The sequence below is a fragment of the Haematospirillum sp. 15-248 genome (assembly GCF_012102665.1).
In the GTDB taxonomy this organism is placed as follows: domain Bacteria; phylum Pseudomonadota; class Alphaproteobacteria; order Rhodospirillales; family Rhodospirillaceae; genus Haematospirillum.
Genome location: NZ_JAAVTF010000011.1, coordinates 1 through 88,411 on the forward strand (window position 1 = coordinate 1; position 88,411 = coordinate 88,411).

Sequence of the window (88,411 nt, forward strand, 5' to 3'; positions counted from 1 at the left end):
TGGATCGGTCGGATAGCGTTTCAGCTTCCGCTCGATATGCGCTACGCGAGCGCGGGTTTCTCGGGTCCACATTCCGAGCTTGAATCACGACATCCCGCGTCGCTCCAAGCATTTTCAAACGGTTTCTTAGAGAGTCTTGGCGATCAGCTTTGTTATAGGGTCCGATGCCGTGGATTTTGCGCGAGCCAGAGCTTTTGTGGAAATTTAAAGTCAGGTCAAGTGATCGGTGCACCTGGGCGGCTTGGCCGTGATCTGCATCTGAATGAAACGGTTCGCCATATTGGTGTGGTAAACCGGGCTGTCAATTAGGGTTGTCAGCTACAAAGCGATCTTGATCGATGATGGATCGGGCAGGGATGTGATCTTCCGCATTATGGACACCACAAGGGATCGGTACAATTATTTATTAATATACTACTGGTCCAATAATTCAAATATCTTGACGGATTTGTTGGGGGTATCTCTTCTGATACATACGGTTATTTTTTTGTCTTTATTGCTTCTTTTCTAGGCGAATTGGATTTGGCGTACGTCTATAAATGCTTGATCAGGTGGACATGTTTAGACTGGGGCGTGTTGGTTTTGCCTGTACTGCGGGTATACCAAGTTTATGCCATGATAGCATGGTGACCCACGGCTTTGTCAGGACCGCAAAGTCTTTGTGGTCAGCGCAAACTGGTTGTATCCGGAGTCTGCTCTATCCGTGTTGCACCGCATTCCCGGCACACGCACGAAGACAATGCCCACGCTATGGCGATGTTAATCAAATATTGTGTTTTCTTTGAAATGGAGCGGGCGAAGGGATTCGAACCCTCGACCCCAACCTTGGCAAGGTTGTGCTCTACCCCTGAGCTACGCCCGCTCGGCGGACAGGATGTTTTCCTGTCGGGTGGAGGCGCTATATAGCGGGTTCACTGTTGCTTGTGCAAGAACTTTTTGGGCTGATAATCATTTTTTCTTCCCGGAATCAGGCAACAGGTATGGTTGTGCCCTTGTCAGGCGGATGACTTCGGTCCATCTATACGATTGGTTCACGTTGACAGCAGGATATTATCAGCCATGGCGATTATTTTTGACGGACAGGACCAGCGTCATACTGCGGGCCCGTCCACACACGGGGAAGCGGATTCCTTGGTCAAGGATACCGATGCTGCCCGTTTCGTCGCCGATGTTATTGATGCTTCGTTCCATGCCCCGGTTCTTGTTGACTTCTGGGCTCCGTGGTGTGAGCCGTGCAAGACGCTGGGGCCGTTGCTGGAGAAGCTTGTTTATCAGGCAAAGGGTGCCGTGCGCATGGTCAAGGTCAATATTGACCAGAACCGTGCGTTGGCTGCGCAGTTCCGGATCCAGTCTGTTCCTGCGGTTTATGCTTTTCGTGATGGCCATCCTGTGGATGGTTTTGTCGGGGCTTTACCCGAGAGCCAAATCAAGGCTTTTATCAAGCGTCTTTCCGGAGCCGATAACCCGTTGGAGATGGCTCTGGAGGAGGCAAAAGTGTTGGTTGAAGCCGGGGATATTGAGTCTTCATTGGCCCTTTATCAGCAAATTTTGACACAGGATCCATCCTGTGCTGCCGCTGCGGCTGGTATTGTGACCGGTTGCCTGGCACTGGGGAATGTTGTGGAAGCGCGCGCCTTTCTTGAACAGGTTCCGGATTCAATGCGGTCATCTTCGGATATGCGTGCTGCGCAGACACGTTTGGAGTTGGCCGAGGAGGCCGGTCGCGGCGAGGGCGCGGTGCATGACCTGGAGTCCCGCGTTGCAGCAAGCCCTGGTGATCACCAGGCCCGCTATGATCTGGCTATGGCCTATGTTGCTGCGGACCGGAGACAGGACGCGGCAAATGCCCTGCTGGATATCATCCGCATGGACCGGACCTGGAATGATGAGCAGGCCCGGCACCAGCTCCTCAAGTTGTTCGAGGCATTTGGCCATGCTGACCCGGTGACTGTTCATGCCCGTAGGCAGTTGTCATCCCTTTTGTTTTCCTGATACCAAGTTCCTTGCAGGACGGAGTTTCCTTCATGACGGAAAAGATCCAGAGCCATCATACGGTTGACCCAAAGCTTCTGGAGATACTGGTCTGCCCCCTGTCCAGGGGGCCCTTGCGCTATGATGCCGAGGCCCAGGAGCTCATATCTGACAAGGCAGGACTGGCCTATCCCATACGGGATGGTATCCCCATCATGCTGGTTGACGAGGCCCGGTCGCTTGATGGAAAAGGTCCCTGACGGCCCTCATCGTTGCGGATAGCCCTGTCTACGAGGAAAGCCAGTCCGGTATGGACTCCAGGGCTGTCATGTCCTGAAAGCTTGGTCGCCGCCGGGTGATGGCAAAGCGATCTCCCTTGACCAGAACCTCCGGCACCAAGGGGCGGGTGTTGTACTGGCTTGCCATGACTGCGCCATAGGCCCCCGCAGACAGGAACGCAATCCTGTCGCCAGTCTGCAGGGGGGGGAGCATGACGTCGCGGGCAAAAATATCCGAGCTTTCACACACGGGGCCAACCACATCACAGGTTTGTCCTGCTGACCCTGCTTCCGGTTCGGCAAGCGGTATGATGGTGTGGCTTGCGTCGTACATGGCTGGTCGGATCAGGTCATTCATGCCGGCATCCAGGATGACAAAGGTGCGGGTCTGGCTTTTTTTGACATACACGACCCTGGATACCAGAATGCCGGCATTCCCGGCAATCAGCCGTCCGGGCTCCAGAAGAAGGGTGCACCCGGTTTCCGAGACGGTATCCCGCACCATGGAAGCATAATCGGCTGGCAGCGGGGGTGCTGTGTCGGCATCCTTGTAGGGGATTCCAAGTCCTCCCCCAAGATCCAGGCGGCTGACGTCCAGTCCTTCGGCACGAAGGGTCCGGGTCAGTGTAACAATCCGGGAAAACGCGGCGCGGAAGGGGGCAAGATCTGTGATTTGGCTGCCGATATGGACGGCCAGACCCTTGAAGTCAATACCGGAGAGAGAGGCCGCATGGTGACAGACCTGTGTTGCCATGGTCCATTCAATGCCGAATTTATTCTCACGGTTTCCGGTTGTGATCTTCTCGTGACCGCCAGCTCCGATATCAGGATTGACCCGTATGGCGACAGGGGCCCGTATACCAAGGTGCCGGGCGACCGCATCAAGAGCCCCAAGCTCTGGCAGGGATTCGACGTTGATCTGATAGACACCGGCCTTCAGCGCGAGTTCCAGCTCTGCTTCCGTTTTGCCAACCCCTGAGAACACGATCCGCTCTGCCAGTATTCCGGCCTGTAGGGCAAGCTGGAGTTCACCCCCGGACACGACATCGGCACCACAGCCTTGTTGTGCCAGTGTCCGCAGGACAGCCAGGCTGGAGTTGGCTTTGACCGCGAAGTGGATGCGGGCATCCAGGCCGTGGAAGGCTTTTGCAAAGACGCTGTAGTGTCGGACCAAGGTCTCTGTCGCGTAGATGTAGCACGGTGTTCCAACAGACTCGACAATCCGGCTGAGGGGGACGTCTTCGGCATACAGTGTGCCGTTACGGTAAAGAAAATGGTGCATGGCCCTGTGCCGATTTTTGTGTTGTCAGGGGATTACTCGCGCGGATAGCCGTGCTTGTAGGTCGATCCATCCGGATCCAGGGGGGCGCCCCGTTTGCCGCAGGCTGAAAGACTTGCCCCGGCTAGGCCAAGGACAGCAACGATCCAGCACAGGCGCAGAAGGGTATCGTAACGGCGTATCATCGATCAGTCCTCCGGCAGCAACATACAGGCCCTGTTCGCGGGCTCTGTCGACACGTCTGGATACTATTGTTTCAATCGCTATGCCAGAGAGAGCGTGCGGACTGTTGCGTGTTTCTCTTCTGGGGCTGTACGGTATTCCGGCAATTAGCAGAAGCGGGCAGGGTGAGGACAGACAGGATGAATGTATCGTGGCTTTGGCAAGCCCAATCGTATCGTAGCCTTGCGCATGGTATTGTGTTCATGCTGACCTTGCTTCCATTACAGGCCCTGGCCGAAGTGCAGGATGTGGGCGCCGTTCCCGGCTGTTCACCTTTTCCGTCACGCAAGGACGGCCTGGTGATGGGTACCTTGATGGAAATGGTACCGCCCTGCCAACCCCCGGGGTTCACATTTTATGGATCGGATGGCCGAGAGCATACGTTGGATGATTTCCGTGGGCAGCCGGTTCTGCTGAACCTCTGGGCTACGTGGTGTACGCCCTGTGTGCGTGAAATGCCCTCCCTTCTGCAGCTGGAGCGGACCAGAAGCCAGAGCGGCATACGGGTTATTGCCCTGAACCAGGATATCAACGGTGAACGCGCTGCCGCGCCATTCCTGGAGAAAAATGGATGGCTGGATCTTGGGTTATGGCTTGATCCAAAGAACCATGCTGCGAAAGCCTTGCGGGCACCTGGCCTTCCCGTCAGCTTCCTCTTTAACCATCGGGGGCTGATGGTAGCCCGGTTGGCAGGAGAGGCGGACTGGTCTTCCGCAGCCATGGCAGAAATTTTGAAGCGTTTGGTCGAAGTTCCCGCTGTCGGGGAGGATACGGCAAATGCTGGAGATGATCTCCCTATGCCTTCTCCCGAAGGCGGTTGACGGTGCGTGTTGTGGATTGTCCGGGTTCCAGTGTGGCCAGGAAAACCTCGCCGCCTGCACCCAGAACAACCTTTGACCCGACAACAGTTTCAATGGTGTAGTCCGCGCCCTTGACCAGCACATCGGGTAACAAGGCTTCAATGATTTTCAGGGGCGTGTCTTCGTCGAAAATGACGACGGCATCAACCAGTTCCAGGGTAGCCAGAACAGCAGCGCGGGCAGACTCAGCCTGTATGGGTCTGCCCTCTCCCTTCAGGCGTTTGACGGAGTCATCGCTGTTCATCCCGACGACCAATCGGTCGCAGCGGGTTCGGGCTTGGCGCAGAAGAGACAAGTGCCCCGGGTGCAGCAGGTCAAAGCAGCCATTGGTGAAGCCAACTTTCAGCCCGGCCTGCTTCCAGCCCCGGACCAGGTCCGCAATGCGGGGAAGGTCAAGAATCCGCGCTTCGGCATGCCCGATATCACGGTGATGCAGCGCATCAACAAGCTCCGCTGCCGTCACTGCAGCTGTACCGGATTTCCCGACAACAATGCCGGCGGCAACATTGGCAAGAGCCGCAGCATCAGGAAGCGACAAGCCACAGGCCAAGGCTGCGGCAACTGTTGCCACGACCGTGTCCCCGGCTCCGGAGACATCATAAACTTCACGCGTCTGTGCCGGCAGGTGCAGGACAGAGCCGTTGGCATCAACCAAGGTCATGCCATCCTCGCTGCGGGTAGCCAGAACGTGGGGAATGGAACAGTGTTCGGCGAGGAAACGGGCGGCTGCGACAATATCGTTGTCGGTCCTTGTCGGCATGCCGGTGGCATCGGCCAGTTCGCGGCGGTTCGGTGTGACCACAGCCGCCCCGTGATAGATCGTGTAATCGCGGCCTTTCGGATCAACAACAACAGGAATGCCAAGGGTTGCGGCTTTTTCCAGAATGGGCCTGATGACAGTCTCGGTAAGGACGCCCTTGCCGTAATCAGACAGGACGACGGACCCGCAGTTCGGCAAGGCCGCCAGGCATCTGTCAACAAGGATGTGGGCACAGGATTCCCCGACGGGGTGAACGGTTTCGCGATCCACGCGCAGGAGCTGCTGCCCGACGGCGCTATAGCGAATCTTGACTCCGGTTGTGCGACCGTCTTCGACATGGAGGGAGGAATCAACCCCGTGCAAGGCTGTGAGCTGAGAGGTGATGTTCCGTCCCGGTGCGTCATCGCCCAGGGCTGAAATAAAACAGGTCCTGGCTCCCAGGCCGGACAGATTGCGGACTACATTACCCGCTCCGCCCAGCATAACCGTTTCACCGGTCACGCGCAGGACAGGAATCGGTGCCTCGGGCGAGATGCGGTCAACGGCCCCGGCAATAAAGTGATCCAGCATGATGTCGCCGATGCACAGCACTGTCGCATTGGCCAGATCCGCCACCCGGGCGGCAAGACGGGCGTTTTGGGTACTCATGGTGCCGCACATTATATCATGGTACCGGTTTCGCCAAGTATCCCATGCGGTGACAGTGCATGCGGAAAAGATCATCCGTTGTACTGGAAACATGGTCGCCGGGCGGTTATGTATGGGACTGCCCGGATCACAGGAGAAGCCGGGTGCCATGCGGGGTCACCATACCGGACGACCCCGGAGAACCTTGTGGGAGACCCGATGCACCGGTTTGCCAACCCCAGTCGTTTCCTGCGCCTTGCCGATCGCATTGAGCCGTGGGCGGCGGCGGTCTGCATCCTGTCCTTTGCTGCCGGGCTTGCAGCGGCCCTGTTTCTGTCCCCGGCGGACTACCAACAGGGGCAGAGTGTGCGCATTATGTATGTGCATGTGCCTGCGGCCTGGATGGGGCTGTTTGCCTATACTGTCATGGCGGTTTCCAGTGCTGTGGCGCTGATCTGGAAACATCCGCTGGCCAATCTGACCGCACAGGCCTCGGCACCGGTCGGGGCCTGCTTTACGTTCCTGTGTCTTGTGACCGGGGCCTTGTGGGGAAAGCCCATGTGGGGAACATGGTGGGTCTGGGATGCCCGCCTGACCAGCATGCTGGTGCTTTTGTTCCTGTACGCAGGCTATATGGCCTTGCAGGGGGCCTTTGACAATCCGGAGCGAGCCTCGCGGGCTGCCGCGGTCCTGGCCCTTGTCGGGTTTGTCAATGTACCGGTTATAAAGTTCAGTGTTGACTGGTGGAGCACCCTTCACCAGCCCGCCAGTGTGACCCGTTTTGGCATGCCGGCCATTGATCCTTCGATGCTGGTTCCGCTTTTGCTGATGGCGCTTGCGTTCAAGGCATATTATGTCACGGTGCTTCTGGTCCGGATCAAGTCTGCCTTTGTCGAGGCCAGAATAAGAACCCTACGGCTGGGGATATATCGCGCATGACCGGAAGCTGAGATCATGGAGCATTTCATCAATATGGGAGGATACGGGGTTTACGTGTGGCCTGCGTATGCCCTGACAGCCTTTGTGCTGCTGTCCCTTCTGGTATCAAGCCTGTATGGGTTGCGTCGGCGTCGCCGGATGCTGGAGCATTTGCGGCAGGCGTATGCCGGTCCTGATGAAGAACAAGGCGGAAAGGATGTGGAAGCCGGGTTGACAGAGCCGGGGTCGGCATGACACGCAAGCAACAGCGTTTGTATGTGGTTGTGGCCGGCATGATGATGCTGGGCATTGCAACGGCGCTGGGCCTTGCAGCCCTGCGTGACAACTTGGTTTTCTTCTACAGTCCCATGGATCTGCAGACCCGGGATACATCTGCTATACCCCGTTTTCGTCTGGGTGGTTTGGTCAAGGAAGGCAGCTTGGTTCGTGATGGGCAGCAGGTGCGTTTCGTTGTGACTGACGGGGTTGCCGATGTCGCTGTACACTACAGGGGCATTCTGCCCGACCTGTTCCGCGAGGGACAGGGCGTTGTGACCGAGGGGCGACTTGATACCGGTGGAACCTTTGTTGCCAGTGAAGTTCTGGCCAAACACGACGAGACCTATATGCCGGCCGAGGTGGTGGAATCCCTGAAGAAGTCAGGACACTGGACCGGTCAGCAGGCGGGAGGCGACCCCGGACGTCCTTGACGGTTATGCCGGGGAGCGGAGGAAACAGCGGTGCCCGAAACATTCAGTTTTGCCGAAGCAGGTCACATGGCCTTGATCCTGGCTTTCTTTGTGGCCCTGGTTCAGTCGGTTGTACCCTTGCTTGGGGCCAGTCGCCGGGATCCCGTCATGGCGTTGGCAGCCCGACCGGGGGCTGTCCTTCTGTTCCTTCTGGTTGTCACGGCTTTTGGCTGCTTGTTGCAGGCCTTTGTGGTGTCGGATTTCTCCGTGGCTTTGGTTGCCCGCAACAGTCACTCTGACAAGCCCTTGCTGTACCGCATATCCGGAACTTGGGGAAATCACGAGGGATCGCTGCTGCTGTGGATCCTGATCCTGGCGGTGTTCAGTCTGGCGGTTGCCGTGTCAGGGCGGGGATTGCCACTGTTCTTCCGGGCCCGGGTTTTGGCCGTGCAGTCCATGATTTCATCGGGATTTCTCGCCTTTATCCTGTTTACGTCCAACCCGTTTGCCCGTCTTGATCCAGCCCCCCTGAACGGGCAGGGCTTGAATCCGCTGTTGCAGGACCCCGGACTGGCATTTCATCCGCCGATGCTTTACCTGGGCTACGTCGGTTTCTCGATGGCGTTTTCCTTTGCTGTGGCCGCTTTGATTGAGGGTCGGGTGGATGCAGCGTGGGCGCGCTGGGTGCGCCCGTGGACACTGGCGGCATGGGTTGCATTGACGCTGGGTATTGGTCTGGGGTCGTGGTGGGCTTATTACGAACTGGGCTGGGGTGGCTGGTGGTTCTGGGATCCGGTGGAGAATGCCAGCCTGATGCCGTGGTTGCTGGGTACAGCCTTGGTTCACTCTGCCCTGGTTGTGGAAAAGCGCGACACCCTGAAAAGCTGGACGATCCTGCTGTCCATTCTGACCTTCGGGTCCAGCCTGTTGGGGACTTTCCTGGTGCGTTCCGGTGTGCTGACCAGTGTGCACGCCTTTGCCTCCGACCCGCAGCGTGGTCTTTTTGTCCTTCTGCTTCTGGGAGGTGCCGTGGGCGGTGCCTTGGTCCTCTACACCCTGCGTGCCCCGGCACTGAAAGGGGGCGGCCTTTTTTCCCCTATCTCGCGGGAGTCCGGGTTGTTGCTCAACAACCTGCTCATGAGCACGATTATGGGGACCGTGTTGGTCGGTACCCTTTATCCCCTGTTGGCGGATGCGCTGGATCTGGGAAAGGTGTCGGTGGGGGCGCCGTTCTTCAATGCAACGGTTCTGCCCCTGATGGTTCCTGTTCTTCTGGCTATGGCGGTTGGTCCGTTGTTGTCATGGAAGCGGGCCGATCTGGGTGGGGTTCTGTCCCGTCTTCGTTTTGCTGCGGTGCTGGCCTTGGTTGCTGCCGGGGTAACCTGGCTGGCGGGAGGGGGAACAACGAACGATCTTCTGGCTGCCCTTGGGTTTGGACTGGCTCTATGGCTTGGGGTGGGTACGTTGACGGAGTGGGCCGAGCGCGTGCGCCTGTTCCGTGTTGCTCCGGCTGAAACTCTTCGCCGGATAGCGGGGTTGCCCGGATCGGCCTGGGGAATGACGCTGGCCCATCTTGGCATGGCCTTGCTGACCGCCGGGGTTACCGCATCGTCCGTTTACCGCAGCGAGGCCATACAGAATCAGGCGATCGGAGAGGCTGTTCATCTGGATGGCTGGTCGTTTACCCTGAACGGAGTTGATGCTGTCACCGGGCCCAATTACGAGTCCCTGGCTGGTTCTTTTATCATTCGTAAGGGTGATGCCGCTATTGCTGAGACCAAGCCGGAGAAACGTCATTATCGGTCCCCTCCGATGCCGACAACAGAGGCCGGTATCCACACCACCGGCCTGACCGACCTCTATACCGTTCTGGGTGAACCCGTTCCCGGCAGGCCCGGGGTTTTTGTGACCCGCATCTATGTCGAGCCTTTGGTGCCGTGCCTGTGGTACGGTGCCCTGTTGATGGGGCTGGGTGGCCTGATTTCCCTGATGGACCGCCGTCTGCGGATCGGGGCCCCGGCACGCGGGGCCAAGGGTGTGGCCGATGCAGGCCGTGCGGTGCGGGTTTAGGGACAGGACAACACGGATGGTGCGCAAGGTTATTATTTTTGCCCCGACACTGCTTTTCGTGGCCCTGGTTGGTTTGTTCGCCAGTCGCCTGAACAAAGACCCGTCGGCCTTGCCTTCGGCGCTGCTGGATACACCGGTTGCGCCATTTGCACTGGATGCCCTTCCCGGGCGTGACCGTCCTTTATCCTCCGCCATGTTGCAGGGGCAGGTATCCCTGTTGAATGTTTTTGGTTCATGGTGTGTTGCCTGCCGTGAGGAGCATGATTTCCTGATGTCTCTCAAGGCACAGGGAGATGTTCCGGTTCATGGCATCAACTGGCGGGAGCGGAACCCGGCAGACGGCATGCGGTGGCTGGAGAAGCATGGTGATCCCTATGATCGTGTCGGACAGGATCCGGACAGCCGGGCTGCCATTGCACTTGGCGTGACAGGGGCACCGGAAACATTTGTGATCGATGCCTCAGGCGTCATTCGTTACCGTTATGCCGGTGTTCTGACCTCCGAAGTCTGGGCATCTACCCTGAAGCCGCTGATCGAGCATCTGCGCCACGGTGAAGGCCCGGCGTCATGATCGGTTGTGCTGGATACAGGATCGCTGTTTTTCTTGTACTTCTGGCGGTGGGATTGCCGGGCTTTGCTTTGGCTGTTGAGCCGGATGAAATGCTTTCTGATCCGGCTCTGGAGCAAAGGGCGCGGGCGATCTCGCAAGGCTTGCGCTGTGTTGTCTGCCAGAATGAAAGCATTGATGAGTCCAACGCCGATATTGCCCGTGACTTGCGCATTCTGGTTCGTGACAGGCTGACCCGTGGAGACAGTGATGAGGCTGTCATGGAGTATGTCGTCAGCCGGTATGGTCGCTATGTCCTTCTGCGCCCGCCCTTTGATCTGACGACGTTGGTGCTGTGGGCAACGCCTTTTGTCCTTCTGATTCTGGCTTTTGTGGGGGGATGGTGGTTTCTGCGTCGGCAGGTTCGACCGGATGTCGCAGCGTCTTTGCCCTTGACGCCACAGGAGAAGAAGATCCTTGCGCGTCTGGTGGCTGAACAGGACAGCCGGGAATGATGGACGTGCTGACTGTATCCATGGTCGTGGTAACGGCAATCGCTGTGGCCCTTCCGCTCTTGCGCCGCGTGCAGGGTGGCAGCGCGGGTTCTGCCCGTCCTGATCTTGTGATTTATCGGGATCAGCTTGCAGAGGTTGAGTGGGATCAGGAGCGGGGCCTTCTGGACCCCGGACAAGCCGAAGCCGTGCGGCTGGAGGTGCAGCGCCGTATGCTGGCGGCTGTCAGTTATGCAGAGGCAGCCGAGCCGGTTGTACCCGGCGGTGCAGGGTTGCGACGTGTTATGGCTGTGCTTGTCATTGTCATGGTTTCTGTCAGCAGTCTGGTGGTTTATGGCCAGATCGGATCACCGGGGTTGCCTGATCGGCCCCATGACGCCCGTCTGGCAGAGCGGCTTGGACTGGGTGCCGCAGATATTGAGCGTCTGAGCAGACGGGCGGATCAGTTGCAGGCCCTGCTTTCATCCAGCCCGGATGACCCGGCTCTCTGGCGGGAGATGGCCCAGGTCCGCCAGGAGCTTGGGGCTTATGGTCAGGCGGTCTCTGCCTGGAGCCGAAGGTCACAGTTGGCCCCGATGCCCCCGGATGACTGGGCATCTTTTGGCGAGAGTCTGGTACAGGCAGAGGCGGGCTTTGTGGGGGAGCGAGCGCAGGCTGTTTTCACGCATGTTCTGGCTCTGGACAGGAAGGACCCACGGGCCCGCTGGTTTTTGGGGTTGTCTGCTGTACAATCCGGTGACCCAAAACGTGGGCTTGCCATCTGGCTGGATCTGGCACGGGACTCCCGGCCTGATGCCCCGTGGATGAAGATGCTGAACGAACGTGTCAAGACTGTCGCCATGAAGGCCGGTCTTGATCCGGACTCTGTTACGCCCCGCCATCCGTCAGACTTTCATGATGCTTCGGCTATGCCATCCTTTACCGAGGAAGAAAGGACGATGGTGACCGGTATGGTCAACCGGTTGAGGCAAAGGCTGGCTGATACCCCGGATGATGCACAGGGGTGGCAGAAACTTGGGCGATCACTGACGGTTATGGGGGATGCACCCGGCGCGGCCGAGGCCTATGGAAGGGCGGCAGATCTTCTTCCCGATGATCCGGTGGCCCAGCTTGATTATGCCACGGCGTTGGTGACGCTGCGTGAGCATACAAACAGCCGGGACCTGTCACCGCGATTCCATGCCATTGCAGCATGGTTTGCCCGGCATGATCCGGACAGTCCGGGGGGGCTGTTTGTGCAAGGTATTTCTGCGGAGGCACAGGGGAAACCGGCAGAAGCCCGCTCTTTCCTGGAACGTCTTCTGGCCTTGACCCCGCCGGGATCGGCGGCAGAGTCGACCTTGCGTGTCTGGATTGACCGTTTGGCCCAACCGCCCGGCTAAAAGCGCCGGGCTTTGTCTGTTCTGTCGCGCGGCGTTTGATGGCACTGTTCTTCAGGGTCAGGTAGAATGCTCTCTCCGGAGGGATTTGGCGTCGGGTTTATCAGACAATGGTTCAGCTGCGCGATCCAACACATTCCGAGCGGGAACTGCTGGATACAGTAGAACGTGGCGGTCGTACCCCGGCCGGGCGTACGGCCGTGCACTTGCATTTGTCGCAGCTGCTGCCCTCGAACCGTACACCCTCGCACCTGCGGATGGCGGCCAGCCTGTTCATGCCCCTGCAATCCCTGAATGTTGTGCGGGTCTTTTCCCTGTCCTGCGGTGATATCATGGTCGTCGGCAAGGATATGCCGGAGGACGAGGTTGAAAGGGTTATCAACCGTATACGTGCATTATTTCACGATGACCCCTTGTCCTGGTATGACGAGGACGAAGGTATCCCCGATCCCTTTGTGACCTGGTATGCCTTTGAGGTTGATCTTCAGGTTCTTCTGCCGGTGGTCCGCACCATTCTTGCCGAGGCCGAGAAGCGCCGTCAGGCCATGGGTATGCTGCCACCGGAACCGGAACCCATTGGTCCTGGCGATCTGGGCGGGATGATCAGTGGCCTGGACAGTCTGAACATCCGCCGCAACATTCATCGCCAGCCCTGTATCCATATTACGGAGAAGCAGGCCGAGATTCTCTTTGAGGAGTTCTACGTTTCTGTTTCATCGATCGGTCGTGTTATTGCCCCGCACCGGGATATTCTTTCCGAACGTTGGCTGTTCCAGGAATTCTCCCGGACGCTGGATACCCGGATGATTGCGGCCCTTGTCCGCAGCGAGGTTGCTGCCCTGCCGCGGACAATCAGCCTGAACCTGAATCTGGAAAGTCTGGACAGCAAGGAATACGACGTGCTGCGCCGTTCCATGGATCCCGACCGCCATATTGTGGTCGAGGTTCAGGTTATCGACGTGTTTACGAACCTTGACCGATGGCTCAATGCCAAGCCCATGTTGAGCGAGACAGGAGACTTTCTGGCCCTGGATGGCCTTACGCCATCGATGGGGGGGGTGATGGATCTGGAGCGTCTGGACCCTGATTTTGTGAAAGTCATCTGGAGTCCGGAAATGGCTGCGCCGGAGCATCCGACAGCGGTCAGTGATATCCGTTCCATTGTCAATGCCCTTGGTGGTGACCGTGTGATTCTGTCCCGTTGTGACAGTCAGGTTGCCGTAACATGGGGGATTGAGCACGGCATCAGAAATTTCCAGGGTCGTTTTATCGATGCCGTGCATGGTGCAATGACCATGCGCTCATGTCCGGCAGCAGCGCAGTGTACATTGAAGGAATGTGCAACGCGGCGATCTGCTGTTGATATGAAAATGCGGACGACCTGCCCGAATATTCCTGGTCTGGATGCGGTCCAGTTCTTTTCCGCCCCTTCAATCCGGTTACGGCGGGCAAGCCCGCTATCACCAACGGATGGTGGAGAGCCGTCCTCATGAGCGAAGTGCCAAAAACGCCCCAGTACCTGCCCGGATTTGCAGATGAGAGGCGCCTTTTATCTGATTTGAAGCGGTCGGCAAGTCATACAAAAGGCCGGCATGCCATGCAGGTGCATCTCGGTCGCCTGATGCCTGCGAGCCGGCCTGATCATACGCTGGACGGCGCGGAAACAACGTTCACGCCTCTGGTAACACGGGAAGGCGCCAAGTTTTACTGGTTGTCGGACTTTGATTTCATTGTGCTGTTCAATACCAGCAGCCTGGATACGGTGCGGGCAGCCTTGATCAAGATCCGCTTTCTGTTTGCTGCCGACCCTCTTCTGAAGGAGCCTGTTCAGACGGGGGAGCATGACCCGTTTGTCACTTGGTATGACCTGGACAAGAGCTTTGATGCCCTTCTGGATATGATCCGTCGACGTGTTGCATCGCATCCGGCAACAGATCCTGTCCCAAAGCGCCATCATCGGCATGGAGCGACAGGACAGGCTCCTGCAAGGGCGGGGGCTCCACTGACTCCTGAAACCCTGGAACGGGTCGAGAAGGCATTGACCGGGGCTGACCTGTCCAGCCATATTCGGCGTCAGGCCGTTTGTGCCGTGGTTGGAAAGGGTGCGCCGGATCCGGTCTTTACCGAGGTGTATGTGTCCATTGGTGACCTGCGCGAGGCCTTGCTTCCACACGTGGCCCTGTCGTCCAATCCCTGGCTGTTCCAGCGCTTGACGCAGACCCTGGATCGACGGGTCCTGGCAATGCTCAGCCGTCGTGATGACCGCACGCTGTCCCAAGGATTTTCAATCAACCTGAATGTTGGAACCATTCTGTCAGAAGACTTTCTGCGCTTTGATGAAAGCCTGTCGCCCGGTAATCACGGGACAGTGATTCTGGAGCTTCGTACCGAAGACATTTTCTCCAACCTGACGGGCTATTTCTTTGCGCGTGATTATGTCCGGCAGCGGGGTTATCGTATTTGTATTGATGGTTTGACCTGGAAGGTTTTGCCTTATATCGACATTGTCGGTCTGGGGGCAGATATGGTCAAGATGAGCTGGCAGAGCGATCTGCCAAAGATTCTGGATAGTCCTGAGGGAAAGATCGCGCGCGATCTTGTTCTACAGAATCTTGCCGGAAGGGCGATCCTGAACCGCTGTGATGATGAAGCAGCCATAACAGCCGGTCAAAAGATGGGGTTCACCCTGTTCCAGGGCCGTGTTCTGGATCGAACCATGAAGCCATACCTGTATTGAAGTGAGAGAGCTGGATGCCTGACACAGGATACACGGCGGCGATCGATGTTGTCGGTCTGTCAAAATCGTACCCTGTTCATGGGAAGGTTGTGCACGCTGTTGACGATGTTTCCTTTTGTGTCAGCCCGGGGAGCACAACGGGCCTGTTGGGAGGGAATGGAGCCGGTAAGACAACAACGATTGCCATGCTGCTTGGTATTCTTCTTCCGACTTCTGGTACCATACGGCTTCTGGGCTGCGATATGATTGCAGACCGCCATGCTGTTCTGCCCCGGGTTAATTTCTCAAGCCCGTACGTTGATCTGCCGGGGCGGTTGAATGCATACGAGAACTTTGTTGTATATGGGAAGTTGTACGGGGTCAGGGATATTCCGGATCATATTGATGCCTTGGCACGTCAACTGGATCTTCTACCTTTCTTGCGGCGCCCGGTCGGTCGCCTTTCGGCAGGCCAGAAAACACGTGTGGCCTTGGCAAAGGCCTTGCTCAATACGCCGGATGTTCTTCTTCTGGATGAGCCGACGGCCAGCCTGGATCCAGATACGGGAGATCGTATCCGCAGTGTTCTGGAAGATTACCGCAGGCAGACCGGGGCAACGTTGTTTCTGGCATCCCACAATATGGCCGAGGTTGAACGTTTGTGTGACAATGTGTTGATGATGCGCGACGGTCGCATTCAGGATCAGGGTCGTCCGGAAGATCTTCTGTCCCGTTATGGCCGCAGCACGCTGGAGGATGTTTTTCTGGATATTGCCCGCAGCCGGGTGTGTGAGGGGGGGAGGGTGTCATGATGGGCCTGCGTGCATCGGCCGTGCGGGTCGGGGCTGTGTGTCTGCGTCATCTCTATGTGATGCGGTCCAGTCCGGTGCGTGTTCTGGAGATGATCTACTGGCCAACCATGCAGATGGTTTTGTGGGGATTCTTCTCGAATTTCTTTCGCACCCAGTCTTCCCTGCTGGCGCAGGCTGCCAGCATCTTTATCGGTTCCATGCTGTTATGGGATTCCTTGTTTCGCAGTAATCTGGGGGTATCGGTTTCCTTCCTGGAGGAGATGTGGTCCCGTAACTTGGGGCATCTGTTTGTCAGCCCCCTGCGTCCTGCCGAATACTTGATGGCTTTGGTCATGATGAGTTTGTTGCGTACACTGACCGGTATTGTGCCGGCATGCCTGTTGGCCATTCCCTTTTATGAGTACAATATTTTCCAGATGGGTTTTCCCCTGATTGCCTTTTTCGCCAATGTGTTTGTGACCGGCTGGGCCTTGGGGTTTGTCATTTCTGCCCTGATCCTGCGGTTCGGGATGGGGGCAGAAAGCCTGGCCTGGGTGGTTGTGTTTGCTTTTGCCCCCTTTTCCGCCATTTATTACCCCGTCAGCTCTCTTCCCGAGTGGTTGCAGGCGTTCGCACTGTGTTTGCCACAGACCCATGTCTTCGAGGGTATGCGATCTGTTTTGTTCGAGGGTGTTTTTGACTATGGACATTTTCAGGCTGCCTGTGCACTGAATCTCGTCTTTCTTCTGGTCGCGGGCGCTGGATTCCTCTACAGCTTCAGGGTTGCGCGACAGAAAGGACTTTTGCTGGGAACCGGTGAATAGGCCTTGCCCTGTTGTAAGGCGCACCGTGTGGAGGATCAGGATGCAGACAATCGGGGTTGTTGGCGCGGGGGCATGGGGAACAGCGCTGGCGCAGGCTCTATGCCGTGCCGGGCGGCATGTCCGGTTGTGGATGCGTGACCCCGGGCTGGCTGCGACCATCACAAGAACAGGCTTTAACCCGGTTTATCTGCCCGACTTGCGTCTGGATCCAGAGATTGCGGTAACCACGGACCTGGCAGAGGCCATGGATACGGACGCCGTGCTTCTGGTGGTTCCCACCCAGCATTTGCGATCCATTTGTCGCTCTGCGGCCCCGTTGTGGAAAAGCGGCGTTCCGGCTGTCCTGTGCTCAAAGGGTATCGAGACAGGAACCGGGGCATTGACAAGCGATGTCGCCCGCGCAGAACTTCCTGTGCATACGCCTCTTGCTGTTCTGTCTGGTCCTGGTTTTGCCGATGGTGTTGCGCGTGGCTTGCCCAGTGCGGTTACGTTGGCCTGTTCTGACCCTGCTCTTGGCATGACGCTGGTGTCCGCTATCGGGAGCCGGACATTTCGCCCCTATTATTCGCCTGACCTTGTGGGGGTAGAGGTCGGGGGTGCAACCAAGAATGTCCTGGCCATTGCCTGCGGCATTCTGGAAGGCCAGGAGCTGGGTGAAAACGCACGGGCCGCGCTGTTGACACGCGGACTGGCAGAAATGAAGCGTCTTGGTATTGCCCTGGGTGGGCGGCCGGAAACCTTCATGGGCCTGTCGGGGATGGGAGATCTTATTCTGACCGCGACATCGATGCGTTCGCGCAATTTCTCGCTGGGGGTTGCCATGGGGCAAGGGCAGTCGCTGTCTTCTATCTTGGCAGCGCGACGTGCTGTCACGGAAGGCGTTGCGACAGCAGGTGCCATTACGGCACTGGCGCGCAAGTTGAGGGTGGAAATGCCCATCTGCGAGGCCGTTGATACCCTTCTGAACCATGGTGGAAGTCCTGCGGATCTTGTGGACGGGCTGTTGGCCCGCCCCTTCCGGAGCGAGCTCGATTCCCGTCCACGGGCCGGGCAGGTTATTCCATCAGAACAGGAACATTAGAGAGACCGATAGTATGCCATTTTTTGCTGTTCATTGCCTCGACAAGCCCGGTCATGGTGCGGTCCGTCTTGATAACCGCAGCCGGCATCTGGCATGGCTTGAGTCGCACCGGGACCGTATCGTGATGGCTGGCCCGATGTTGGCTGGCGATGGAGAGGGGCTGGTTGGTTCCCTTCTTGTCGTTGAGCACCCGGATCTGGATGCAGTCTATGCTTGGTGTGCAGAAGATCCTTATTCCCAGGCCGGCCTGTTTGAAAGTGTTGTCATTCGCCCGTACCGGATTGTCTTCGGCACGGCTGCGCCTTCGAATGGCCCTTGAAGGTAATGGGGTTCTGGCTTCTTAAATCAGAACCAGACTCATGGTCCTGGGATGATCAGGTCTGTGTCGGGACAGAACCCTGGACCGGCGTACGTAATCATCAGGCAGCGGGTTTTCTACGAGCCATGCAGGCTGGTGACATGGCCTTCTTCTATCACTCCCGTTCCCAACGCATGATTATGGGATTGGTTGAGGTCGTCCGCACAGCCTATCCGGATCCCACAGACCCGACGGGCCGCTTTGTCAGTGTTGATGTTGCTGCCCGTTGTGCATTGCGTGTGCCGGTCATGTTGTCGGGATTGCGGGATGATCCCTTCTTTGCCGGTATGTTGCTCCTGAGGCAGCCGCGTTTGTCTGTCATGCCGGTTGATCCGGATCACTGGGAAGCAATATGCAAAATGGGAGATGCAGATCTACAGTCCTGGCGATAATCCTGTACAGTCAAACCTGTTACCCTGATCTTGCCGTATTCCTCTTTTCTCCTGTAGACCAGTATTGTAACACATGATCGATTAACCGTTTCCAGCCATTGATCCCGGGGATTGTCGTGCCAACATTTTTGTCCTGTTGCCGCATTTCTTTCGTAATCCTTGTTTTTGCCTGCACCCTGACGGGTTCTGTCCTTCCGGGGGATCTTGCGCAATCCGGGGCAGCGACCCTGATTCCCGCAGTCTCAGACAAGCGTCCGGGACAAGACAGGCTCAAGCAGTTTTCGACTTTGCTCGATTCTGCCGAGGCCAAGTTGGCGTTTACAGAGTCTCGAGCCAAAGGAAGCCTCGATAACGACCGGCTCCGGGAGTTGCGACAGGAAATTCTGCGCGAAGTACAAGGCCTTGCCCCGATAGCGGAGGCTCTTCAGGTTGAAAAGAGCCGCATCACAGCCGAGCAAAATACGCTTGGTCCCGCACCGGAAGATAAAAGCACGGAAACAGCTCCCGTGGGGAAGTTGCGGGAAGCTCTTGGGAAACAAATGGTTCTGGCCGAGGCTGATATCAAGACGGTTCAATTCCTGAAGGTACGGGCACAGGTCCTGACCCAGAGGATTATCGCAATCCAGCGCGATCGTTTGGCCGACCAGCTGTTCAGCCGCAATGCGGATCCCTTTGCGCCCGAAACGTGGGGTGTTGCGCTGAGGGATCTGACCAGTCAGGGGTCAAGAACGGCGGAAGTTATTGATTTTGTCCGTAATGTTGATTGGTCTTCCGAAGCCACACAGCTGGTTGTGAAGAAGTTGATCGGGACTGTTCTGCTGGGCTTTGTTCTGGTCTGGCCTTTCCGGATCTGGTTGAATCGGCGCCTTCTTCCCGTCTGGGATCCATCTGTCCGACTTGGTTTTTCGGAGCGGCTGTGGATTTCGGTCAAGCGCGGCCTGATACGCATGGTGCCCTTGGCCGTTCTTGTCGGTATTGCCAATGCTGTTATTCAGGGGGCGGGCATTCTGGGCGATATTGGCGCCAATGCCTTAGCGCTGATATCCACAATATTGGTATCATTGGTTGCTGTTATCAGCCTTGTCCGTGCTGTTTTGTCACCGGGAAAGCCAAACTGGCGTGCCGTGCCGATCAATGATGCGGCTGCGGCCCGGAGCTGTCAGATTGTAACTGTTCTGCTGGTTATTTCTTCTTTTGATCACTTTCTTGCGTTCGGAGAGCAAGTCTGGAACCTGACAGTTGAAGTCGTTAGCCTGCGCATGTTTGTTACAACGCTGGCAACCATGTTGCCTATTTTTGCGCTGACAGGCGCCAGGCTGTGGCATCAGGCCCCTGACGGGCAGCTGGACTACGGGAAAGCTGCAAAAACCCGCTGGGTGCGTTGGCCCGTTTCCGCGGTTGCTGCCGGGGCATCCATTGCGGCCGTGGCTGGGTATACAGAGCTTGGCCATTCACTGGCAACGTCCCTGTTGCGGTCTTCTGTGGTTGTTCTGGTCTCGGTTGCCGCGTTTGCCGTGCTGCGCGAGCTTTTGACCTTGGTCTTGTCGCGTGTGGGGGGACCTGTCCGGGAAGACAGAAAGCAGGCTGAAAACAGTGACAGCGGCGCCATGATGCGTTTCTGGCTCAGTGTTGTGGCTGCTCTTGTGGTTGGAGTGCCGGCTTTTCTGGCTTTCCTTCTGTTATGGGGCGTCAGCCGTGACACCATAGACAGTGGGCTCAGCCTGCTCATTGATGGCTTTGCTATCGGGTCTGTGCACATTTCGTTAATCAATGTTGTGACAGCCATTCTGATCTTCACGGGTCTTCTGTTTGTAACCAAGGTCATCAAGGCCATTCTGGAAAAGCGCGTTCTGCCGATGACTCGGCTGGACACGGGCCTGCAGAATTCCTTCGCGACCTCTGTTGGCTATATCGGCTTTGTGACAGCCCTTCTGGCTGCCGCGTCGACTCTTGGTATTGGTCTTTCAAACCTTGCCATTGTTGCCGGTGCCTTGTCGGTTGGTATCGGTTTTGGCTTGCAAACGATTGTGAACAACTTTGTTTCGGGCCTTATTCTGTTGTTTGAACGACCGATCAAGGTCGGGGACTGGATTGTAACCGGAGATACAGAGGGCTATGTCCGCCGGATTCGTGTCCGTGCAACGGAAATAGAAACATTCAACCGTTCAACGGTTATCATCCCGAATTCAGCCCTGATTACGGCACCGGTTACCAACTGGTTTCTGAATGACAGGGTTGGGCGGTGCATTGTTGAAATTGGGGTCGGGTATGACTCTGATCCTGAGAAAGTGCGCTCCATTCTTCTTGATTGCGCCCGATCCCACCCCCGCGTTTCGCGTTGGCCTGAGCCATCTGCCCTTTTGGTTGCTTTTGGAGATAGCGCCCTGAATTTCTCCTTGCGGTTCTATCTTCAGGATATAGAGCTTATCAACCCGGTCGGGAGCGAAGTTCGTGTGGCCATACTCAAGCGTTTCAGGAAAGAGGGTATTTCCATTCCATTCCCGCAGCGCGATGTGCATGTTATTCACAAACAAAGTGGTATGCAGGCAGCGGAATGGTGAAATTTTTACAAATATATGACGCTGCACAAGCGAGATGAATGACAATAAAGAGACCTTTGCTTAGACTATACCCTACAACAGTCCAAGCTATGGATATTAGCCCGATTCGGATGTGCACAGTCCGGGTTGCGTGTATCCTCGAAGGTTCACTGCTCCGCAAGGCAGCCCCCAGGAGACGTCCACGATGGAACATGACGTATTTCCGGTCCCGGAGTCCTTTGCCAGAAATGCCCTGATTGACAACACCCGTTATCTTGCCATGTACGACCGTTCTGTGAAGGATCCTGACGGATTCTGGGCCGAGCATGGCAAGCGCATCACCTGGATGCGACCTTACAGCCGGGTGCGGGATGTCTCGTGGGATCCTTCCAACCTGCATATCCGTTGGTTTGATGACGGTACGCTCAACGTTTCGGCGAATTGCCTTGATCGCCACCTGGAAACCAAAGGCAGCAAGACGGCTATTATCTGGGAAGGCGATAATCCGTCCGAGAGCGAGCATATTACTTACCGTGATTTGTACGAACGGGTGTGCCGCTTTGCAAATGCCATGAAAACCCTGGGGGTCAAGAAGGGCGACCGGGTTTGTATCTACCTTCCCATGATTCCGGAAGCAGCCGTCGCCATGTTGGCCTGTGCCCGTATAGGCGCCGTTCATTCCATCGTCTTTGGCGGTTTCTCCCCCGACAGTCTTGCCAACCGGATTCAGGACAGTGAGTGCGTTCTTCTCATCACGGCTGATGAAGGGCTTCGGGGTGGGCGTAAAGTTCCCTTGAAAAGCAATGCCGACCGGGCGCTGGAGCACTGTCCTTCTATCCGCAATGTTGTCGTTGTGCGCCGTACGGGTGGGGATGTGAGCATCAAGACTGGCCGGGACGTCTGGTACCATGATCTTGTTGCGTCGGCTTCGACAACCTGCCCTCCGGAAGAGGTGGAAGCGGAGCACCCGCTGTTTATTCTGTACACCTCTGGCTCAACGGGTAAGCCCAAGGGTGTGTTGCACACATCCGGGGGGTATCTGGTTTATGCCTCCATGACCCATGAATACGTCTTTGACTGTCGCGACAATGATATTTACTGGTGCACCGCTGACGTTGGCTGGGTAACGGGTCACTCCTATATCGTCTATGGTCCCTTGGCCAACGGGGCGACCACCCTGATGTTTGAGGGCGTGCCGAATTACCCCGCGGTATCCCGTTTCTGGGATGTTGTGGACAAGCACAAGGTCAGTATTTTCTATACGGCCCCAACAGCCATCCGCGCCCTGATGCGTGATGGTGAGGAGCCTGTCAAGCGTACCAGCCGTAAAAGTCTGCGTTTGCTGGGTTCGGTCGGTGAGCCAATCAACCCCGAGGCCTGGATGTGGTACTACAAGGTTGTCGGGGAAGGGCGATGCCCGATCGTGGATACTTGGTGGCAGACAGAAACCGGGGGCATCCTGATTACGCCGCTTCCGGGGGCAACGGCCTTGAAGCCTGGTTCAGCCACGCGTCCTTTCTTTGGTGTTCGTCCGGTTCTGGTTGATGCCGAAGGCAAGGAGCTTGCGGGCGCAACAGAAGGCAACCTGTGTATTGCGGAATCCTGGCCCGGACAGATGCGCACTGTTTATGGGGACCATGAGCGGTTTATCCAGACCTACTTCACGACCTACAAGGGCTATTACTTTACTGGTGACGGATGCCGTCGTGATGCTGATGGTTATTACTGGATTACCGGTCGTGTTGATGACGTGATCAACGTATCCGGTCACCGGATGGGTACGGCCGAGGTGGAATCAGCCTTGGTTGCCCATGCCAAGGTGGCGGAGGCGGCTGTGGTTGGCTATCCACACGATATCAAGGGACAGGGAATTTATGCCTATGTCACCTTGGTTGGAGGAGAGGAGCCAACAGAAGCCCTTCGCAAGGAGCTGATCGCCTGGGTTCGTGACGAGATCGGCCCGATTGCCAGCCCGGATGTGATCCAGTGGGCACCGGGCCTTCCCAAAACCCGGTCCGGCAAGATCATGCGGCGGATTTTGCGCAAGATTGCCGAGCACGATTTCAGCTCCCTTGGTGATACATCCACCCTAGCGGATCCATCGGTTGTTGATGACCTGATCGAAAACCGCGACGGATAACTGACGCAGTACAGGAAGAAAAGGGGCCGGGTTGTATCACCCGGCTCCTCTTGCTTTTCAGCCAAACAGAAGCCCAAGATCGCGGAATACAGAGAGCTGGTGCCGGACGTAACCCTCCACCGTCTGTGTCACGGTCAGGCCATCGGCTGGCGTGACGTTGATTTCCTGCTTTTCCACACGTTCCAGCATGTGTTTGCAAATGCTTTCGATATCCTGCGTTCCGTCAAGATATTGTATCAGAATGCGGTCAACCTCTGACAGGGTGACCAGGCCATGGTAGCCATTGATCACGCGGTTGCTGAACGTGGCCCGATAGCGGGATACCTTCGACGTGATGGGCTTGTCACTGATTGTGGTGGTCTGCTTGCCTGGCTCGGTGTGCAGGGAAATAGATCCGCCGAGGACCAAGGCGCACAGATTGTTCAGAAATGCCCGGCGAATGGCGGCATGGTCTGTGGACCTTAGCTGACCGGCAACTTTCTGTATCAGGTCCGGCAGGGAAACAGGTTTCCCCCGTTCTGCGTACAGAACCTGGAATATGGCAATATCAAGCGCGCTGTGGGCGGTTGCTGTCTGTGGCCCGACGAATGTCATGGATGAGCCAGTCTCTTTCCCTTCTGTTTCCTGCGGGGCAAGGTGACTGACAAAGGAGTACCCTGAAAGCTTTTCAGGATTGATGGTGCGATCCAGGGCAATAGTGTCGTGACACAGGAGGGTGGAGCGGAAACGACGATTGGTCACAAAGTCCATGTACTGCTCAAGCCGGACAATGTCCTCAATCTCGCCCAGTACCTTGGACGCGTTGGGTGCCAGATTGCCGACGTACATGCTGGGCAGCATGGCATCGCCCAAGTAGGCCAGGCCGTTGTCTTTTGCCTGCCCTGCAAACTGGTGGAAGTAGTACTGGTGGTTCTCGGCCTCCAGGTGCTCGTGCAGGATATAGCTCTTTGAATGTCCCTCCAGAAGGGTCATCTCTTCCTTCAGGATCTCCAGGTATCCCTTGCGGCCGGGGTTGGTGTTGTCCGCCGCAAACTTGAGGATGGAAAGGGCCTGTGATGCTTTCTCTACCGGGTCGCTGAAGTTGTCGGCATGATAGCGCATCATGTCACGAACGCTGCGTACCTGGTTCCAGCCGGGGAGGGTATTGTAGCTGACGTACGCAATCCCGTTGGCGGTCAGATTGTGTTTCATGACCTTGAAGATATGGTCCCGCACCGCTTCAGGAACCCACGACAGCACGCCGTGGCAGATGATGTAGTCAAAGGTCCCCCACGTCTCATCGATGTCTGTAATCGATGCACAGTTCAGGCGGATATTGTCCAGGCCCAGAGCTTGGATGTGGCGACGTCCTTCTTCGATCTGTACGGAAGACAGATCCACGCCGACGACAGTGGCGTGTGGATAGTCGGCCGCAATGGGAATGATATTCCACCCGCTTGCGCAGCCCAGTTCCAGGACTCGAGCCGTGGCAATATCGGGAGCCTGCATGCCGAACAGCCGCCCAAGGGTCATCAGATGCGCAGGGTGCGTTTGCGCGAATGGATAGCTGTCGTATGGCACAACATCATAAGATGTCTGCTCGCTATTTTCCGAGAGAAAGCCCATAGTTACCTTGTTCCAGGTTGCACGTGAATAGCCGTGAGAATACAGCGGGAGAAGGGGCAGTGTTAAGCCCTTAACGCGATGAAATAGCGATGTAAATCACCCCAAAGTACAACCTTTCCGGACAGTATCGGCTGCGCCCTGGTCTTGAACGTCCATTCTGCAAGAGAAGAGCCGGTATGCTGATAGTATTTTATTCCGTGTGTGGCGTGTTTCTCGTTCGTGACTGTTTGCGCTGTATGCCTTGAGCCAAACAGGTGCCTGTGTCACATTTCCAAGTGCCAAAACGCAGTTACGCTACAGCAAGTGGGCCGTGAGAATACCGGATTTTCCGGTCTCTTACGGCCCACTTCTGCATCTGGGTCAGGTTCCTTGAATGTCCGTTCTCAGGCCTGCGATTCAGGAATCTTGCGTGTTGCACTGCGATCGACGACAGGGGCTTGTTCGGCGTTTCTTTGGCTGGTCGCAGTATGCGGGGAAGATGTCTCAGGCATTGATGGCTTTTCCCGTATTTTTTCTACGGTCCGGGTGGCGAAATAGGCCAGTACAATAGCCATCACAAGCTGCACCAGCCAATCTGGCATCATGGCATAGCTCTGCATGGCCTCGGCAAAAGTGCGTGGGTTAATCGCAGGCCATACCATCATGGCAATAGTTCCCAAGGTTATCAGGGGGCGTGGCAGGCGATTCAGGCTGTCAATGCAATAGTCCCAGTTCGATTTTCTGTCATGAATGTCTGCAACATTCTGAGGAAGAAGCGATGAGGGGACTGACTTTACTGTACGTGCCAACTGTCCGATGAGTCCTGATATGGTCAATAAAGGACTGATCTGTGCCATCAGGCTGTCTCCGTCTCTAGGCGATCAAGGCGTGCCATCCAGCCACGTTCAAATCGTTTTTGGCTTGGATTTGTGGCAATCAGATGTTCAAGAAATGTCCGGCGCCGTTCGATCAGGGCCGAGGCTAGGCGATCTCCCATCTCTGAAGCGGCCTTCTCAGCAGCAGCGCGCGTTGCCGGCCCTAGAATCCCGTCGGCAGGTAGAGGGCCGTATCCATTCTGGTTCAGAACGTCCTGCAGCCAGGTAATGGAACGATGTAGTCCTGAATTGATACCGGCATCCACCAACGCGGGCCGAATCAAAGCAGGCATGGCGTCAAAGCCTGGATCTTCGACATAACGTTTCTGGTAAATGGCGCGGGCTCCATCCTCCGACAGGTTCTTCACATCTTCGATAGTGGCCTGTCGGTTGTAATAATCAGAGAGGGTGGCCTGTGTAATGCCATGATTGGTGCAATAGCAATCCCACCGATGACCTTGGGCCGGGTTTGCCTTACCGTAGTGTGCACGATCCGCAGGATTATCGGTAAATCCCCCCTCTTCCTTGAGTATGGTATCGAGAATGGAACGCAGGGATATTGCCATAGCTCTGAACCTCATGATTTTTTGTTCTTGTTGCAGGCAAAATCTCTCATCACTAGAGTACGTTGTTATTGGCAGTTATGACATCCAAATGTTGTCCATGAGGTTACTGAGCATGGTGAGATTTTCTATGGTACGCTGTCTTGATGGCATCATCCGGACCACCAGTGCGATGGCCCGGATGATGCGTGCAGAAGAAATAACCGGCAACAGTGATGCTCATTACAGCATGTCTGAAGAGTATACCGTCAGTGTTCCCGCCAAGGCCGGGAGCTTTATGGATGCGTCTTCATGGGGCGGAAGATAGGGAATGCCACCTTCAGACATTGGCATCTGGTCATTGGCGCTGCTGTTTGCCATCGGGCCAAGCCCAAGTGTACGTGCGCTGGAAATGGCATCGCCAAGAATTTCGGCACCGCTGTGCCTGACCTCGATAACAAAATCCTCCTCTTCGTTGCCATTGGTATCCCCCTTCAGGAATCCCTTGCTTGAAGCAGCACCATAGCCAAAAGCCTCATACCAGACAGCATGGGCCTGAGGGCCTGTCTGGCTGAAGACAAGTTCCTGATGTCCTGCTTCTCCTTCGTTTCCGTCAATGGCAGATAAATCTATTCTGTCCCCGCCCCATGAGTCGAAGTCGACAATCAGTACAGGGTCCCATGGCGGCGATGTATACGTTCCCGCAACGACAAAAACATCAGGATAAAAATTGATCCTACCGGATGGGCTATAGTCTACAGCGGGTGCATCACCAACCATAACTGTACCTTGGGCATCTGCAATCAGGATATCGCGCCCGGGGCCGCCGGAAAGAAGGCTTTTGTTGCCTGTTGCCTCAAGTACATCGTCCCCTTCCCCTCCGAACAGACTGACACCGCAACGGGGTGAGGATATCAGGTCATTTCCTGATCCACCCACGATAACGCCGGTTGCAGCGAAGATGCCTTGCTTGAAGACACCGTCCACACTGACCGCAAGCTTGCCCGTATCCAGTGGCATGATCGTCATGGAAGACGTCTCATGGGAATAGTCGGCAACACCGAACTTCCCTATGGCAGAGAGCATATTTTCATCCAGCATAATGAGAATCTCCACAAAAAGAACAGGAGCCTCGCAACGCTGGAAAGACTAGACTTTATTGTATGTGTTTCAATTATAATGCGTGGAATGTCCACCGCTGGACATACTGTATGTGTACGAAATTAATAAGCCAGTGAAACAAACCGGGATAGTTCCGGAGGCGAGAAGGAATCCCCCCGGTTTGTTAGGCTATTGTTGATGAGGGAAAGCGGATTCCTAAAAATCCAGGTCGGCATAGTGACGGGCAGGGGGAACCCCGGGTACAACATCAGCAAGGAGCGTTCGGAAACAGGGACGGCTTTTGATCCGTGCATACCAGTTACGGGCAAAGGGGTGTTCATCCCATGGAACGTCGCCGGTATAGTCAACAAGGGACAGGTGTGCCGCTGCGGTCAGGTCGGCTAAGGTCATGTTGTCCCCTGCCAGCCATTTGCGCCGTTCAGTCAGCCAGGTAATATAAGCCAGATGCATGTGAATATTGGTGCGACCAGCCCTGATATTGCGGGAGTCCGGAGATCCCCTTCCCAGCAGGCGACGCATCAGCTTCTCTGATACCAGGGGGATGGTGACTTCCAGCCGGAATTTATGATCAAACCATGCCGTCAGCCGCCTTGCCTCGGCCCGGTGGAAGATGTTGCCAGGCAAAAGAGGCGTATCGGGACAGATCTCCTCAAGATACTCACAGATGGTCTGCCCGTCGGATATGACGACTCCGTTCGGTTCCAGCAGGACCGGAACCTCTCCAGCTGGGTTAAGGGCAAGGAACGCTTCATCACGTTCCCAGTCAGCCTGCACTTGCTCCTGCGCATCAATACGTTTCTCGTGCAGGGCAAGGCGCACCTTGCGTGCTGAGGGAGAGATCCAGTGATGAAAAAGGGTTCTTGTACCCAACCGTGTTCCCGGAACCATATTTACCAACCGTGTCAGAGTGGGCCTGCCGACCCTTTGCCTTTATCATATACCTTTGGACACATGGCTACAGGTACTGATTTACGCAAAACGCATCGCTGTCTTTCTGTCCAGACAGCGATGAGCGATGTATCCGGGCATACGTTTGTTCCCATTCTATGATTGGCTGGTCATGATCCGTTCAGGCTTATGGTATCAGGATGAAAGCATGGGCACGTCACATCACGACAGAAATGGTCTGTTGACGCCGAAACTGGTCACGGTCCTGCGCGATGGATACACCCTTTCCATGCTGCGGGCCGATATCATGGCTGGAATGACCGTTGCCATTGTTGCCTTGCCATTATCCATGGCACTGGCCATTGCATCCGGAACGACGCCGGATCGTGGGTTGGCAACGGCGATTGTTGCCGGTTTCCTGATTTCGGCCTTCTCTGGTTCGCGTTTCCAGATCGGCGGGCCGACAGGTGCCTTTGTTGTCATTGTCTTTCAGGTGATCCATGATCATGGTTATGACGGGCTGGTGCTTTCAACACTGATGGCGGGGTTTATCCTGATCGCATTTGCCCTGGCGCGTTTTGGTACCTATATCAAGTATATTCCCTATCCTGTGGTCACCGGTTTTACATCAGGCATTGCCTTGATTATCCTGACCAGCCAGGTTCCCGAGTTGCTTGGCTTGGGATTGAAGAACCCACCCCCTGACTTTATCGGCAAATGGGCTGCCATCCTGGAGCAGATCCGTCATACCAAACCGGGAGCGCTGACTATTGGCGGTATGACCCTTGTTGTTATCCTGGTGGTACGGCATGTGGCTCCGCGGGCGCCTGTTTTCCTGATCGGCATCAGTATCGGGGCTTTGGTAACGGCGCTGGGCGGAATGAACGTTGAAACAATCGGCAGCCGGTTCGGGGATATCCCGCGGACTCTTCCGGTTCCGGCATGGCCCGATATCAGTGTGCAGCGATTGGTGACACTGGCTCCCTCTGCCTTCACGATTGCCCTTCTGGCCGGTATCGAGTCTCTTTTGTCTGCGGTCGTTGCCGATGGCATGACCGGGCGGAAGCACCGTTCAAACTGCGAGCTTCTGGGGCAGGGGATTGCTAACATCGGGTCGGCCTTGTTCGGCGGCATGCCGGCAACAGGTGCCATTGCGCGCACGGCAACCAATGTACGGGCCGGTGGTCTGTCTCCGGTCTCCGGTATGGTGCACGCGGCGGTTCTGCTTGTCCTGATGATGGTTGCAGCGCCGCTGGCCCGGTACTTGCCGATGCCGTCACTGGCGGCTGTTCTGGTCATGGTTGCCTGGGGCATGAGCGAGATTGACCGCTTCCGCCGTCTGTTGAAGGCCCCTCCGGGCGATATTCTGGTCCTGCTGCTGACATTTGTGTTAACCGTTCTGGTCGACCTGACCTTGGCTATACAGGTTGGTGTTGTTCTGGCGGCCTTGCTTTTTGTGCACCGTATTACCCAGGTCATGGAGGAAGAGCAGGGCTTGCACCTGGTTGATGAAGACACGGATGATTTTGCGCGGGTGCGCAGCGTCTACAGTCCTGAGAGCGGTGGATCACGCCGTACCGTGATATACCGCATCAACGGGCCGTTCTTCTTTGGGATCGCCGGAAAACTGGCGGATATCCTGGAGAATATTGGCCAAGTTCCGGATACCTTGATCCTGGATATGGAAGCTGTCCCCGTTATTGATGCAACGGCGGCCCATGCCCTGGATGGTTTTATCGACCACTGTCTGCGCAAAGGCATAGTGGTTCGTCTGGCCGGCGTTCGTTCCTACCCGTTGCGTATTCTGAAGGATCTGGGGGTAGACAGGAAAGTAGAAGCCATCCTTTCCCGGTCTGAACGCGGAGATGACGGGCCATAATGTCTCGTCGGCTCCAGCCTGGATTGTCGGGTAAACTTCACTTTCCGGCTTGCTCCGGCCTGTAGTATGGTGCCCCGCTCTGGAGCGGGAACAATGGACGATCTATGACAGTGGGGCAAACCCGGGGCGAAGGTGTTTCCTTTATTGTGCCCGTGTATAACAAGAAGGACTGGCTGCCAGCCGTGCTGGCTGCCTTGGCCGCTCAGCGTGGCTCTTTTGCGCGCGAATATATTTTTGTCGATGATGGCTCTACCGATGGCTCCATGGAGATTGTGGAAGCTGTTACAGCTTCGTGGCCTGCGGTGAAGCTGCTCCGTCAGGCCAACACCGGTTCGGCTGCGGCCACAAATCGCGGTATTGCCTTGGCAAGTATGCCCTTTATCAAATTCTGTGACGCGGATGACCTGTTGGCACACGATGCGACGCGTGTCCTGCTGGATGCCTTGCGTGATACGTCGGCTTGCTTGGTATGGGGAGAACGGATCCTTTATCACCCGGGGCAGGCGGTGGACTTGGGGCTGACTTTGGTCCCTGATTGCGTGACTGTTGTGAATGACCCGTTGCCGTTGGCTTTGCGTAATTCCCTTTTCAATCCGACCCAGTTCCTGGTGCGTACGGATGCTGTTCGCCGTTCTGGTGGTTGTGATGAGCGCGTTGTCCATTCACAGGAATATTCCCTGACCTTGCGTTTGGCCCGTCTGGCACCATTTCTGCACCTTGATGTTCCTGTGGCCTGGATACCTGTGGATGTGCCCGGCCGTCTGTCAGGGCGGACCGGTGATCCCGGACGTCAGCTGCAGAGGGTAACCCGTGCTGTTGCTTTCTTCTTGCGTGATAATCCGGATGTTCCTGTTTCCTTGGTTCGGGAGGCGTGCCGCCGGGCCGCTGGTCGGGCTTGGAAATACCAGAAGCGCCACCGGGATCAAAAGATCCTGCTCTCTCCATGGTTCTGGAATTTGGTGTGCGCCTTTATGCCCGGCCTTAAGGGACCCGATTTTATTGAATATTGTGCCCGGGCTTTTGATACCGGACCGGGAGAATGAGCTGATGTGTGGGTTTGCTGGTTTACTGCATCCGGGTGGGCATGATCTTGATGTTCGTGCTGCTGCCATGGCCTCGGCCCTAGTGCACAGGGGACCGGATGATCATGGCGTGTTTACGGATGTGGATGCCGGGTATGCTGTAGCTTTCCGCCGTTTGTCGATCCGGGATCTGTCTGTCAATGGACACCAGCCCATGACATCCCATGATGGTCGATGGGTTCTTGCTTTCAACGGTGAGATCTATTTTCTGGACGAGGCCCGTGCGGCTGTTGAGGCAGCCGGTGGCGGTCCATGGGCTGGGCATTCTGATACTGAAGTCCTGCTCCAATCCATAGCTCTGTGGGGTGTACGGGGCGCCCTTGAGCGTCTGGAGGGTATGTTTGCGGTTGCCGTCTGGGATCGCCAACGGAGAGAGCTGACACTTGCCCGCGACAGGATGGGGGAGAAACCCCTGTTCTGGGGCCGGCTTGGTTCTGCAGTTCTGTTCGGTTCAGAACTTCCGGCCCTGCGTCGGTGGCCGGGTTGGGTTGGTGGTGTTGATCGTGTAGCTCTGGCGGGGTATCTGCGACAGGGGTGGATTGCCGCACCACGGACTATTCATCCCGGTATTTTCAAGGTTCGCCCCGGTTATATGGTTACGATGGCGGCTGACGGGACCGTGCGTGGTGATGAGGCGTACTGGACTGCTGCGGCCGAGTTGGACAAGGCGTCCTCCAGTCCTTTCGTCGGGGGTGTTGTTGATGCTGCCGACGAACTTGAGCGTTTGCTGCTGCGCTCTGTAGGGGCAAGGTTGCATGCCGATGTGCCTGTCGGTGCTTTCCTGTCCGGTGGTATCGACAGCTCAACGGTTGTGGCCATGATGCAGGCAACCGGTGTAGCCGGGGTGTCCAGTTTTGCCATAGGGTTCGAAGACCCGCGTTATGACGAGAGTCCTTTTGCCGAGGGAGTCGCGCGTTCACTTGGTGTTTCTCACCATACCTTGCGTATGACTGAGGCGGATGCCCGGGCCTTGGTCCCTCGTATGGCGACAGTATCCGGTGAGCCTTTTGCCGATCCTTCCCTGTTGCCGACGCTTCTTCTGTGCCAAGGAGCCCGCTCGCACGTGACTGTTGCCTTGGCTGGCGATGGTGGTGACGAGTTGTTTGGCGGGTACACCCGGTTCTCTGATGTCGCACGTCAGTGGGAGCGCCGTTTACCTTCTTCCCTGTCTTGCATTGCAGGCCATATTGCCCGTGCTTTGCCGGTTGGCTTTCTGGATCGAAGATTGTGTGCGCTTGGGCGTGCATTGGGATCCCATCGTGACAGCCGTCCGGTTGCCCGCCTGCGCCGAACCCTTGAGCTTTGGGCTGCCCGTTCTCCGGCGCGTTTGATGGAGCTGTACCACAGTCCGTGGCGTGATGATCTTCCTTTTGCCGTAACGGCTGATGACCTTCTTCCCGGCCTGCCTGTCCCTGATCTGGAAGACCCGGCCCTGGTCGCCATGGTGGTGGAAGCTTTGACCTATTTGCCAGATGACCTTTTGGTCAAGGTAGACCGGGCCAGTATGGCAGCCAGTCTGGAGGTGCGGTTGCCGTTTCTTGATCTGGCTGTTATGCGCCATGCTTGGAGTTTGCCCACGTCCTTCAAGATGGAAGGGGGCGTGACGAAGAAGGTTCTGCGCTCTGTCTTGCATCGTCATGTGCCGTCGGCACAGGTGGAGCGCCCGAAAATGGGTTTCGAGCCACCTGTCGGGGCTTGGATGCGTGGACCGTTGCGGGACTGGGTGGATGGCTTGCTCGATCCGCATCTGGTACGGCAGCAGGGTATTCTGGATGCGGGTGTTGTGTCTGGCCTGTGGCAGGCTTTTCGCGATGGCCGGAGCCGGCAGGTATTGCCGGTATGGCATTTGGTAATGTTTCAAGCCTGGATGCAGGATGAGGGGGCCTCCACGCTCGGGTAGCGGACTTCAAAGAAGTACAGCCCGCATGCAGGCGCAGTTGGCCCTGCGCTGCTGCGTGACCGTGCCTCCAGGGCCTTGCGGACATCCCTGTCGGTCCATTTCCCGGTTCCGACCAGGGACAGGGTTCCAACCATGTTGCGGACCTGATGGTGCAGGAAGGAACGGGCCCGCACGAAAATCTCGATCAGGGATCCTTCGGGGACGGGAGTGTGGGTCACAGTCAGAAGATCCAGGGTTTTCACCGGGCTGCGGGACTGACATTCGGTTGCCCGGAAGCTTGTGAAGTCATGGTTCCCGACCAGAACCTGCCCCGCCTCGTGCATAGCTTCTGCATTCAGGGGGCGGGCGACCCACCATACCTTGCCATGTTCCAGGACCGGGTGGGCGCGACGGCAGAGGATCCGGTAAACATAGGACCGTTCCAGCGCCGAAAAGCGTGCGTGGAAGTCATCATCCACCCTTTCGGCTTGCCTGACGGCAACAGGCAGGGGGCGCAGGTGGGCATTGATTGCATCGCGCACTTTTTCAGCAGGATCAGCGCGCCCCAGATCAATATGAGCAATCTGTCCGAGTGCGTGGACACCGGAATCAGTCCGTCCTGCCGCATGGGCAACGGGCAGGACGCCACAGTATCGCTGTGCAGCCTCCTCTATGGCCTGTTGTACAGACAGGCCATTGGTCTGCCGCTGCCAACCAACGAAGGCAGAGCCATCATATTCCAGTGTCAGCTTGTAACGGGGCATGGCTGGGCAAGGCTTTCAGGGCATGAACAGTCAGGATACAGGCTGGCCGTTGAGGAGAGTACCGGGAGGGATGGGGAACCCCCTGTAGAAGGCTTCGGCATCCATGGGATCTTTGCCTGCCCGTTGCAGGGATAAAAGGCGGACCGCACCATGGGAACAGGCAACCGTAAAGCCGTTGTCCAGAATGGCCCCGGGTTGGCCTTGTCCTTCAACGGGTTCGGCTGCCAGAACCTTGATCCGGGTTCCCGCATGCTCAAACCATGCCCCCGGGAAAGGGGACAGTCCGTTGATGTGGCGCGCAACCTTGGAAGAGGGGTGGTCCCAGACAATCCGTGCTTCTGCCTTGTTGATTTTCTCGGCGTAGGTTATGCCGTTTTCAGGCTGCGGCACAGCCTTCAACGTACCCCGTTCCAGTCCGTCCAGAGCTTCCAGAATCAGCGCTGCCCCTGTTTCTGCAAGGGTATCGTGCAACAGGCTGGTGGTGGTTGTATCGGTGATCGGTACGGTTTTTCTCAGCAGCATGGGGCCGGTATCCAGCCCGGCTTCCATCTGCATGATTGTGATCCCGGTTTCCGTATCTCCCGCCATAATGGCCCGGTGCACAGGCGCAGCACCACGCCAGCGCGGCAGCAGCGAACCATGGATGTTGATACAGCCAAGGGCAGGGACATCCAGAATGGCTTGTGGCAGGATGAGGCCATAGGCTGCAACAACGGCAACATCAGGTTTCAGGGCCGCAAGAGTTTCTGCTTCTTCTGGCCCACGCAGGGACACGGGGCAATGCACGTCAAGGCCCAATGATTCCCCGGCACTTTGAACCGAGGAAGGCCGCAGGGCCTGCCCCCGTCCGGCGGGGCGCGGTGGTTGGCAGTAGACTTTGGCAATGGTATGGCGGCTTGCCAGTGCCCGTAGTGCCGGCACGGCAAAGTCCGGCGTTCCCATGAAAACGACCCGCATCAGTCCTTGTCCTTCCGCGTGGCGGGGACATACTCGGCCTCCAGGGTTCCGTTCTTTTTGCTTTTGGTCAGCTTGCGCAGGATCATGTTGCGCTTCAGGGACGATATGTGATCGACAAACAAGGTCCCTTCAAGGTGATCAATCTCGTGCTGGACAACAACAGCCAGAAGGCCATCGGCTTCAAGCTCCCGCACTTCATTCTGGTGATCCAGGTAGCGGACCCGGACCCGGGCCGGGCGATCAACCAGTTCGTAGTGATCTGGAAGGGACAGGCAGCCCTCTTCATAAGGCGCTGTTTCCTCAGATGCCCAGATGATTTCCGGATTGGCCATACGCAGGGGAGCTGGCGGCTCTCCCCTGTCGGCGGCATCAATGACAATAATACGCTTGAGGACCCCGACCTGTGGTGCAGCCAGACCAACGCCCGGGGCAGCGTACATGGTTTCAAGCATGTCATCCATCAGGCGGACAATATCCCGGTCCACCTTTTCAACCGGGACCGCGCGTGCTTTCAGGCGCGGATCAGGGGCGACAACGATGGGCAACAGCGCCATGGGTGGGTTTCCTCGGAACGTACGGGACCAACATTGTATGTGGAAATAAGCTGCCTTGACGGGGAAATCAAGTTGCAGCGGCAGAAGGATGCGGGGCATCTTTGTTCTGTCCGGTATATCCCGACCGGCATGCCCTATTTCCGTGCAGGCTTTTAAGGCATGCCAAAGCCGACCGGACTTGATCCGGCCGGCTTTTCAGGGCCATTGAAGCCACAAAGCTGTATACTCGCTCCTGGTCTCAGATATTCAGGTCAAGGCGTGCCTTGCCACTGGAACTTGAAGTGTTGCGTTGCGGCTGCACCTGCCCGCCACCAATCTGAACCACCGCCTGTGCCAAGGCAAAGGCAGCAACTCCCAAGGCTTGGTCCGCTTGCCGGACGCGTGTTTCATAAACACGACGCGTGTCCTGCTCCGGCGGTACAGCGTTGCTCAGCGACTCCAGAACGGCTTGCCCCTGCTTGATACCAGCGCTGGCATCCTTCAGGACCTTGGCTACAACAGCGCCAAGCTCGGCCTCTGTTTTGGGAGGAGGTGATTGTGGAGCCGGAGTCCCGCTGTCCTGTATGGGCAGGCCATAGGGGAAATAATCCTCGGTGGCACCGGTTGTGATATCGGCAGGCGTTGGCTCCGGAACAATTTCCAGCCTTCGGCTTTGTTTACCCAAGGCTTCGTTCAGGGCGCTTGCTGCCCGCGCCGCTGCCTTGTCTGCTTCGGAGACGACGGGAGTAGCTGCGGTAGAACCTGATACCGGAACCAGGCGCGGGTCTTCGGCTGGCACGGTGGCTTCAAGGTCAACAGACACACCCGAGCCGGCTGCAGCCGAGGCGAGCAAGTCGGCAGCCTTGCGTATGGCATTGCCTGCCTCGGCTATACGCGCAAGCGCAGCCTCTGCTTTACGGGGGCTGTTCTCGGCCAGAGTCTTGGGCGTATCTCGTGCCACATCCCCAATGTCATCGCGTGCCAGACTGACCTGGACCCGTGCGCGCTGGATATCATCGGCCCGGGCCAGAAGACTCTGAACCCGCAGCGCAACTTCTTCCGGAGTCTGGCGGTTTGATCCGGCGTTGCTGTCAGCCCCGTTTCCACTGAAACGATCAGCACTGGCCGTCTGTATGTTTTCTGTCGTCTGAACCCGCTGAGCCTCAACATCTTCCCTGCGGACGGGAGGCTGCGGGAATGGCGCGCCCGCTGTGCGCAGACGTTCGACAGGACTAGTCATGGCCTTCTGCCTCCGTTGTCCTGAACTCCGCCCCGACCTCTATCTCCCTTACGAGAGACGCTCCGGGACAGGGAAGCCCGTTTCTTGGAATTCCCACAGGCACACTATACAGAATAAAATCTGCCTTTTCCAGATGCTGTCGAGTTTTCTAAAATAAACAGTCCGTATGCCATGATTCATTATAACCTGATCATATGAATAATTGTTTGATGTACTGTTATTCATGGGGGATAGAGTGTTTATAATAATCTGTCATTCTTTGATTATTGTTGTCGATCCAGACAAAATTCGCCTTTTCAGTGATGACTTTTATCCATGCCTTCCCGGGGTGTCCACTTTCTGTTGGTCACAAGGGATTCAACCCATGGGAGTATATGTCGCGCGATTGCCTCTGTTCCCTTTTCTGTCGGGTGCATGCCGTCTGCTTGAAGAAGATTGGGGTTTCCAGCTACCCCGTCCAGAAAGAAAGGAACCAAGGGAACGCTGTGCATTACCGCCAGCTCTGGAAATATTGCGTTGAACTCTGTTGCATACTCTTTGCCCATGTTGGGGGGGGCCAGCATGCCAAGCAGGAGAACCGCGATGTTATCCCTGTGTAGCCGGTGAAGAATCGTGTTCAGATTGACGCGTGTGTCCTTTGGGTTGATCCCTCGCAAGGCATCGTTGGCCCCAAGGCCCACCATGACAATATCGGGGCTTTCCTTCAGCATCCAGTCAAGGCGGGCCAGTCCCCCGGCAGAAGTATCTCCCGACACACCGGCATTGATCATGGTGACGGGCATCCCCTTTTCTTCCAGAAGACGTGCCAGCTGATCGGGGACCGATTGCCCCGGCGCCAGGTTGTAACCGGCCATCAGGCTGTCTCCCAGTGCCATCAGTCTGGGTCGCGACGAACTTGGTCCTGTGTCTGCCGCGTGGACAGCACGCCCTGTCCCGTTGACAGGAGACAGTATTGCCGCATATGCGAAAAGAGCAGCCCCGGCAACGCGGGCTATGGCAGGCAGGCGGGGAAAAAGAGCCATGGTATCCGGTCCGGGCCTTCAGTCAAGGGAAGCATCCGTCATGCTTGACGATATCCATGTCAGCCTGAAGGGTCCTGCCGGTCCGGTCAATATCCTGCGTGGTGTTTCGATTCGCATTGACAAGGGTGAGGCCGTGGCTGTGGTCGGCCCCTCGGGTTCAGGGAAATCGACCATGATGATGGTTGCCGCCGGACTCGAGCGGATTACATCGGGATCTGCGCGGATTTGTGGGCAGGATATCGGCCCGCTGGACGAGGACGCATTGGCTGTATTCCGACGCGATCATGTCGGGGTTGTTTTTCAGTCCTTTCATCTTGTTCCGACAATGAGTGCTCTGGAGAATGTTGCCATTCCCCTGGAGCTGGCGGGTTCAACAGAGGCATTCGAGCGTGCCCGTGATGGCTTACAGGCCGTGGGGCTTGGTCATCGCCTGCATCATGTTCCAGCCCAGTTGTCCGGGGGAGAGCAGCAACGCGTTGCCTTGGCCCGTGCCTTTGCCGTCTCTCCGGACCTTGTGCTGGCTGACGAGCCAACGGGTAACCTGGATGGGGCAACGGGAGCCATGATCATGGATCTTTTGTTTGACCATCGCCGCCGCAACGGGACGTCCCTGATGTTGGTAACCCATGACCCCGCCCTGGCGGCACGGTGTGACCGCACGGTGCATCTGGAAGATGGGCGGCTGGTGTCCCATGCCTGATAATAGTTCCCCGCATGACAGGGATAATATCAGGCCTTGGTCTTTGGCCCTTCGGTTTGCGCGCCGCGAGCTGCGCGGAGGGTTGCAGGGTTTACGGGTCATGATTGCCTGCTTGTTCCTGGGTGTTTTTGCCATTGCTGCGTCTGGTTCCGTGCGTTCAGCTGTAGAGGCCGGATTATCTGTCGGTGCCCGTTCTCTTCTGGGGGGAGATCTGGAGCTGCAACAGAGCCTTACGCGTCCGGGTGTTGAGCAGCGCCAGTTTCTGGCGCGGTACGGGATTGTTTCCGAGGTGCGTGAAATGAGGGCCATGGCCCGCTCGGTCGGGACAGGCAAGGTTGCCATGGTTGAGCTGAAGGCTGTGGATAGCCTTTATCCCCTGTATGGTGATATGGGCGTGGAGCCGGATGAACCTCTTGCTTCCCTTCTGGACAGGCGTGCGGGTGTGTTCGGAGCTGTAGCTGATTCGTCCCTAGCGCATCGGCTGGACATAAAGGTTGGAGACTCGTTCAAGCTTGGTGAGACAGCCTTGCAATTGCGTGCCCTGATAACGGCGGAACCAGACCGGGCGGCCTCGGTTATGGCGTTTGGTCCGCGCCTGATCGTATCGCCGGAGGGATGGGAGGCCACGCGTCTGGAGATGCCTGGCAGCCTGGTCCGCACAGCCCTGCGTCTGAAAACGCCACAGCCGTTGGACGCGGCGGATGTAGAGCGGGAGCTGGAGGCAGCCTTTCCCGGTTCCGGCTGGCGGGTGCGGGGGTTGGATGCTGCTGCTCCCGATGTGCGGCGTGTTCTGGGGAATGTGACCTTGTTCCTGTCCCTGGTTGGTCTGACAGCCTTGCTGACCGGTGGTATTGGTGTTGCCAATGCTGTTCGCACATTTGTTGGGGCGCGCATGGCAACGATCGCAACCCTGCGAACACTTGGGGCATCGTCCGCCCTGGTTTTCCGCATCTATATGTTACAGGTTTCCATCCTTGCCTTGTGTGCGGTTGGTGCCGCCATGTTTGCTGCCGCCGCTGTTCCTGCGGTGGTTGGTTTCCTGCTGGCCGACTTTTTTCCTGTCGCGTTGCCTCTGGGGATCTGGCCTGTGCCTCTGTTTCAGGCCGCTGCCGCCGGGTTGCTGGTTGCAGCCGTCTTTGGCCTCTGGCCCTTGGCGCGGTGTCGCGAGGTGCCAGCCGCAGCCTTGTTTCGTGGCGTGCACGTGGACTCTTCCTTCCGCCCCCGTGGGCTTGTAGTTCCGGTTATTATCCTGTGTGCGCTTGCCTTGGCTATGTTGACGATCCTGTCAGCCGAACGTCGTGATGTCGCCATTGGCTTTGTCCTCGGTGCGCTGGTGTCTTTTGGCTTGTTCCGCCTTGCTGCTGCGGCTGTCATATGGCTTGCATCCCGGGTGGTGCTTCGTGGTGCACCGCTCCTGCGTCTGGGATTTGCCAATGTCTGTCGCCCGGGGGCGCCAACGGTTCCGGTTGTCCTCTCTCTGGGGCTTGGGCTGTCTGTTCTGGCAACCGTGGCGCTGATCGAGGTGAACCTCAACCAGCAGATCCGTGAACGGATTCCGGATACCGCTCCCGCCTTCTACTTTATCGATCTTCAGACAGCCAACCTGGACGCATTCCGTGCCGAGGTGGAAGCCGTTCCCGCAGCTCGTATCACCGGCACGGCGGATATGGCGCGTGGTCGTATCGTTGCTGTCAACGGGCAGCCGGTCGACGAGGCATCTGTTGATCCGGAGGTGCGCTGGGCGGTGCGCGGTGATCGTGGCCTGACCACATCGGCCCATCCTCCGGAAGGGTCGGTTCTGGTTGCCGGTGCATGGTGGCCACAGGATTATGGCGGAGAACCGCTGGTGTCTGTCGCTGCAAACGTTGCCCGTGGGCTTGGAGTTGCGGTGGGCGATTCCCTGACATTCAGCATTCTGGGGCGGAATATGGATGTCCGGATCGGCAGCCTGAGGGAGATCAACTGGTCCACCTTGTCCCTGAACTTTGCGTTTGTTTTCAACCCCCGTGCCCTTGAAGGTGTGCCCCGGACCTGGATTGCCACGGTTTATGCCGCCCCGGGGTCCGAGGATGCCTTGGAGCGTGCAGTTGTCCGTGCCTTGCCATCCGTTTCGGCGATCCGTGTCAAGGAAGCCCTGGACAGTGTCGCATCGATACTGGATCGTGCTTCATATGCTATTCGCCTGGCGGCATCTTTGGCCGTTATTGCCGGTCTTCTTGTTTTGTCTGCCGCGATTTCGGCCGGTCACAAGGATCGTGTGCGTGACGCTGTTATCCTCAAGGTTCTGGGGGCAGCCCGGGCAACCCTCCTGAAGGTATGGATGCTGGAGTATGGTGTGACCGGTGTGGCAATCGGTTTTGTGTCTGCCGGTGTGGGGACTGTTGCAGCCCGTGTTGTTCTGCAGGATGTGATGAGATCCCAGTGGGTTTTTATGCCCGGTGTGACCTTTGCCATTGTTTGTGGAGGGTTGATCCTGGTGCTGGCTGGTGGCCTTGCCAGCGGGCTGCTGGCCCTGAGCGGTAAACCCGCAGTTGTTCTTCGGCATGAGTAGGGAATGGACCTGATCCGTTGGTAGCAGGGCTTTTCCTGTGGCTCCTGAAAACCGTACCGGGCGTGTCCGGTTCTTGTTGCGTTGCCCTGATTCCATGCCATATTCATAGGGACAGTGCTTGTTTTTTGTCTTTCAAGAGAGGGTTTCATGAACCTTGAGAACCGCAACACCTGGACCCGGGCGGATTCGGTCGCTGGCGTCGCCGAGATTGATGCCGGCCTGCGCGCCTATATGCTGCGGGTCTACAATTATATGGCTTCTGGCGTAGCCCTGACCGGGATTGTGGCTTGGCTGGTGGCCAATACGGGTCTGAGCAGTGTTTTCTTCAGCGCCGGTCCGCAGGGCATGCAGCCCTCGATGCTGGTATGGGGGGCGATGCTGGTCTCTGTTGGCTTGGCCTTTTTCATGTCATTCCGGATTGCGTCTCTCCAGTCGTCAACGGCCCAGGCATTGTTCTGGGCTTATGCCGCCCTGAATGGCGTCTGGATGGCCAGTATCTTCTTCACCTATACCGAGACATCGATTGTCCGCGTGTTTTTCATTACTGCGGCCTCCTTTGCCGGTCTGAGCCTTTATGGCTACACCACGCGGCGCAGCCTTGATGCCATGGGCGCATTTATGGCCATGGGCCTGATTGGTCTGATCATTGGCAGTGTGGTCAACATCTTCCTGGCCAGTTCGGCCATGCACTGGATGCTGTCTGTTGTCGGGGTGATCATTTTTGCTGGCCTGACAGCCTATGACACCCAGAAGGTCAAGGAAATGTATCTGGAAGCTGACGGCCATGACATGGCCCTGAAAAAGTCGGTTATGGGGGCTTTGACCCTGTATCTGGACTTTATCAACCTGTTCCTGATGCTGCTCCGCTTCTTTGGTCAGAACCGCGAATAAGAACTCTCACGTTTACCATATCTCAGGGGGGGGCTTTCGGAGTGTCGGAGGCCCCCTTGTTTCTTGTCTGGTCGTGATTTCCGTAACAGCGGGATCAATGGGTGGGTGGATTTAGCCTCGTGTTTGGTGGTGGCCTGTCCTAGACTTCCGCCGTCTTTGCGCTGATGCAGGTTTTTACTTTATGGCTTTGCTTCGTTCGGTATCGATTGTTGGTTTCTTTACCTTGCTGTCGCGGTTTACCGGCCTGGCGCGTGAGGCGCTGATTGCCCATTACCTAGGTGCCGGCATGGTAACGGACTGTTTCAATGTTGCTTGGAAGCTGCCAAACTTGTTCCGTCGCCTGTTTGCCGAGGGGGCTTTCTCGGCTGCGTTTGTCCCCTTGTTTTCGGCGACGCTGGAGCAGGAGGGAGAGGAGGGTGCCCGTGTTTTCTCCAATCGGGTCTTCTCCTTTCTTGCACTGGTGCTGGGGCTGTTCAGTGCCCTTATGATGATTGCCATGCCTTGGGTCATGCACGTTTTTGCACCCGGTTTCAGCGAGATCCCGGGCAAGCATGAGTTGGCCTCTGATCTGGCCGGGATTACTTTCTCGTATCTGTTCTTTGTTTCCCTGTGTTCATTGCTGTCCGGGGTCCTGAATTCCCTTGGCCGGTTTGCTGCCGCAGCAGGAACGCCGGTCCTGTTGAATGTGGTCAGCATGGCCGGACTGGTATGGTTGTCGGATTTTACGCCCACGCCGGGTCATGCCTTGGCGTGGGGAACGGCCTTGGCGGGGGTTGTCCAGTTTCTGTGGTTGTTGCACTCTGCGTGGAGAGTCGGCTTCCTGCCCCGTTTGGTCCGTCCTTCCCTGTCGCCCAAGGTTCGCCTTTTGCTGATCCGGATTGTCCCTGTTGCCTTCGGGGCAGGGTTGTATCAGGTCAGCCTTCTGATTGACGTTGTGCTCGCCTCACTCTTGCCGGAAGGTTCCATCAGCTGGCTCAACTTTGCCGACCGCCTGAACCAGCTGCCGCTTGGCGTGGTTGGTATTGCGATGGGAACAGCCCTGTTGCCGGTTCTGTCCCGTCAGCTGGCCGCTTCAGACGAGGCTGCGGCCCTGGACAGTCAGAACCGTGGGGTGGAGCTGTCCCTTCTGTTGACCCTGCCAGCCATGGTGGGGCTTGTGCTTCTGGCCGAGCCGATTGTGGCCCTGGTGTACGAGCGAGGGGCCTTCACCGCTGCAGACACAGAGGCTACGGCAGCAGCATTGACAGCTTTCTGCCTTGGCCTGCCGGCGTATGTTCTGGTCAAGGTTTTTACCCCGGGTTTCTTTGCCCGTGGTGATACGTCCACGCCATTCCGGATTGCGGCTGTGGCGCTTGGCATCAACGTGATCTTGAACCTTGTCCTGATGCAGGTCATGGCGCATGTCGGGCTGGCGCTGGCAACGGCTATCGGCAGTACGGTCAATGCCATGCTTCTGGGCATTGTTCTCTGGCGTCGCGGGCACTATCGCATGGACCGTCGCCTGTTACAGCGTCTTCCCCGTACCCTTCTTGCAACCAGCTTGATGGGTGGGGTTGTCTATGCCGTGGGTTATGCCATCCCCTTGTTTATCCCGCTTCTATCATGGGGTGTGTTAGTGGTGCAGATTGTGGCGGGTCTTGTTGTTTTCTTTCTTTCTGCTTTCCTTTGTGGTTCCGTCCGGCGTGAGGATCTGGCCTACTTGCGGGCCATGCGTCGCTCCCAACCCCATGCTTGATCGTGTGCCCTGTGTAGGGTATCCCATCCGCCTGCTGACGGGCTTGCCGGGTGCAGGGTTTGCTTCTTGATAACAGGATCGTATGATGAAACGTATTTTTTCCGGCGCACAGCCTACCGGAAACTTGCATCTGGGCAACTATCTTGGGGCAATCCGTAACTGGGTAACGTTACAGAAAGACTTCTCTGACTGTGTATTCTGTGTTGTTGACCAGCACGCGATTACCCTTTGGCAGGATCCCAAGGAACTTCACCGTTCTATCCGGGAACTGGCAGCAGCCTATATCGCGGCCGGTATTGATCCCGGGAAGTCCATTCTTTTCAATCAGTCTGCCGTTCCCGGTCATGCCCAGTTAGCGTGGGTTTTCAACTGCGTTGCCCGTATCGGCTGGATGAACCGGATGACCCAGTTCAAGGACAAGGCCGGCAAGAATCGCGAGAATGCTTCTGTCGGGTTGTATGTTTATCCAACCTTGATGGCGGCGGATATTCTTCTGTACAAGGCAACGCATGTGCCGGTCGGGGAAGACCAGAAACAGCATCTGGAATTGACCCGGGATATTGCAATCAAGTTCAACAACGATTTTGGTGTGGATTTATTCCCCGTTCCCGAGCCCTTGATCCTGGGAGAGGCAACCCGGGTCATGAGCCTGCGTGACGGCACCAAGAAGATGTCCAAGTCTGATCCGTCGGATTATTCACGTATCAATCTTGCCGACGATGCCGATGCCATTGCGCAGAAGATCCGCAAGGCCCGCACGGACCCCGATCCCTTGCCCGAGGTTGTGGCCGGGCTTGCCAACCGGCCCGAGGCTGACAACCTGGTGACCATTTTTGCCGCCCTGAAAGGAATCAGCAAGGCGGCGGCCTTGGCTGATGTCGGGGGGCAGTCGTTTGCCGTGTTCAAGGGCATGCTGACGGACCTTCTGGTTTCCGAGCTGGCCCCGGTCAGTGCGGAGTGGCGGCGACTGGTGGCTGACCCTGCTTATATCGACTCTGTCCTGCGTGACGGTGCAGAGAGAGCCTCTGTCCTGGCACGCCCTATTCTCGATGAGGTTTACGATACTGTCGGGTTCCTGCGACCTTAACTGACGGGAAACATTCTTGTCTTCGGATCCCACGTCTTTCCCAAGATGTGGGGTCTTTTATCATTCACTACAGATGTTTCTGCTGTGACTGTCTTCGGTGCAGGGTACAACAGAAGAAATACCCTGTTCTTGTTTTCCAGCAGACTTTCGCGAACACCGGGGACTCTGAATGCAGGTCTATCTCCCGATTGCTGAAATGTCGGTAAATATTTTTCTCGTTCTCGGGATCGGGATCGTTATCGGGTGGCTTTCAGGTTTGTTTGGTGTTGGTGGCGGTTTTCTGATGACCCCGTTGCTGATGTTTCTGGGGGTATCGCCTGCTGTTGCGGTCGGAACCGGAGCCAACCAGATTGTGGCTTCGTCTGTTGCCGGGGTTATGGCGCACTGGAGACGGGGGAATGTTGATGTCCGTATGGGCATGGTTCTGCTTGTCGGGGGTCTGGCGGGATCAGGAATAGGGGTTTTCCTGTTCCGTTGGCTTCGGTCTGTTGGTCATATCGATCTGGCGATTGCGTTGTGCTATGTCGTGTTTCTGGGGACGATCGGCTCCCTTATGCTGGGCGAAAGCCTGTTGGCAACCTGGCGTGCCCGCCGCCCGGGACATATTCCTTGCGATGCCATACAGGAAGAGCACGGTCACTGGGCAGACCGACTCCCGCTTAAAATGACGTTTCATCGTTCCCGGCTTTATATTTCTGTGATTCCACCGTTTCTTGTCGGGGTTCTTGTCGGGGTTCTGGCTGCGATCATGGGGGTTGGTGGTGGTTTTGTTGCCGTTCCCGCCATGATTTACGTGCTGCGTATGCCAACCCAGGTGGTGATCGGCACATCCCTGTTCCAGGTGATCTTTGTCAGTGCCAATACGGCCTTCCTGCAAGCCCTGCTTAACCAGACCGTAGATGTTATGCTGGCGCTGACATTGCTTGTCGGGGCTGTGACCGGCGCCCAGTTCGGGGCCCGTTTCGGCAGCCGTATCAAGGCCGAGCAGATGCGCATCCTGCTGGCGCTTCTGGTGCTGGCTGTCTGTATTCGCTTGGCGTTTGATCTGATGGTCGAACCCGAGGAGCTTTTTATCCTTGGTGGAGGAGGCTGATGTCCAGACTCCGCCTGTGTTGTCTTCTGTTATCCATTCTTCTGTCCGCCCTGCCTGGCGTGTGTCATGCGAACCGTCAGCAGCCGGTTGTGGCTGATTTGTCCAAGCATCTGGTGGCTATCAATGCCGGATTCTCCGGGACTGATGTGCTTCTGTTCGGGGCTACCGATGGTCCTGGTGATATTGTCCTGGTGGTGCGTGGTCCCCCGCAGCAGCAGATCGTTCGTCGCAAAACAAAATCCGGTCCAATCTGGATCAATGGCGAATCAGTCCTGTTTGACAGTGTGCCTGCCTTCTATCTTGTTGCATCCAGTGCGCCGCTGGAGGAAATCCTGCCAGACAGCGTGCGACGATTACACCAGATCGGGTTATCTTACTTGAATCTGGAGGTTCTCGAACCCGTTACCGAAGATGCGCATATGACGGAGCCCTTCCGTCAGGCGTTGGTTCGTCTGAAGGTTCAGCGCGGGGTCTATTTGACCACCGTTGGCACGATTGATCACATGGCCAATCGTCTGTTCCGGTCCGAGCTGCAGTTTCCCTCCAACGTGCCAACCGGAACCTATATGGTGGAAGTTTACCTGGTCCGCGACCGGCGCGTTGTCAGTGCCGAGATTACGCCACTCAGTATCAGTCGGGCCGGATTGGGGGCCGAGATTTTTCTGTTTGCTCATGATCATGCCGTGCTGTATGGCGTTCTTGCCATTCTGGCTGCAGCCGGCGCGGGGTGGTTTGCCACCCTTGTTTTTCGACGTAACTGAGAGCTGGAGAAACCCGAATGGGGGACAGCGCACAGGGCCGTGTACGGCGTACTTTTCTGGTCGTTGTGGATGAAAGCGAGGAAATGCGTGCGGCGTTGCGCTATGCCTGCCGCCGTGCACGGCGTACAGGCGGGCAGGTTGCGTTGCTGCGTATCATCCAGCCACGCGAGATCCAGCATTATGCTCTGATCGGGGAGCGTATGGCTGACGAGCTTCGATATCAGGCCAGCAGTCATCTGAATGAATTAGCTGCAGACGTTCAGCATATTTCCGGTACCGCGCCTGTTTTATTGATCCGCGAGGGCGAGTCGAGTGAGGAGCTTCTCAAGCTCCTTCAGGATAAGCCGAATATCAGTGTCCTGGTTCTGGCGGCAGGAACCGGCGCTGATGGTCCGGGGCCTCTGGTATCCGCCCTGACAGGTCGGTTGGCGCATCTTGTGCGGATTCCGGTCACGATTGTCCCCGGTGCCATGACAGATGATGCAATTGATTGCATGACCTGAGCCGAACCTATGTCCTTTTCTCCTGCTTACATCAGGACTGGAGCAGTCCTATTTCAACCCGGATCATTATGGTGTAGCTTCGGCAGCATGCTTGTGATCCCTGAGATCTTCCAACTGCCAAAAGTCCGAGGTTTCCATGTTTATACAGACAGAATCCACTCCCAATCCAGATAGCCTGAAATTTATTCCCGGCAGGATTGTCATGGCTTCAGGAACCGCGGATTATCGGCAGGAGTCTGAAGCTGCGGACTCTCCGCTGGCGACCCGCCTCTTCGCGATAGAAGGTGTTGCTGGTGTTTTCCTTGGGGCTGATTTTGTGACGGTAACGCGTGGTGAGGGGAGGGACTGGCAGGTTCTGAAGCCGCTCGTGCTGGGTGCCATTATGGAACACTTTACCTCGGGTGCCCCGGTCACGCATGATTCTGTTGAGGAAGAAAGTTTTGATCCTGCCGATGCCGCCTTGGTTGAACAGATCAAGGAGCTGATTGAAACCCGGGTGCGTCCAGTTGTGGCCCGCGATGGTGGCGATATTGTTTTCCGTGCATTCCGTGATGGTACAGTTTATCTGCATATGCGTGGATCATGTTCCGGATGCCCAAGTTCAACAATGACCCTGAAGCATGGCATCGAGAACATGTTGCGCCATTTTATTCCCGAAGTCAGGGCTGTCGAAGCTGTTTCATAATCTCTGTTATGTAAAGAGACTGAATGTGACTTTATTATCATGATCTCTTTGATGTCTTGTTCTGATCTTCCGGTGTCTTCCACCTCCGAATCATTGATATCATGCCCCTGCTGGAATTTTGTATCGTGCCAATAAGGGGCTTTTAACTTGGGGTATATGAGATTTATTTCTGTTTCGTGTTCCTATATTTCTCAAGGATATAGCCCTTTATGGGCCTGTCTTTTGCCTATTTTCATGGATCAGGTGCTTGACCTGGGGTGCTTTACTTTATATTAGCTTCCCCTCCGATGCCTTGGACTGCGGTGCTGCCGTGGGCCTCTGTGATGGCGTCATGATCCGGTTTTGCTCCTGTGCAGCCGGTGTTCAACCCGGTGCGGTGCCCGTTTGGCCAGAGATCCCGGCCAGAGGGCGTACCAAAACGGGAGTTTCACCTGCCCTGAATCAAGGGCAAGAATCTCCCACCACATGTTGACCGGTCTGTGTGGTGTTGTGCCCTACAAGGTACGATGCCCACAGCCCAGGGCTTGGCGGCGCCGAGGATCTTTGCGTTTCATTCGCGTGTTGAACGTGCCGCAGCCCTTGGTAAAGAGGTGTGTATGTATCAGAAGCGATCCTGTCGGCGCTTCAACATTGCTGTGTTGGGTGTTGTGTTTACATGTGTAGGTGGCCTGTACAGTGCGGTGGTCTCTGGTGTGGCGGGTCTGCATACGGGTGGTGAGCGTACGGTATCAGAATCTGTTTCTGCGGGGGCGCCATCGGTTTCCAGAACATGGGTTTCCTTGTCATCGCGCGTTCCGTCAGCCTTGTTGTTGCCTGTTGGCAAGCCATCGGTTCCAACGTCTCTGGCCACGCCGGCTGATGTGCGGGCCGAACGACTTGATGCTCTCTATGAGGAACTGTCTTACGGTCTGGATGGCGTGAGGAGCGGTGTTGCGGCTGTGCCGCGCGTTTTTTCCCCGTCTGTTCCCCGTGATATGCGCGACGTTGATGTTGAACGCCGCAAGAGCCTGTTTCTGCGTATGTTGCTGCCGGTTATCCTGCGCGTTAACGAGGAAATCGAAAGCGACAGGACCCGCCTGAAAAGGCTGATCGAGCGTGATGGTGCGGGGATGCCCGTCAGCGAGCATGATGCGCTATGGCTGGAAGACAAGATGCGCGAGTATCGCATGCGTGTTGTCAATATGGAACAGTTGCTGAAGCGGATGGATATTGTGCCTCCTTCGATTGCCTTGGCTCAGGCTATTGAGGAGAGCGGCTGGGGAACTTCGCGGTTTGCTATGCAGGGTAATGCCTTGTTTGGCCAGTGGACGCCCTCTACCCGCGGCTTGAAGCATCCGGATCCGATTGCACCGGGTTGGCGTATTGCCTCTTTTTCCTCTCTTCTGGATGCTGTGCGGTCCTATGTCGTGAACCTGAATACGCATAGTGCGTATGGAGAGTTTCGTTCGGCCCGTTTTTCTGCCCGGAAGGCAGGATCATTGCCTGAAGGCATGATCTTGGCTCCCTACCTGCATCGCTATTCAGAGCGTGGTTCCGCCTATACCCAAGCGTTGCGCAACATTATACGGGTCAACGATCTGCGCACGTTTGACAGTGCCCGCTTGTCAGACAGGGCGATAGAAGTGGCGGCTTTGCCTGATGACCTGATCCACGCTCCTGATCTTTCTCCCACACCCTGATCGGAAAGTGATGCGGCCAGGTTGTCATGGTTTTGAGTGAGAAGGTGGCTTGGCCTTTCCGGGTATGGCTTTGGTCTCTCTCTCCGGCCAGTTACACCATTCCCTGACCGGGCACCGGTCACAGGCCGGGGTTCGTGCCTTGCAGATGTAGCGTCCGTGCAGGATCAGCCAATGGTGCGCATGCTGGCGGAAGCGGTCGGGAATGACTGTTTCCAGCTTCTTCTCGACAGCCAGCGGTGTCTTGCCGGCAGCCATGCCTGTGCGGTTGGCGACGCGGAACAGATGGGTGTCAACGGCAATGGTTGGTTCGCCAAAAGCAATGTTCAGAACGACATTGGCTGTCTTGCGACCAACGCCAGGCAATGTTTCCAGAATATCCCGGTTACGGGGAACTGTGCTGTTGTGATTGCGGACCAGAATCTGCGACAGGGCAATAATGTTTTTGGCCTTGGTGTTGAACAGGCCTATGGTCCGGATATGCTGACGCAGCCCTTCTTCCCCCAGTTCCAGCATTTTCTCGGGTGTGTCAACACGCTGGAACAGGGCACGCGTTGCTTTGTTGACGCCGGTATCCGTTGCCTGGGCTGACAACGCAACGGCTACCAGTAGCGTATAAGGGTTGACATATTCCAGCTCCCCTTTTGGCTCTGGATTGATTGCCTGTAGCGTGCTGAAGAACCCCTCGACCTGTTTCCGGGTCATGGGACGGGTTGTGCTCGTCCGGGCGCTGTGTTGCGTGCTCATGGGGTACGGGGGGTCAGGCCCAGAACATCCTGCATGGAGTACAGTCCGGGCCTGCGCCCGTTGCACCAGCGTGCAGCACGGATGGCGCCACGGGCGAAAATCTGTCTGGAACTGGCTTTGTGGGTCAGCTCCACCCGTTCGCCGTCGGCTGCGAAAATCACGGAATGTTCCCCGATTACATCACCGCCCCGCAAACTGGCAAAACCGATTGTACCCGGCGTCCGGGGGCCTGTATGGCCATTACGGGTTATCTGCGAGACATCATCCAAGGCGGTTCTCCGCCCACGGGCGGCTGCCTGCCCCAGTCCCAACGCCGTGCCAGATGGTGCATCAACCTTGTGGCGGTGGTGCATCTCAAGGATCTCGATGTCGTAATCCAGCCCGAGAATGGCGGCTACTCTTTCCGTTAAGGCAAAGAGCAGATTGGTGCCGATGCTCATGTTTGGTGACATGACAATCGGGATGCTCTTGGCGGCAATGGATACGGCCTCTTGTTGGGTGGGAGAGAAGCCGGTTGTCCCCACGATCAGTGCTGTTCTGTGAGTGGCTGCCAGGCGGGCGTGCACGGTGGTGGCATCCGGGGTCGTGAAATCGATAACGGCATCGGCATGGGAGAAGAGTCTGGAGGGGTCATCTGTGATCGCTATGCCAAGTGGCTCTGTTGTTCCAACAAGGCGGCCTATATCCTGCCCCAGGAAGGGAGATCCCTGCGGCTCTGTTCCGCCAGCCAGGGTAACGGTATCGGCAGCAAGAATCTCCTGGACCAACATCCGGCCCATGCGACCGGCGCATCCAGCTACGGCAATTTTCATGGAAGAACCTTTCGGGGGCAGGGTATCGTACAAAGGCCCCGCATGGGCTGCGGGGCCGAGAAAGGGAAGAGCGGGGCAGGTCTACAGCGTCTGGCGGCCAATGCGCCGGATCTGGCGGTGTGTCGGGCGGAACCGCTCCAGATACGACGGGATAATGGCTTCTGTGGTTTCAGGGCGGATGCCAAGTTCAGCCAAACCGGGGCAAGTACCCGAAACAACGCTGTCCCGTTCCATCATTTTGACCATGTCCGGTGTCAGGGGTGGAACCGGCAGGAATTGAAGCAGGGCGGCCTGGATGCGTGCTACGGCCATGGGGGCGGGGAGAACAGGCTTGCCGCGGCGTGTTTCCCGCATGACCTGCTCCATGATCTCCTTCAGTGTCATGACACGTGGCCCACCCAGCTCCCACAGCTTTCCTTGCTGGCTGCGGTCATCAAGGATGCGGCATATGACCTCGGCAACATCGCCAACATAGACAGGCTGAAGCTTCGGGCCGCCGGAACCAACCAGGTCAAGGCGGGGCAGCTCGCCGGGAGCCTTGCGCAGGGCCGGGGCATCCGTTGTGAAATACAGCAGGAACGGCAGCGCCCGCGCCATGGCGCCAAAGCGGTTGTAGAAGTCATCCTCGGGGCCAAAAATAACCGACGGACGAAGGATACTGACCCCCGGGAAGGCGGTTTTGACCCGGGTCTCACCCTCGGCCTTGCTGCGGGCGTAGCTTGCCGGGCTGGAAGGATCGGCACCCAGTGCGCTCATGTGGACAAGGTGCTGGACGCCAGCTTCCCGGGCCAAGCGCGCGATGGTTTCAGCCCCGACAACGTGGATGGCATCAAAGCTAACCGGTCCCTTTTCGTACAGGATACCGACCAGATTGATAACCGCGCTGGCCCCCTGTACGGCACTGCGGACCGTATCCTCACGCGTGATGTTGGCATAAACCGGCGAAACTTGGCCAAGGTCACCCAGTGGCTTCAGGAATTTGGCACCTTCGGGATCCCGGACGGCGACGCGGATACGCCAGCCCGCTTTTGTCAGCTTGTTGACCAAATGACGGCCAACGAAACCGGATCCGCCAAAGATTGTGACCAGACGTTCAGTCATGGTACTGAAACTCCCGAAATATCAGTGCCGGGGCCCCATTCGTTGCGAGCCTTGCGGGACCGTGCCAAAGACAGCTTCCTGTCCGGGAAATTGGCACAACACGAGGCTGGACGCAACAGAGAGCCCCTGAATACCACCTGGTGGCCAATGTCCTGGTATTGGCTTGCCAGAGTTGGTTGTTCTCTTTCGAAAAATACCCATCGTGTTAAAAAGATGATTGACGCAGAGGCAACATGCCCATATAAACCGCCCCCACCAAGACGTTTCTCCTGGCCTGTGCGCTGTGAAAGAGTACAAATCTTTCTGGCAGGAAAAGAGGAGAGCGGTGTTGTGTCACCAGCCCAGGTGGCGAAATTGGTAGACGCGCAGGTTTCAGGTACCTGTGGCCGAAAGGTTGTGGAAGTTCGAGTCTTCTCCTGGGCACCATCCGCCTGGCAAAGCTTCGCAGGGTCCCGGGAAGGGGAGCGGAGATTTGCTAGGCGGATTTTTTTGTGGCCATGAGCCGTATTTCTGTCCATGAATACCGCCGTGTTGCAGTGTGCCAGCGCCCACTCTCTATCTTCGGTAGAAAAGCCAGCTTTCGGGGATTTTGGCAATGACTATATACTATCATCGTGGTGATCTGCCGGCTGACGTTGGTTTTTCGGGAGCGATTGCCGTTGATACGGAGACAACCGGATTGTCGCCCGTGCGGGATCGCCTGTGTGTTGTGCAACTCTCCGGAGGAGATGGCAATGCGCACGTTGTTCATGTCGGTGGTGCATTGGGGTATGACTGCCCGAACCTGAAAGCTGTTCTGGCTGATCCTTCGCGTCTCAAGATCTTTCACTATGCCCGCTTTGATATTGCCATACTTCACAAGTATCTGGGTGTGGCCTGTGCGCCGGTTTATTGTACCAAGATTGCATCCCGTCTGACGCGTACCAATACCGATGCCCATGGTTTGCGGTCTTTGGTCCAGGCCCTTACGGGTGTGGAGCTTGACAAACAGCAACAGTCTTCGGACTGGGGAACGGATGGTGAGCTGACGGCAGAGCAATTGTCCTATGCGGCTTCGGATGTATTGTATTTGCATGTCCTGAAGGATCGCCTGGATGCTCTTCTTGTGCGGGAATGTCGTACCCATCTGGCCGATGCCTGCTTCCAGTTTCTTCCGACGCGGGCGGAGCTGGATCTGCTGGATTGGCATAGTCTTGATATCTTCAGTCACTGAACGCTGAAGGAGTGTGTTTGTGAAAGCATCGTCGTCTCTTTCGTCTGGATCCGCATCCCTGGACTCTGCCCTGGAAGCCGGGCGCAGGGTGCTGTTGACCGAAGCCGGGGCTCTGCATAGCTTGGCAGAGAGCCTTGATGGTCCTTTCTCGGCTGCCCTGGAGCGGCTTCTGGCTGTGAAGGGCCGTGTTGTTGTCACGGGCATGGGCAAGAGTGGCCATATCGGTGCCAAGATTGCCGCAACCTTGGCATCAACGGGCACGCCGGCGTTCTTTGTGCACCCGGCAGAGGCCAGTCACGGTGATCTCGGGATGGTGACGCAGGATGATGCGGTCATCGCCCTGTCCAATTCGGGGGAAACTGCCGAGTTGGCAGACATTGTCGCCTATACTCGTCGTTTTGCCATCCCTCTGATCGGTATTACCGGGCGGGCTGACAGTGCTTTAGCCGTGGACAGCGATGTTGCCTTGGTGATGCCGGCCTTTGAAGAGGCATGTCCGCATGGATTGGCTCCGACCACTTCGACCACGCTGATGCTGGCCTTGGGTGATGCGTTGGCAGTTGCTCTTCTGGAAAGTAAGGGCTTCAGTGCTGAGGATTTCCGTATTTTCCATCCAGGGGGGAAGCTGGGGCAGCGGCTGATGCGTGTTGCTGACCTGATGCATGGTCCGCAGGAGCTGCCTTTGTGTACCCCCGATACCCTGATGGCCGATGTTCTGGTTGAAATGACGGGCAAAAGTCTTGGCTGTGCCGGTGTCATGGGGGCTGACGGGCGTCTGGCGGGCATGATTACAGATGGTGACCTGCGTCGCCATATGGAAGATGGGTTGATGCGGCGGCGGGCGGTGGACGTGATGACCCCGGATCCGATGACGGTTTCTCCCACGCTTCTTGCCGGGGAAGCTCTGCACCGTATGAACAGCCGTAAGGTTACCGGACTTTTTGTTGTTGATCCGGGTGGGCGGCCGGTTGGCTTCCTGCACGTGCATGATTTGCTCCGGGCCGGTATTGTCTGATGCCTGTTCCTGATCCTTCCGGACGTTGGTCCTTGTTGTTCGGCTACAGTCGCCTTGTCGTGGCGATGAAGGTTCTGCTGCCTGCCCTTGCCCTGCTTCTGATTGTGGGCGTTCTTCTCTGGCCGCGCCTTGTTGCCGAGACAAGTGCGCCTTCGTCCTTGATCCAGGCTGTGACAGAAGACGTTCCCTTGGAGAACCGACAGATGGAACAGCCCCGTTACAGGGCAACAGATGCGGACAACCAGCCTTACACCCTGAATGCCGACCGTGTGTGGGAAACTGTGCCCGGATCATCGGAGTTTAACCTGGTCAATCCACGCGCTGACATGGCGACGAATGATGGTGCGTGGTTGGCGATGGATGCGCCTGAGGGGCTGTACTATGAAAATCAGTCCATTCTGGATTTGTCTGGCGGTGTGAACCTGTACCATGATGCGGGGTATGAGTTGCATACGCCATCTGTCACGATTGATGTGGCGGCAGGGGAAGCCATCGGTATGGAGGCTGTTGAAGGTCAGGGGCCATCCATGACAATCGCATCAGAAGGTATCCACGTGGTGGAACGTGGTCGTTCCGTCCTGTTTACGGGAAAGGTGCGCCTTGTCCTTTACCCGGAGAAAGCTCCTTAGGAGCGGCAGGAGCCTGATCATATGCGTATCGCGGCACATGTCCTGTTTCTCTTGGTTGCTCTGTTGGGTGGCCTTGTATTTTTGCCTGTGCATGCGCAGGACCCCGGCCTTGTTGTGGCCGGGGATGATGATGCACCGGTCGTGATAGAGGCCGAGAATGGCCTGGAATGGACAAGGGAACAGCGTCGTTTTGTGGCGCGTGGTCATGCGACCGCAGTTCGGGGTGATGCGACGCTGAGGGCTGATACCCTCTTTGCATTCTATGATGATGACAGCCATAACAGGGCTGTTCCGCAGGGTGCGGGTTCGTTTGGTTCCATTCGTTTGCTGGAGGCGCACGGCTCTGTCGTGATGACGGCTCCGGGAAGACGTGCGCGGGGTGAGAAAGCTGTTTACGATGTTGTCACAGGTGCCTTGACCCTGTTTGGTCAAGGGAAAGGTGTTGTCGTAACCCTGCCGCAGGATACCATAACGGCGCGTGATACAGTCCATTATGACAGTCGCTCCCTGGTGGCAACAGCAAAGGGGGATGCACGCGTCGTCAGGCAGGATCGCATCATGTCTGCCGATACAATGGTGGCACGGATGGGTGCGGCACGCGGCGGGAATACCTTGAAAACCGTTGATGCAACCGGAAATGTCCGTATCGTTACCCCGCATGAGCAGGGGACAGGTGATCGCGGGCACTATGATGCCGTGACCGGGATTGCTACGCTGACAGGTACGGTTACCCTGGTTCGTGATGGAACGATTCTGACTGGAAATAAGGCGGTGTTTGACATGAATACCGGTGTGTCCCGTCTGGTGGGCGGGCCAGGACGTGCAAGGGCTGTTTTGGTTCCGGAAAAACCTGTTCAGGACGGGCAGAAGAGTGGTAGCGATGAAGCATCGAAGGGTCAGCCCTGATTCCCGACAGGGTTCACTCAGCATACGGAGACAGCGACGCTTGTGAGAACGGAGAAAGATCATCCTGCACCGGGTTCCGGTTCCGATAACGAAACGGCTGGAACGGTCCAGGCAAAAGATTCAAGCACGGGCCTTCGTGTCCGTCGCATAGGCAAGCACTACAAACGTAGGCCTGTTCTTCACGATGTCAGCTTGTCTGTGCAGCGTGGCGAGGCTGTTGGCCTTCTGGGGCCGAACGGGGCTGGCAAGACGACGTGCTTTTATTGTGTGACGGGCCTTATTATGCCTGACTCAGGGACTATCGAGCTGGATGGTCGTGATATCACGGCGCTGCCCATGTATCGTCGGGCGCGCTTGGGCATAGGGTATTTGCCGCAGGAAGCCTCTATTTTCCGTGGGCTCAGCGTCGAGCAGAATATCATGGCTATTCTGGAGGTATGCGAGTCGGATCAGGATGTGCGCGAAGCACGGCTTGAGGATCTTCTGGCTGAATTCTCCGTATCCCATCTGCGTAGGGCCCCGGCCTTGTCCTTGTCCGGGGGGGAACGCCGGCGTGTGGAAATTGCCCGTGCACTGGCATCCAGACCATCTTATATTCTTCTGGATGAACCGCTGGCCGGGATTGATCCGATTGCAGTGGCTGAGATCCGTGACCTTGTGGCCCATCTCAAGGATCGGGGTCTGGGCGTGTTAATCACGGATCACAATGTACGGGAAACACTGGATATCATTGACCGTGCCTGTATTCTTCATGCTGGTACGGTCCTGATGGAAGGGAAGCCGGAAGAGATTGTGGCTGACGAAGGGGTTCGTCGCGTGTATTTGGGCGAGAATTTCAGACTGTAGGGCGGGGGGCCCCGGTAATGGTGCTTCAACCCAGGCTCGATATGCGGCAGACCCAGGGTCTGGTCATGACGCCGCAGCTGCAGCAGGCTATCAAGTTGTTGCAGCTGTCTAACCTTGAGCTTGGAGCCTGGATCGAGCAGGAACTGGAGCGTAATCCGCTTCTTGAGCGGGCAGAGCCGTCCGTGGCCGTGTTGCCGGAGTCCGACGTTCCAGTTGAGTATCGTCGCGATGCCGGTCAGGATGTTCTCGTTGACCCGATTGACGGGGCCCGCGAAGCTCCGCTGGATGTCGAGGTAGATAATACCTTTGACGAAGGGAGTCCGCGGGAAGGCCCGGCATGGGATCCAGATGAAGCTTTGGGGCGATGGGACAGGGTTGGCCATGGGGGCCGTGGGGATTTTTCTGACAACGAAATGGATCATGACCGGCAGGTTTCTGCCGCCAGGTCTTTGCGCGACCATATTCTGGAGCAGGTGGAGCTGGATATCCCTGATCCTGTGGATCGCTTGGTTGCCGTGGCTTTGCTTGATGCCTTGGATGACAATGGGTGGCTTCTGGTCCCGACGCTGGATATTGCGGATGGCCTTGGTACATCACAGGAGCACGTAGAGGCGGTTCTTCGGGTTGTTCAGCGCTTTGACCCGCCGGGTCTTTTTTCCCGCTCCCTGAAAGAATGCCTGGCCCTTCAGCTTGCAGATCGTGATCGTCTGGACCCCGCTATGCAGACCCTTGTTGACAATCTTGATCTTCTGGCACGTCGTGACTTTGCAACGTTGATGCGTATTTGTGGTGTTGACGAAACAGATCTTCAGGACATGATCACGGAAATCCGTGCCCTTGATCCCAAGCCGGCACAGCATTTTGATGCGGTTGTGGCGCCCCCGGTTGTCCCCGATGTCCTGATGCGGCCTCTTCCGGATGGAGGATGGATTGTTGAACTCAATCCGGACACTTTGCCCAAGGTTCTGGTCAACAGTCGCTACTATGCACGTGTCAGCAAGGCTGCCCTTTCCAAGGAAGAGAAGGCTTTTGTAACCGAGAATTTTCAGTCGGCATCCTGGCTGGTCAAGTCACTTGACCAGAGGGCCAACACAATCCTGAAGGTCTCGACCGAGATTGTGCGTCGTCAGCACCGCTTTTTTGAAGAAGGCGTATCCGGCTTGCGTCCGTTGATATTGCGGGATATCGCCGAGGCCGTGGATATGCACGAGAGTACGGTCAGTCGTGTAACCAACAACAAGTATCTGTCTACGCCAAGAGGTGTCTACGAGCTGAAGTACTTTTTCACCCAGGCGATATCAACAACTGATGGTCGTGACTCTGTTTCGGCGGAGGCTGTTCGTCTTAGAATTAAAAGCCTTATTGATGGAGAGGAACCCGGAAAAGTTCTGTCCGACGATGCCTTGGTGGCGATTCTACAGGCTGAAGGCATTGATATCGCCCGGCGCACTGTGGCCAAGTACCGTGAGTCGATGAAAATTCCATCGTCGGTCCAAAGGCGGCGAGAAAAGTTTATGGGGGGATCGCCCCCTGTCGCAGTATAATAGCCCGGTCTTTGCAAGGTGTTCCCGATGGGTGTTTGTTCTGTCTTGACCGGGCGGCGCACTGATCTTATGGTTCGCCCCCTTGTTTGGAGGTGGGAAGGGGCATCGGATATTCTGGCCATGTACTTTGATTGGCAGGCTGTTCGGTCCAGTTTTTGTGTGCTGGTTGGCTTCTTTTTCCTCTTTTTGCGGAGATGGTTAACCTTTTGTTTTTACTCGCGAGGGTAGTTATGTGAGGTTTTCGCAGTGCCGCCGTTTTTCCTTTTGAGAGCCAGTGAGGGCTTGTAATGGATATCACCAGTCTCGTCAGTCCAGAGAGCGTGGTGCCTTGCCTGAAAGTGACATCAAAGAAGCAGGCCCTTCAGGAGCTTGCCCGTCACGCCGCCCAGTTGACCGGTCTTCATGAGCGGGCCATCTTCGACACCCTGTTGGAGCGCGAGCGCCTTGGCACAACTGGTGTGGGCAATGGCATTGCCATACCGCATGGCAAAATGGCCGCTTTGGATCGTTTGTATGGTGTTTTTGCCCGTCTTGAACGTCCCGTTGACTTCGAGTCCATCGACGAACAGCCTGTTGATCTGATTTTTCTGCTTTTGGCCCCTGAATGTGCCGGTGCTGATCATCTGAAGGCGCTGGCCCGTGTATCGCGTCTTCTGCGTGACCGTGCCATGTGCGAGAAGTTGAGGGCAACGTCATCGGCCGATGCGCTGTATGTTCTCCTTGCCAACAGTGAAGCACAGGCAGCCTGATCTGCGGCCAGGCATTCAGGAACAATAAAAAACGGGCTGGCTTTATGTGCCAGCCCGTTTTCTTTCCGGGGATCGCCTACCTGCCTAGCCAAAAGCCTCTATCATTGTTTCGATCCGCGTTGGGTCGTGCTCGCTCATAACCTGCCGGGCATGTTCTTCTGCTGCCCAGTAGGCAAGGTGGCGGATTCTGTTCTTGACCCTGGGCAGGCTTCCGGCAGCCATGGAAAGCTCCCGGATGCCAATACCAACCAGAAGCGCTGCCAACCGTGGATCGCCGGCAATTTCCCCGCAGACGCTGACCGGTATGCCGGCCCGGAGGGCAGCCCCGGTTGTAAAGTGAATCAGGCGCAGAACAGCAGGGTGGGTCGGATTGTACAGATGGGCTACTTCCTGGTCTGTACGATCTATGGCCAAGGTATACTGGGTCAGGTCATTGGTGCCGATGGCAAAGAAGTCTGATGCTGTTGCCAAGGCATCGGCGGCCAGTGCCGCGCCCGGAACCTCGATCATAACACCCAGGGGAGGGATGGTATCCGGTACCGGGATCCGCGTTTTCTTCAGGCGGCTGTGCACGGCGCCAAGACATTCGCGTACAGCCGTAATTTCTGACACGGTGCAAACCATGGGGACCAGAATACGTACAGGGCCGTGTACGGCAACCCGCAGAATGGCGGCAAGCTGGGCTTCAAGGACTGCGGGTGAGGACAGGAGAAAGCGGACAGCCCGCAACCCCAGTGCCGGATTAGCCGGCATGCTGCCCCCCAGCGCCGTTGTCAGCTTGTCACCCCCCGCATCCAGAATGCGTATGGTGACCGGCTTGCCTTCCATGCGCTGTACAACCGTCTTCAGGGCCCTGTATTGTTCATCTTCGTCGGGCCAGTCCGGTCGGTTCATATACATGAATTCGCTGCGGAACAGGCCAATTCCCTCAGCCCCGGATGAGAGGATCGTATCGATCTCGCCGGGGAGCTCAATGTTTGCCATCAGACGTATTGTGGTTCCGTCAGAGGTCACTGCCGGCAAATCCCGCAGCCGCCCCAGATTGCGGCAGCTTCTCAGGAAGTCGGCGCGCCGGATGCGGTATGAGGCCAGCGTGTCCTGATCCGGGTTGATCACCACCGTACCGGTGACCCCGTCCAGGATGATCGTATCTCCTCTTTGTACCGAACTCATGATATCCGGCACAGCCAGTACGGCCGGGAGCCCCAACGAGCGGGCCATAATGGCCGTGTGACTTTCTGCTCCGCCACAGGCTGTGACAAAGCCTGCTACAGTCTCTGGATCAAGCAGGGCTGTATCGGCAGGTGTCAGCTCGTGGCTGACAATAACGGCATTGCGGGGCAGGTTCTGGAATGCCTTTTGTGGTGCTGCAGACAGATGGCGGATCAGCTTGTTCCCGATATCACGGATATCATCGGCCCGCTGTTGCAGATAGGGGTCATCCATGGCCTGGAAGGCATCGTTCAGGGCTGATATTTCATAACGAACGGCGGCTTCGGCATTGATGCGGTCGTGTTCGATTCTGGTTTCCACCCCCCGGATCAACCGGGATCCTTTCAGCATGTGCCCATAGGCATCCAGAAGGAATCCCAATTCCTCTCCCGCTTGGGCAGGTAGGTCGCCGGCTTTTTCCCGCAGGGTTTCCAGTTCGGTGCTGGCATCGGCCACAGCTGTGGTAAAGCGCTTCTTTTCTGCATCCACCCGGGATGCCGGTATTCGGTGCTCTGGTGCGTGTACATCACCGGGTTCGTGCAGACAGGCAACGCCAATGACAATGCCGGGTCCTACGCCGTGTCCGTGCAGAACGGCGCTTCCTGCCGCTTCGCTATGATCGGGCCTAGTCTTCATCGAACTTTTCGTCAACCAGCTTTCCAAGGCCTTCCAGAGCATCTCGTGCCTGTGGCCCTGTGGCGCGCATTTCAATGATGGTACCCGTTGATGCGGCCAGCATCATCAACCCCATGATGGATCGCCCCGATACCGTTTGCCCCCGGTTGCAGACCTGGACATCAGCCTGGAATGTTTCGGCAAGTTTGACGAAACGTGCGGCAGCTCTGGCATGCAGGCCCCTGGTGTTGCGGATTTCCGCACGCCGGACCATGGTCCCGTCCTCAAGGGTTTCAATGGTAAAGGATGCTATCTCATGCTGGGGCTCCATGTGCATGGACGGCTGTCTCCTTTCTGATGACTGTTCTGTGTTGACTGACCAGAACCGGTGTCAGTGGTCGGTCAGGAGTTTCGAGGCAACGTTGATATATTTGCGCCCGGCGTCCTGCGCGGCAAGGACTGCCTTTTCCAGAGACATGTCATGGCGGACACTGGCCAGCTTGATCAGCATTGGCAAATTGACACCGGCAATGACCTCAACCTGTGCCCGCCCCATGATGGATATGGCCAGATTCGATGGCGTACCACCGAACATGTCTGTCAGAACCACAACACCGTTCCCGGTTTCTACCGAGGCAACCTTGTCCAGGATGTCGGCCCTGCGTTGTTCCATGTCATCTTCAGGGCCAATGCATACGGCTGCGGTTCCTGCCTGATGGCCAACAACGTGTTCCAGGGCGGCGATCATTTCCTCGGCCAGGCGACCGTGAGTGACCAGTACCATACCGATCATGATTGTATTTCCTTCATAGACCCCTGTAATGTCTGGCTCTGTGATGGCAGGGCAGAGATATCCCTGTGCCTGAGGATGGGGTTATAGTTTTGCTCTGTCAGCCAGGCATGGATCTGTCTGGCCGTAAAGACAGATCGGTGTTGTCCGCCGGTGCAGCCGACGGCAATGGTCAGGTAACTGCGCCCTTCAGATTGGTAACGCGGCAGGATGGGGTGCAACAAGGTTTTCACACTCTCAAGAAAAGGCGCGAAAACAGGGTCTTCCGCGACATACTCCCCGACCTCGGGATCTTCACCGGTTTTGGTTTGTAGGTGGTCAACATAGTAGGGATTACGTAGGAAACGCACGTCCAGAACGATATCTGCTTCCCTGGGCAAGCCATTCTTGAAACCAAAGGACATAACCGTAACCTGCATCCGCGACCGACAGTCGGTCCTGTAGCGTTCCTCGATCAGGGAACGGAACTCATTGTGGCCCAGACGCGAAGTGTCGACAACAAGGTTGGCAACCGCCTTCAGTGGAGCCATGATCCGGCGCTCCAGGGCAATGCCATCGCTGACGGGCAGGTCACTCTTTGTCGGGTGGCGCCGCCGGGTTTCGGTAAAACGGCGAATCAGGACGTCGTCGTCAGCATCAAGAAAGAGCAGGTGTACGTCTACGTTCGGGCGTTTCTGCAGTCCATCAAGAATACCCCTGAACCAAGTCGCATCCAGATCCCGGGTCCGGATATCAATACCAAGAGCCAGAAAATGTGGTTGCCTTGGTGTATCCTGCATCTCCATTCCGGGGCCAAGGCTCAACAGGCCGTCCAGCAGCACAAGGGGGAGATTGTCGACAACCTCGTAGCCAATGTCTTCCAGTACATTCAGGGCGGTGGATTTCCCAGCCCCGGACAGTCCCGTGACGATTACCAGACGTGTTGTGTCCTGGATTGGTCCTGAAGTCTCTGTCGTCGCGTTGGGATTTATCATGATACGGGGATAATTTCTCCTGTGGCCAGCCGGAGTGCAAGACGAACGTGGGCTGTTGCAGACACCCGGAATGGATCAATCCATACCCGACGTACGGGAACGCTGCAAAGCAGAACCTGATCCGTTTCGGGAAGTCGTTCGGTTTCTCCGCCTGCCCTCAGGTCACACAGAAGCGAAACCGGTACCGGTCCACAGGAAGGAACCGGAACAATTCCAAGCCCACGTACTTCCAGAAAGCCGGCCAGGCGATCGGGTGGAAAGGCAACAAGCTGTCCGTTTCTGGCATCGATGCGACACAGGTCGTCCGCCACCAGCTGTGCACCCTCATCAACAAGCCGCAGCGCCAGGTCGGACTTGCCGCTTCCCGATGCGCCCCGCAGGATAACGCCGTGACCGTGGACAGCAATACATGTGGCGTGAATGTGTTCCATCAACCCGGAGGGTGAGAGTCCTGTTATGGAAAGTCAATCCTTGCCGTATGTCCATGATGCAGGTGTGTGGCAATTGTGAGGGTCCTGCTGTTTGTGCTATCGTCGCTGCGGTGCGTTTCTGTGGTAAGGTGGGTCACGCGTGATGGGATTCCGGACAGGGCAATGCAAGGCCAGGCAGTCGAGGCCGCCCTTTATATTCCGGCTTGGGCCATTGTTCGTGTTGATCTCTTTTCTGTCAGCATTCTTGCTGCCTTTGCATGGCTATGGCTTCGGGCTGAGCCTTGACGAGATGTACCGTATGTCTCTTCGTCACGAGAATGAAGGTGTTTTGCCGGGGTATGTCGTCAACCGCGGTATGGCACCGTGGCCGGAGCCAAAGCCACCGACTCCGGCCGAGCGGGAAGCGGATACGGGGGCCGGGGTTCTGTCCCTGCCTTTGACGGAGCCTCTGCAATGGCCTCAGGTTGTGAAAGAGGTTGCCACCGGTAATCCTGGGCCATTTGCTGTGGATGCGGTGCGTCGTCGTGCCCGGAGCGATGATGCTGAGGCGGTTGAACTTCTGGCGTGGATGTATGCGGGGGGTGTTGGTGTCCACAAGGACCTTGCACAGGCATTCGAGCTGTATCTGAAGGCAAGTCGGCTTGGGGTAACAACCGCAAAGGATAATGCCGGCTCTGTTTACAAGTCCATGACGGTTGCGGAGCGTCGAACAGTCTTCAACCCTTTTAATTGATTCTTTGCTGCCTGTTTCTGACAGTGGGTCGTATAGCGTCTGTTGTCGGTACAGGAAAGATTCTGTCCATATATGGCTTTTTCCGGCATGCTTCGGAAAACTGCCGGGGCGGGCTTTGTTCCTCGTGAAAATTTTGTGTCCACAAAACGACTTGTGATCGTGAAACCCTTGAATTCCGGATCATTCAGGAGTTTCCTTATGGGGGTTTGCGCCCTTTGTCACCAAGCCACATGTTCGGGACACATGTACCATGGCATCTCATTCAAAGTCGTCCGGACCAGATCTCGTTAATCGTGTTGTTGAACTTGTCCGGGATCGTCTTGCGGGCGATCGGGCTGTCATTGCCGAAGCTCTCTTGCGGCAGTATGCAGGGGTCATGCCCCCTGTTGACCTGGAAGAGATGGACCCGGGTCAGCTCTATGGCATGGTGGTGTCGCTGTTGTCCTTTGCCCGTCATCGCAAGCCAAAACAGGCCAAGATACGGGTCTTCAACCCCAGAATTGACGAGGATGGCTACACAACGGATCATACCGTTGTCGAGTTGGTCAGCGATGACATGCCCTTTATCGTTGATTCCGTTGTGGCGTCCCTGTCCAGCATGGGGCTGAACGTTCTCGTTGTTATCCATCCCGTATTGCATGTTCGCCGTTCGGAAGACGGGACCCTTGTTGACATCCTTGACCCCGATGCACCACTGGGCAAGGGTTGTGAGGCTGATTCAGTCGTCCACATAGAGATCTTCGAGCAGAGCGACCCAAAAATTATCGCGATTATAACCCAGGATCTGGAAGCTGTTCTGCGTGATGTCCGGCAGGCTGTTGAAGACTGGAAGCCGGTTCAGGAGCGTGTGCTGGCTGTTACGTCCGAGGTCAAGCGGGAGAAGGGGCCAAAAGCACCCGCTGGCGAGGATGTGCAGGATGTTTGTGATTTCCTCGCTTGGCTGGCCGACAACCACTTTACGCTTCTGGGTTACCGCCGTTATGATATCAGGCAGAAGGGTGGTTCGGATGCCGTTGTGTCTGCTGAAGTGGGCGAAGGTCTTGGTATCCTGCGTAATGCGGACTATCTGGTGTTTGACGAAGTTCGTAACCCATCAGATCTGCCCCCTGAAATGGTGGCCTTTGCCTCGCACTCCAATCGTCTCCTGATTACAAAATCAAACCGTTTGTCCCGGGTTCACCGGGCCGTGCCGATGGATGTGATTTGCGTCAAGCGCTTTGGTGCCGGGGGCAAGATTGCCGGCATCGAAATGTTTGTCGGGTTGTTTACATCCAATGTCTACACGAACAGCGCCGGTTTTGTGCCTGTTCTGCGCACCAAGATCGATCGCATCATGCGGCGTACCGGCCTGCGTCCGGGCAGCCATGATGGCAAACGTCTCCTCAGTATTCTGGAAAATCTTCCGCGTGATGAGCTGTTCCAGGCCAAGGATGAGGAGCTGGAGACGATATCGGTTGGTATTCTGCACTTGCAGGATCGTCACCGCACGGCTGTCTTTATTCGTGTTGATGAATTCGGGCGTTTTGTCTCGGTTCTGGTGTTTGTGCCGCGGGATCGTTTCGATACCGATTTGCGTCTGACGATCCGTCGTATTCTTGAAGAGAGTCTGGATGCGGAACAAACGGGCTATTACACTCAGGTGACCGATGCGCCGCTGGCCCGTCTTCATGTTTTGCTGAAAGCCAGGAACAAGAAGGGAACCCTGCCGGCCTTTGATGTCGAGGCGATTGAAAAGCAGATTGCCGAGGCGGCCCGGGCATGGTCCGACCAGTTCCAGGAAGCTATCCTCCAGGCAAAGGGGGAGGAAAGGGGCAGTCGTCTGGTGCGCCGTTACGGCAACGCGTTCCCGAACTTCTACAAGGAGCGCTACAGCGCCGCTGCGGCTGTTTACGATATTGACCGTATCGAAGAGACCTTGGGCGGGAATTTGGCCCTGAATTTGTACCGTCCGCTGGAAGCAGCCGAGAACGAGGTACGCTTCAAGGTCTATCGGGCCGATAAACCAGTCCTGTTGTCCGATATTTTGCCGATGATGGAAAATATGGGTTTCCGGGTCAGCGGCGAGATGCCGTTCCAGGTCAAGATGGAAGATCTGAAGCGTTCGGTCTGGATCCATGAATTCTCCATGTCCTCGGCAGATGGGTCGCCGGTGCGGGTCAACGAAATTCGCGCCGCGTTCCATGATGCTTTCCAGCGTGTCTGGGCCGGGGATATTGCCGACGATGGTTTCAACTGCCTAGTCGTGACCACGGGGCTGCTGTGGCGTGAAGTGGTTATGCTGCGGGCTTATGCCAAGTACCTGCGGCAGGCTGCCTTTACGTTCTCCCAGGGGGCCATCGAGGCAACCATGGTCAAGAACGGGGCTATTGCCCGTCAGCTTGTTCGTTTGTTCCATGCCCGCTTTGATCCGGTTGGTGCATCCGGTGATACAGAAATCCTGACCCGCAAGATTCTGGAAAGCCTGGAGCATGTCAGCTCTTCCGACGAAGACCGGATTATTCGTCGCTACCTGAACCTGATTCATTGCACCCTGAGAACGAACTTCTATCAGAAAGCTGCTGACGGTCGGCCGAAGAGCTATATTTCTTTCAAGATTGACAGTCGGCGGGTCGAGGATCTTCCCCTTCCCCGCCCCAATGTCGAGGTGTGGGTTTACAGCCCCCGGGTCGAAGCAATCCATCTGCGTGGTGGCAAGGTAGCGCGTGGTGGGATCCGCTGGTCAGATCGTCGCGAGGACTTCCGTACCGAAATTCTGGGGCTGATCAAGGCCCAGATGGTCAAGAACGCCGTGATTGTTCCGGTCGGGTCAAAAGGTGGCTTTGTGGTCAAGAATCCTCCCCATGAAGGGGGGCGTGAAGCCTATATGGCAGAGGGAATTGAGTGTTACCGGACCCTGATGCGTGGCCTTCTTGATCTGACAGACAATCTGGTGGGGGGGAGTGTTGTGCCGCCCTCCGATGTCGTTCGCCATGATGATGACGATCCGTACTTGGTCGTTGCTGCGGACAAGGGAACAGCGACTTTTTCTGATATCGCAAATGGCATTTCAGCCGAATACGGGTTCTGGCTTGATGATGCGTTTGCGTCCGGTGGTTCACAGGGATACGACCACAAGATTATGGGGATTACGGCCCGCGGCGCATGGGAGGCGGTGAAGCGGCACTTCCGCGAAATGGGGCGGGATATCCAGACCCAGGACTTTACCTGCATTGGCGTCGGCGACATGTCGGGGGATGTGTTCGGGAATGGCATGCTGCTGTCACGCCACACGCGTTTGCTGGCTGCCTTCAACCATATGCACATCTTTATTGATCCCAATCCGGATACAAAGGCGAGCTATGACGAGAGGGAGCGGCTGTTCCGCCTGCCCCGTTCAACGTGGGCCGACTACAATTCATCCCTTATCTCGGCGGGTGGTGGTGTCTTTGAGCGTACGGCCAAGAAGATTCCGGTCAGTCCACAAATGCGGTCTCTCTTCGGGATTGAGACTGACAGTCTTACGCCCAATGAATTGATTCTGATCCTGTTGAAGGCGCATGTTGACCTGCTGTGGTTCGGTGGTATCGGGACGTATGTCAAGGCTGCGACTGAAACCAATGCCGAAGCTGGTGACCGTGCCAACGACGCTGTCCGGGTCAACGGAAAGGATATCAGGGCCAAGGTTATCGGAGAGGGAGCTAATCTGGGTGTGACCCAGCGTGGCCGTATTGAAATGGCCGGTGCCGGCGTTCGCCTGAACACCGATGCGATTGATAACTCCGCCGGTGTCGACTGCTCTGACCATGAGGTCAACATCAAAATTCTCCTCAACCGGGTTGTTGCTGACGGGGATATGACCCTGAAACAGCGCAACACATTGTTGGCTGAGATGACTGATGAGGTGGCCGAGCTGGTTCTGCGGGACAATTATCTACAGACCCAGGCAATTTCCCTCTCCCAGTACCGTGGTGCGGCTCTTCTGGATCAGCAGAGCCGTCTGATGCGGATGCTGGAAAAAGCGGGGCGCCTGGATCGTGGTATCGAGTATCTGCCCGATGATCTGGAGGTTGCCGAGCGGATTGCGGCCCGGCGCAGCATGGCCCGTCCTGAGCTTGCGGTTCTGATCGCCTATTCCAAGATGTGGTTGTTTGACGAGATTCTTGAAAGTGATCTCCCTGATGATCCCTCCATGGAAGAAGATCTGGTCAGTTATTTCCCCGAACGCCTGCGTGGCCCGTGGGTACGACAGATCCTGGAACACAAGCTGAAGCGGGAAATTATTGCGACCCATGCCGCCAACAGCATGATCAACCGTGTGGGTGGAACGTTTGTCACCCAGATTATGGAAAAAACAGGGGCCAAGCCGGCGGATGTAGCCCGTGCCTATATCGTGATCCGGGATGCATTCGGGCTGAGAGCCTTGTGGAACGAGGTGGAAGCCTTGGATAACAAGGCTCCGGCAGAGGCCCAGCTGGCCATGTTGACGGAAGCCAACCGGCTTGTGGAAAGGGGAACCTTGTGGGTCCTGCGCCATGGTGACCATGTTACTTCGGATCAGGGAGCCTTGACGGCAACCCTGCGGGAGGGAGCCGAAGCTCTGGCCTCTTCTGTCAGCAGTGCCTGTCCTCCGGATCTGCAGGCGGTTATCCAGTCCAGGAAGCAGGATATGGTAGGCAAGGGTGTTCCGGCGGCCTTGGCTGATCGTACGGCCTCTCTGGTTCTGTTGGCCTCTGTTCCTGATGTGGTTCGGCTGTCCCGTGACCTTGGTGTGACCGAGGTTCGTGCCGCCGCCCAGTATTTCGCCGTTGGTTCGCGCTTTGGTCTGGGATGGCTGCGTGCGGCATCCGAGAACCTGACCCAGGGCAGTCACTGGGAGAAGTTAGCTGCTGCTGCTGTGACAGATGAACTGTATGCCCTGCAACGCGGGGTGACGGCCCGTATTCTGGGTGAAACATCTGACAGTCTGTCCCCGATCGAGGCCATTGACTCCTGGGCCGAAAATTATAAGGCAGCGGTTCTGCGGACGGACCAGCTTCTGGTCGAGATGCGTTCAGCACCGGCAGTTGACTTGGCTATGTTGACTGTTGCCAGCCGCCAGTTCGGTAGCCTGGCAGGGGTCTAGACCTTGTGCACAAGCGGGGTGGAGCATGCCACCCCGTTTTCGCGCTTTGTCTTGTGAGGTATAATCGACGCGTTTGATGCCGTAGGATGCTGCCCTCCGTCCTTTCTGTGCAGGGGTTCGCGTTTTACTTCTGCCAGAAACTGTTGTGGATGGTCTGATGTCTTCCAGGACCTCCTTGCCTGTTCCTGACCTTGAGGTCATCAATCAGAAGCCATCTGTGCCTTCTGCCGCTCCCCCGCTGCTGTTTGTCCATGGTGCTTTCTGCGGAGCCTGGGTCTGGCAGGAAAACTTTCTGCCTTGGTTGGCTGGCCAGGGGTTTGACGTGTATGCCTTGTCCCTGAGAGGACACGGAGCCAGTGGTGGTTACGAGCATCTGTCTGGAACTCACGTGTTTGAATATATGGCTGACGTGCTTTCCGTTATGGATCGTCTTCCCGCGCCACCAATTCTTGTGGGCCATTCCATGGGCGGCATGGTTGTCCAGAGGGTGATCGAATCTTTTGACGTGCAGGATTTTTCTGTGAAGCGTCCTGTGCAGGGGGCTGTCCTGATGTCATCGGTGCCCCCGGGCGGATTATGGGGAACGTCGCTTCATATGATGACGCATGATCCATCGCTGTTGCTCCAGATTGTCGCCCTGCAAAATTTCGGGATGTCAGCCCTGTCGCCCCAGACAATTCACCGTGCCATGTTTTCCCCGACGGAACCGATGGAGGAAACGCGTGTTTATCTTGAGCGCCTGCAGCCGGAGTCCGTTGCCATTCAGTCGGATATGACGCTGGCCCCGCCCCCTGTTCCTGCCAATGGGCGGAGCATACCCATGCTTGTGATTGGTGCCTCGGAAGACAGCTTTGTACCGCCCTGGATGGCCCACCTGACAGCCCGGTATTACGGCGCGGAGTCCCAAGTCCTGAACGGCGTGGGTCATGCCATGATGCTGGGCACGCTATGGCACCAGGCTGCTTCTGTCCTGAGGGAATGGCTCTGGCGCCACTGGCCACCGGCGGGTGGGCGAGGCTGACCGGCAGAGGCTGTGTGCAAGGCATCAACCGGTCAGCAATGGATTACACGATGCGGCAGGCTTCCTCAAAAGCCAGGCGCGGGCTGCGCGGATATAGCTTCGATGGATCCCCATAGCCCAGATTGCATAAAAAATTGGCCTTGAAGCGACCATCAGGGAAGAAAGCGGCATTAAGTTTATCGGGGTTGAAGCCACTCATGGGCCCGCAGTCCAGTCCAAGCGACCGGGCGGCCATAATCAGGTACCCCCCCTGCAGGGAGCCATTACGGAAGGCTGTTTCTGCCGCATGGGCGGCGTTACCGGCAAACCAGCTGCGGGCATCGGCATGTGGGAACAGGGTGGGAAGGTGATCATAGAAAGCGGTGTCGTATGCAACAATGGCTGTTGCCGGCGCATTCATGGTTTTTTCAACGTTGCCCTCATCCAGTGCAGGACGCAGACGTTCTTTGCCTTCTGGCGTGGTGACGAAGACCACCCGCATGGGGGAGCAGTTGGCAGCTGTCGGTCCCATCCGGGCCAGGTTCCACAGGGCTTTCAGGGTTGCCTCTGGAACAGGCTTCTTGTTCCAGCCATTGTGGGTACGGGCATCGATGAAGAGTTGGGCCAGTGCGGCCTTGTCCAGGGAAGAAGACACAGATCAGGCTCCTTGTCACCGGGGTTGGATCCGGCGATTGTAGCATCGCCGGATCTGTGGGTCATCCGGGCAGGACTTTATTTTGGCTCAAGCCTCAAAGCCCCGTCCAGGCGGATGGTTTCTCCATTCAGCATGGGATTGTTCACAACAGCCAACACCATGTGACCAAATTCTTCCGCTTGTCCCAGGCGTCGAGGGAACAGGGTTCTGGACACAAGGCTGCTATGTACGTCGCGTGGAAGTCCGGCAATCATTGGCGTTTCGAACAGTCCGGGCGCAATACACATGACCCGGATGCCATGAGGGGCAAATTCCCGCGCTGCCGGCAGGCTGAGCGCGGCAACACCTCCTTTCGAGGCAGCATAGGCGGCTTGGCCAATCTGACCGTCAAACGCGGCAATAGAGGCGGTATTAACGATAATCCCCCGTTCTTCGTCCAGTCCGATGGGGTCTGTCTCCATCATGTCGGATGCCGCCTGGCTCATGACATGGAATGTCCCGACCAAATTTATGGCGATGGTTTTGTGGAAACCTGCCGGATCCATGGGGCCATTGCGACCAACAATACGGCCACCATGAACAATCCCGGCGCAGTTGACACAAATTCGGGCCGGGCCATGTGTAGCTTTTGCCGTCTTCAGGGCTGTGTGCACAGAGCCAGGGTCTGTGACATCACAGGTTATGGGTGTTGCCCCGGTTTCCTGTGCCGCTTCTTCCAGGCGGCTGGTATCGGTATCCAGTATGCTGACCCTTGCTCCGGCCCGAACAAGGACACCAGCCGTTGCCCGTCCCAACCCGGATGCTCCACCGGTTATGATTGCAGCGAGTCCCTTTATATCCATCAATGATCCCCCATCTGGATACGGTCTTTGGCTGACTGTATGCAAAGCCCGCCGCGATGTACATGCTCACACGGCAAAAACGGGGCAGGAGGTGCAGTTTTATATTCGCTGTCTTGGCGTCGGCTGTGGAATGCGTCACAGTCTCTTGTTATGCCCGTTCAGAGCAGGAGAGTCGGGTGTCAGAGTCGCCGATCTTGTGGCAACCTTCGGATGAACGTATCCGGGCGAGCAATCTCTTCTCGTTCATGACCCGTATCAATGACCGGTACGGCGTCTCGCTTGCTGACTATGAGTCGCTGCATCGCTGGTCCGTCGAGAATATTCCCGCTTTCTGGCAAGAAGTCTGGACGTTCTGTGAACTGATCGGTGATCCGGGATCGGTTGTTGTTGATGATCCCGGTCGTTTGCCCGGTGCCCGCTGGTTTCCCGAAGGCCGTGTCAATTATGCCGAGAACCTGTTGCGGCCCCGCCCGGCGGATGCTCTGGCCGTTGTCTTCCGTGGCGAGGACAAGGTGCAGCGCCGTCTGACGTATGGGCAGCTGTGTGAGCAGGTATCACGGGCCAGGCAGGCGTTACAGGCTGCCGGTGTGGTCTGTGGTGACCGGATTGCCGCGTATATGCCCAACATGCCCGAGACCCTGATCCTGATGCTGGCAGCCGTATCGATCGGGGCTGTTTGGTCTTCAGCATCCCCGGATTTTGGTGTTCAGGGTGTCCTTGATCGTTTCGGTCAAATAGAGCCTGTCGTCCTGTTGACCGTGGATGGCTATCATTACAACGGCAAAAGTCATGATATCCGCGACAAGGTGCGGGCTGTTGCCCAAGGCATTCCGTCCTTGCGCACGGTTGTTGTTGTGCCCTACGTAACCGAGAAGCCAGATATTTCGTCTGTACCGAAGGCGGTATCTTGGGACCAGTTTCTCGGTGGTTTTGTTCCGGGCAAGCTGGACTTTGTCCGCCTGCCGTTTGATCACCCGTTGTTTGTGATGTTTTCATCCGGAACAACAGGGGTCCCGAAGTGCATTGTGCATAGCCATGGCGGTACCTTGCTCCAGCAGGTCAAGGAGCATGTCCTCCATTGTGACGAGAAAGCTGGAGACCGGGTCTTCTACTTCACCACCTGCGGCTGGATGATGTGGAACTGGCTGGTGTCGGCCTTGGCTGTCAAGGCTGCCTTGATGCTGTACGACGGGGCGCCATCCTGGCCTTCGGGAAACGCAATGTTTGATTATGCCCAGGCAGAGCGTTTCACATTCTTCGGAACGTCAGCCAAATGGATCGATGCCATTCGCAAGGATGGCCTGCGCCCGCGTGATACCCACGATCTGTCCAGCGTTCGTGTTATTGCCTCGACGGGTTCTCCTTTGGTTCCTGAATCTTTTGACTACGTATACGATGCGATCAAGCCTGATGTTCTGCTGGCGTCCATTTCCGGCGGAACAGACATTGTGTCCTGCTTTATGCTGGGCAACCCCTTGGGGGCGGTCCGTCGTGGTGAGATCATGGGGCGGGGGCTTGGGCTGGCGGTTGATGTCTTCGATGAGGCCGGCAAGCCAATACGGGGTGAGAAGGGTGAACTGGTGTGCACCAAGGCATTTCCAGCTGTTCCGGTTGGCTTTTGGGGTGATGCCGATGGTGCAAAGTTCCGCAGTGCCTATTTTGAACGTTTTCCCGGAATCTGGACCCACGGTGATTGGGTCGAGCTGACCGGCAGCGGCGGGATTATTGTCTATGGGCGATCCGATGCAACGCTGAATCCTGGTGGTGTGCGGATTGGTACGGCAGAGATCTATCGCCAGGTCGAGAAGTTGGAAGAAGTTGTTGAGTCTTTGGTCGTAGGGCAGGACTGGGACAATGATACCCGTGTTATCCTGTTTGTTCGCCTGCGCCCCGGTGTGTCATTGGATCCTGCCCTGCAGGACCGTATCCGCAAGACAATACGCGAGAACTGCACGCCACGTCATGTGCCGGCCCGCATTGTCGAAGTGGCCGACATTCCGCGAACCAAGTCCGGAAAGATTGTCGAGTTGGCTGTGCGCGAGGTTGTGCACGGGCGCCCAGTCAAGAACATGGAAGCCTTGGCCAACCCGGAAGCCTTGGCTCATTTTTCCAACCGTCCCGAGTTGTCCACCTGATTGTTGATGGCACGGGAGGGTGCCCTTCCGACATAAAGATATCCTTATGTGTTCTTGTGTCTCTTTTCTGTGTCTGGTACAGACAGATCCGGCCTTTGGCGCTGCCGTGTGTCCGGGCCTGTGAATCAATCTGGAATGCGGAGCATCGCCATGAGTTTTACCGATTGCAAGGTCAAGGATATTGGGTTGGCTGACTGGGGTCGCAAGGAAATTGTGATCGCTGAAACCGAAATGCCGGGCCTCATGGCCCTGCGTGAGGAATACGGTGCCGAAAAGCCCCTGAAGGGCGCGCGGATTGCCGGTTGCCTTCACATGACCATCCAGACAGCCGTTCTGATCGAGACACTGGTTGCGCTGGGCGCCCAGGTGCGTTGGTCATCCTGCAATATTTTCTCCACACAGGATCAGGCCGCAGCTGCGATCGCCGCGGCAAAGATTCCCGTCTTTGCTTGGAAAGGAATGAGCGAGGAAGAGTTCTGGTGGTGCATTGAACAGACGATCCATGGACCCGATGGCTGGCGTCCGAACATGATCCTTGATGATGGTGGCGACCTGACCCAGTTGATGCACGACAAGTATCCTGCATTGCTGGACGATGTTCGCGGTATCTCGGAAGAAACCACGACAGGTGTGTTGCGTCTCTATGACATGGCCCGCCAAGGCAAGCTGCGTGTCCCGGCGATCAACGTCAACGACAGTGTCACCAAGTCAAAGTTTGACAACAAGTACGGCTGCCGTGAGTCCCTGGTTGATGGTATCCGCCGTGCGACAGACGTTATGCTGGCCGGGAAAGTGGCGGTTGTTGCCGGCTTTGGTGACGTGGGCAAGGGTTCTGCGGAATCGCTCAGGGCTTCGGGATGCCGTGTCATCGTGACGGAAATTGATCCTATCTGCGCCTTGCAGGCTGCGATGGAAGGCTATGAAGTCACGACGATGGAAGAAGCTGCTCCGCGTGGGGATATTTTTGTCAGCACGACCGGGAATGTGGACATTATTACGGTTGACCATATGCGTGCCATGCACGACCGAGCCATTGTTTGCAACATCGGCCATTTTGACAATGAAATCCAAGTTATTGGACTGCGTAATTTCAAGTGGCACAATGTCAAGCCTCAGGTTGACGAGATCGAGTTCCCCGACGGGAAGCGCATCATCCTGTTGGCTGAAGGGCGCTTGGTCAATCTGGGTTGTGCAACCGGTCATCCCAGCTTTGTGATGTCTGCTTCCTTTACCAACCAGGTATTGGCCCAAATTGAACTCTGGAAGAACTACGCCAGCTATCAGAAGGACGTCTATGTCCTGCCTAAGGTTCTGGATGAGAAGGTTGCCGCTCTGCATCTGGAAAAGCTGGGCGTGAAGCTGACGAAGCTGACCAAGGCCCAGGCCGACTACATTGGTGTCAGCGTCGAGGGGCCTTTCAAGTCCGACGCATACCGTTACTGACCGGACTTCTGACTGGGTTCAGGCATACAGAAGACCCCTCTGTTATAGAGGGGTCTTTCTTTTATCCTGTCTCTTATTTCAGATGTTCCCGACGGTACGTCTCGACAATCTTGTCGTACTCTCCGCTGGCCCGTATTTTTGCCAGACCTTCATTAAAAGTTTCATGAAGTTTCGGTGCATCCTTGATCGCACGGCTGACCAGAAAGTAACTGCGATCTTCCTGTTGCTTGTGTGTGGAAGGCGAGAAGCCATCGGTGGTGCCAAAGGTCCTTTTCAGCTCGTGGGCCACCACAATCTCGTCATCAACGATCAGGTCGGTGCGGCTGCTTTCCAGCATGCGCATGCAGCTTTCCAGAGATGCAGGGCGCTGCAGCTCCATGGAATACTCGCGGATGATTTCTGTAAAGGGCTCAACAGTCCAGCCAAGGGGTACACACAGGCGCATGCTGTTCCACTCACCCTTCAGGGCTTCAATGTGCTGTGAGCGGGCGAAGAATACGCGCTTGTAGATGTGCAGAGGCTCGGAGAAGAGAAAATCTTTCTCGCGCTCGGAATCCTTGAAGTAGGGAAAGGTTGCCGGGAATTCACCACTTTTTGCCTGTTCGTATCCGCGCTTCCAAGGCATCCACAGCATTTTTGGTTCGGGCATGTCCATAGCCTTGAAAACTGCGCGCACCAGAATTGTGGACAGTCCGCCTTGGGGCAGGTTTTCACCGGAATAGGGGGCATAGTCTCCGGTTACCAGCGACAGCGGATCTTGTGCTGCAGACGGCCCGGCATGTATGCAGAACAGAAGAATAGCGAGCAGGGCAGGGAAGCGTTTCATCCTGTTTCTCCGTCTGTAGGGCCATAAGCTGCATCTGGATTGATACAGCGGCTCAATGCCATCAAGCTTGGGAAGATCAAGGGCTTTTTAGTGTATATTCCTTGGTAATACGGGCGTATTCTCCACTCTCGCGGATTGATTTCAGCCCCATGTTGAAAGACTCAACCAGCTTGTCGGCATCCGGCCACGCGCGGCTTATCATCAGATACGTTCTGTTTTCCCGGCGGTGATGGGGTGAGGCTGTAAAACCCTCTGTACTGCCAAAGGCTTGTTTGATTTCGTAAATGCCGACAATTGTTGCACATGGCACCAGGTCAACCCTCTTTCCCTGCAGCATCTTCATGCAGTGTTCCATACTGGCGGGTTGTTGCAGGGTCAGGGAGAATGTGTCCATAACCTCGCGGAAGGTTTCTACAATCCACCCTTGAGGAATGCAGATCTTCATGCTGGCCCAGGATCCGTTGACGGCATCGATGTCCAGAGAGCGGGTAAAGAACGAGACTTGATCTATGTGGAGCGGGTCTGTGAACAGGAAGTGCTGTTCACGTTCTTCGTCCTTGGCATAGGGGAACGTTGCCGCAATCTCACCGCCTTTGCTGCGTTCATAGCCGCGCTTCCAGGACTCCCACAGAATTTCTGGTTCAGCCATATTGGCAGCCTTGAAGGCAGCCATGACCAGCTGAGTTGATATGCCACCCCCGGGAAGTGTCTGGCCGGAGTAGGGCGGGTAGTCGCCTGTAACAACCGGCAATCCCTCTGCCATGGCGTATGGAGCGGGAAGGATGGCATACGCAAGCAGCAAGGCCCTCAGTGCCCTGAACAGCGTCATTCCGGGTCTCCCGCCGTTTCTGCTTATGGACAGCGGATTATAACACAGGAGCAGATTTCGCTTCAGGGAACAGTCCTGTTGTTTTCCGTAATGATATGTTTGTCAGGATATTGGGCTTGTTTCAGTGCCTCCTGTACGGCCCGGGCGGTCAGTAGTTCCGGCAGGATGATGCCATCCGGTCGTCCCGGGCCGTAAACTGCGTTAAAGGGAATGCCATATCGCCCGCGGCTGGCCATATACTGCGATATGGACGGATTCTGGCTGGTCCAGTCTGCTTGCATGGCCATAATGCCGGGTTGTGACAGAAGTGTGGAAACTGGTTCCTGCGACAGGACAACGGCCTTGTTCACTTGGCAGGTTATGCACCACCGTGCCGTAACATCGACAAAAACGGTTTGACCATTGGCAACGTGAGCGTCGATCATCTGTGTGTCGAACGCAACCCATCCTTCCTCTGGCTTGTCGGGTCCACGGTATTGGGCAATGATGACCGTGAGTAACCAGAAGGCAGTTGCCAAAAGTGCAAGCCCCATAATCTGACGCAAGCGGATCATCCAGTGTCCGGGCCGAGGCAGGCATTGCCCAAGTTGGGGAGTAATGGCCACCAGAAACCAGGGAAGGGCCATGCCAAATCCCATAACCGCGAATATCAACATGATATCCCATGGGCCTTGTGCTAGGGCAAATCCAACAGCGGTACCCAGAAATGGTGCCGAGCACGGAGTTGCCAGAAGGGTTGCAAAAACACTGTTGGCGAGGGATGGGAGCCATTGCGATGAGGATGGAAGCGATCTTTCCGTTGCCCGCGACAACCAGTTTGGCAGGCGAATATCAAACAAGCCCCAGAGATTCAGGGCAAAAACGGTCAGGATAATGACCAGAATTCCCAGGAACAGGGGATTCTGGAACTGAATGCCCCATCCAAGGGCCGCCCCACCTGCTTTCAGGGCTGCCAGTATGATTCCAATTCCCACAAAGGTCAGGACGACGCCGATACCGGATCCGGTGAATCCCATACGTATCTCGCGTTGGTTCCGTCCAGCATGATGGGCCAGATGCAGGATTTTTAATGACAGGATTGGCAAGACGCAGGGCATCAGGTTCAGGATCAGCCCGCCAATGAAAGCCAGTCCCAGCATGGCTACCAATCCCGGCTGGGAGAGTGTAGGTGACGGTGACGCGTGATCAGGTATCAGTTTGGTTTCTGTCCCCCTGTTTCCATCGACGAGGGTCAGTGTGAGGTGCTGGTCAAGAGCGGGACGTGTTCCCAGCTGCGTCTCCAGATAGATCCGTTTCCTGTCGCTGCTTGTTGTAACCGTTGGTCTGCGTGTGCCGACGAATTCAGGGTTGTCCCGTATGTCGTATTCAGCGAAGAGGTCTATGGCATCCGAGAAAGGCGTGTCTGATTCGGCTTCTATGCTCAGACGTGGCAGGCCGTCCTCTCCGGTTTTGTACGCAGCGGACAGAATACGAAGACCGTGATGGGAACCAGGAGCTTGCTTCTTGTATGCATTGATCTGTTTGGCATCTGCCGATATGGATCCTTCTCCATTCGGCAGCGTAAGGGCCAAGCTGACGGCTCCGGGTATGCAAATGTCCGAGCACACCAGATAGTCGACCCGTAGGTTGGCGTGGAGCGGTTTGGCCGGGTCCACGATCTGTGCCTCTATGGGCAGGGTGATATCACCTTCGTACCCAATGGTTTCAAGACCGGCCCAGGAAAATCGTGACGGAACGGGCCAGATGATTCTGGCATCAGCCAGATTCTCCGAATTGTCCCATGACAGGGTTGGGGGAAATCCAGCGTCACCAGGATTGCGCCAATAGATTTTCCAGCTTTTTTCCAGCTCAAAGCGAAGCCCGAGCAGAAGGGCGCTTTGTCCTTTTGTTGCTGTCTGTCCGGCCAGAAGACTGATGCGGGCCTCCGGGGTTGTGACAAAGAAGGCGGTGCTTTCCCCCTGTGCCCGCAACGGAGATATGGAGCAGGCTGTTATGAAAAGAAAAAACAGTAAATGACGCATCAGTGCCCCTTCTGGTGGCTTGGGCATGACTTTGGCCACCCGCTGTTGAAAGTAAGCCAGCCAGCCATAAACCAGCCTTTCCCGATTTCCCTGTCTAGGTATCGGCCCTGCTTCGTGAGACAATCGACCAAATGCCCCGCTTTGCACATTACATGGCTTGCACTGGCGCCCGTTAGCGAATAGATGGAGAGTCATGGGAAAAGCACAGCTCACATCAGGTTATATCGCCGGGAAATGTCTGGTCGCCATGCCAGCCATCAATGACCCGAATTTTGCCCGTACCGTCATATACGTTTGTGCCCATTCTGCGGAAGGTGCCATGGGGTTGGTTATAAACCGTCCTATCGCCCAAGTATCCTTTCCCGACATTCTGGAACAATTGGGTATTGAAAGTACACCCCATTGCAAGGATATCCGGGTTCATTTTGGTGGACCTGTTGAATCCGCACGCGGTTTTGTCCTGCATACGGCGGAATACAGCCAGCCAGCGACCTTGACCGTTGATTCAGACATTGCCCTGACGGCGACGACAGATGTTTTGCAGGCCATTGCGGCCGGAGAGGGGCCGCGTGCCAGCCTGATGGTGCTGGGTTACGCAGGTTGGAGCCCCGGTCAGCTGGACAGCGAGCTGAAAGAGAATGCCTGGCTGACTGTTGACGCTGATGAGGCCCTTCTTTTTGGCCAAGAAACAGAACAGAAGTGGGAGCGGGCCATCCGTAAACTGGGTTTTGAGCCGGCCATGTTGAGCGACACAGCCGGGCATGCCTGATCCGGCTTATGGGTTTATGCTGTGTTTTGCTGCTTTCCTGTGGTCGATTGTCGTTGCTTTAACCGGAGAACATGCAGTATTGTCCGCTTCCCCGCTGTGTAAGCGGCATGGTGGGACATTATAAAGCACTCGTAGCTCAGCTGGATAGAGTACTGCCCTCCGAAGGCAGGGGTCACAGGTTCGAATCCTGTCGAGTGCGCCATAAAAATCCCCGCGACTGAAACATGTCGCGGGGATTTTTGCTTTAAAAACAATGCATTAACGGGACCCCTTCTGCCCCCTCCGGGTTTGGGATACGTTAAACAGCGCGTTTTTGGATACATTTTTGGATACATTTTTGGATACATTGGGATCGCAACGTGACCAGTCGCTATATCGTACAACAAGGGCGTACACTCTATTTCCGGCGACGGGCACCCATCGATCTGGCACCTCAGCTGGGTCGTTTTGTGAAGATTGCGCTCGGCACAGACAGCTTCGATGTGGCACGGCGGCTTGTCGGTCACATCAATACTGCCGTCGATCAATCTATCGGGTTTCTTAACATCAGAAATACAACCTATAAGAGCTTCCTGTTTTCATGATATAGCTGGTGGGCCCTGTAGACAGTTTTCATTGGGATACCAAATGTCTCTTGGCTTCATTATTCGTGTCACAGGAGGTAACGGTGGTCACTGCAATCCATAAAAAGTTTGGTATAAGATTATGCTTGCGTGCAGCGTCCTTGGCGGCTTTCTGTATTCTTGTTGGCGGCATTTGGTCATCAGTTTACGCTGCCCAGAAAGTGACCTTGTACGGTGATAATGACTACGCACCCTATTCTTTTGATCGTGGTGGTAATCCCGGCGGTCTGTATGTTGATGTTTTACAGGAAGTGGCCCGTCGTATTGCTGGGGATTACGATGTTTCCATAGTGATGGTCCCATGGAAGCGTGGCCTGAAGGGTATGGAGACAGGAGAGATTTTTGCTCTTTTCCCCCCTTATCTCCGCAAGGTAGAGCGCCCCTATATCAGCGTGTATTCCGAGCCTTTGTACGAGGAGGTCGTTGCAGTCTTCTGTACACCCGAGGCTGCAACCCGTGTGGTCGGGCAGTCATTCCCTGAAGGGTACGCCGGCATGCTTTTCGGTAACAACTTGGGCTTCACAGTTGCTGGCGAGGCCTTCCAGAAGATGCGTGATGCCGGCGCAATCCGCGTAGAGGACGCCAATGGGACAGAAGTGAATATCAAGAAGCTCCTCGGAGCTCGTGTGGATTGCTATGTCAATGACCGGCTCTCGGTCCAGAGTGCTGTCAAGGCTGCAGGGGGCTCAGGATCCGAAGTTGTCGAGACAGCCGTTGTTAACGCAGAGAAGGCTTATGTTGGGTATTCAGCGCGGGCTATTGCCATGACGCCTTGGGCCAATGATTTCATAGAGAAACTGAATGGCGCGATCAGGGCAATGAGAGCAGATGGAAGCTTGCAGCGCCTGATGACCCGGTGAGTTTTTCCGGTCCATCACGGGAGGAGTATGGCCCATACCTGGACTGCATTATCTCTGTTCATAGGTTCTTTGCCGAATGTCTCTCTTCCAAGGTTCTTTGTAGAACAGCGTAATTATCAGACCGGAATTGCTCCAGAATTCTTTCGACGTGTTCACCTGTTAAGCCCAGATTTGTCAGGGAAGCTCTTCCTAATTGCAGGCTTGCCTCCAGCGTTTCAGGTACAGCACACGTTGCCCCGGCTTGGGTCAGATCACAGGATTGTTCGTGATCCCGCGCCCGGCAGTGGATCGACAGCCTTGGATACATATGGTGGATAGAAGCCAGGGCACGTGCTGTGGAGAGGGGGTCATCCATCGTTAGAATGACCAGGGCAGCCTTGCCGGCATGGGCAGCACGCATGACCTCGGGGCGGCTTGCATCGCCAAAGAAGACAGGGTAGCCCTTGCTGCGCCCCTGAATTACTGCATCAAGATTATGATCAAAGGCTATGTAGGTCTGTCCGGCTGCATCCAGAAGCGAAGCAACGATGCGGCCAACCCGGCCAAATCCGGCAAGGATGATGTGCCCACTGCCTTCTTCTGACGGGATGGTTACGGGGGTATGATAATGGGACTTGCTTGTGGTTTGCTCCATCATACGTGCCAGACGATGCCCGGCCGCCGCCAACGCGGGCGTTGTTGCCATGGAAAGAGAAACCACAAGGATCAGAAGGTCTGTCAGGCCGCTCGCAATCGCTCCCTGATTTTGTGCAAATCCCAGCAGAACGAAGGCAAACTCCCCTCCTTGTGACAGGAGGAGTCCAACCCGTACGGCATTACTCCAGGAAAGTCCAGCAAGGCGTGCCAACGGAACCAAGATTACGGTTTTAATCGTGAGAAGTCCGAGTACCAGCCCGGCAATCTGCATCCAGCTTTGTGCCAGAAGACCAAAATCTATGGCCATGCCGACGCCCATGAAGAAAAGTCCCAGCAGAAGCCCCCTGAACGGCGTGATATCTGCCTCGATCTGATGGCGGAACTCTGAATCGGCCAGAAGAAGGCCGGCGAGAAACGCACCCATAGCCATAGACATGCCGGCGTGCTCTGTAAGCCACCCAATACCAAGGACAATCAGAAGAATTGTAGCGGTGAAGACCTCGGCACTGTGGGAGCGCGCAACAATATGCAGGAACGGACGCAACAGGAACCGCCCGGCCAAGGTTACCCCGGCTAGAATGGCTGCCCCTTGCACGATTGCCAAACCCAGCGATGCTGTAAGGGCTACATTCTGGATAGACAAGATAGGAACCAGGGCAAACAGAACAGGCACCATAAGGTCCTGCAGCAAAAGGATAGCAAAACCACTTCGGCCATAAGCTGTTGCGAGTTCCCCCCGTTCGGACAGCGTTTGCAGCCCCATGGCCGTTGAGGAAAGTGCCAGCCCCAGACCGGCGATCACAGACATGGCGGCGGGTGTTCCCAATGCCCAGGCGCAACTGCCCAGAATGGCGGCGGTTAGCGTGACTTGTGCCCCACCCAGCCCGAAGACCTGCCGCCGCATCAGCCACAGGCGGCTTAACTTCATCTCTATGCCAACGATAAACAAAAGAAAGGCCACGCCAAACTCAGCCGGTCTCTGGATATCCTGCACGGATGAAATAAGCCTCAGCCCCCATGGTCCGATAATGGCCCCGGCGGTAAGGTAGCCAAGGACGCTTCCCAAGCGCATGCGTCTGGCCAAGGGCACGCAAATAGCGGCCGCAGCAAGCAGTGCAAGAAGTTCTGTCAGCTGGTTTGTATCCGCAGTCATGGATCAGTGATAAGGCACCCGTTCTTGTATCGGCTAGAGCCGCCTGTCTATTGTGCCTGTATAAGGAGAGCAAGGGCAACGGGTTATGCCATGCAAAGACACGTCTTGCCTTCAGTTGCCGGGAAGTGCCGCCTGGTCATTCTTCTTGCCGGCTTCGTTGTCGAGATTTCCGCCGACTACAGAGCGAATCTGCCCCTCCAGGAACCGGGCGCGACGTCGTTCTGCCCGTGCTGCCTTGCGGGCAGGTGCTGCGGCAATCCAACCCAGCGCAAGACCAATCAGCAATCCTGTTGCCAAGGGGGCAAGGGCAAGCAGATAGAGGGGGAGTTCGATGACCCACGGCAGAGGCCATAGGCCAACCTGAACGGGTTCATGGTTGGCGGCCGCAAACAGAACCATGGCTACGGCCAAGGGAATGCCAGAAAGCCAAGAAAGAAACCGCAGCATCAGGATTTTGTGTTCAGAAGCTCACGCAGCTGTTTGCCGGTTTTGAAGTACGGAACAGCCTTCTCCGAAACCTCAACAGATGCTCCGGTACGTGGATTGCGCCCCAGACGGGCATCGCGCTTCTTGATTGAAAATGCACCGAACCCGCGCAGCTCGACCCTGTCTCCATTCGCCAAGGCTGACGAAATTTCGTCGAAAATTGTCGAGACGATGCGTTCAATATCTCTCTGGTAAAGATGCGGGTTTCTTTCGGCAAGCCGCGCGATCAATTCTGATTTGGTCATGTAACGTTCCCCTCTTTCAGGTCTGTCAAGGTACCCCGAACCCGACACGGGACAACAGCGTTTCGGCAGAATTATCGCACGGTGGCAATACGCACCGTCAGGAAATTCATGAACGGCAGCATCCTGCCAAAGGACTGCTGGAACGTCAAGTATAACCATATATGAATAAACACCTTTTAGTAGTTCTGTGATTCTTTTCGTCTATCAGGACAAAACAACATGAAAAGCCCTCCCGTACGCATGGTACCGGGAGGGCTTTTTTCTTGCCCGGTTCGCCCCGTTTATTCCGGAGGCGAACCGGGGGGATCACAAGGTTCAGTCAGCCTTGCTTTTTTCTTCCTTGGCCTGCTTCAGGGCAGCGCCAAGGATGTCACCCAACAGGGCGCCGGAATCCGTGGATCCGTATTCCGCCATGGCCTGCTTTTCTTCCTCAAGTTCGCGTGCCTTGATCGACAGGCTGATCTTGCGGGTCTTGCTGTCAATGGCAGTGATCTTGGCGTCGATCTTTTCACCGACGGCAAAGCGTTCTGTACGCTGCTCGTTGCGTTCACGCGACAGGTCGGACTTGCGAATGAAGGAAACTGCTCCGTCTACTTCCACCTCAATCCCGTTGTCCTGAACGGCGGTGATTACGGCGGTAACGGTCTGTCCCTTGCGCAGGCCAGAGGCAGCAGAGGCAAACGGGTCTTCACCCAGCTGCTTGATACCCAGCGAAATACGCTCCTTCTCGATGTCAACATCCAGAACCTTGGCCTTGACCATGTCGCCACGGTTATAGGCCTTGACGGCTTCTTCCCCGGACTCAGACCATGACAGGTCGGAGAGGTGGACCATCCCGTCAATTTCGCCGGGCAGGCCAACAAACAGACCGAATTCGGTGATGTTCTTGACTTCACCTTCAACTTCCGTGCCGGCCGGATGCTGGGATGCGAAGCTTTCCCACGGGTTGCCGGCGCATTGCTTAAGGCCCAGGGAGATACGACGCTTTTCGCCGTCGACGTCCAGGATCATGACTTCCACTTCCTGAGAGGTGGAAACGATCTTGCCCGGATGAATGTTCTTCTTGGTCCAGCTCATTTCCGAGACGTGGACAAGGCCTTCAACGCCAGCTTCCAGTTCGACAAAGGCGCCGTAGTCGGTGATGTTCGTCACGCGACCGATGAAGCGTGTTCCAACCGGGTACTTGGCGGCAACGCCTTCCCATGGATCAGCTTCCAGCTGCTTCATGCCAAGCGAAATACGCTGGGTTTCCGCATTGAAGCGAATGACCTGAACCTTGACGGTCTGACCGATGTTCAGGGCTTCGGATGGATGGGTCACGCGCTTCCAGGAAATATCGGTGACGTGCAGCAGGCCATCGACGCCGCCCAAATCAACGAAGGCACCATAGTCGGTGATGTTTTTGACAACACCGTCCAGAATCATGCTTTCCTTCAGGCCGGACATCAGCTTCGCACGCTCTTCGGCACGGCTTTCTTCCAGAACAGCGCGGCGGGAGACAACGATGTTGCCACGGGCGCGGTCCATTTTCAGGATCTGGAAGGTTTGCGGCTGCCCCATCAGCGGGCCAATGTCGCGCACCGGGCGAATATCAACCTGCGATCCCGGAAGGAAGGCTACAGCTCCGGACAGATCAACCGTGAAGCCACCCTTGACGCGTCCGAAGATGATCCCTTCCACGCGCTGGCTGGCGGTGAAGGTCTTCTCCAGATCGTTCCAGGCCTCTTCGCGGCGTGCCTTGTCGCGGGACAGGACAATCAGTCCGTCGCGGTCTTCGTAGCGCTCCACAAACACATCGATCTGGTCGCCGGCTTTCAGCTCGACTTCTTCTCCGGCGCGGGAGAATTCTTTCAGGGCAATGCGTCCTTCGGACTTCAGGCCGACATCAACAAGGGCAAAGTCGCCGTCGACGCGCAGGACCGTTCCACGCAGGACTGTTCCTTCAATGCCGCGTTCAGCGGACAGGGATTCATCAAGAAGAGCCTCAAAGCTCTCAAAAGTGGCATCAACCATAGGTAAACATCTTCCTTTCATACATTATATTTCCGGCCACGGGTTGAATCCCGAGGTCTTCCGCAACTCGCGGCCTATTACCCACAGGCAGCGTTGTGCCTGTCTACAACAAGACCCTTTTGCCGGACATAGTCCAAGGCAGCCAAGAAGGCCGCCTCAGCGTCCATGTCGGTGGTATCAAGCACCAAGGCATCCGCAGGGCGGGCCAAGGGTGCGACAGAGCGTTCTGTGTCGCGCCGGTCCCGTTCCCTGATATCGGCAAGGATTTCGGACTCTATACCCTCTATTCCCCGGTTCTGCAACTCCAGCAGCCGACGACGGGCACGTTCTTCTACGCTTGCGGTTATAAACAATTTGACCATAGCGTCCGGGCAGACAACTGTGCCGATATCGCGCCCATCCAGAACAGCCCCGGGTCGGTTCTCCGGTGGATTGGTAGCAAATGTACGCTGTAGGTCCAGCAGGGCATGGCGTACGTCGGGAATGGCGGCAACCTGGCTGGCGGCTTGCCCTGTTGCTTCGCTCCGCAGCTCGCTGTGTCCGGACAGGCGGCTGATTTCGGCTGGTGTCAGGGACCGTGCGGCGTCGCAGGCCGTTTTTGTATCGTCTGTACGGGCCCCGCTGCGCAGTACTTTCATGCCGACAATCCGGTACAGGATGCCTGTATCCAGATAAGCATAGCCAAGGGCAGAAGCCAGGCGGCGGGCCAATGTTCCTTTTCCGGCGGCAGCCGGGCCGTCAACGGTGACAACGACGGGATGTGTCATGGTTTCCTACTCTTCCGGGGCCAGGGTGATGCGGGCACCCAGGCTGTTCATAAGGTTCGCAAAATCAGGGAAGCTGGTGTCAATGGCGCGAGCATCATCAACAGAAACCGGCGTTCTTGTAGCCATTCCGAGGACCAGAAAGCTCATTCCTATGCGATGATCAAGCTGTACAGCAATCATCTTCCCGCCCTCTGGTTGCTTTCCTGTGCCTTGGATAATTAAATCATCGCCTTCTGTGCGGGCATTCACGCCACAGGACAGAAGACCGTCAGTCATCAGGGCCAGACGGTCGCTTTCCTTGACCCGCAGCTCCCCAAGGCCATTCATGCGTGTTTCACCGCTGGCAAAGGCCGCAACAACCGACAGGATCGGGTATTCGTCGATCATGCTGGGGGCCCGTTCTGCCGGTACATTGATGCCTTTCAGGGGGCTGTGACGGACGACAAGGTCGGCGACGGGCTCCCCGTTTTCATCGCGTACGTTCTCAAAATGGATGTCAGCTCCCATCTCCTGCAGGGTCTTGTAAAGACCGATTCGCGAGGGGTTGATACACACATTGGTCAAGGCTAGGTGACTACCGGGTACAATCAAGGCTGCTGCGATCGGGAATGCGGCAGAGGAGGGATCTGCCGGCACGCGGACGGTCTGCCCGGTCAGTTCGGGGTGTCCGGTCAGGGTGATGATGCGCCCTGCGCCGTTTTCCTCTACCTGGATGTCAGCGCCAAAGGCTTTCAACATGCGTTCAGTGTGATCCCGCGAGGGCGAGGGTTCTACAACGCGGGTTTGGCCGGGTGTATTGAGCCCGGCAAGCAGGATGGCACTCTTTACCTGTGCTGATGCAACAGGCAGTGTGTAGTCAAGGGGGAGGGGGCGTTTCGTCCCGGTTATGGTAACAGGAAGTCGTCCCCGTGTGCGGCTGAGAAAGCGGGCCCCTGTTTTTTCCAGCGGGTCTGTAACCCGTGCCATGGGGCGGCTGCGCAGGGATGCATCGCCGGTCAAGACTGCGGTGAAGGAATGGCTGGACAGGAGCCCCATCAGCAGTCGCGCTCCTGTTCCCGCGTTGCCCATGTCCAGAACATCATCGGGTTCGGCCAGTCCGCCAACACCCCGTCCGGAGAGAATCCACCGGCCGTCGGATTCCTTGCGGACGGTTGCCCCCAGCTTTTGCATGGCTTCGGCCGTCCGCAAGACGTCCTCTCCCTCCAGAAGTCCTTCAATAATGGTTTCACCAACGGATATAGCGCCGAGCATCAGTGCCCTGTGCGATATGGATTTATCGCCGGGAACCCTGATCGTGCCGGACAAGGGGGATGCTGCTTGTGACCGTAGGGTAACAGGACGCGCGGGTGCCGAACTCATTTGTAAACTCCGCTTATCGGTGCGCTGTGTCAGTGGGCGCAGGCCATCCGATAGCACAGAGAGGCGCTTGGTGGTAGAGATCATGCGGTGGTTTGTATCCCGATCTGTTTTTTGCTTTTGACAGGGGCCACGTTCGATGGCAAATGCGGCATTGACCGTATGACGTTCACAAGATCTGGAGGTTTTCTGGTGGCCAAGCCGGAATGGGGCAGCAAGCATACCTGCACAACGTGCAGCGCCCGTTTTTATGATATGTGTAAAGATCCTGTTGTGTGTCCAAAGTGTGGAGCCATCCACGAAAAGGATGCCGCGCCTAAAATCAAGCGTGGTGGCAAGGGAACCCGCGGAGATGCTCCTCGCAAGGTTGTTGCTGCCGTGGCTGCTGTGGGTGAAGACGACCTGGATGAACCGCTGCTGGACGATGAGGATGATGATGCCCTGATTGAAGATGCTTCGGATCTGGGTGAAGACGACGATGACATGGCCGAGGTGATGGACCATCTGGAGGCCGGCGACAGCGACGAATGATGTTATTAGGCTCCTTGTTGCGGGCCAAGTAGCACTCTGTGAAAACACCGGAATCTGCCCTCAGGTTTCCGGTGTTTTTCGTGTCGGCGGCGAAAAATGGGAACGCATGATTTTTCTCTTGCGAACCGTGCGTCAAGCCCTTATAAGTCCGCCCACACCGTGAGGACTGTCCCATAATTCCTCAGAAAAGCGGGGCTGTAGCTCAGTTGGGAGAGCGCTACAATGGCATTGTAGAGGTCAGCGGTTCGATCCCGCTCAGCTCCACCATACTTCAAAATATGTATCAGATTGGTGGTATTGGTGGTGTGCGCTTTGTCGTGTGCGCCGACAGTAGGGCTGATCTGCGTGTGCTGAGGGTCCGGCAGGGTAGGCAGTCTAGGCAGATAGTTCCTATCTCTCCTGCGCTTTGTCCTTTGGTAAGGATAGGGCCAAGTCTCTCGCTGCACCGCAGCGTAAGAAGTCAGGTGCTGGTGACAAAAATGGTATTCGGAGGCAGCGATGCATTTGGTCTCACGGCCATGCTGGGATCGGACGGAAAAATGTGACCTCGACAACTGGTATCAGCAAGGTTATTTCTCGATTTTTCACTCAGAAAAGCTCTACCAAGTATTTCTGATGGTTCCTTTTTTTTCGCATTATCTGTTTATCTACTTGGGTGGTGTGAGTTCTGCTCAGAAACCGTTTGAAAATGCTTGGAGCGACGCGGGATGTCGTGATTCAAGCTCGGAATGTGGACCCGAGAAACCCGCGCTCGCGTAGCGCATATCGAGCGGAAGCTGAAACGCTATCCGACCGATCCA

Annotated in this window: 81 protein-coding genes and 4 tRNA genes; 52 read left to right on the top strand and 33 right to left on the bottom strand. The window is 56.5% G+C overall.

Annotation, left to right across the window (positions count from 1 at the left end):
- Nucleotides 1-787 precede the first annotated feature (787 nt).
- Nucleotides 788-862 (bottom strand) — tRNA-Gly (locus tag HEQ72_RS09355).
- A 197-nt stretch (nt 863-1,059) separates the two neighbouring features.
- Here HEQ72_RS09355 and HEQ72_RS09360 point away from each other — a divergent pair.
- Together HEQ72_RS09360 and HEQ72_RS09365 are read left to right on the top strand one after the other, a co-directional pair.
- On the top strand, nt 1,060-1,992 hold the full coding sequence (locus HEQ72_RS09360; RefSeq protein WP_168023192.1) for a thioredoxin family protein: 933 nt from the start codon (nt 1,060-1,062) through the stop codon (nt 1,990-1,992).
- 32 nt (nt 1,993-2,024) lie between these two features.
- On the top strand, nt 2,025-2,231 hold the full coding sequence (locus tag HEQ72_RS09365; protein WP_066133415.1) for a Trm112 family protein: 207 nt from the start codon (nt 2,025-2,027) through the stop codon (nt 2,229-2,231).
- 28 nt (nt 2,232-2,259) lie between these two features.
- On the opposite strand, the gene lysA is transcribed toward HEQ72_RS09365, so the two are convergent.
- Together lysA and HEQ72_RS09375 are read right to left on the bottom strand one after the other, a co-directional pair.
- On the bottom strand, nt 2,260-3,531 hold the full coding sequence (lysA, locus tag HEQ72_RS09370; protein WP_168023193.1) for a diaminopimelate decarboxylase: 1,272 nt from the start codon (nt 3,529-3,531) through the stop codon (nt 2,260-2,262).
- A 32-nt stretch (nt 3,532-3,563) separates the two neighbouring features.
- Nucleotides 3,564-3,713 (bottom strand): hypothetical protein, encoded by a 150-nt coding sequence (locus HEQ72_RS09375; RefSeq protein WP_168020880.1) that lies wholly within the window; start codon nt 3,711-3,713, stop codon nt 3,564-3,566.
- A gap of 177 nt (nt 3,714-3,890) precedes the next feature.
- Here HEQ72_RS09375 and HEQ72_RS09380 point away from each other — a divergent pair, with 177 nt between their 5' ends.
- A complete protein-coding gene (locus tag HEQ72_RS09380) occupies nt 3,891-4,571 on the top strand; it encodes a TlpA family protein disulfide reductase (RefSeq protein ID WP_168023194.1) in 681 nt (226 codons plus the stop codon).
- Here the strand turns inward: HEQ72_RS09380 and rfaE1 are convergent.
- Complete coding sequence (gene rfaE1 / locus HEQ72_RS09385; protein ID WP_168023195.1) at nt 4,546-6,018, bottom strand: D-glycero-beta-D-manno-heptose-7-phosphate kinase; 1,473 nt, start codon at nt 6,016-6,018, stop codon at nt 4,546-4,548. The two genes, HEQ72_RS09380 and rfaE1, sit on opposite strands and share 26 nt — an antisense overlap.
- A gap of 198 nt (nt 6,019-6,216) precedes the next feature.
- Here rfaE1 and HEQ72_RS09390 point away from each other — a divergent pair, with 198 nt between their 5' ends.
- The 16 genes from HEQ72_RS09390 to acs all read left to right on the top strand — a co-directional run bounded on the left by HEQ72_RS09390 (nt 6,217) and on the right by acs (nt 22,954).
- Nucleotides 6,217-6,936: a heme ABC transporter permease gene (locus HEQ72_RS09390; protein WP_168023233.1), complete on the top strand. Its 720-nt coding sequence runs from the start codon at nt 6,217-6,219 to the stop codon at nt 6,934-6,936.
- A 15-nt stretch (nt 6,937-6,951) separates the two neighbouring features.
- Nucleotides 6,952-7,170 (top strand): heme exporter protein CcmD, encoded by a 219-nt coding sequence (ccmD, locus tag HEQ72_RS09395; protein ID WP_209315700.1) that lies wholly within the window; start codon nt 6,952-6,954, stop codon nt 7,168-7,170.
- The gene (gene ccmE, locus HEQ72_RS09400) at nt 7,167-7,625 is read left to right on the top strand and encodes a cytochrome c maturation protein CcmE (protein WP_168023196.1); all 459 of its coding nucleotides are present in this window, start codon (nt 7,167-7,169) and stop codon (nt 7,623-7,625) included. Before ccmD ends, ccmE begins: the two co-directional genes overlap by 4 nt.
- A gap of 66 nt (nt 7,626-7,691) precedes the next feature.
- Nucleotides 7,692-9,674 (top strand): heme lyase CcmF/NrfE family subunit, encoded by a 1,983-nt coding sequence (locus tag HEQ72_RS09405; protein WP_168023234.1) that lies wholly within the window; start codon nt 7,692-7,694, stop codon nt 9,672-9,674.
- A gap of 16 nt (nt 9,675-9,690) precedes the next feature.
- Nucleotides 9,691-10,245: a DsbE family thiol:disulfide interchange protein gene (locus tag HEQ72_RS09410; RefSeq protein ID WP_245184300.1), complete on the top strand. Its 555-nt coding sequence runs from the start codon at nt 9,691-9,693 to the stop codon at nt 10,243-10,245.
- Nucleotides 10,242-10,736, top strand: a complete 495-nt coding sequence (locus HEQ72_RS09415) for a cytochrome c-type biogenesis protein CcmH (protein WP_168020889.1) — start codon at nt 10,242-10,244, stop codon at nt 10,734-10,736. Before HEQ72_RS09410 ends, HEQ72_RS09415 begins: the two co-directional genes overlap by 4 nt.
- Nucleotides 10,733-12,115: a c-type cytochrome biogenesis protein CcmI gene (ccmI, locus tag HEQ72_RS09420; protein ID WP_168023198.1), complete on the top strand. Its 1,383-nt coding sequence runs from the start codon at nt 10,733-10,735 to the stop codon at nt 12,113-12,115. The genes HEQ72_RS09415 and ccmI overlap by 4 nt, the downstream gene beginning before the upstream one ends.
- A 107-nt stretch (nt 12,116-12,222) precedes the next feature.
- Nucleotides 12,223-13,605, top strand: a complete 1,383-nt coding sequence (locus HEQ72_RS09425) for an EAL domain-containing protein (RefSeq protein ID WP_168020891.1) — start codon at nt 12,223-12,225, stop codon at nt 13,603-13,605.
- The gene (locus HEQ72_RS09430; protein WP_168023199.1) at nt 13,602-14,849 is read left to right on the top strand and encodes an EAL domain-containing protein; all 1,248 of its coding nucleotides are present in this window, start codon (nt 13,602-13,604) and stop codon (nt 14,847-14,849) included. Before HEQ72_RS09425 ends, HEQ72_RS09430 begins: the two co-directional genes overlap by 4 nt.
- Nucleotides 14,850-14,863: 14 nt before the next feature.
- Complete coding sequence (locus HEQ72_RS09435; protein WP_168020893.1) at nt 14,864-15,640, top strand: ABC transporter ATP-binding protein; 777 nt, start codon at nt 14,864-14,866, stop codon at nt 15,638-15,640.
- Nucleotides 15,637-16,443 carry an ABC transporter permease gene (locus HEQ72_RS09440; protein ID WP_168023200.1) on the top strand — a complete coding sequence of 269 codons (807 nt, stop codon included), beginning with the start codon at nt 15,637-15,639 and terminating at the stop codon, nt 16,441-16,443. The genes HEQ72_RS09435 and HEQ72_RS09440 overlap by 4 nt, the downstream gene beginning before the upstream one ends.
- A gap of 40 nt (nt 16,444-16,483) precedes the next feature.
- Nucleotides 16,484-17,524 carry an NAD(P)H-dependent glycerol-3-phosphate dehydrogenase gene (locus HEQ72_RS09445; RefSeq protein ID WP_168020895.1) on the top strand — a complete coding sequence of 347 codons (1,041 nt, stop codon included), beginning with the start codon at nt 16,484-16,486 and terminating at the stop codon, nt 17,522-17,524.
- Nucleotides 17,525-17,537: 13 nt separating this feature from the next.
- A complete protein-coding gene (locus tag HEQ72_RS09450; RefSeq protein WP_168020896.1) occupies nt 17,538-17,843 on the top strand; it encodes a YciI family protein in 306 nt (101 codons plus the stop codon).
- Between the two features lie 5 nt (nt 17,844-17,848).
- Nucleotides 17,849-18,274 (top strand): EVE domain-containing protein, encoded by a 426-nt coding sequence (locus HEQ72_RS09455; RefSeq protein WP_168020898.1) that lies wholly within the window; start codon nt 17,849-17,851, stop codon nt 18,272-18,274.
- 116 nt (nt 18,275-18,390) lie between these two features.
- Nucleotides 18,391-20,835, top strand: a complete 2,445-nt coding sequence (locus HEQ72_RS09460; protein WP_168023201.1) for a DUF3772 domain-containing protein — start codon at nt 18,391-18,393, stop codon at nt 20,833-20,835.
- A gap of 184 nt (nt 20,836-21,019) precedes the next feature.
- Nucleotides 21,020-22,954 carry an acetate--CoA ligase gene (gene acs / locus HEQ72_RS09465; protein ID WP_168023202.1) on the top strand — a complete coding sequence of 645 codons (1,935 nt, stop codon included), beginning with the start codon at nt 21,020-21,022 and terminating at the stop codon, nt 22,952-22,954.
- A 57-nt stretch (nt 22,955-23,011) separates the two neighbouring features.
- On the opposite strand, the gene HEQ72_RS09470 is transcribed toward acs, so the two are convergent.
- From HEQ72_RS09470 to HEQ72_RS09490, 5 genes are all read right to left on the bottom strand, one after another.
- Complete coding sequence (locus HEQ72_RS09470) at nt 23,012-24,559, bottom strand: methyltransferase regulatory domain-containing protein (protein WP_168023203.1); 1,548 nt, start codon at nt 24,557-24,559, stop codon at nt 23,012-23,014.
- A 383-nt stretch (nt 24,560-24,942) separates the two neighbouring features.
- Complete coding sequence (locus tag HEQ72_RS09475; protein WP_168020907.1) at nt 24,943-25,395, bottom strand: 3TM-type holin; 453 nt, start codon at nt 25,393-25,395, stop codon at nt 24,943-24,945.
- Nucleotides 25,395-25,994 (bottom strand): glycoside hydrolase family 108 protein, encoded by a 600-nt coding sequence (locus HEQ72_RS09480; protein ID WP_168023204.1) that lies wholly within the window; start codon nt 25,992-25,994, stop codon nt 25,395-25,397. The genes HEQ72_RS09475 and HEQ72_RS09480 overlap by 1 nt, the downstream gene beginning before the upstream one ends.
- Before the next feature lie 204 nt (nt 25,995-26,198).
- Nucleotides 26,199-27,056 carry a M10 family metallopeptidase C-terminal domain-containing protein gene (locus HEQ72_RS09485; protein ID WP_168020911.1) on the bottom strand — a complete coding sequence of 286 codons (858 nt, stop codon included), beginning with the start codon at nt 27,054-27,056 and terminating at the stop codon, nt 26,199-26,201.
- Nucleotides 27,057-27,272: 216 nt separating this feature from the next.
- Nucleotides 27,273-27,947 carry a glutathione S-transferase family protein gene (locus HEQ72_RS09490; RefSeq protein ID WP_245183157.1) on the bottom strand — a complete coding sequence of 225 codons (675 nt, stop codon included), beginning with the start codon at nt 27,945-27,947 and terminating at the stop codon, nt 27,273-27,275.
- A gap of 226 nt (nt 27,948-28,173) precedes the next feature.
- On the opposite strand from HEQ72_RS09490, the gene HEQ72_RS09495 reads away from it, so the two are divergent.
- The 3 genes from HEQ72_RS09495 (at nt 28,174) to asnB (ending at nt 32,826) form a co-directional block, all read left to right on the top strand.
- Nucleotides 28,174-29,844, top strand: a complete 1,671-nt coding sequence (locus HEQ72_RS09495; protein ID WP_168023205.1) for a SulP family inorganic anion transporter — start codon at nt 28,174-28,176, stop codon at nt 29,842-29,844.
- Between the two features lie 104 nt (nt 29,845-29,948).
- The gene (locus HEQ72_RS09500) at nt 29,949-30,887 is read left to right on the top strand and encodes a glycosyltransferase family 2 protein (RefSeq protein ID WP_168020917.1); all 939 of its coding nucleotides are present in this window, start codon (nt 29,949-29,951) and stop codon (nt 30,885-30,887) included.
- The gene (asnB, locus tag HEQ72_RS09505; protein ID WP_322099212.1) at nt 30,853-32,826 is read left to right on the top strand and encodes an asparagine synthase (glutamine-hydrolyzing); all 1,974 of its coding nucleotides are present in this window, start codon (nt 30,853-30,855) and stop codon (nt 32,824-32,826) included. Before HEQ72_RS09500 ends, asnB begins: the two co-directional genes overlap by 35 nt.
- On the opposite strand, the gene truA is transcribed toward asnB, so the two are convergent.
- The 5 genes from truA to HEQ72_RS09530 form a co-directional block, all read right to left on the bottom strand.
- Nucleotides 32,784-33,569, bottom strand: coding sequence for a tRNA pseudouridine(38-40) synthase TruA (gene truA, locus HEQ72_RS09510; protein ID WP_168023206.1), 786 nt, complete (start codon nt 33,567-33,569; stop codon nt 32,784-32,786). The two genes, asnB and truA, sit on opposite strands and share 43 nt — an antisense overlap.
- A 30-nt stretch (nt 33,570-33,599) precedes the next feature.
- Nucleotides 33,600-34,526, bottom strand: a complete 927-nt coding sequence (gene fmt, locus HEQ72_RS09515; RefSeq protein ID WP_168023207.1) for a methionyl-tRNA formyltransferase — start codon at nt 34,524-34,526, stop codon at nt 33,600-33,602.
- A complete protein-coding gene (gene def / locus HEQ72_RS09520) occupies nt 34,526-35,080 on the bottom strand; it encodes a peptide deformylase (protein WP_168020922.1) in 555 nt (184 codons plus the stop codon). The genes fmt and def overlap by 1 nt, the downstream gene beginning before the upstream one ends.
- A gap of 238 nt (nt 35,081-35,318) precedes the next feature.
- Entirely contained in the window at nt 35,319-36,299 is a 981-nt protein-coding gene (locus HEQ72_RS09525; RefSeq protein WP_168020924.1) for a hypothetical protein, read from the bottom strand.
- Nucleotides 36,300-36,595: 296 nt separating this feature from the next.
- Entirely contained in the window at nt 36,596-37,321 is a 726-nt protein-coding gene (locus HEQ72_RS09530) for an arylesterase (RefSeq protein ID WP_168023208.1), read from the bottom strand.
- On the opposite strand from HEQ72_RS09530, the gene HEQ72_RS09535 reads away from it, so the two are divergent.
- From HEQ72_RS09535 to HEQ72_RS09580, 10 genes are all read left to right on the top strand, one after another.
- Nucleotides 37,320-38,021 (top strand): ABC transporter ATP-binding protein, encoded by a 702-nt coding sequence (locus HEQ72_RS09535; RefSeq protein ID WP_245183159.1) that lies wholly within the window; start codon nt 37,320-37,322, stop codon nt 38,019-38,021. The genes HEQ72_RS09530 and HEQ72_RS09535 overlap by 2 nt on opposite strands.
- Nucleotides 38,014-40,572: an ABC transporter permease gene (locus HEQ72_RS09540; RefSeq protein ID WP_168023209.1), complete on the top strand. Its 2,559-nt coding sequence runs from the start codon at nt 38,014-38,016 to the stop codon at nt 40,570-40,572. The genes HEQ72_RS09535 and HEQ72_RS09540 overlap by 8 nt, the downstream gene beginning before the upstream one ends.
- 147 nt (nt 40,573-40,719) lie before the next feature.
- Entirely contained in the window at nt 40,720-41,463 is a 744-nt protein-coding gene (locus tag HEQ72_RS09545; RefSeq protein WP_168023210.1) for a Bax inhibitor-1/YccA family protein, read from the top strand.
- Between the two features lie 181 nt (nt 41,464-41,644).
- The gene (gene murJ / locus HEQ72_RS09550) at nt 41,645-43,198 is read left to right on the top strand and encodes a murein biosynthesis integral membrane protein MurJ (RefSeq protein WP_168023211.1); all 1,554 of its coding nucleotides are present in this window, start codon (nt 41,645-41,647) and stop codon (nt 43,196-43,198) included.
- An 85-nt stretch (nt 43,199-43,283) separates the two neighbouring features.
- Nucleotides 43,284-44,285 carry a tryptophan--tRNA ligase gene (trpS, locus tag HEQ72_RS09555; protein WP_168023235.1) on the top strand — a complete coding sequence of 334 codons (1,002 nt, stop codon included), beginning with the start codon at nt 43,284-43,286 and terminating at the stop codon, nt 44,283-44,285.
- A 169-nt stretch (nt 44,286-44,454) separates the two neighbouring features.
- On the top strand, nt 44,455-45,378 hold the full coding sequence (locus tag HEQ72_RS09560) for a sulfite exporter TauE/SafE family protein (protein ID WP_168023212.1): 924 nt from the start codon (nt 44,455-44,457) through the stop codon (nt 45,376-45,378).
- On the top strand, nt 45,378-46,139 hold the full coding sequence (locus HEQ72_RS09565; protein WP_168023213.1) for a TIGR02186 family protein: 762 nt from the start codon (nt 45,378-45,380) through the stop codon (nt 46,137-46,139). Before HEQ72_RS09560 ends, HEQ72_RS09565 begins: the two co-directional genes overlap by 1 nt.
- 17 nt (nt 46,140-46,156) lie before the next feature.
- Nucleotides 46,157-46,642 (top strand): universal stress protein, encoded by a 486-nt coding sequence (locus HEQ72_RS09570; RefSeq protein ID WP_168020938.1) that lies wholly within the window; start codon nt 46,157-46,159, stop codon nt 46,640-46,642.
- Nucleotides 46,643-46,778: 136 nt separating this feature from the next.
- Nucleotides 46,779-47,327 (top strand): NifU family protein, encoded by a 549-nt coding sequence (locus HEQ72_RS09575; RefSeq protein ID WP_168023214.1) that lies wholly within the window; start codon nt 46,779-46,781, stop codon nt 47,325-47,327.
- A gap of 506 nt (nt 47,328-47,833) precedes the next feature.
- Nucleotides 47,834-49,006, top strand: a complete 1,173-nt coding sequence (locus HEQ72_RS09580) for a glucosaminidase domain-containing protein (protein ID WP_168023215.1) — start codon at nt 47,834-47,836, stop codon at nt 49,004-49,006.
- A 24-nt stretch (nt 49,007-49,030) separates the two neighbouring features.
- Here the strand turns inward: HEQ72_RS09580 and nth are convergent, their stop codons facing one another.
- The 3 genes from nth to HEQ72_RS09595 form a co-directional block, all read right to left on the bottom strand.
- A complete protein-coding gene (gene nth / locus HEQ72_RS09585; protein WP_168023236.1) occupies nt 49,031-49,708 on the bottom strand; it encodes an endonuclease III in 678 nt (225 codons plus the stop codon).
- A 38-nt stretch (nt 49,709-49,746) separates the two neighbouring features.
- Nucleotides 49,747-50,562 (bottom strand): 4-hydroxy-tetrahydrodipicolinate reductase, encoded by an 816-nt coding sequence (gene dapB / locus HEQ72_RS09590; RefSeq protein WP_168020941.1) that lies wholly within the window; start codon nt 50,560-50,562, stop codon nt 49,747-49,749.
- An 81-nt stretch (nt 50,563-50,643) separates the two neighbouring features.
- Nucleotides 50,644-51,663, bottom strand: coding sequence for a complex I NDUFA9 subunit family protein (locus tag HEQ72_RS09595; RefSeq protein WP_168020942.1), 1,020 nt, complete (start codon nt 51,661-51,663; stop codon nt 50,644-50,646).
- A 339-nt stretch (nt 51,664-52,002) separates the two neighbouring features.
- On the opposite strand from HEQ72_RS09595, the gene HEQ72_RS09600 reads away from it, so the two are divergent.
- The 8 genes from HEQ72_RS09600 to ptsN all read left to right on the top strand — a co-directional run bounded on the left by HEQ72_RS09600 (nt 52,003) and on the right by ptsN (nt 58,565).
- A tRNA-Leu gene (locus HEQ72_RS09600) sits at nt 52,003-52,089 on the top strand.
- A 169-nt stretch (nt 52,090-52,258) separates the two neighbouring features.
- Nucleotides 52,259-52,876, top strand: a complete 618-nt coding sequence (locus HEQ72_RS09605; protein WP_168023216.1) for a ribonuclease D — start codon at nt 52,259-52,261, stop codon at nt 52,874-52,876.
- A 19-nt stretch (nt 52,877-52,895) separates the two neighbouring features.
- Nucleotides 52,896-53,891: a KpsF/GutQ family sugar-phosphate isomerase gene (locus HEQ72_RS09610; RefSeq protein WP_168023217.1), complete on the top strand. Its 996-nt coding sequence runs from the start codon at nt 52,896-52,898 to the stop codon at nt 53,889-53,891.
- A complete protein-coding gene (lptC, locus tag HEQ72_RS09615) occupies nt 53,891-54,520 on the top strand; it encodes an LPS export ABC transporter periplasmic protein LptC (protein WP_168020944.1) in 630 nt (209 codons plus the stop codon). Before HEQ72_RS09610 ends, lptC begins: the two co-directional genes overlap by 1 nt.
- 21 nt (nt 54,521-54,541) lie before the next feature.
- The gene (locus tag HEQ72_RS09620; protein ID WP_168023218.1) at nt 54,542-55,426 is read left to right on the top strand and encodes an LptA/OstA family protein; all 885 of its coding nucleotides are present in this window, start codon (nt 54,542-54,544) and stop codon (nt 55,424-55,426) included.
- 42 nt (nt 55,427-55,468) lie between these two features.
- Nucleotides 55,469-56,272, top strand: a complete 804-nt coding sequence (lptB, locus tag HEQ72_RS09625; protein ID WP_168023219.1) for an LPS export ABC transporter ATP-binding protein — start codon at nt 55,469-55,471, stop codon at nt 56,270-56,272.
- Nucleotides 56,273-56,289: 17 nt separating this feature from the next.
- The gene (rpoN, locus tag HEQ72_RS09630) at nt 56,290-57,816 is read left to right on the top strand and encodes an RNA polymerase factor sigma-54 (protein ID WP_168023220.1); all 1,527 of its coding nucleotides are present in this window, start codon (nt 56,290-56,292) and stop codon (nt 57,814-57,816) included.
- Nucleotides 57,817-58,103: 287 nt separating this feature from the next.
- A complete protein-coding gene (ptsN, locus tag HEQ72_RS09635; RefSeq protein WP_168020948.1) occupies nt 58,104-58,565 on the top strand; it encodes a PTS IIA-like nitrogen regulatory protein PtsN in 462 nt (153 codons plus the stop codon).
- Nucleotides 58,566-58,649: 84 nt separating this feature from the next.
- Here ptsN and ptsP read toward each other — a convergent pair whose 3' ends face one another.
- The 5 genes from ptsP to HEQ72_RS09660 all read right to left on the bottom strand — a co-directional run bounded on the left by ptsP (nt 58,650) and on the right by HEQ72_RS09660 (nt 62,587).
- A complete protein-coding gene (gene ptsP / locus HEQ72_RS09640) occupies nt 58,650-60,413 on the bottom strand; it encodes a phosphoenolpyruvate--protein phosphotransferase (RefSeq protein ID WP_168020949.1) in 1,764 nt (587 codons plus the stop codon).
- Entirely contained in the window at nt 60,403-60,666 is a 264-nt protein-coding gene (locus HEQ72_RS09645; RefSeq protein WP_066136423.1) for an HPr family phosphocarrier protein, read from the bottom strand. The genes ptsP and HEQ72_RS09645 overlap by 11 nt, the downstream gene beginning before the upstream one ends.
- A 117-nt stretch (nt 60,667-60,783) precedes the next feature.
- Nucleotides 60,784-61,185, bottom strand: a complete 402-nt coding sequence (locus tag HEQ72_RS09650) for a PTS sugar transporter subunit IIA (protein WP_168020950.1) — start codon at nt 61,183-61,185, stop codon at nt 60,784-60,786.
- Nucleotides 61,182-62,156, bottom strand: coding sequence for an RNase adapter RapZ (rapZ, locus tag HEQ72_RS09655; RefSeq protein WP_168023221.1), 975 nt, complete (start codon nt 62,154-62,156; stop codon nt 61,182-61,184). Before rapZ ends, HEQ72_RS09650 begins: the two co-directional genes overlap by 4 nt.
- Nucleotides 62,153-62,587 carry an HPr kinase/phosphorylase gene (locus HEQ72_RS09660; RefSeq protein WP_168023222.1) on the bottom strand — a complete coding sequence of 145 codons (435 nt, stop codon included), beginning with the start codon at nt 62,585-62,587 and terminating at the stop codon, nt 62,153-62,155. The genes rapZ and HEQ72_RS09660 overlap by 4 nt, the downstream gene beginning before the upstream one ends.
- Nucleotides 62,588-62,749: 162 nt before the next feature.
- On the opposite strand from HEQ72_RS09660, the gene HEQ72_RS11615 reads away from it, so the two are divergent.
- The 4 genes from HEQ72_RS11615 (at nt 62,750) to HEQ72_RS09675 (ending at nt 69,442) form a co-directional block, all read left to right on the top strand.
- Nucleotides 62,750-62,872: a hypothetical protein gene (locus HEQ72_RS11615; protein WP_272487541.1), complete on the top strand. Its 123-nt coding sequence runs from the start codon at nt 62,750-62,752 to the stop codon at nt 62,870-62,872.
- 13 nt (nt 62,873-62,885) lie between these two features.
- Nucleotides 62,886-63,320, top strand: coding sequence for an SEL1-like repeat protein (locus tag HEQ72_RS09665; protein ID WP_168023223.1), 435 nt, complete (start codon nt 62,886-62,888; stop codon nt 63,318-63,320).
- A gap of 250 nt (nt 63,321-63,570) precedes the next feature.
- The gene (locus HEQ72_RS09670; RefSeq protein WP_168023224.1) at nt 63,571-68,421 is read left to right on the top strand and encodes an NAD-glutamate dehydrogenase; all 4,851 of its coding nucleotides are present in this window, start codon (nt 63,571-63,573) and stop codon (nt 68,419-68,421) included.
- 157 nt (nt 68,422-68,578) lie between these two features.
- On the top strand, nt 68,579-69,442 hold the full coding sequence (locus HEQ72_RS09675) for an alpha/beta fold hydrolase (RefSeq protein ID WP_168020956.1): 864 nt from the start codon (nt 68,579-68,581) through the stop codon (nt 69,440-69,442).
- A 43-nt stretch (nt 69,443-69,485) separates the two neighbouring features.
- Here HEQ72_RS09675 and HEQ72_RS09680 read toward each other — a convergent pair whose 3' ends face one another.
- Entirely contained in the window at nt 69,486-70,076 is a 591-nt protein-coding gene (locus tag HEQ72_RS09680) for a malonic semialdehyde reductase (RefSeq protein WP_168023225.1), read from the bottom strand.
- A 77-nt stretch (nt 70,077-70,153) separates the two neighbouring features.
- Nucleotides 70,154-70,918 carry an SDR family NAD(P)-dependent oxidoreductase gene (locus HEQ72_RS09685; protein WP_168020958.1) on the bottom strand — a complete coding sequence of 255 codons (765 nt, stop codon included), beginning with the start codon at nt 70,916-70,918 and terminating at the stop codon, nt 70,154-70,156.
- A 176-nt stretch (nt 70,919-71,094) separates the two neighbouring features.
- Between HEQ72_RS09685 and HEQ72_RS09690 the strand changes: the two genes are divergently transcribed.
- Complete coding sequence (locus HEQ72_RS09690; RefSeq protein WP_322099208.1) at nt 71,095-73,053, top strand: acetoacetate--CoA ligase; 1,959 nt, start codon at nt 71,095-71,097, stop codon at nt 73,051-73,053.
- Between the two features lie 150 nt (nt 73,054-73,203).
- A complete protein-coding gene (gene ahcY / locus HEQ72_RS09695) occupies nt 73,204-74,496 on the top strand; it encodes an adenosylhomocysteinase (protein ID WP_168023226.1) in 1,293 nt (430 codons plus the stop codon).
- Nucleotides 74,497-74,569: 73 nt separating this feature from the next.
- Here the strand turns inward: ahcY and HEQ72_RS09700 are convergent, their stop codons facing one another.
- The 3 genes from HEQ72_RS09700 to HEQ72_RS09710 form a co-directional block, all read right to left on the bottom strand.
- Nucleotides 74,570-75,322 carry a substrate-binding periplasmic protein gene (locus HEQ72_RS09700; protein WP_168023227.1) on the bottom strand — a complete coding sequence of 251 codons (753 nt, stop codon included), beginning with the start codon at nt 75,320-75,322 and terminating at the stop codon, nt 74,570-74,572.
- A gap of 76 nt (nt 75,323-75,398) precedes the next feature.
- Entirely contained in the window at nt 75,399-76,151 is a 753-nt protein-coding gene (locus tag HEQ72_RS09705) for a substrate-binding periplasmic protein (RefSeq protein WP_168023228.1), read from the bottom strand.
- 62 nt (nt 76,152-76,213) lie between these two features.
- Nucleotides 76,214-78,199: a protein-disulfide reductase DsbD family protein gene (locus HEQ72_RS09710; protein WP_168023229.1), complete on the bottom strand. Its 1,986-nt coding sequence runs from the start codon at nt 78,197-78,199 to the stop codon at nt 76,214-76,216.
- Between the two features lie 166 nt (nt 78,200-78,365).
- Between HEQ72_RS09710 and HEQ72_RS09715 the strand changes: the two genes are divergently transcribed.
- The 4 genes from HEQ72_RS09715 to HEQ72_RS09730 all read left to right on the top strand — a co-directional run bounded on the left by HEQ72_RS09715 (nt 78,366) and on the right by HEQ72_RS09730 (nt 80,424).
- The gene (locus HEQ72_RS09715) at nt 78,366-78,941 is read left to right on the top strand and encodes a YqgE/AlgH family protein (protein ID WP_066133249.1); all 576 of its coding nucleotides are present in this window, start codon (nt 78,366-78,368) and stop codon (nt 78,939-78,941) included.
- A gap of 125 nt (nt 78,942-79,066) precedes the next feature.
- Nucleotides 79,067-79,143, top strand: a tRNA-Arg gene (locus tag HEQ72_RS09720).
- A 157-nt stretch (nt 79,144-79,300) separates the two neighbouring features.
- Nucleotides 79,301-79,525, top strand: coding sequence for a DUF6538 domain-containing protein (locus HEQ72_RS09725; protein ID WP_168021288.1), 225 nt, complete (start codon nt 79,301-79,303; stop codon nt 79,523-79,525).
- Between the two features lie 83 nt (nt 79,526-79,608).
- Complete coding sequence (locus HEQ72_RS09730; protein ID WP_168023230.1) at nt 79,609-80,424, top strand: substrate-binding periplasmic protein; 816 nt, start codon at nt 79,609-79,611, stop codon at nt 80,422-80,424.
- Nucleotides 80,425-80,482: 58 nt separating this feature from the next.
- Here HEQ72_RS09730 and HEQ72_RS09735 read toward each other — a convergent pair whose 3' ends face one another.
- The 6 genes from HEQ72_RS09735 to aroA all read right to left on the bottom strand — a co-directional run bounded on the left by HEQ72_RS09735 (nt 80,483) and on the right by aroA (nt 87,083).
- Nucleotides 80,483-82,213: a monovalent cation:proton antiporter-2 (CPA2) family protein gene (locus HEQ72_RS09735; RefSeq protein ID WP_168023231.1), complete on the bottom strand. Its 1,731-nt coding sequence runs from the start codon at nt 82,211-82,213 to the stop codon at nt 80,483-80,485.
- A gap of 111 nt (nt 82,214-82,324) precedes the next feature.
- Complete coding sequence (locus tag HEQ72_RS09740) at nt 82,325-82,660, bottom strand: lipopolysaccharide assembly protein LapA domain-containing protein (RefSeq protein ID WP_168021293.1); 336 nt, start codon at nt 82,658-82,660, stop codon at nt 82,325-82,327.
- Entirely contained in the window at nt 82,660-82,944 is a 285-nt protein-coding gene (gene ihfB, locus HEQ72_RS09745; RefSeq protein WP_168021294.1) for an integration host factor subunit beta, read from the bottom strand. Before ihfB ends, HEQ72_RS09740 begins: the two co-directional genes overlap by 1 nt.
- 315 nt (nt 82,945-83,259) lie before the next feature.
- Nucleotides 83,260-84,957 carry a 30S ribosomal protein S1 gene (gene rpsA / locus HEQ72_RS09750; protein ID WP_168023232.1) on the bottom strand — a complete coding sequence of 566 codons (1,698 nt, stop codon included), beginning with the start codon at nt 84,955-84,957 and terminating at the stop codon, nt 83,260-83,262.
- A gap of 77 nt (nt 84,958-85,034) precedes the next feature.
- Nucleotides 85,035-85,724, bottom strand: coding sequence for a (d)CMP kinase (gene cmk / locus HEQ72_RS09755; protein WP_168021297.1), 690 nt, complete (start codon nt 85,722-85,724; stop codon nt 85,035-85,037).
- Nucleotides 85,725-85,730: 6 nt separating this feature from the next.
- Nucleotides 85,731-87,083 carry a 3-phosphoshikimate 1-carboxyvinyltransferase gene (gene aroA, locus HEQ72_RS09760; RefSeq protein WP_168021298.1) on the bottom strand — a complete coding sequence of 451 codons (1,353 nt, stop codon included), beginning with the start codon at nt 87,081-87,083 and terminating at the stop codon, nt 85,731-85,733.
- 189 nt (nt 87,084-87,272) lie between these two features.
- Between aroA and HEQ72_RS09765 the strand changes: the two genes are divergently transcribed.
- Nucleotides 87,273-87,611, top strand: a complete 339-nt coding sequence (locus tag HEQ72_RS09765; RefSeq protein WP_168021299.1) for a TIGR02300 family protein — start codon at nt 87,273-87,275, stop codon at nt 87,609-87,611.
- A gap of 191 nt (nt 87,612-87,802) precedes the next feature.
- Nucleotides 87,803-87,878: transfer RNA gene (locus HEQ72_RS09770), tRNA-Ala, on the top strand.
- Nucleotides 87,879-88,411: the final 533 nt, after the last annotated feature.

Bases quoted from the DNA above. Each gene is read 5' to 3' on its own strand.
- HEQ72_RS09360 (WP_168023192.1), top strand. From the start codon at position 1,060: ATGGCGATTATTTTTGACGGACAGGACCAGCGTCATACTGCGGGCCCG.
- HEQ72_RS09365 (WP_066133415.1), top strand. From the start codon at position 2,025: ATGACGGAAAAGATCCAGAGCCATCATACGGTTGACCCAAAGCTTCTG.
- lysA (WP_168023193.1), bottom strand. From the start codon at position 3,531: ATGCACCATTTTCTTTACCGTAACGGCACACTGTATGCCGAAGACGTC.
- HEQ72_RS09375 (WP_168020880.1), bottom strand. From the start codon at position 3,713: ATGATACGCCGTTACGATACCCTTCTGCGCCTGTGCTGGATCGTTGCT.
- HEQ72_RS09380 (WP_168023194.1), top strand. From the start codon at position 3,891: ATGAATGTATCGTGGCTTTGGCAAGCCCAATCGTATCGTAGCCTTGCG.
- rfaE1 (WP_168023195.1), bottom strand. From the start codon at position 6,018: ATGAGTACCCAAAACGCCCGTCTTGCCGCCCGGGTGGCGGATCTGGCC.
- HEQ72_RS09390 (WP_168023233.1), top strand. From the start codon at position 6,217: ATGCACCGGTTTGCCAACCCCAGTCGTTTCCTGCGCCTTGCCGATCGC.
- ccmD (WP_209315700.1), top strand. From the start codon at position 6,952: ATGGAGCATTTCATCAATATGGGAGGATACGGGGTTTACGTGTGGCCT.
- ccmE (WP_168023196.1), top strand. From the start codon at position 7,167: ATGACACGCAAGCAACAGCGTTTGTATGTGGTTGTGGCCGGCATGATG.
- HEQ72_RS09405 (WP_168023234.1), top strand. From the start codon at position 7,692: ATGGCCTTGATCCTGGCTTTCTTTGTGGCCCTGGTTCAGTCGGTTGTA.
- HEQ72_RS09410 (WP_245184300.1), top strand. From the start codon at position 9,691: ATGGTGCGCAAGGTTATTATTTTTGCCCCGACACTGCTTTTCGTGGCC.
- HEQ72_RS09415 (WP_168020889.1), top strand. From the start codon at position 10,242: ATGATCGGTTGTGCTGGATACAGGATCGCTGTTTTTCTTGTACTTCTG.
- ccmI (WP_168023198.1), top strand. From the start codon at position 10,733: ATGATGGACGTGCTGACTGTATCCATGGTCGTGGTAACGGCAATCGCT.
- HEQ72_RS09425 (WP_168020891.1), top strand. From the start codon at position 12,223: ATGGTTCAGCTGCGCGATCCAACACATTCCGAGCGGGAACTGCTGGAT.
- HEQ72_RS09430 (WP_168023199.1), top strand. From the start codon at position 13,602: ATGAGCGAAGTGCCAAAAACGCCCCAGTACCTGCCCGGATTTGCAGAT.
- HEQ72_RS09435 (WP_168020893.1), top strand. From the start codon at position 14,864: ATGCCTGACACAGGATACACGGCGGCGATCGATGTTGTCGGTCTGTCA.
- HEQ72_RS09440 (WP_168023200.1), top strand. From the start codon at position 15,637: ATGATGGGCCTGCGTGCATCGGCCGTGCGGGTCGGGGCTGTGTGTCTG.
- HEQ72_RS09445 (WP_168020895.1), top strand. From the start codon at position 16,484: ATGCAGACAATCGGGGTTGTTGGCGCGGGGGCATGGGGAACAGCGCTG.
- HEQ72_RS09450 (WP_168020896.1), top strand. From the start codon at position 17,538: ATGCCATTTTTTGCTGTTCATTGCCTCGACAAGCCCGGTCATGGTGCG.
- HEQ72_RS09455 (WP_168020898.1), top strand. From the start codon at position 17,849: ATGGGGTTCTGGCTTCTTAAATCAGAACCAGACTCATGGTCCTGGGAT.
- acs (WP_168023202.1), top strand. From the start codon at position 21,020: ATGGAACATGACGTATTTCCGGTCCCGGAGTCCTTTGCCAGAAATGCC.
- HEQ72_RS09470 (WP_168023203.1), bottom strand. From the start codon at position 24,559: ATGGGCTTTCTCTCGGAAAATAGCGAGCAGACATCTTATGATGTTGTG.
- HEQ72_RS09475 (WP_168020907.1), bottom strand. From the start codon at position 25,395: ATGGCACAGATCAGTCCTTTATTGACCATATCAGGACTCATCGGACAG.
- HEQ72_RS09480 (WP_168023204.1), bottom strand. From the start codon at position 25,994: ATGAGGTTCAGAGCTATGGCAATATCCCTGCGTTCCATTCTCGATACC.
- HEQ72_RS09485 (WP_168020911.1), bottom strand. From the start codon at position 27,056: ATGCTGGATGAAAATATGCTCTCTGCCATAGGGAAGTTCGGTGTTGCC.
- HEQ72_RS09495 (WP_168023205.1), top strand. From the start codon at position 28,174: ATGGGCACGTCACATCACGACAGAAATGGTCTGTTGACGCCGAAACTG.
- HEQ72_RS09500 (WP_168020917.1), top strand. From the start codon at position 29,949: ATGACAGTGGGGCAAACCCGGGGCGAAGGTGTTTCCTTTATTGTGCCC.
- truA (WP_168023206.1), bottom strand. From the start codon at position 33,569: ATGCCCCGTTACAAGCTGACACTGGAATATGATGGCTCTGCCTTCGTT.
- fmt (WP_168023207.1), bottom strand. From the start codon at position 34,526: ATGCGGGTCGTTTTCATGGGAACGCCGGACTTTGCCGTGCCGGCACTA.
- def (WP_168020922.1), bottom strand. From the start codon at position 35,080: ATGGCGCTGTTGCCCATCGTTGTCGCCCCTGATCCGCGCCTGAAAGCA.
- HEQ72_RS09525 (WP_168020924.1), bottom strand. From the start codon at position 36,299: ATGACTAGTCCTGTCGAACGTCTGCGCACAGCGGGCGCGCCATTCCCG.
- HEQ72_RS09535 (WP_245183159.1), top strand. From the start codon at position 37,320: ATGGTATCCGGTCCGGGCCTTCAGTCAAGGGAAGCATCCGTCATGCTT.
- HEQ72_RS09530 (WP_168023208.1), bottom strand. From the start codon at position 37,321: ATGGCTCTTTTTCCCCGCCTGCCTGCCATAGCCCGCGTTGCCGGGGCT.
- HEQ72_RS09540 (WP_168023209.1), top strand. From the start codon at position 38,014: ATGCCTGATAATAGTTCCCCGCATGACAGGGATAATATCAGGCCTTGG.
- HEQ72_RS09545 (WP_168023210.1), top strand. From the start codon at position 40,720: ATGAACCTTGAGAACCGCAACACCTGGACCCGGGCGGATTCGGTCGCT.
- murJ (WP_168023211.1), top strand. From the start codon at position 41,645: ATGGCTTTGCTTCGTTCGGTATCGATTGTTGGTTTCTTTACCTTGCTG.
- trpS (WP_168023235.1), top strand. From the start codon at position 43,284: ATGAAACGTATTTTTTCCGGCGCACAGCCTACCGGAAACTTGCATCTG.
- HEQ72_RS09560 (WP_168023212.1), top strand. From the start codon at position 44,455: ATGCAGGTCTATCTCCCGATTGCTGAAATGTCGGTAAATATTTTTCTC.
- HEQ72_RS09565 (WP_168023213.1), top strand. From the start codon at position 45,378: ATGTCCAGACTCCGCCTGTGTTGTCTTCTGTTATCCATTCTTCTGTCC.
- HEQ72_RS09570 (WP_168020938.1), top strand. From the start codon at position 46,157: ATGGGGGACAGCGCACAGGGCCGTGTACGGCGTACTTTTCTGGTCGTT.
- HEQ72_RS09575 (WP_168023214.1), top strand. From the start codon at position 46,779: ATGTTTATACAGACAGAATCCACTCCCAATCCAGATAGCCTGAAATTT.
- HEQ72_RS09580 (WP_168023215.1), top strand. From the start codon at position 47,834: ATGCCCACAGCCCAGGGCTTGGCGGCGCCGAGGATCTTTGCGTTTCAT.
- nth (WP_168023236.1), bottom strand. From the start codon at position 49,708: ATGACCCGGAAACAGGTCGAGGGGTTCTTCAGCACGCTACAGGCAATC.
- dapB (WP_168020941.1), bottom strand. From the start codon at position 50,562: ATGAAAATTGCCGTAGCTGGATGCGCCGGTCGCATGGGCCGGATGTTG.
- HEQ72_RS09595 (WP_168020942.1), bottom strand. From the start codon at position 51,663: ATGACTGAACGTCTGGTCACAATCTTTGGCGGATCCGGTTTCGTTGGC.
- HEQ72_RS09605 (WP_168023216.1), top strand. From the start codon at position 52,259: ATGACTATATACTATCATCGTGGTGATCTGCCGGCTGACGTTGGTTTT.
- lptC (WP_168020944.1), top strand. From the start codon at position 53,891: ATGCCTGTTCCTGATCCTTCCGGACGTTGGTCCTTGTTGTTCGGCTAC.
- HEQ72_RS09620 (WP_168023218.1), top strand. From the start codon at position 54,542: ATGCGTATCGCGGCACATGTCCTGTTTCTCTTGGTTGCTCTGTTGGGT.
- rpoN (WP_168023220.1), top strand. From the start codon at position 56,290: ATGGTGCTTCAACCCAGGCTCGATATGCGGCAGACCCAGGGTCTGGTC.
- ptsN (WP_168020948.1), top strand. From the start codon at position 58,104: ATGGATATCACCAGTCTCGTCAGTCCAGAGAGCGTGGTGCCTTGCCTG.
- ptsP (WP_168020949.1), bottom strand. From the start codon at position 60,413: ATGAAGACTAGGCCCGATCATAGCGAAGCGGCAGGAAGCGCCGTTCTG.
- HEQ72_RS09645 (WP_066136423.1), bottom strand. From the start codon at position 60,666: ATGGTCCGGCGTGCGGAAATCCGCAACACCAGGGGCCTGCATGCCAGA.
- HEQ72_RS09650 (WP_168020950.1), bottom strand. From the start codon at position 61,185: ATGATCGGTATGGTACTGGTCACTCACGGTCGCCTGGCCGAGGAAATG.
- rapZ (WP_168023221.1), bottom strand. From the start codon at position 62,156: ATGATAAATCCCAACGCGACGACAGAGACTTCAGGACCAATCCAGGAC.
- HEQ72_RS09660 (WP_168023222.1), bottom strand. From the start codon at position 62,587: ATGGAACACATTCACGCCACATGTATTGCTGTCCACGGTCACGGCGTT.
- HEQ72_RS11615 (WP_272487541.1), top strand. From the start codon at position 62,750: ATGCAAGGCCAGGCAGTCGAGGCCGCCCTTTATATTCCGGCTTGGGCC.
- HEQ72_RS09665 (WP_168023223.1), top strand. From the start codon at position 62,886: ATGTCTCTTCGTCACGAGAATGAAGGTGTTTTGCCGGGGTATGTCGTC.
- HEQ72_RS09670 (WP_168023224.1), top strand. From the start codon at position 63,571: ATGGCATCTCATTCAAAGTCGTCCGGACCAGATCTCGTTAATCGTGTT.
- HEQ72_RS09675 (WP_168020956.1), top strand. From the start codon at position 68,579: ATGTCTTCCAGGACCTCCTTGCCTGTTCCTGACCTTGAGGTCATCAAT.
- HEQ72_RS09685 (WP_168020958.1), bottom strand. From the start codon at position 70,918: ATGGATATAAAGGGACTCGCTGCAATCATAACCGGTGGAGCATCCGGG.
- ahcY (WP_168023226.1), top strand. From the start codon at position 73,204: ATGAGTTTTACCGATTGCAAGGTCAAGGATATTGGGTTGGCTGACTGG.
- HEQ72_RS09700 (WP_168023227.1), bottom strand. From the start codon at position 75,322: ATGAAACGCTTCCCTGCCCTGCTCGCTATTCTTCTGTTCTGCATACAT.
- HEQ72_RS09705 (WP_168023228.1), bottom strand. From the start codon at position 76,151: ATGACGCTGTTCAGGGCACTGAGGGCCTTGCTGCTTGCGTATGCCATC.
- HEQ72_RS09710 (WP_168023229.1), bottom strand. From the start codon at position 78,199: ATGCCCAAGCCACCAGAAGGGGCACTGATGCGTCATTTACTGTTTTTT.
- HEQ72_RS09715 (WP_066133249.1), top strand. From the start codon at position 78,366: ATGGGAAAAGCACAGCTCACATCAGGTTATATCGCCGGGAAATGTCTG.
- HEQ72_RS09735 (WP_168023231.1), bottom strand. From the start codon at position 82,213: ATGACTGCGGATACAAACCAGCTGACAGAACTTCTTGCACTGCTTGCT.
- HEQ72_RS09740 (WP_168021293.1), bottom strand. From the start codon at position 82,660: ATGCTGCGGTTTCTTTCTTGGCTTTCTGGCATTCCCTTGGCCGTAGCC.
- ihfB (WP_168021294.1), bottom strand. From the start codon at position 82,944: ATGACCAAATCAGAATTGATCGCGCGGCTTGCCGAAAGAAACCCGCAT.
- rpsA (WP_168023232.1), bottom strand. From the start codon at position 84,957: ATGGTTGATGCCACTTTTGAGAGCTTTGAGGCTCTTCTTGATGAATCC.
- cmk (WP_168021297.1), bottom strand. From the start codon at position 85,724: ATGACACATCCCGTCGTTGTCACCGTTGACGGCCCGGCTGCCGCCGGA.
- aroA (WP_168021298.1), bottom strand. From the start codon at position 87,083: ATGAGTTCGGCACCCGCGCGTCCTGTTACCCTACGGTCACAAGCAGCA.